This window comes from Pseudonocardia sp. ICBG601, from assembly GCF_020496245.1.
In genome coordinates, this window is sequence record NZ_JAHLJA010000002.1 from 229460 (window position 1) to 344802 (window position 115343).

At 74.2% G+C, this 115343-nt stretch carries 101 protein-coding genes, 1 tRNA gene and 1 pseudogene (2 of these 103 running past the window's edge); 64 read left to right on the forward strand and 39 right to left on the reverse strand.

All coding sequences use genetic code 11. From position 1 onward, the window contains the following. The 6 genes from rph to aspA form a co-directional block, all read left to right on the forward strand. A protein-coding gene (gene rph, locus KPL57_RS01160; RefSeq protein WP_226350042.1) for a rifamycin-inactivating phosphotransferase crosses the window boundary here: on the forward strand, nucleotides 1-1883 show its 3' portion. It extends 694 nt beyond the left edge of the window; only the last 1883 of its 2577 coding nucleotides appear in the window; its start codon lies beyond the left edge, outside the window; the stop codon is at nucleotides 1881-1883. A 77-nt stretch (nucleotides 1884-1960) separates the two neighbouring features. Then, a complete protein-coding gene (locus tag KPL57_RS01165; RefSeq protein WP_226350043.1) occupies nucleotides 1961-2398 on the forward strand; it encodes a VOC family protein in 438 nt (145 codons plus the stop codon). Nucleotides 2399-2558: 160 nt separating this feature from the next. Next, entirely contained in the window at nucleotides 2559-3215 is a 657-nt protein-coding gene (locus tag KPL57_RS01170) for a FadR/GntR family transcriptional regulator (RefSeq protein ID WP_226350044.1), read from the forward strand. A gap of 77 nt (nucleotides 3216-3292) precedes the next feature. Beyond that, nucleotides 3293-4684, forward strand: coding sequence for an amino acid permease (locus KPL57_RS01175; protein ID WP_226350623.1), 1392 nt, complete (start codon nucleotides 3293-3295; stop codon nucleotides 4682-4684). Next, nucleotides 4681-5640: an asparaginase gene (locus KPL57_RS01180; RefSeq protein ID WP_226350045.1), complete on the forward strand. Its 960-nt coding sequence runs from the start codon at nucleotides 4681-4683 to the stop codon at nucleotides 5638-5640. Before KPL57_RS01175 ends, KPL57_RS01180 begins: the two co-directional genes overlap by 4 nt. Beyond that, on the forward strand, nucleotides 5637-7037 hold the full coding sequence (gene aspA, locus KPL57_RS01185) for an aspartate ammonia-lyase (protein ID WP_226350046.1): 1401 nt from the start codon (nucleotides 5637-5639) through the stop codon (nucleotides 7035-7037). Before KPL57_RS01180 ends, aspA begins: the two co-directional genes overlap by 4 nt. Before the next feature lie 51 nt (nucleotides 7038-7088). Here aspA and KPL57_RS01190 read toward each other — a convergent pair whose 3' ends face one another. The 5 genes from KPL57_RS01190 to KPL57_RS01210 are packed head-to-tail and all read right to left on the reverse strand — an operon-like array spanning nucleotide 7089 to nucleotide 11345. After that, nucleotides 7089-7724, reverse strand: coding sequence for a TetR/AcrR family transcriptional regulator (locus KPL57_RS01190; RefSeq protein ID WP_226350047.1), 636 nt, complete (start codon nucleotides 7722-7724; stop codon nucleotides 7089-7091). Between the two features lie 18 nt (nucleotides 7725-7742). Then, nucleotides 7743-8531, reverse strand: coding sequence for an SDR family NAD(P)-dependent oxidoreductase (locus KPL57_RS01195; RefSeq protein ID WP_226350048.1), 789 nt, complete (start codon nucleotides 8529-8531; stop codon nucleotides 7743-7745). A 17-nt stretch (nucleotides 8532-8548) separates the two neighbouring features. Further along, nucleotides 8549-9823: a cytochrome P450 gene (locus KPL57_RS01200; protein WP_226350049.1), complete on the reverse strand. Its 1275-nt coding sequence runs from the start codon at nucleotides 9821-9823 to the stop codon at nucleotides 8549-8551. After that, complete coding sequence (locus tag KPL57_RS69225) at nucleotides 9820-10950, reverse strand: thiolase family protein (protein WP_226350050.1); 1131 nt, start codon at nucleotides 10948-10950, stop codon at nucleotides 9820-9822. Before KPL57_RS69225 ends, KPL57_RS01200 begins: the two co-directional genes overlap by 4 nt. Then, the gene (locus KPL57_RS01210; protein WP_226350051.1) at nucleotides 10947-11345 is read right to left on the reverse strand and encodes a Zn-ribbon domain-containing OB-fold protein; all 399 of its coding nucleotides are present in this window, start codon (nucleotides 11343-11345) and stop codon (nucleotides 10947-10949) included. Before KPL57_RS01210 ends, KPL57_RS69225 begins: the two co-directional genes overlap by 4 nt. A 201-nt stretch (nucleotides 11346-11546) precedes the next feature. Between KPL57_RS01210 and KPL57_RS01215 the strand changes: the two genes are divergently transcribed. From KPL57_RS01215 to KPL57_RS65780, 3 genes and pseudogenes are all read left to right on the forward strand, one after another. Next, nucleotides 11547-12656, forward strand: a complete 1110-nt coding sequence (locus tag KPL57_RS01215) for an LLM class flavin-dependent oxidoreductase (protein WP_226350052.1) — start codon at nucleotides 11547-11549, stop codon at nucleotides 12654-12656. Nucleotides 12657-12685: 29 nt separating this feature from the next. Further along, a complete protein-coding gene (locus tag KPL57_RS01220) occupies nucleotides 12686-13447 on the forward strand; it encodes an SDR family NAD(P)-dependent oxidoreductase (protein WP_226350053.1) in 762 nt (253 codons plus the stop codon). 1132 nt (nucleotides 13448-14579) lie between these two features. Then, nucleotides 14580-14675: pseudogene (locus KPL57_RS65780) on the forward strand (hypothetical protein); the annotation flags it as partial. Between the two features lie 1070 nt (nucleotides 14676-15745). On the opposite strand, the gene KPL57_RS01230 reads toward KPL57_RS65780, so the two are convergent. Further along, nucleotides 15746-16939, reverse strand: a complete 1194-nt coding sequence (locus KPL57_RS01230) for an aromatic ring-hydroxylating dioxygenase subunit alpha (RefSeq protein ID WP_226350054.1) — start codon at nucleotides 16937-16939, stop codon at nucleotides 15746-15748. Between the two features lie 28 nt (nucleotides 16940-16967). Then, complete coding sequence (locus KPL57_RS01235; protein ID WP_226350055.1) at nucleotides 16968-18500, reverse strand: class I adenylate-forming enzyme family protein; 1533 nt, start codon at nucleotides 18498-18500, stop codon at nucleotides 16968-16970. A 74-nt stretch (nucleotides 18501-18574) separates the two neighbouring features. Here KPL57_RS01235 and KPL57_RS01240 point away from each other — a divergent pair, with 74 nt between their 5' ends. Beyond that, the gene (locus KPL57_RS01240) at nucleotides 18575-19153 is read left to right on the forward strand and encodes a TetR/AcrR family transcriptional regulator (protein ID WP_226350624.1); all 579 of its coding nucleotides are present in this window, start codon (nucleotides 18575-18577) and stop codon (nucleotides 19151-19153) included. 281 nt (nucleotides 19154-19434) lie between these two features. Here the strand turns inward: KPL57_RS01240 and KPL57_RS01245 are convergent, their stop codons facing one another. Next, on the reverse strand, nucleotides 19435-20040 hold the full coding sequence (locus KPL57_RS01245; RefSeq protein WP_226350056.1) for a helix-turn-helix domain-containing protein: 606 nt from the start codon (nucleotides 20038-20040) through the stop codon (nucleotides 19435-19437). A 65-nt stretch (nucleotides 20041-20105) separates the two neighbouring features. Here KPL57_RS01245 and KPL57_RS01250 point away from each other — a divergent pair, with 65 nt between their 5' ends. From KPL57_RS01250 to KPL57_RS01265, 4 genes are read left to right on the forward strand one after another with little or no spacing between them, the layout of a single operon-like run. Next, nucleotides 20106-21125, forward strand: coding sequence for an alpha/beta fold hydrolase (locus KPL57_RS01250; RefSeq protein ID WP_226350057.1), 1020 nt, complete (start codon nucleotides 20106-20108; stop codon nucleotides 21123-21125). Nucleotides 21126-21178: 53 nt separating this feature from the next. Beyond that, nucleotides 21179-21835, forward strand: a complete 657-nt coding sequence (locus KPL57_RS01255) for a class I SAM-dependent methyltransferase (protein ID WP_374203648.1) — start codon at nucleotides 21179-21181, stop codon at nucleotides 21833-21835. A 2-nt stretch (nucleotides 21836-21837) separates the two neighbouring features. Beyond that, on the forward strand, nucleotides 21838-22320 hold the full coding sequence (locus tag KPL57_RS01260; RefSeq protein ID WP_226350058.1) for a DinB family protein: 483 nt from the start codon (nucleotides 21838-21840) through the stop codon (nucleotides 22318-22320). Nucleotides 22321-22360: 40 nt separating this feature from the next. Beyond that, nucleotides 22361-22972, forward strand: a complete 612-nt coding sequence (locus KPL57_RS01265; RefSeq protein WP_226350059.1) for a GNAT family N-acetyltransferase — start codon at nucleotides 22361-22363, stop codon at nucleotides 22970-22972. Between the two features lie 76 nt (nucleotides 22973-23048). Here the strand turns inward: KPL57_RS01265 and KPL57_RS01270 are convergent. From KPL57_RS01270 to KPL57_RS01290, 5 genes are all read right to left on the reverse strand, one after another. Next, nucleotides 23049-23120 (reverse strand) — tRNA-Arg (locus KPL57_RS01270). Between the two features lie 80 nt (nucleotides 23121-23200). After that, nucleotides 23201-24088, reverse strand: coding sequence for an alpha/beta fold hydrolase (locus KPL57_RS01275; RefSeq protein WP_226350060.1), 888 nt, complete (start codon nucleotides 24086-24088; stop codon nucleotides 23201-23203). A 106-nt stretch (nucleotides 24089-24194) separates the two neighbouring features. Beyond that, nucleotides 24195-24869 carry a DUF305 domain-containing protein gene (locus KPL57_RS01280; protein WP_226350061.1) on the reverse strand — a complete coding sequence of 225 codons (675 nt, stop codon included), beginning with the start codon at nucleotides 24867-24869 and terminating at the stop codon, nucleotides 24195-24197. 7 nt (nucleotides 24870-24876) lie between these two features. Then, nucleotides 24877-25707, reverse strand: coding sequence for a DUF3105 domain-containing protein (locus KPL57_RS01285; protein ID WP_226350062.1), 831 nt, complete (start codon nucleotides 25705-25707; stop codon nucleotides 24877-24879). 56 nt (nucleotides 25708-25763) lie between these two features. After that, nucleotides 25764-27857 carry a hypothetical protein gene (locus tag KPL57_RS01290; protein ID WP_226350063.1) on the reverse strand — a complete coding sequence of 698 codons (2094 nt, stop codon included), beginning with the start codon at nucleotides 27855-27857 and terminating at the stop codon, nucleotides 25764-25766. A 74-nt stretch (nucleotides 27858-27931) separates the two neighbouring features. On the opposite strand from KPL57_RS01290, the gene argS reads away from it, so the two are divergent. The 23 genes from argS to KPL57_RS01405 all read left to right on the forward strand — a co-directional run bounded on the left by argS (nucleotide 27932) and on the right by KPL57_RS01405 (nucleotide 53362). Continuing rightward, nucleotides 27932-29581 carry an arginine--tRNA ligase gene (argS, locus tag KPL57_RS01295; RefSeq protein ID WP_226350626.1) on the forward strand — a complete coding sequence of 550 codons (1650 nt, stop codon included), beginning with the start codon at nucleotides 27932-27934 and terminating at the stop codon, nucleotides 29579-29581. A 1-nt stretch (nucleotide 29582) separates the two neighbouring features. Continuing rightward, a complete protein-coding gene (lysA, locus tag KPL57_RS01300; RefSeq protein ID WP_226350064.1) occupies nucleotides 29583-31031 on the forward strand; it encodes a diaminopimelate decarboxylase in 1449 nt (482 codons plus the stop codon). Between the two features lie 99 nt (nucleotides 31032-31130). Further along, nucleotides 31131-32510 (forward strand): homoserine dehydrogenase, encoded by a 1380-nt coding sequence (locus KPL57_RS01305; protein ID WP_226350065.1) that lies wholly within the window; start codon nucleotides 31131-31133, stop codon nucleotides 32508-32510. A 164-nt stretch (nucleotides 32511-32674) separates the two neighbouring features. After that, nucleotides 32675-33691: a threonine synthase gene (thrC, locus tag KPL57_RS01310; protein WP_255656744.1), complete on the forward strand. Its 1017-nt coding sequence runs from the start codon at nucleotides 32675-32677 to the stop codon at nucleotides 33689-33691. Continuing rightward, the gene (gene thrB, locus KPL57_RS01315; protein WP_226350067.1) at nucleotides 33691-34593 is read left to right on the forward strand and encodes a homoserine kinase; all 903 of its coding nucleotides are present in this window, start codon (nucleotides 33691-33693) and stop codon (nucleotides 34591-34593) included. The genes thrC and thrB overlap by 1 nt, the downstream gene beginning before the upstream one ends. A 325-nt stretch (nucleotides 34594-34918) precedes the next feature. Further along, nucleotides 34919-37324 carry a transcription termination factor Rho gene (gene rho, locus KPL57_RS01320; protein WP_374203649.1) on the forward strand — a complete coding sequence of 802 codons (2406 nt, stop codon included), beginning with the start codon at nucleotides 34919-34921 and terminating at the stop codon, nucleotides 37322-37324. Between the two features lie 132 nt (nucleotides 37325-37456). Beyond that, nucleotides 37457-37678 (forward strand): 50S ribosomal protein L31, encoded by a 222-nt coding sequence (gene rpmE, locus KPL57_RS01325; RefSeq protein ID WP_062397374.1) that lies wholly within the window; start codon nucleotides 37457-37459, stop codon nucleotides 37676-37678. Between the two features lie 87 nt (nucleotides 37679-37765). Further along, a complete protein-coding gene (gene prfA / locus KPL57_RS01330) occupies nucleotides 37766-38842 on the forward strand; it encodes a peptide chain release factor 1 (protein ID WP_226350068.1) in 1077 nt (358 codons plus the stop codon). Nucleotides 38843-38910: 68 nt separating this feature from the next. Continuing rightward, nucleotides 38911-39810, forward strand: a complete 900-nt coding sequence (gene prmC / locus KPL57_RS01335) for a peptide chain release factor N(5)-glutamine methyltransferase (protein ID WP_226350069.1) — start codon at nucleotides 38911-38913, stop codon at nucleotides 39808-39810. 104 nt (nucleotides 39811-39914) lie between these two features. Further along, a complete protein-coding gene (locus KPL57_RS01340; protein WP_226350070.1) occupies nucleotides 39915-40577 on the forward strand; it encodes an L-threonylcarbamoyladenylate synthase in 663 nt (220 codons plus the stop codon). A gap of 75 nt (nucleotides 40578-40652) precedes the next feature. Further along, the gene (gene glyA, locus KPL57_RS01345; protein ID WP_226350071.1) at nucleotides 40653-41936 is read left to right on the forward strand and encodes a serine hydroxymethyltransferase; all 1284 of its coding nucleotides are present in this window, start codon (nucleotides 40653-40655) and stop codon (nucleotides 41934-41936) included. A 38-nt stretch (nucleotides 41937-41974) separates the two neighbouring features. Next, nucleotides 41975-43828, forward strand: coding sequence for an MraY family glycosyltransferase (locus KPL57_RS69230; protein WP_308252763.1), 1854 nt, complete (start codon nucleotides 41975-41977; stop codon nucleotides 43826-43828). Between the two features lie 292 nt (nucleotides 43829-44120). After that, entirely contained in the window at nucleotides 44121-44597 is a 477-nt protein-coding gene (locus KPL57_RS01355) for a hypothetical protein (protein ID WP_226350072.1), read from the forward strand. A 360-nt stretch (nucleotides 44598-44957) separates the two neighbouring features. Continuing rightward, complete coding sequence (gene atpB / locus KPL57_RS01360) at nucleotides 44958-45731, forward strand: F0F1 ATP synthase subunit A (RefSeq protein ID WP_062397367.1); 774 nt, start codon at nucleotides 44958-44960, stop codon at nucleotides 45729-45731. 124 nt (nucleotides 45732-45855) lie between these two features. Then, the gene (locus tag KPL57_RS01365; protein WP_020621511.1) at nucleotides 45856-46101 is read left to right on the forward strand and encodes a F0F1 ATP synthase subunit C; all 246 of its coding nucleotides are present in this window, start codon (nucleotides 45856-45858) and stop codon (nucleotides 46099-46101) included. Nucleotides 46102-46164: 63 nt separating this feature from the next. Continuing rightward, nucleotides 46165-46713 (forward strand): F0F1 ATP synthase subunit B, encoded by a 549-nt coding sequence (locus KPL57_RS01370; protein ID WP_062397364.1) that lies wholly within the window; start codon nucleotides 46165-46167, stop codon nucleotides 46711-46713. Beyond that, complete coding sequence (locus tag KPL57_RS01375; protein ID WP_226350073.1) at nucleotides 46713-47543, forward strand: F0F1 ATP synthase subunit delta; 831 nt, start codon at nucleotides 46713-46715, stop codon at nucleotides 47541-47543. The genes KPL57_RS01370 and KPL57_RS01375 overlap by 1 nt, the downstream gene beginning before the upstream one ends. A 75-nt stretch (nucleotides 47544-47618) precedes the next feature. Then, nucleotides 47619-49256 (forward strand): F0F1 ATP synthase subunit alpha, encoded by a 1638-nt coding sequence (atpA, locus tag KPL57_RS01380; protein WP_226350074.1) that lies wholly within the window; start codon nucleotides 47619-47621, stop codon nucleotides 49254-49256. 12 nt (nucleotides 49257-49268) lie between these two features. Beyond that, a complete protein-coding gene (locus tag KPL57_RS01385) occupies nucleotides 49269-50267 on the forward strand; it encodes a F0F1 ATP synthase subunit gamma (protein WP_226350075.1) in 999 nt (332 codons plus the stop codon). Then, nucleotides 50267-51700, forward strand: coding sequence for a F0F1 ATP synthase subunit beta (gene atpD, locus KPL57_RS01390; RefSeq protein ID WP_226350076.1), 1434 nt, complete (start codon nucleotides 50267-50269; stop codon nucleotides 51698-51700). The genes KPL57_RS01385 and atpD overlap by 1 nt, the downstream gene beginning before the upstream one ends. A gap of 18 nt (nucleotides 51701-51718) precedes the next feature. Beyond that, a complete protein-coding gene (locus KPL57_RS01395; RefSeq protein ID WP_020621465.1) occupies nucleotides 51719-52090 on the forward strand; it encodes a F0F1 ATP synthase subunit epsilon in 372 nt (123 codons plus the stop codon). A 20-nt stretch (nucleotides 52091-52110) separates the two neighbouring features. After that, nucleotides 52111-52560, forward strand: coding sequence for a DUF2550 domain-containing protein (locus tag KPL57_RS01400; RefSeq protein WP_062397354.1), 450 nt, complete (start codon nucleotides 52111-52113; stop codon nucleotides 52558-52560). Between the two features lie 61 nt (nucleotides 52561-52621). Continuing rightward, nucleotides 52622-53362 (forward strand): E3 ubiquitin ligase family protein, encoded by a 741-nt coding sequence (locus KPL57_RS01405; protein WP_226350077.1) that lies wholly within the window; start codon nucleotides 52622-52624, stop codon nucleotides 53360-53362. Between the two features lie 38 nt (nucleotides 53363-53400). Here the strand turns inward: KPL57_RS01405 and KPL57_RS01410 are convergent, their stop codons facing one another. Continuing rightward, entirely contained in the window at nucleotides 53401-53994 is a 594-nt protein-coding gene (locus KPL57_RS01410; RefSeq protein WP_226350078.1) for a cob(I)yrinic acid a,c-diamide adenosyltransferase, read from the reverse strand. Between the two features lie 124 nt (nucleotides 53995-54118). Between KPL57_RS01410 and murA the strand changes: the two genes are divergently transcribed. Continuing rightward, the gene (gene murA, locus KPL57_RS01415) at nucleotides 54119-55387 is read left to right on the forward strand and encodes a UDP-N-acetylglucosamine 1-carboxyvinyltransferase (RefSeq protein ID WP_226350079.1); all 1269 of its coding nucleotides are present in this window, start codon (nucleotides 54119-54121) and stop codon (nucleotides 55385-55387) included. A 4-nt stretch (nucleotides 55388-55391) separates the two neighbouring features. On the opposite strand, the gene KPL57_RS01420 is transcribed toward murA, so the two are convergent. Both KPL57_RS01420 and KPL57_RS01425 read right to left on the reverse strand, forming a co-directional pair. Continuing rightward, nucleotides 55392-56366 carry an AraC family transcriptional regulator gene (locus KPL57_RS01420; protein WP_226350080.1) on the reverse strand — a complete coding sequence of 325 codons (975 nt, stop codon included), beginning with the start codon at nucleotides 56364-56366 and terminating at the stop codon, nucleotides 55392-55394. Between the two features lie 61 nt (nucleotides 56367-56427). Further along, nucleotides 56428-57888: a cytosine permease gene (locus KPL57_RS01425; RefSeq protein ID WP_226350081.1), complete on the reverse strand. Its 1461-nt coding sequence runs from the start codon at nucleotides 57886-57888 to the stop codon at nucleotides 56428-56430. 227 nt (nucleotides 57889-58115) lie between these two features. Between KPL57_RS01425 and KPL57_RS01430 the strand changes: the two genes are divergently transcribed. Both KPL57_RS01430 and KPL57_RS01435 read left to right on the forward strand, forming a co-directional pair. After that, complete coding sequence (locus tag KPL57_RS01430; protein ID WP_226350082.1) at nucleotides 58116-58607, forward strand: VOC family protein; 492 nt, start codon at nucleotides 58116-58118, stop codon at nucleotides 58605-58607. 106 nt (nucleotides 58608-58713) lie between these two features. Next, nucleotides 58714-59565: a DUF1206 domain-containing protein gene (locus tag KPL57_RS01435; RefSeq protein ID WP_226350083.1), complete on the forward strand. Its 852-nt coding sequence runs from the start codon at nucleotides 58714-58716 to the stop codon at nucleotides 59563-59565. A 4-nt stretch (nucleotides 59566-59569) separates the two neighbouring features. Here the strand turns inward: KPL57_RS01435 and KPL57_RS01440 are convergent, their stop codons facing one another. Next, on the reverse strand, nucleotides 59570-59902 hold the full coding sequence (locus tag KPL57_RS01440) for a hypothetical protein (protein WP_226350084.1): 333 nt from the start codon (nucleotides 59900-59902) through the stop codon (nucleotides 59570-59572). Nucleotides 59903-60119: 217 nt separating this feature from the next. Here KPL57_RS01440 and KPL57_RS01445 point away from each other — a divergent pair, with 217 nt between their 5' ends. Next, on the forward strand, nucleotides 60120-62138 hold the full coding sequence (locus KPL57_RS01445) for a protein meaA (protein ID WP_226350085.1): 2019 nt from the start codon (nucleotides 60120-60122) through the stop codon (nucleotides 62136-62138). 38 nt (nucleotides 62139-62176) lie between these two features. Here the strand turns inward: KPL57_RS01445 and KPL57_RS01450 are convergent, their stop codons facing one another. Genes KPL57_RS01450 through KPL57_RS01460 form a run of 3 tightly spaced genes read right to left on the reverse strand, consistent with a single transcriptional unit; the run spans nucleotide 62177 to nucleotide 65026 of the window. Continuing rightward, nucleotides 62177-63289: a methyl-accepting chemotaxis protein gene (locus tag KPL57_RS01450; protein WP_226350086.1), complete on the reverse strand. Its 1113-nt coding sequence runs from the start codon at nucleotides 63287-63289 to the stop codon at nucleotides 62177-62179. A gap of 34 nt (nucleotides 63290-63323) precedes the next feature. Continuing rightward, nucleotides 63324-64229 (reverse strand): transporter substrate-binding domain-containing protein, encoded by a 906-nt coding sequence (locus KPL57_RS01455; protein ID WP_226350087.1) that lies wholly within the window; start codon nucleotides 64227-64229, stop codon nucleotides 63324-63326. A gap of 23 nt (nucleotides 64230-64252) precedes the next feature. After that, a complete protein-coding gene (locus KPL57_RS01460; protein WP_226350088.1) occupies nucleotides 64253-65026 on the reverse strand; it encodes an enoyl-CoA hydratase-related protein in 774 nt (257 codons plus the stop codon). A gap of 60 nt (nucleotides 65027-65086) precedes the next feature. On the opposite strand from KPL57_RS01460, the gene KPL57_RS01465 reads away from it, so the two are divergent. Further along, nucleotides 65087-65848, forward strand: a complete 762-nt coding sequence (locus KPL57_RS01465) for a TetR/AcrR family transcriptional regulator (RefSeq protein WP_226350089.1) — start codon at nucleotides 65087-65089, stop codon at nucleotides 65846-65848. 29 nt (nucleotides 65849-65877) lie between these two features. Further along, nucleotides 65878-67122 carry a cytochrome P450 gene (locus KPL57_RS01470; protein ID WP_226350090.1) on the forward strand — a complete coding sequence of 415 codons (1245 nt, stop codon included), beginning with the start codon at nucleotides 65878-65880 and terminating at the stop codon, nucleotides 67120-67122. Nucleotides 67123-67180: 58 nt separating this feature from the next. On the opposite strand, the gene KPL57_RS01475 is transcribed toward KPL57_RS01470, so the two are convergent. Continuing rightward, complete coding sequence (locus KPL57_RS01475; RefSeq protein WP_226368235.1) at nucleotides 67181-67675, reverse strand: NUDIX hydrolase; 495 nt, start codon at nucleotides 67673-67675, stop codon at nucleotides 67181-67183. A gap of 87 nt (nucleotides 67676-67762) precedes the next feature. Between KPL57_RS01475 and nucS the strand changes: the two genes are divergently transcribed. Next, nucleotides 67763-68422 carry an endonuclease NucS gene (gene nucS / locus KPL57_RS01480; RefSeq protein ID WP_226350092.1) on the forward strand — a complete coding sequence of 220 codons (660 nt, stop codon included), beginning with the start codon at nucleotides 67763-67765 and terminating at the stop codon, nucleotides 68420-68422. Between the two features lie 62 nt (nucleotides 68423-68484). Then, complete coding sequence (locus tag KPL57_RS01485; RefSeq protein ID WP_374203650.1) at nucleotides 68485-70017, forward strand: aldehyde dehydrogenase family protein; 1533 nt, start codon at nucleotides 68485-68487, stop codon at nucleotides 70015-70017. 16 nt (nucleotides 70018-70033) lie between these two features. Here the strand turns inward: KPL57_RS01485 and KPL57_RS01490 are convergent, their stop codons facing one another. Beyond that, on the reverse strand, nucleotides 70034-70840 hold the full coding sequence (locus KPL57_RS01490; RefSeq protein WP_226350093.1) for an alpha/beta fold hydrolase: 807 nt from the start codon (nucleotides 70838-70840) through the stop codon (nucleotides 70034-70036). A gap of 58 nt (nucleotides 70841-70898) precedes the next feature. On the opposite strand from KPL57_RS01490, the gene KPL57_RS01495 reads away from it, so the two are divergent. The 3 genes from KPL57_RS01495 (at nucleotide 70899) to KPL57_RS01505 (ending at nucleotide 73618) form a co-directional block, all read left to right on the forward strand. Further along, nucleotides 70899-71384, forward strand: coding sequence for a MarR family winged helix-turn-helix transcriptional regulator (locus KPL57_RS01495; protein WP_178376196.1), 486 nt, complete (start codon nucleotides 70899-70901; stop codon nucleotides 71382-71384). A 100-nt stretch (nucleotides 71385-71484) separates the two neighbouring features. Further along, a complete protein-coding gene (locus KPL57_RS01500) occupies nucleotides 71485-73269 on the forward strand; it encodes a 3-hydroxyacyl-CoA dehydrogenase family protein (RefSeq protein WP_226350094.1) in 1785 nt (594 codons plus the stop codon). 112 nt (nucleotides 73270-73381) lie between these two features. After that, nucleotides 73382-73618, forward strand: coding sequence for a hypothetical protein (locus KPL57_RS01505; protein ID WP_083474308.1), 237 nt, complete (start codon nucleotides 73382-73384; stop codon nucleotides 73616-73618). 16 nt (nucleotides 73619-73634) lie between these two features. Here the strand turns inward: KPL57_RS01505 and KPL57_RS01510 are convergent, their stop codons facing one another. The 3 genes from KPL57_RS01510 to mce all read right to left on the reverse strand — a co-directional run bounded on the left by KPL57_RS01510 (nucleotide 73635) and on the right by mce (nucleotide 77096). Next, nucleotides 73635-74984, reverse strand: a complete 1350-nt coding sequence (locus KPL57_RS01510; protein WP_226350095.1) for a hypothetical protein — start codon at nucleotides 74982-74984, stop codon at nucleotides 73635-73637. 132 nt (nucleotides 74985-75116) lie between these two features. Further along, nucleotides 75117-76448 carry a crotonyl-CoA carboxylase/reductase gene (gene ccrA / locus KPL57_RS01515; protein WP_062397321.1) on the reverse strand — a complete coding sequence of 444 codons (1332 nt, stop codon included), beginning with the start codon at nucleotides 76446-76448 and terminating at the stop codon, nucleotides 75117-75119. A 189-nt stretch (nucleotides 76449-76637) separates the two neighbouring features. Continuing rightward, a complete protein-coding gene (mce, locus tag KPL57_RS01520; protein ID WP_062397320.1) occupies nucleotides 76638-77096 on the reverse strand; it encodes a methylmalonyl-CoA epimerase in 459 nt (152 codons plus the stop codon). A 138-nt stretch (nucleotides 77097-77234) separates the two neighbouring features. Between mce and KPL57_RS01525 the strand changes: the two genes are divergently transcribed. Both KPL57_RS01525 and meaB read left to right on the forward strand, forming a co-directional pair. Then, nucleotides 77235-78422 carry an acetyl-CoA C-acetyltransferase gene (locus KPL57_RS01525; RefSeq protein ID WP_226350096.1) on the forward strand — a complete coding sequence of 396 codons (1188 nt, stop codon included), beginning with the start codon at nucleotides 77235-77237 and terminating at the stop codon, nucleotides 78420-78422. A 75-nt stretch (nucleotides 78423-78497) separates the two neighbouring features. Further along, nucleotides 78498-79457, forward strand: coding sequence for a methylmalonyl Co-A mutase-associated GTPase MeaB (meaB, locus tag KPL57_RS01530; protein WP_226350097.1), 960 nt, complete (start codon nucleotides 78498-78500; stop codon nucleotides 79455-79457). Between the two features lie 15 nt (nucleotides 79458-79472). Here meaB and KPL57_RS01535 read toward each other — a convergent pair whose 3' ends face one another. Further along, a complete protein-coding gene (locus KPL57_RS01535; protein ID WP_226350098.1) occupies nucleotides 79473-80543 on the reverse strand; it encodes a hypothetical protein in 1071 nt (356 codons plus the stop codon). Between the two features lie 84 nt (nucleotides 80544-80627). Here KPL57_RS01535 and KPL57_RS01540 point away from each other — a divergent pair, with 84 nt between their 5' ends. Then, nucleotides 80628-80822, forward strand: coding sequence for a hypothetical protein (locus tag KPL57_RS01540; RefSeq protein WP_145983083.1), 195 nt, complete (start codon nucleotides 80628-80630; stop codon nucleotides 80820-80822). Nucleotides 80823-80832: 10 nt separating this feature from the next. Here the strand turns inward: KPL57_RS01540 and KPL57_RS01545 are convergent, their stop codons facing one another. Next, nucleotides 80833-81336 (reverse strand): MarR family winged helix-turn-helix transcriptional regulator, encoded by a 504-nt coding sequence (locus tag KPL57_RS01545; protein WP_062397315.1) that lies wholly within the window; start codon nucleotides 81334-81336, stop codon nucleotides 80833-80835. Nucleotides 81337-81401: 65 nt separating this feature from the next. Here KPL57_RS01545 and KPL57_RS01550 point away from each other — a divergent pair, with 65 nt between their 5' ends. Both KPL57_RS01550 and KPL57_RS01555 read left to right on the forward strand, forming a co-directional pair. Further along, on the forward strand, nucleotides 81402-81716 hold the full coding sequence (locus tag KPL57_RS01550) for a thiamine-binding protein (protein ID WP_073578490.1): 315 nt from the start codon (nucleotides 81402-81404) through the stop codon (nucleotides 81714-81716). Then, entirely contained in the window at nucleotides 81713-82516 is an 804-nt protein-coding gene (locus tag KPL57_RS01555; RefSeq protein WP_226350099.1) for an alpha/beta fold hydrolase, read from the forward strand. The genes KPL57_RS01550 and KPL57_RS01555 overlap by 4 nt, the downstream gene beginning before the upstream one ends. Before the next feature lie 163 nt (nucleotides 82517-82679). Here KPL57_RS01555 and KPL57_RS01560 read toward each other — a convergent pair whose 3' ends face one another. After that, nucleotides 82680-82925: a hypothetical protein gene (locus KPL57_RS01560; protein WP_062397308.1), complete on the reverse strand. Its 246-nt coding sequence runs from the start codon at nucleotides 82923-82925 to the stop codon at nucleotides 82680-82682. Nucleotides 82926-83399: 474 nt separating this feature from the next. On the opposite strand from KPL57_RS01560, the gene KPL57_RS01565 reads away from it, so the two are divergent. The 4 genes from KPL57_RS01565 to KPL57_RS01580 all read left to right on the forward strand — a co-directional run bounded on the left by KPL57_RS01565 (nucleotide 83400) and on the right by KPL57_RS01580 (nucleotide 87256). Continuing rightward, nucleotides 83400-84347, forward strand: a complete 948-nt coding sequence (locus tag KPL57_RS01565; RefSeq protein WP_226350100.1) for a tetratricopeptide repeat protein — start codon at nucleotides 83400-83402, stop codon at nucleotides 84345-84347. A gap of 118 nt (nucleotides 84348-84465) precedes the next feature. Continuing rightward, nucleotides 84466-85785: a glycosyltransferase family 87 protein gene (locus KPL57_RS01570; protein ID WP_226350101.1), complete on the forward strand. Its 1320-nt coding sequence runs from the start codon at nucleotides 84466-84468 to the stop codon at nucleotides 85783-85785. A 42-nt stretch (nucleotides 85786-85827) separates the two neighbouring features. Next, complete coding sequence (locus KPL57_RS01575; protein WP_226350102.1) at nucleotides 85828-87084, forward strand: aromatic acid/H+ symport family MFS transporter; 1257 nt, start codon at nucleotides 85828-85830, stop codon at nucleotides 87082-87084. 4 nt (nucleotides 87085-87088) lie between these two features. Further along, nucleotides 87089-87256: a hypothetical protein gene (locus KPL57_RS01580; protein ID WP_226350103.1), complete on the forward strand. Its 168-nt coding sequence runs from the start codon at nucleotides 87089-87091 to the stop codon at nucleotides 87254-87256. A 46-nt stretch (nucleotides 87257-87302) separates the two neighbouring features. Here KPL57_RS01580 and glgB read toward each other — a convergent pair whose 3' ends face one another. The 6 genes from glgB to KPL57_RS01610 all read right to left on the reverse strand — a co-directional run bounded on the left by glgB (nucleotide 87303) and on the right by KPL57_RS01610 (nucleotide 95341). Next, the gene (glgB, locus tag KPL57_RS01585) at nucleotides 87303-89891 is read right to left on the reverse strand and encodes a 1,4-alpha-glucan branching protein GlgB (protein ID WP_226350104.1); all 2589 of its coding nucleotides are present in this window, start codon (nucleotides 89889-89891) and stop codon (nucleotides 87303-87305) included. Between the two features lie 86 nt (nucleotides 89892-89977). Next, nucleotides 89978-91078: a glycosyltransferase family 1 protein gene (locus tag KPL57_RS01590; RefSeq protein WP_226350105.1), complete on the reverse strand. Its 1101-nt coding sequence runs from the start codon at nucleotides 91076-91078 to the stop codon at nucleotides 89978-89980. Beyond that, complete coding sequence (locus KPL57_RS01595; protein ID WP_226350106.1) at nucleotides 91075-91938, reverse strand: alpha/beta fold hydrolase; 864 nt, start codon at nucleotides 91936-91938, stop codon at nucleotides 91075-91077. Before KPL57_RS01595 ends, KPL57_RS01590 begins: the two co-directional genes overlap by 4 nt. After that, entirely contained in the window at nucleotides 91935-93182 is a 1248-nt protein-coding gene (locus tag KPL57_RS01600; protein ID WP_226350107.1) for a glycosyltransferase, read from the reverse strand. Before KPL57_RS01600 ends, KPL57_RS01595 begins: the two co-directional genes overlap by 4 nt. Next, a complete protein-coding gene (locus tag KPL57_RS01605; protein ID WP_226350108.1) occupies nucleotides 93170-93817 on the reverse strand; it encodes a DedA family protein in 648 nt (215 codons plus the stop codon). Before KPL57_RS01605 ends, KPL57_RS01600 begins: the two co-directional genes overlap by 13 nt. A 168-nt stretch (nucleotides 93818-93985) precedes the next feature. Continuing rightward, nucleotides 93986-95341, reverse strand: a complete 1356-nt coding sequence (locus KPL57_RS01610; protein WP_226350109.1) for an aminoglycoside phosphotransferase — start codon at nucleotides 95339-95341, stop codon at nucleotides 93986-93988. 393 nt (nucleotides 95342-95734) lie between these two features. On the opposite strand from KPL57_RS01610, the gene treS reads away from it, so the two are divergent. Then, a complete protein-coding gene (gene treS / locus KPL57_RS01615) occupies nucleotides 95735-98053 on the forward strand; it encodes a maltose alpha-D-glucosyltransferase (RefSeq protein ID WP_226350110.1) in 2319 nt (772 codons plus the stop codon). 88 nt (nucleotides 98054-98141) lie between these two features. On the opposite strand, the gene KPL57_RS01620 is transcribed toward treS, so the two are convergent. After that, nucleotides 98142-100133, reverse strand: a complete 1992-nt coding sequence (locus KPL57_RS01620) for an alpha-1,4-glucan--maltose-1-phosphate maltosyltransferase (protein ID WP_226350111.1) — start codon at nucleotides 100131-100133, stop codon at nucleotides 98142-98144. A 257-nt stretch (nucleotides 100134-100390) separates the two neighbouring features. On the opposite strand from KPL57_RS01620, the gene glgP reads away from it, so the two are divergent. Beyond that, nucleotides 100391-102970 (forward strand): alpha-glucan family phosphorylase, encoded by a 2580-nt coding sequence (gene glgP, locus KPL57_RS01625; protein ID WP_226350112.1) that lies wholly within the window; start codon nucleotides 100391-100393, stop codon nucleotides 102968-102970. Here glgP and KPL57_RS01630 read toward each other — a convergent pair. From KPL57_RS01630 to glgX, 4 genes are all read right to left on the reverse strand, one after another. Further along, complete coding sequence (locus KPL57_RS01630; protein WP_226350113.1) at nucleotides 102967-103677, reverse strand: fibronectin type III domain-containing protein; 711 nt, start codon at nucleotides 103675-103677, stop codon at nucleotides 102967-102969. The genes glgP and KPL57_RS01630 overlap by 4 nt on opposite strands. Nucleotides 103678-103787: 110 nt before the next feature. Further along, complete coding sequence (locus KPL57_RS01635) at nucleotides 103788-104291, reverse strand: hypothetical protein (RefSeq protein ID WP_226350114.1); 504 nt, start codon at nucleotides 104289-104291, stop codon at nucleotides 103788-103790. A 106-nt stretch (nucleotides 104292-104397) separates the two neighbouring features. Beyond that, on the reverse strand, nucleotides 104398-104625 hold the full coding sequence (locus tag KPL57_RS01640) for a zinc ribbon domain-containing protein (RefSeq protein ID WP_226350115.1): 228 nt from the start codon (nucleotides 104623-104625) through the stop codon (nucleotides 104398-104400). Between the two features lie 61 nt (nucleotides 104626-104686). Further along, on the reverse strand, nucleotides 104687-106708 hold the full coding sequence (glgX, locus tag KPL57_RS01645; protein WP_226350116.1) for a glycogen debranching protein GlgX: 2022 nt from the start codon (nucleotides 106706-106708) through the stop codon (nucleotides 104687-104689). 100 nt (nucleotides 106709-106808) lie between these two features. Between glgX and KPL57_RS01650 the strand changes: the two genes are divergently transcribed. From KPL57_RS01650 to mycP, 5 genes are all read left to right on the forward strand, one after another. Continuing rightward, nucleotides 106809-107579: an ABC transporter ATP-binding protein gene (locus KPL57_RS01650; protein WP_226350629.1), complete on the forward strand. Its 771-nt coding sequence runs from the start codon at nucleotides 106809-106811 to the stop codon at nucleotides 107577-107579. 190 nt (nucleotides 107580-107769) lie between these two features. Next, nucleotides 107770-109590 (forward strand): hypothetical protein, encoded by a 1821-nt coding sequence (locus tag KPL57_RS01655; RefSeq protein ID WP_226350117.1) that lies wholly within the window; start codon nucleotides 107770-107772, stop codon nucleotides 109588-109590. 16 nt (nucleotides 109591-109606) lie between these two features. Beyond that, entirely contained in the window at nucleotides 109607-111586 is a 1980-nt protein-coding gene (locus KPL57_RS69235; protein ID WP_308252764.1) for an AAA family ATPase, read from the forward strand. Between the two features lie 152 nt (nucleotides 111587-111738). Beyond that, nucleotides 111739-114102, forward strand: a complete 2364-nt coding sequence (locus KPL57_RS01665; protein WP_226350119.1) for a hypothetical protein — start codon at nucleotides 111739-111741, stop codon at nucleotides 114100-114102. Then, nucleotides 114099-115343, forward strand: the 5' portion of a protein-coding gene (mycP, locus tag KPL57_RS01670) for a type VII secretion-associated serine protease mycosin (RefSeq protein WP_226350120.1). The gene runs 51 nt beyond the window's last position; only the first 1245 of its 1296 coding nucleotides appear in the window; it begins with the start codon at nucleotides 114099-114101; its stop codon lies off the right edge, out of view. The genes KPL57_RS01665 and mycP overlap by 4 nt, the downstream gene beginning before the upstream one ends.

Sequence of the window (115343 nt, forward strand, 5' to 3'; positions counted from 1 at the left end):
TCGTCGACCGGCGCGCCGCACCGCGGACCGTCGCGGTCCGGCCCGCGCCCGGTGGGGGCATCCGGACCGAGCGGCTCGGCCCGCACGACGACTCCCCGCTGCTCACCGACGACCAGGTCCTGGAGCTGGCGCGCCTCGGCCGCACGATCGAGGCCGGGCTCGGCGGCCCGCAGGACGTCGAGTGGTGCCTGTCCGGCGGCCGGTTCCAGGTCGTCCAGAGCCGCCCGATCACCACGCTGTTCCCGGTCCCCGACACCGACGACGACCGCCTCCACGTCTACCTGTCGGTCGGCTACCAGCAGATGATGACCGACGCGATGCGCCCGCTCGGGCTGTCGTTCTGGCAGATGACGACGCCGCGCCCGATGGCCGAGGCGGGCGGGCGGCTGTTCGTCGACGTCACCGCCGCGCTGGGCACCCTCTCCGGTCGCGACGGCCTGCTCGCGGTGATGGGCCGGTCGGACCCGCTGATGACCGACGCGCTGCGCACCGTGCTCGACCGCGGCGCGGTCCCGCTCGGCGAGGACCCGGCGACGCCCGCCCCGGTGCACGGCGCGCCGACCTCCGAGCCGCTGGACCCGGACCCCGCGCTCGTCGCCGAGCTGGTCGCCGAGGTCCGGGCCTCGGTGGCGGACGCGGCCCGCAGGATCTCCGGCCGCGTCGGGCCGGAGCTGTTCGCCGCCGTCCGCGCGGACATCCCCGAGCTGCGGGCGCGGCTGAACAACCCGCGCAGCACCCGGGTGTTCATGACGGCGATGGACGCGGCGTACTGGATCGACGAGCACGTCGGCGAGTGGCTGGGGGAGCGGCCGTCGGACGTGCTGACCCGGTCGGTGCCCGACAACGTGACCTCGCAGATGGGGCTCGCGCTGCTCGACGTCGCCGACGCGGTCCGCCCGTACCCGGCGGCGGTGGCGCTCCTGCGCGAGGGACGGGAGGACGTGCTCGACGCGCTGGGGTCGGTCGAGGGCGGCACGGTGGCCCGCGACGCGATCGTCGGCTGGCTCGACGCCTACGGGGCCCGCTGCGTCGGCGAGATCGACATCAGCCGGCCGCGGTGGCACGAGCGCCCGGCCGCGCTCGTGCCGCTGATCCTCGGCCACGTCGACGGCGAGGAGCCCGGCGCCGGGCGCCGCCGGTTCGAGCAGGGCCGCCGCGAGGCCGAGGCCACCCGCGACGACCTGCTGGCCCGGCTGCGGGCCGGGACCGACGGCGAGGCACGGGCCGCGCGGACGGCGCTGATGATCGACCGGCTGCGGACCTTCATCGGCTACCGCGAGTTCCCCAAGTTCGGCATGGTCTCGCGCTACGCGGTCTACCGGGCCGCGCTGCTCGCCGAGGCCGACCGGCTCGTCGCCGCCGGGGTGCTCGACGACCGCACCGACGCCTACTACCTGCGGTTCGACGAGCTGGAGCAGGTCTCGCGCACCGGGCACGCCGACCTCGCGCTGGTGCGCGCCCGGCGGGCGGAGTTCGCCGCGTACGAGGCGCTGACCCCGCCGCGGGTGCTGACCTCCGACGGCGAGTGCCTGCAGGGCTCCTACCACCGCGACGACGTGCCGCCCGGAGCGCTCGCCGGGCTCGCGGTGTCGGCCGGGACGGTCGAGGGCCGCGCCCGCGTCGTCGCCGACCTGTCCGGCGCCGCACTCGAACCCGGGGACGTGCTGGTCACCACCTACACCGACCCCAGCTGGTCACCGGCGTTTGTGACGATCGCCGGGCTGGTCACCGAGGTCGGCGGGCGGATGACCCACGGCGCCGTCGTCGCCCGCGAGTACGGCCTGCCCGCCGTGGTCGGGGTCGAGGACGCGACCCGGCTGATCCGGGACGGTCAGCGGGTCCGGGTGGACGGCGGGAGCGGGCTGGTCGAGATCCTCGGCTGAGACATGTCGAGAACCGGGGACCGGCTCCGTCCCCGGGACGGACGCGGCCACCGGGGCCGCGCGATCGGGAGGACATCATGAGCGTGCTGCGGATGGACAACGTCGGCGTCGTCGTCACCGACCTCGACGAGGCGGTCGCGTTCTTCGGCGCGCTCGGCCTGGCGGAGGAGGGCCGGGCGACGGTGGCGGGCCCGGACGTGGACCGGCTGGTCGGGCTCGACGGCGTGCAGTGCGACATGGCCGTCGTGCGGACGCCGGACGGGCACGGCCGGCTGGAGCTCATGCGGTTCGGGTCGCCGTCGTCGCCGGCCGGGGACCCGGGCGCCGCGGTGAACGTGCTCGGCATCCGGCGGATCATGTTCGCGGTCACCGACGTGGCGGAGACCCTCGCCCGGCTGCGCGGGCACGGCGCCGTGCCGGTCGGCGACGTGGTGCCGTTCGGCGGGGCGCACGTGCTCGCCTACGTACGGGGACCGGACGGCATCCTCGTCGCGCTGGCCGAGGAGACCGGCTGACGGAGACCGGCTGGCGGAGACCGGTCGACTGCGGCCGGTCGGCCCTCGGCCGGCCGGCCCCGGTTCTTGACAGCGGCGCCCCTCCCCGTCACTCTCTTGCACCGTGAACCTGTCAGACAGCCAGACAGCCGGACAGCGTGGTCCCCGTCGCGTCAGCGCCATGGAGGCCGTGCTGTCCCACCTGCGAGCCACCATCGAGCGGGGTGAGTACGAGGTCGGAGACAAGCTGCCCGCCGAGGCGGCGCTGAGCGCGGAGTTCGAGGTCAGCCGGTCGGTGGTCCGCGAGGCGCTCCGGGGCCTGCAGGCGCTCGGGCTCACCGAGTCGCGCACCGGGCGCGGCACCTTCGTCGTCGCGACCGGTCCGACGGACGACCCGACCTTCGGCGACTACAGCGCCCGTGACCTGTTCGAGGTCCGCAGGCACGTCGAGATCCCGGTCGCGGGCTACGCCGCCGTGCGGCACGACGACGCCGACCTCGACGAGCTGTGGCACCTGGTCGGCCGGATGGACGCCGAGACCGACGACGCCACCTGGGTCGCCCTGGACTCGCTGTTCCACATCACGATCGCGCGGGCGTCGCGGAACCCCGCGTTCGCCAAGGTCATCGAGGAGATCCGGGAGGCGCTGGCCGCGCAGTCGTCGTTCCTGAACAAGCTGGGCGACCGGCGCGAGCAGTCCAACGCCGAGCACCGTCGGATCGTCGCCGCGATCGCCGAACGCTCCGAGGAGCGCGCCGTCGCCGAGATGACCGCCCACCTGGGCCACGTCGAGCAGACCCTGGCCGGGATCGTGCGCGAGGGCGGGGTGACCCGGTGACCGGGACGCGACCCGCCCCCGTCGCCGACCGTGGCGACTCCGGCTACCGCAAGGACCTGCGGGCCCGGCACATCCACATGATCGCCATCGGTGGGGCGATCGGGACCGGGCTGTTCCTCGGTGCCGGCGGCCGCCTCGCCCAGGCGGGACCGGCGCTCGCGCTGGTCTACGCGGTCTGCGGCGTCGTCGCGTTCCTCGTGGTCCGGGCGCTGGGGGAGCTGATCCTCTACCGGCCCTCGTCGGGTGCGTTCGTGTCCTACGCCCGGGAGTTCATGGGGGAGAAGGGCGCCTACGTCGCGGGCTGGATGTACTTCCTCAACTGGTCGACGACCGGGATCGCCGACATCACCGCGATCGCGCTCTACGCGCACTTCTGGTCGTTCTTCACCCCGGTCCCGCAGTGGGTCCTCGCCCTGGTCGCGCTGGCCGTCGTGCTCGTGGTCAACCTGGTGTCGGTGCGGCTGTTCGGCGAGCTGGAGTTCTGGTTCGCCATCGTCAAGGTCGGCGCCCTGGTGGCGTTCATGCTGCTGGGCATCTGGCTGCTGGCGACGCAGACCCCGATCGACGGGGTCACCCCCGGACCGTCCCTGATCACCGGGAACGGCGGGATCCTCCCGGCCGGGCTGCTGCCCGCGGTGCTCATCGTGCAGGGCGTCGTGTTCGCCTACGCCGCGATCGAGATGGTCGGCGTCACCGCCGGAGAGACCGAGCACCCGGAGAAGGTCATGCCGCGGGCGATCAACTCGATCGTCTGGCGGATCGCGCTGTTCTACGTCGGCTCGGTGGTGCTGCTGACGATGCTGCTGCCGTGGACGGAGTACTCCGCCGGGGAGAGCCCGTTCGTCACCGTGCTCGCCCGGCTCGGGCTGCCCGGCGCGGACAGCATCATGAACCTGATCGTGCTCACCGCGGCGCTGTCGAGCCTCAACGCCGGCCTCTACACGACCGGCCGGATCCTGCGCTCGATGGCGGCGTCGGGGTCGGCACCCCGCTTCACCGGGGTGATGAGCCGGCGCGGGGTGCCCTACGGCGGCATCCTCCTGACCTCGTCGATCTGCGTGCTCGGCGTCGGGCTCAACGCGGTGGTCCCGGCGCAGGCGTTCGAGATCGTCCTGAACTTCGCCGCGATCGGCATCCTCGGCACCTGGGGAACGATCATGATCAGCAACCTGCTGTTCGTGCGCCGCTGCCGCCGCGAAGGCGTCGAGCGGCCCGCGTTCCGGCTGCCGGGCGCGCCGTACACGCACGTCGCGACGCTGGTGTTCCTCGCCGCCGTCGTCGTGCTCATGGCCTTCGACGAGGTCGGCCGGATCACCCTCATGGGGCTGCCGGTGATCGTCGGCGCCCTGGTCGCGGGCTGGTACGCGGTCCGCAACCGCATCGACATGTCCGCGTTCGACCGGACCGGTTTCGGCGCGGACGACAGCACGGACCACAGCACGGACGACAGAGAGGACGACACGGTATGACCCAGCTGGCCGCCCCGCCGAGGATCGGGGTACCGGCCCACGAACCGCTGGTGCACCTCCTGCGCGACGGCATGGTCGAGGGGGTGCACCACGGCTCGGTCGTGGTGCTCGCCCCGGACGGCTCGACGCTGTTCGCCGCGGGGGACCCGGACGTCGCGTTCTACCCCCGCTCGACGGCGAAGCCGCTGCAGGCCGCGGCGATGGCCCGGCTCGGGCTGCGACCCGGTCCGTCCGGGTTCGCGATCGCCGCCGCGAGCCACTCCGGCGAGCAGGCCCACCTCGGCGCCGTCCGGGCACTGCTCGGCCCGATCGGCATCGGCGCGCTGGGCAACCCCGCCGACCTGCCCTACGACCCCGAGGAGCGGGACGCCTGGCTCGCCGCGGGCCGGTCGGCGTCGCAGCTGGCGCAGAACTGCTCCGGCAAGCACGCCGCGATGCTGCGGACCTGTCTGCTGCGCGACTGGCCGACCGAGGGCTACCTGGACCCGCGGCACCCGCTGCAGACCGCGATCCGGGAGACCGTCGAGGACCTCACCGGCGCCCCGGTCGCCCGGACCGCCGTCGACGGCTGCGGGGCACCGCTGTTCGCCGTCTCGCTGCGGGGGCTGGCCGGCGCGCTGGCCCGGCTCGTGACGGCCGACCCGGAGTCCCCGGACGGCCTGGTCGCGGCCGGGATGCGCCGGCACCCCGAGCTCGTCGGCGGATCGCGGCGCCCGGTCACCGCGCTGATGCGGGCGGTGCCCGGCCTGCTCGCCAAGGACGGCTTCGAGGCCGTCACCGTCGCCGCGCTGCCGGACGGCACCGCCGTCGCCGTGAAGATCGCCGACGGCGGGCTGCGCGCCCTGCGCCCCGTCGTCACCGCCGCACTCGCCCGGTGCGGCGTCCACCTCCCGCCGGGTCGGACCGACCTGCGGGTCACCGGCCCCCTGGCCACCGCCGAAGGAGAGACCGCATGAGCGCCGTCCGTCACGAGCACGACCTGCTCGGCGACCGCGACGTCCCCGCCGAGGCCTACTGGGGCGTGCACACCGCCCGGGCCCGGGAGAACTTCCCGATCACCGGCACCACCATCGCCGTCTACCCGCACCTGATCGAGGCGCTCGCGGCGGTGAAGGAGGCCGCGGCCCTGGCCAACCGGGAGCTGGGGCTGCTGGATCCGGAGGTGGCCGACGCGATCGTGGCCGCCTGCGCCGAGATCCGGGGCGGGGCCCTGCACGACCAGTTCGTCGTCGACGTCATCCAGGGGGGTGCGGGCACCTCGACGAACATGAACGCCAACGAGGTCGTCGCCAACCGGGCGCTGGAGCTGCTGGGCCACGAGCGCGGCCGCTACGACGTCGTGCACCCCAACGAGCACGTCAACATGTCCCAGTCGACCAACGACGCCTACCCGACCGCGGTCAACGTCGCGACGATCCTGGCGGCGCGCGAGCTGTCGGAGTCGATGCACGTGCTGGAGCGCGCCTTCGCCGCGAAGGCCGTCGAGTTCCACGACGTGCTCAAGATGGGCCGCACCCAGCTGCAGGACGCCGTGCCGATGACCCTCGGGCAGGAGTTCGGCACGTACGCGGTGATGCTGGGCGAGGACCGCGAGCGGCTCACCGAGGCCGCGGCGCTGCTGCACGAGATCAACCTCGGCGCGACGGCGATCGGGACCGGTCTCAACGCCGCACCCGGCTACGCCGAGGCGGCCTGCCGGCACCTGGGCGAGATCACCGGGGTGCCGGTCCGGACCGCGGCCGACCTGGTGGAGGCCACCCAGGACTGCGGCGCGTTCGTGCACCTGTCGGGTGTGCTCAAGCGGATCGCGGTGAAGCTGTCGAAGTCCTGCAACGACCTGCGGCTGCTGTCCTCGGGCCCGCGCGCCGGTCTGAACGAGATCGACCTGCCGCCGGTCCAGGCCGGGTCCTCGATCATGCCCGGGAAGATCAACCCGGTGATCCCGGAGGTGGTCAACCAGGTCGCCTTCGAGGTGATCGGCAACGACGTCGCCGTCACCATGGCCGCCGAGGCCGGACAACTGCAGCTCAACGCGTTCGAGCCGATCATCCTGCACTCGCTGTCGGAGTCGATCACGCACCTGGGTGCCGCGTGCCGGACGCTCGCGACCCGCTGCGTCGCGGGCATCACGGCCAACACCGACGTGCTCCGCGGCTACGTGGAGAACTCGATCGGGCTGGTCACCGCCCTGAACCCGACGATCGGCTACGCCGCCGCCACCGAGATCGCGAAGGAGGCGCTCGCGTCGGGCCGCGGGGTCGTGGAGCTCGTCGTCGAACGGGGCCTGATCCCGGCCGACGAGCTGGCCCGGCTGCTGCGCCCGGAGGTGCTGGCCCGCCCCGGGCTCCGCTGAGAAGGCCCGCGCAGGGCCCGCCGCGGCCCTGCACCCGGTGCGGAACGGGTGTCAGGGCTGCGGCGGGGCCTCGTAGGGGAGTCCGCGGGTCAGGCTGTGCACCCCGCCCGCGGTGAGCAGGCCCCCGAGCGCGATCGCGAAGAGCTCGTCGGCGAGGCGCGCGTCGGCCTCACCGCTCTGCGGGGTGAACCAGTGCTGCATCCAGTCGAGCATGCCGACGACGGCGCGGGCGGCCACGGCGGGCGAGCCCGCCAGCGAGAACTCACCCTTGTCCACCCCCTCGGCCAGCAGCGACTCGACCGCGGCGATGTAGCGGCGGTCCATGTCGTCGAACCGGGCGAAGACCGGCGACCGGAAGCGCCCGACGTGCTGCAGGTACACGAAGGCGGCCGGGTAGTAGTCGGAGAAGATCCGGACCTGGGTCCGGATCAGCTCGCGCAGCCGCATCGCCACGCTGCTGTCGGTGTCGGCCCGCAGCCGGTCGAGCTCGGCGAGCAGCGCCTGCGCCGGCCGGTCCACGACGGCGAGCAGCAGCTCCTCCTTGCTGCCGACGTAGTTGTAGACACTGCCCTTCAGGATCCCGACCCGGGCCCCGATGCTCTCCAGCGTCGCGTTGTCGTACCCGTGCTCCCGGAACTCCTCCCCGGCCGCACGCACGAGGTCCGGCCAGCGACTCGGTCGCGGCATCAGCTCACCCCTTCCCGCTCAGTGCATCGTCCAGCCGCCGTCGACGCACAGCGTCGTGCCCGTCAGGTACGACCCCGCCGGCGACGCGAGCAGCAGCAGCGGCCCGGCCAGCTCGTCGTGCTCGCCGAGGCGGCCCAGCGGGATCCGGTCGACGACGGCGTCGCGCCCGCGCGGGTGCTCCAGCAGCGGGCCGGTCATCTCCGAGGCGAACCAGCCGGGAGCCAGCGTGTTGACCCGGACGCCGTGCCGGGCCCACTGCGCCGCCAGGTCCCGGGTGAGCCCCGCCAGCCCCGCCTTCGACGCCGAGTAGGCCGCCTGCGGCACGGTGCCGGCGGTCAGCCCGAGCACCGAGGAGACGTTGACGATCGCGCCGCCGCGGCCCGCGTCGATCATCCGCCGGCCCGCGGCCGCGGCAATCGCGTAGGCCCCCAGCAGGTTGACCTCCAGCAGCGCGGCCGCCCGCCCGTGGTCGTCGGTCTCCGCGCGGGCGGCGTAGCCGGTGCCGGCGTTGTTGACGAGGACGTCGATGCGGCCCAGCCCGGTGACGGCGGCGTCGACGAGCCGCTCGCAGTGGTCCGGGTCGGCGACGTCGGTGACGACCGCGACGGCGCGGCGCCCGGTGTCGGCGATCGAGCGCCGCACCTGTTCCAGCCGGTCGGCCCGGCGCGCGCCCAGTACGACGTCGGCGCCCGCACCGGCCAGCACCCGGGCGAAGCAGGCACCCAGCCCGGACGACGCGCCGGTGACGACGGCGACCCGGCCGTCCAGCCGGAACCCGCCGGGGAGCGCTGCCGGCGGGTCGGTCACCCGCCCATCCTCCCCGGTCACCGGGCGTCCGGCGGACCCGGGTCGAGCAGCACGGGCAGCCGCTCCATCCCGCGGGACAGCAGCACCGGCGCCCAGCGGAGCCCGTCCTCGTCGACGGTCTGGCCGGGCAGCCGTGCCAGCACCCGGGGCACGGCGACGGCGGCCTCGAGCCGCGCGAGCGGTGCGCCCAGGCAGTAGTGCGGCCCGACCCCGAAGCCGAGCTGGCGGCCCGGTCGGCGGGTGATGTCGAAGCTGTCCGGGTCCTCGAACACCGCCGGGTCGCGGTTGGCCGCCGAGGGGCTGAGGAACACCCGGTCCCCGCGGCGCAGGGTCCGTCCGCGCAGCTCCACGTCCTGCGCCATCACCCGCGCGACGGTCTTGGCGGGACCGTCGAAGCGGAGCACCTCCTCGACCGCGCCGCTCCACCGCTGCGGGTCGGCGTCGAGCAGGGCGCGCTGCCCGGGGTGGCGCAGCAGCGCCAGCACCGCGCTGCCGATCAGGTTCGTGGTGGTCTCGTGCCCGGCGAACAGCAGCAGCACCCCGGTGGCGACGAGCTCGTCGTGGCTCAGCGAGTCGTGCTCGTCGCGCGCGCTGATCAGCGCCGAGAGCAGGTCGTCGGCGGGCTGGCGCTCGTGGGCCGCGACCAGGTCCGCCAGGTAGCCGGTCAGCTCGGCCATCCCGCTCGCCCCGTCGGCGTGCCGCCCGGCGTCGCCCATACCGCCGAACACCAGGCCGGTGATCCGGTCCGACCAGACCTTGAAGTCGTCCTGGTCGCGCCGGGGGACCCCGAGCATCTCGGCGATGACCGAGGCGGTCAGCGGGTAGGCGAAGTCCCGGACGACGTCGAGGGTGCCCGCGCCGGAGGGCGTCGCCGCGTCGAGCAGCTCGTCGGCGAGCTCCTCGACCCGCGGCCGGATCCGGGCGACCGCCCGCGGGGTGAACCCGCGGCTGAGCAGCTTGCGGAGCCGGGTGTGGTCCGGCGGGTCCTTGAAGACCATCCACTCCTCGAGGACCCCGAAGGCGTAGCGGAGCCCGGGGTCGGCGCCCGGACGGTCCAGCTTGGCCCGCCGGTACGGGGCGATCCGGTCGGAGGAGAAGCGCACGTCGCGCAGTGCGGCGTCGACGTCGTCGAACCGGGTGAGGAACCACGAGCGGTACCGCGGGCTCCAGTGCACCGGGTCGTGCTCGCGCAGCGCGGCGAGCAGCGGGTACGGGTCGGCCACGGCCTCCGCGGAGAGCAGGTCGGCGCTGTCGGCGTCGAACGGGGCGGCGTCGGGCGGGGTGGTGGTCACGGTGCCTCCAGGACGGCGACGACGCAGGCGTTGCCGTCGAGGACCGAGACGCCGCCGCCCATCGTCTCGACCAGCCCGATCCGGGCCCCCTCGACCTGCCGGTCCGCCGCCTCGCCGCGCAGCTGCCACACGATCTCCGCGACCTGGGCGAGCCCGGTCGCGCCGAGCGGGTGGCCACGGGAGAGCAGCCCGCCGGACGGGTTCACCGGGTGCCGGCCGCCGAGTGCGGTCAGGCCGGTCTCGGCGGCCCGTCCGCCCGCACCGGGGGGCACCAGCCCGAGCGCCTCGACGGTGACGATCTCGCCGATCGTGAAGGCGTCGTGCACCTCCACGACGTCGACGTCGGACACCGAGTCCAGGCCGGCGGCGGCGAGCGCGTCGGCGGCCGTGTCGCGGGTCAGGTCGTACCCCCACACGTGGGGCGACCGCTCGTTCCACGGCGCGCCGCTGCGCAGCGCCACCCCGCGCACGGCCACCTCCCGGCCCGTCCCGCGGGCCGGTCCGAGCACCGCCGCGGCGGCGCCGTCGGAGGTCGGGCAGCACTGCAGCAGGGTCAGCGGGTCGCTGATCATGCGGGACCCGAGCACCTGCTCGACGGTGTAGGACCCCGCGTACTGGGCGCGGGGGTTGTGCAGGGCGTGCGCGTGGTTCTTCACCGACACCGCCGCCAGCTGCGCGTGCGTGACGGCGCCGAGCGCCAGGTAGCGGGCGGCGCTCATGGCGTAGAGGGCGGGCAGCGCGAGGCCCGAGGCCTGCTCCGGGTCGGACGGCTCGGGGGTGATCGCGCCGTCGAACGCCGCGCTCATCCGCTCGACGCCGAGCGCGAGCACCCGCCCGTACCGGCCGGAGCGGACGGCCTCGCAGGCCTCGGCGAAGGCCGTCGTCCCGCTCGCGCAGGCGTTCTCGACCGTGACCACCGGGATCCCGGTGATCCCGAGCGCGCGCAGCGACCGCTGGGCCACCCCGGGCGCGCCGAACACCGTGCCGACCCAGACCGCGTCGAGCGCCGGGTCCCCGGCGTCGGAGAGCGCCTCGGACACCGCGTCGTGCACGAGCGCGACGGCGTCCCGGTCGGGCCTGCGCCCGAAGTGGGAGGTGCCGACGCCGTGCACCGCGACCCCGGTCACGACGCCACCCCCGCGCCGGTACCGGGCACCGTGCCGACCGCCGGGTCGCCCGCCGCGGTCGGCGCGACGAGCACGACCCGGGAGCCGACCGGCGGCGCGTCCGGTCCGAGCGGAGCGTGGGCGAGGACGCGTGGCCCGTCGTCGAGGTCCACGTAGGCCAGCGCGACGGGCGGCTCCCGCCCGGCGACCGGGATCCGGACGACGGTGCTGCTCCAGACGGTGCCGCCCGGACCGAACGACGCCCGCTCCACCGGTCCGCCGCACGCCGGGCACCGCGGCCACACGTGTGCGGAGACGGCCGCGCACCCCGGACAGCGCAGCCCGGCGAGCCGCCACGTCCCGTCGGCGTCGAGCTCGGAACGGGGGCGTGGGTCGACGGCGTCGGCGTGCGGCACGGGCGGCTCTCCTGGGTCGGGTGTCCCGCCATGAAAACAAACCGAGGGTCAGTTATCAACGACGCACAGGGGCGGTCTGTCCCGCTACGAACGGAGTTCTTGACAGGTCAGGTGAACCAGGTCACTGTTTGCCGGACTGAAAACAACCCGGCGTTTGGCAACGAGGCTACGCCGGCCGAGTGCGGCCAGGAGGTCCGACCGATGCGGTTCGGCTTGTTCACGATGCCCGAGCACCCCCCGCACGAGAACTGGACGCTGTCCTACGACCGGGACATCGACGACATCGTGCTGGCGGAGAAGCTGGGCTTCCACGAGTACTGGATCGGCGAGCACCACACCGGCGGCTTCGAGAACGTCCCGGTGCCCGAGTACATGATCGCCAAGGCGTCCGCGGTCACCAGCCGCATCCGGCTCGGCACCGGCGTGGTCAACCTGCCCTACCAGGACCCGTTCCAGGTGGCGGAGCGCCTCGCGTTCCTCGACCACCTCACCCACGGCCGTCTCGAGTACGGCTTCGGCGGCGGCGGGCTGCCGACCGACCAGGCCCTGTTCGGGCTGGAGCGCTCCGAGGCCAAGCCGCGCACGAACGAGGCGCTGGAGATCATCTGGCAGCTGCTGACCTCCGAGGAGCCGGTCAGCTACGAGGGCCTCTACTGGAAGTACGAGAACCGCCAGCTGCAGGTCGGGCCCTACCAGGAGGTCCCGCCGTTCGCGATCGCCGGGCTCACCGGCACCCACAACTACGCGCGGTGCGGCGAGAAGGGCTGGAAGGCGCTCTCGGTGTACTTCGCGCCCACCGACAACCGCGGCTACACCGACGCGCCCGACCTCGCCGCCCACGCCGCCGCGCTCGTCGGCGCCGCCGAGCAGGCGGGACTCGACCCCGCCGAGGCACGGCGGAACTGGCGGGTCAGCCGCGAGGTCTACGTCTCCGACTCCCGCAACCAGGCGATGAACGAGATCCGGGAGGGCGTGCGGCGCTCCTACGAGTACCTGCTCGGCCTCGGCCTCGGCGCCCTCATGAAGAAGGGCCACGGGATGGACGACGCCGACCTCACCTTCGAGTGGATGGTCGAGGAGATCCCCTGGATCGTCGGCAGCCCGGAGGACTGCATCCGGTCGATCAGGGAGCTGGAGGAGCAGACCGGCGGCTTCGGCACCTTCCTCATCAACACCCGGGACTGGGTGACCACCGACCGCTGGAACCGCTCGCTGGAGCTGTTCGCCCGCTACGTCACCCCGCAGTTCACCCCGCGGGAGAACATGGCCCGCCGCGAGCGGCTGGCGAACGTGGCCCTCGGCCGGGCCTGACCCCGACCCCCTTCGAGATCGGAGCGAGCATGAACAGGTTCGACGGGAAGGTCGCCGTCATCACCGGCGGTGTGCAGGGGATCGGCCGCGGCATCGCGCTGCGGCTGGCCGCGGAGGGCGCCGCGGTGGTGGTCGGCGACCTGCAGGACGACGACACGACCGCCCGCGAGATCGTCGACGCCGGCGGGCGGGCCGCGCACGTCGTGATGGACGTGCGCCGCCCGGGCGACTGGAAGCGCCTGGTCGACGAGGCCGTCGGCGGGTTCGGCGGGGTGCACGCCCTCGGCAACGTCGCGGGCGTCACCAACACCCTCGGGCCGGACAACGTCGTCGACCTCGACGAGGCCGGGTGGGACCACGTCGTCGACACCGATCTCAAGGGCGTCTGGCTGGGGATGCAGGCCGTCATCCCGCGGATGCTCGACGGCGGGGGCGGGTCGATCCTCAACATCGGGTCGATGGCGGCGCTCAAGGGCCTGGAGAACCTGGCCGCCTACAGCGCGGCCAAGGGCGGCGTCGTCAGCCTCACCCAGCAGGTCGCGATGGAGTACAGCCCGCGCGGGATCCGGGTGAACTGCATCTGCCCGGGCACGATCGACACCCCGATCCTCGCCGGGATCACCGACAGCATGCGGGAGAACTTCGTCGCGGCCCACCTGATCCCGCGGCTCGGCACGCCCGCCGACATCGCCGCCGCGGCCGCGTTCCTGCTGTCGGAGGACGCGTCCTTCCTCACCGGGGAGGTCCTGCCCGTCGACGGCGGGTGGAACGCCAAGGGCAGCGCCGGCTGACCGCCGCCGAGACCACCCCGCCGCAGAGAGGACACGCATGAGCAGCGCCGCCGTGCCGCACACCGTCGTCGACGGCACCGACCGTGACGACCGGGGGTTCGCCCGATTCTGGGACGCCGAACGGGAGACCCGCGACCCCCGCGACCGCGACGCGGTGGTGCTGGACCGGATCCGCCACCAGCTGCACTACGCCTACGACCGGCTGCCGTTCTACCGCAGGCACTACGACGCGCACGGCTTCCACCCCGACGACGTGCGCTCGCTCGCGGACTTCACCGCGAAGGTCCCGGTGGTCACCAAGCGGATGCTGGTGGCGGACCAGGCCGAGCATCCGCCGTTCGGCAGCTACACCCGGGACTTCTCCACGCCCGGCGGGTCGACCGGGATCGCCCGGATCCACGGCTCGTCGGGCACCTCGGGGACACCGACGCTCTACGCGGTGTCACGGGGCGACTGGGACCGCGCCGCGGACGTGCACGCGATGGCCCAGTGGTGTGCGGGTGTCCGGCCGGACGACATCGCCCAGGTCGGGTTCCCGTTCGGGCTGTTCTTCGGCGGCTGGGGTGTGCTGCAGGGGCTCGAACGGATCGGCGCGACCGTGTTCCCGCTCGGCGTCACCGACTCCGAGCGGCACCTCGAGCTGATCGGACGGCTCGGGTCGACGGTGTTCACGGCGACGCCGTCGTACTGCGTGCACCTGCTGTCGGTGGCCGAGCGGATGGGCATCGACCTCGCGGCGGGGACGGTCCGCACCCTGCTGGTGGGCGGTGAGCCCGGGGGCTCCCTGCCCGGGACCCGCCACCTCATCGAGCAGGGCTGGGGCGCGACCGTCGTCGACGCGGGGTCGACGTCGGAGATGTACCCGTTCCAGACCAGCGTGGGCTGCACCGCGGGCACCGGCACCCACCTGATCACCGACGAGGTGCACGTGGAGGTCGTCGCCCCCGACGACCCGCACACCGCGGTGCCGGTCGGCGGGCGCGGCGCGGTCGTCTACACCCACCTCTGGCGCGAGTCCCAGCCCATGATCCGGTTCGCGCCGGGGGACGAGACCTACCTCGCCGACGACCCGTGCCCGTGCGGGCGGACCTACCCGCGGATGCCCGAGGGCGTGCTGGGCCGGCTCGACGACATGCTCGTCGTCCGCGGGGCGAACGTCTTCCCGTCGGCGGTCGAGACGGCGCTGCGCTCGGTGGACGGGCTGGGGCCGGAGTTCCGGATCCGGGTCGCTCGCCCGGCCGCGCTGGACGAGATCACGGTGCAGGCCGAGGTCTCGGCGCCCACCGCCACGGCGCTCGACGGCCTGCCCGCCGCAGGCGCTGCGCCGGGCCGTCGCCATCACCGTGCCGGTGGCGCTGCTCGATCCCGGGACGCTGCCCGAGACGACGTTCAAGGCCCGGCGGGTCGTCGACGAGCGTCCGCGGGCCTGACACCGGGCCCGGCGTCAGCGGGCCGGTCCGATGCGGAAGACCAGGTCGGTGCGGTCGTGCTCGAAGCGCAACCGGCGCAACGCCAGCAGCAGCGCTCCGTCGCCCGCGTCGGCGACCGCTTCGACGGCTCCCGCACCTTCCGCCCGCAGCCGGACGACGGCCGCGCCGACGAGCGTGACCAGCGCCGCGCACCGTGCGTGCTCCGGCGTACCGGGTGCGGTCGCGATCTCCGAGATCCCGGCGAGCGCGCCGTCCGGGCCCGGCCGTCGGAGACGGGCGGACCCCCCGGTGACGTCGCGCAGGACCACCTCGCGGTCGTCGTCGGTGCCGGCGACGGTGCCGTCCGGCCGGTCCCGGGTGAGCTGCGGATCGTCGGGTGCGGGTTCGTCGACGGGGAGCACCAGGTGGTGCCGGACGGCGTCGGTGGCCACACCGGACCGCCGCGCCAGGCGCTCGGCGGCCGGATGGTTGCCGAGCGCGACGGCGTGCAGCACGTGCAACCCGGTCCCGGCCCAGCCCCACACCGGGTCCGGCTCGGTGCCGAGCACCTCCAGCACCGAGGTCGCCACCCCGATCGCACGACGCAGGGGGTCGACGACCAGCTCGACGGACCCGGTGCCCCCGCCGAGGTCACGGATGCACACGACACCGGCCGGCACGTAGTGGTCGTCGTGCGCGACGTCGTGGCGGTGCAGGCAGGTGTCGATCTCGATGACGGTGTCCACCGGGCGGCGGAGGTCCGGCGGTGGTGGGCCGAAGCCCATCTCGGCGTCGAACCGGGCCGCCCGCGCGAGCAGCTCGCGGGCCGCCACGGTCAGGTCCGGCACCTCCCGCAGCCGGACCAGGCCGGGCGGGCCCGCGGTGGTCGTCACGCGCCCGGCTCGGCCGTGACCAGGCGGTTCAGCTCCCGCCGGAACAGATGGTTACCCAGCTCGTTGCGGCCCAGCAGCATCGTCCCGGCGTCCTGGCTGCGCATCGCCGCCTGCGAACCCTCCAGGATCGGGAAGTCCTCGTCGTGGATGATCGAGATCATGATCTTCCAGTTCTTCGCCCAGAGCGCGTCCCAGCGCTCCTGATCCATCTCCAGCGCCTCGGTGGTGGGCGCCATGATCCGCATCTCCATCACCGAGCTCGCGGGGTCGTCGCCATAGGGCCGGAAGGTCAGGAGCTCGACGTGCGTCGCGTGCTTGAGCAGCATGCTGTTCGGCGCGAGGAAGCAGCTCTCGATCGTGTGCTTGGCGATGTCGGCCCCGGCCGGGTCCTCGTCGTCGACGAACCGGTCGATGCTCTTGCGTGCCGCGAGGAACCAGAAGTGCCTGCCGTAGTCCTCGAGCGCCAGCTTGTTGGTGTGCAGGACCTTGCCCGCCGTGTTCGGGTGGGCGTATTTGACGTGGTAGTTGTCGAGGAAGCCGTCCTGCATGATCTTCCAGTTGGTCGGCCGGTCGAACGACTGTGGAGTCACGCTCACCAGGTCCTCGATCCGGTACCCGGCGAGGATGGCGTCCATCTCCGGGCCGAGCCAGCTCTCGACGTCGATCCCGCGCTTCGCGTTGTCGATCATCCAGAGGAACCCGTGCCGTTCCTGCACGGGCAGCTCCACCAGACCGAACGCAGTCCGGTCGAAGTCGCCGAACGTGTCGTCGAGGGTGACGGTGCGCAGCTCACCACTCGGGTCGTAGGACCAGCGGTGATAGGGGCAGGAGAAGAGCCGGCACCGGCCGGACGCCTCGTCGACGAGCTGGGCCCCGCGGTGTCGGCACGCGTTCACGAACGCCTTGACGCCGCCGTCGCGCTGTCGGATGACGATGGCGTTGTTGCGGGGCAGCCTGCGGGTCAGGAACTCGTTGGGCCGCGCGATCTCCGAGCCGTGGCCGACGATGAACGGCACCTCGCCGAACACCCGATCGCGTTCGAGGGCGGCCAGCCCCGGGTCCCGGTACTCGGCTGCCTCGGACCGGGCGATCTCGTCGTGGCAGTCGGTACTGCCCTTCTCGACGTGTCGGAGCATGGTGCGGAACGCGCGGTCCTGCCGCCCGGTCACCGGGGTCTCGTCAATGCTCATGCGCTGGTCCTCTCGTCCGGGGCCCGGTTCACGCGGGCAGGGGGGTACGTGCGTGCCGACGGTGCGTGGCGGGGATGTCGGTGTGGCGGTCTCGGACGGCCGCCTTGTCGATCTTCATGCTCGGTGTCCGCGGAAGCGGCTCGTCGAGGAACACGACGTAGCGGGGCATCTTGTACGCGGCCAGGCGGGTCCGGCAGTGCTCCAGTACGGCCTGGTCGGAGAACGGTTCGGTCGCTCGCAGCAGCAGCGCCGGGGTCTCGCCGAACTCGTCGTCGGGCACGCCGATCACCGCCACCTCGACCACGCCCGGAAGCGCGAGCGCCGCGCGTTCCACCTCGGCGGCGTAGACGTTCATCCCGCCACTGATGATCATGTCCTTCAGGCGGCCGACGACACGCAGCGCACCGTGGTCGTCGACGACGCCCACATCGCCGGTCCGCAGCCACCCGTCGGCGAAGGCCTCCGCCGTGTGCTCCTCGTCCTGCCAGTAGCCGGCGGCGAGTCCGGGCCCCGAGATCCGGATCTCCCCGGGCTCGCCCGGCGGGAGTACGACGCCGTCGGGGTCGGTGACCACGACCCTGGTGAGGATGCCGCCCTCGCCGACGGACTCCGGGCTGCGCACGGACATCTCGACGGTCGGGAAGGTGACGTTCGACAGCGACTCGGTGAGGCCGTAGGCCTGTCGTAGCCCGACGCCCTTCGCAGCCCAGGCCTCGATCAGTTCGGTGGTGACCGGGTTCCCGCCGGTGAACGCCACGGTCAACGAGGACAGGTCGGCGTCGGCGAACTCCGGGAGCCGGGCCATCTGCTCGTAGAAGATGGTGGTGGCGGCGAAGGTGGTGATCTGCTCGTCCCTGATCAGACGCAGTGCGGTCGCTGCGTCCCACCGGGGGAGCAGTACCACGCTGCCACCGAGCACCAGGGGGCCGAGCAGGCCGTTGAGCAGCCCCGCGGCGAAGGAGAACGCACTGACGCCGAGTGCCCGCCCACGCAGCAGCTCCGGCGCCTGCAGTGCCCACTCGAAGAACGCACCGAGCAGGGCCTCGTGGGTGTACACGACCCCCTTCGGGCGTCCGGTCGACCCCGAGGTCGGCAGGATGCACGCCGGCTGCGTCGGGTCGCGGGGCAGGTCGGGCAAGACGGAACGTCCCGCAGCGGGGCGTTCCTGCATCGCCGCGAGGGAGCGGACCGCGGGGGTGTCGGCGTCGATGCCGTCCAGCGTCGGGCGGTGTCCGTCATCGGCGACGACCAACACCGGGTCGATCCGACGGAGGACCTCGGCCAGCTCGAACGCTCCCAGACGTTCGTTGAGCGGGCACAGCACTGCGCCCGCGCGCAGCACGCCGAGCGCGGCCACTGCCCAGTCGACGGAGAGCGGACCGAGTACCCCGACCCGGTCGCCGGGCCGGACCCCGGCCTCGACCAGCGCGGCGGCGGCGGCGTCCTGCGCCGCGGCGAGCTCGCGCCGGGTCAGGGAACGCGCCGGGTCCTGCAGCGCAGGCGAGTCGGGGCGACGCCTCGACCAGGCGCCCAGGGCATCGAGAACGGTGGTGTTGCGCATCGTCGAGCGTCCTCCGTCGTGAGGTGGTGGTGGGTGTGGGCCGTAGGCTCGGTCCGACAGGAGATGAGGTGGTGATGGGGCGCAGGCCGCTGATCACGCGTGACGGCGCCGCCCGCGCCGCGCTGGCGATCGTCGACGAGGGCGGGCCCGCAGCGCTCAGTCTCGAACGGCTCGCCGCGGCCCTGGGCGTCCGGGCGCCGTCGCTCTACAACCACTTCGCGGACAAGGCGGAGATCCTGGCGGAGGTCGCCCGGACCATCGTGCTGGACACCCCGCGCGTGCCGGATCCCGCCGCCGGGCAGTGGCGGGAGTGGCTCGTCGAGGAGTCGACGCTGTTCCGCCGTTCACTGCTGCGGCACCCGCGTGCCGTGCCGCTGGTGGTCGCGTACTTTCCGCAGCCGCTGCTCGTGCGGCTCTACCGGCGGTACTCCCTCCTACTGGAGGGGCAGGGCGTCCCGGAGCGCGTGCATCTGTTCCTCCTCGAAGCTGCGCATCGGATGACGATCGGTTCGGCGATCAGTACGGCGAACGGGCGCGCCGCGCTGCAGGGACTCGGTCCCGACGACCTGGTGCCCGCCTCGGATGACGAGGACGAACGACGCTTCGTCGAGATGATGCGGACCTTCTTGCGCGGGGTGGATCTCCCCGGCTGAGCCCCGCGTGTCCGGGTACCGGTTCGTGTCCGTTCCCGTGCGACCACAATAAGCTAACCACGTTAGTAAAAGCAGGTCAAGGCGTTCTTCTGCGTCACCGAGGAGTGACAGCGGCAGGAGCGGGGCGCTGGGTTGAGTGGCGTCGGGCGATCGACCCGCTGCTCCGCTGCCGGTGACCGCGCATGGGGGCCGACTGAAGCTCGCCGAGGACGGACCGCTCGATCAGCTTCGTCGCTCCGCCGTGCCCTGCGTCGAACGGGCCGGATTCGCCGGTGATGCCCTCAGTGGCCTCGGCCGTCGTGCGCGGCACGGGTCGCACCCCGGCCGAGGTGGGCGTGCTCGCCCTGGAGGCTGAACAGCGCGAGCGTCTCGGCGGGCCGGTCGTCGGCGCTGCCGATCCAGTGCGGTGTGCCGGTGTCGAACTCGACCACCTCGCCGGGGTCGAGGAGGTGCTCGGTGTCGTCGAGGACCAGGCGCACCCGGCCGTCGAGGACGTAGAACCACTCGTAGCCCTCGTGGGTCTGCAGGGCGGTCGTCGGCGACGCGGCGGCCGGTGGGTAGATCACCTTGAAGGCCTGGACCCCGCCGCCGCGACGGGTCAGCGGGACGAACACCAGCCCGCGGTGGCGCACCGGGCGCAGATGGATGCGGGGGTCACCGGTCGGTGGCGCCTGTACGAGGTCGTCGAGCGGGACCCCGTGCGCCCGGGCGAGGGGCAACAGCTGCTCCAGCGTCGGCCGGAGCTTCCCGGTCTCCAGCCGGGACAGGGTGCTCGCGGTCAGCGAGGTCTCCGCCGCGAGCTGGTCGAGGGTGGCGCCGCGGCGACGGCGCAGGTCCCGCAACCGCGGGCCCACTCCGGCGAGCACGTCGTGTCCGGTGTCGTCCATTCCGCCAGATTGCCGATCGGCAAGAATTCTTGCAAGCAGGGACGGCGGGTGTCGATGCTGCGGAGGTGAACCTTCTCCGACCGGCCCACCGCGCCGTGGCCGCCGCCCTCACCGTGCTGGCCCTGACGGCCGGGTGCGGGACCGATGCCGCTCCGGGCGCCGGCCCGGCACCGGTCCCGCCCGGCGCGATCGGGTTCGACGCAGCCACCCGGGACGACCCCGGGTTCGACGGTGCGTTCCGGCACGGGTTCGCCGACGTCGACGGGGTGCGGATGCACTACGTCGCCGGCGGGACCGGCCCGCCCGTGGTGCTCCTGCACGGATGGCCGCAGTCCTGGTACGCGTGGTGGCCGATCATGCCCGCCCTCGCCGAGCACTACACCGTCTACGCGGTCGACCTGCCGGGCCTGGGGGACAGCGAGGGCGTCCCCACCGGCTACGACAAGGCCACCCTCGCCCGGTACGTGCACGGACTGGTCGCGGAGCACCTGGGTCTGCGCGAGGTCCGCATCGTCGGGCACGACCTGGGAGCCGGGGTCGGGTTCCGGTACGCGGCCCAGTACCCGGACGAGGTCCTGCGCTACGCCCATCTCGACTACCCGCTGCCGGGTCCCGCGCTCAGCGCCGCCCGGTACGCCACGTTCAGCTGGCACATCGCGTTCCACACGAAGCGGGTCGTGCCCGAGACCGTCGTCGCCGACGACGTGCGCGAGTACCTGAGCCTGTTCTACGCCCAGGTCGCGCACGACGGGGAGAGCTTCGGCGGCAGCCGCACGACGCCGCCCTTCGACGAGCGGGAGATCGACGAGTTCACCCGGACCTACAGCCGGCCCCAGGTCCTGAGCGGCGGCTTCGAGCTCTACCGGGCGCTCGGCCGGGACGAGCGCGACAACACCGCGGCCGCACCCGTCCCGACGCCGACGATGCTGATGACCGCCCAGGGGCTGCTCGCCTCGACGCGTCCGTCCGTCGAGTCGCGCCTGCCGAACCTGGTCCGCGCGGTGGAGGTGCCCGGCAGCGGGCACTGGCTGCCCGAGGAGAACCCGGGGTTCGTGCTCGCCGAGCTGCTCACCTTCCTGCCGTGACGGCCCACCCCTCCTTCCCACCCGCACACCGACACCTCCCGGAGGAACCACCGATGGACCCCATGCCGACCGCGTCCGACCCCGAGACCTTCTGGGACGAGCTGTACCGCCGCCGCGGTGGGGGAGAGGTCCGCGCCAACCCCCTGCTCGCCGAGGTCGCCGGCCCGCTGGCACCGGGCACCGCCCTGGACCTCGGATGCGGTGCCGGGGGCGACACGATCTGGCTGGCCCGGCGCGGCTGGCACGTCACGGCGGTGGACATCTCCGCCGCCGCCGTGGACGGGCTCGCGCGTCGTGGTCGCGCCGACGGGCTCGCGGAGCGGATCCGCGCCGAGCGCCACGACCTCGCGACGACGTTCCCGGACGGGACGTTCGACCTGGTCTCCGCCCAGTACCTGCACACCCCGTTCACGCTGGACCGCGACGCGGTGCTGCGGACCGCCGCGCGCGCACTGCGCCCGGGCGGGGTGCTCCTCGTCGTCGACCACGGGTCCGTCGCCCCGTGGTCGTGGGACCAGGACCCGGACACCCGCCACCCCACCGCCGCCGAGATCGCCGCCGGGCTCGGCCTCGACCCCGACGGGTGGGCCGTCGAGCGCGCCGACGAGCCCCGGCGCCTCGCGACCGGCCCCGACGGCCGCACCGCCACGGTCGTCGACACCGTCCTGGTCCTGCGTCGCGCCGGCGCCGTCCCCTCCGACCGGAGCTGACCGTGCCCCGACACCACGACACCGGCCTCCCCCGCGACGTCGCGGACGAGAAGGGCGTCCTGACCGGGTTCCTGGGCCACCTCCGCGGCGCGGTCGTCGCCAAGGCCGCCGGCGTCCCGGACCCCGCCGCCCGCGAGCCCGGCGTCCCCTCGGGGACCAGCCTGCTCGGCCTGGTCTCGCACCTGACGCACGTCGAACGCCACTACTTCCTCGGCGAGGCCGTCCGCGACTGGCCCGCGACCTTCCGGCCGCGGGAGGAGGACACCGCCGAGGACGTCGTGGCCGCCTACCGGGAGGCCACCGCCCGGGCCGACGCCGTCATCGCCACCTGGACCGACCTGGACCGGGCGGCGCCGGTGCCCGCGGGACGGAGGTCGGCCCCGTCGAGACGGTGGCTGCTGGTGCACATGATCGAGGAGACCGGGCGCCACGCCGGGCACGCCGACATCCTCCGCGAACGCATCGACGGCCGCACCGGGCGCTGAGGAGTGAGCCTTCGCCGACCTGCTGGCAGAGTGACCCACCATGGCGAACGCTCTCACGGTCGCGATGCTGAACGAGGACAACTGGGCTTCGTTCGCCGAATTGGTCGAGGCGAACAACGGCGTCTGGGGCGGTTGCTGGTGCATGGGCTTCCACGTCAAGCTCGGTAGAGGCCGTAGCCCGCAGCAGAATCGAACCGAGAAGCGTGAGCTCGTGCGGTCGGGTGCCACTCACAACGCACTGGTTCTCGACGGCGACACGTGTCTGGGCTGGTGCCAGTTCGGCAGTCCGCATGAGCTCCCCGAGATCAAGAGCCGGCGGCGGTACGAGAAGGAGCTGACGCGGCTGCCCGACTGGCGCATCACCTGCTTCTTCACCGGGAAGGGGCTGCGGCAGCGGGGAGTCGCCGACATCGCGCTCGGCGGCGCGCTGGCCGAGATCGATCGCCTGGGCGGCGGGGTCGTGGAGGGGTATCCGGAGGAGACCGACGACCGAGCGGTCCCGGGTTCGTACCTGCACACCGGACCGATGGCTGTGTTCGAGCGGCGAGGGTTCACCCGCACCCGACCGATCTCCCCGCACCGCTGGGTGGTGACGCGCACCGTCGACGGGACGTCGCCGGCGCGCCCGCAACGAGCCACCCACAGCCGATGACGGCCGGACACGACGAACGCGACCCCTCACCCTGTTCCAGCAGGTGAGAGGCCGCGTTCTCTGTCAAGCGTTGACGTGCCCCCGGCAGGATTCGAACCTGCGCTCCCGCCTCCGGAGGGCGGTGCTCTATCCCCTGAGCTACGGGGGCCGTGCGATGGGAGAAAGATAGCGCATCGCACCCGGCCCGCCCGCGCGGGGGTGCCGATCATGCCCGTCGCCGGGCCCCGTTCACGCCCACCGCGTCACGAAGGCCAGGGCCGCGGCGTCGACCTCCTCCGGGTTCGAGGCGCTCAGGAAGTGCTGCCCGCCCTGCACGATCTCGAGCTCGGCGTGCCGGGCACCGGTGAAACGCCGGATGCCGTCCTCGGCGTTGGCGACGGAGTAGACCGTGTCGTCGGTCCCGTGCAGCCACAGCACCGGGCAGCGGACCTCGTCGAGCCTGCCGTGCAGGCCGTCGCGGTCCCGCAGGTTGACCGTGCAGACGCGCAGGCGGTGGCGGCCGTCGTCGCCGGTGTAGGTCTCGCGGTAGGTCCGCCGCCAGAACGCGCGGAAGTCGTCGCCGATCCCCTCGCCGAGCCCCGCGCCCAGGACGGCGTCGACGAACTCCTCCGGCACCACCCAGTCGTCGTCGACCGGGGCGGCCAGCGCGTCGACCGACGGCGTGCAGAACTCGATGCCGTCCCACCAGCCCCGCTCGCGGCTGGCCGGGCTCTCGAAGTCCATCGAGGTGCCGAGCGGGAGGATGCCCTGGATCCGGTCCGGGGCGAGCAGCGCCATCCGGGCGGCGACCCAGCCGCCCTGCGAGGTGCCGAGCACGAAGGCCCGGTCGACGCCGAGCGCGTCCATGGCCTGCAGGTTCGCCAGGGCGCTGTCCCAGTAGGTGAAGTGCGGGTAGGCAGACCTCGTCGCGCCGTGCCCGTAGGGCTCCAGGGCGAGCAGGTTCGCCGCGCCCGACAGCGCGGTGTCCTCGAACTGGGGGCGGTAGAGGTCGACGGTCGTGGTGAAGGAGTTGACCATGACGACGGTCGGCAGCGACGGGTCGTGCGGCCTGCCGGACCGGTACCCGATCCGGGATCCGCCCAGGTGGGGGACGTCGACGGTCGCGGTGCTGCTCACGGGGCCTCCTCGGCCGCGGATGGCCACGGGGTGGCGCCGGCGTCCGCGGCAGCTCCCATCAGAGCGCGCCGCGGTGCCGGTCGTCCAGCCCCGGCACCCGGGGCGGTCAGCCCAGGGGCAGCGGGGCCGCGCCGCGCTCGGCGAGCAGCCCGCGCATCAGGTCCGCCTCGGAGTTCTGCGAGAAGAGCATCTGCGACGCGAGGTTGCGGACCTCGCCGGTGTCGGCGTGGTCGCGGGCGTACTCCAGCATCGACACGCCGCCCAGGTGGTGGCGCAGCATCAGCTGGAGGAACTCGACGTCCAGCGCGGTGCCGGGCGGGGTGGCCCGCAGCCGGGCGAGGTCGGCGGTGCTCGCCATCCCCGGCATCGTCGCGACGCCGCCGGAGGTCCCGGACATGCCGGACATGCCGGCGTGTGCGGAGTCGTCCATCCAGGCCATGTGGCCGCCGCTGGGCAGGCTCGGCGCGTCCCACAGGCCGAGCCAGCCCTGCATCCGGCCGACCTGCTGGTTCTGGGTGGTCTCGATGTCGAACGCCAGCTGCCGCACCCGCGGGTCGGTGGCGCGGTCGCGTTCCCAGGACGCCATCTCGACGGCCTGGCGGTGGTGCACGGTCATGTCCTGGGCGAACCCGACGTCGACCGAGCCCGGCTCGGGCACGAACGGGCCGAACGCGCCGCGGACCGCGAACCCGGCGACGAGCACCGCGACCAGCGCGATCACGCCGAGCGCGATCGTGATCGGGTTCCGCCAGAGCGGGGTCTCGTCGGCCGGGGTCGTCATCGGGGCGTCACTGCCCGGGGGCGGGCGCGGGCGCCGGGGCCGGCTGACCGGGTGCGGGCTGCCCGGGGACGGCGGGGTCGGGCGCCGGGGCGCCGCCGGGGGTCGCGCCCTGGTTCTCGGGCAGGATCGTCTGCCCGTCGACGGTGGACTGCTCCGGGATCGGCTGGAAGGCCGGCGGGTTGTCCTGGTCGAAGCCCTGCGCACCGAGGGCGTCGCAGGAGGCGCCGACCTCGGGGTGGGTGAAGCGGTTGAGGCGCAGTGCGCGGACGAACTGGTCGATCCGCTCGTCGTCGGCGGTCTGGACCTTCAGCTGGTTGCCCCAGGACTGCAGCGAGATCGGCGCGTCGAGCCCCGGGTAGGGCGACATCACCGTGTACGGCTGGCCCTCGACCCGCTGGGCCAGCGCGGCCCGCCCGGCCTCGTCGAGGGTGTCGGGGTTGTAGGCGATCCACACGGCGCCGTGCTCCAGGGAGTGCACGAGGTTCTCCGAGCGGACCGGGTTCGGGTAGACCACGCCGTTGCAGGCGGCCCAGAAGCCGTCGTGCGCGCCGCCGAAGGGCGGGCTGTGGGTGTAGGCGACCCGCTGGAAGCCGAGCACGTGCTGCAGGCCCGGGTAGTCCTGGCTGACGATGCCGGGGATCGCGAGCGCCGGGTTGCGGTTGTCGTCGGAGGGCTCCCAGGCCCGGTTCTGGTTGCGCTGCACCAGCGGGTAGACGATGAACGCCCCCGCGAGCAGCACCAGCACGGTGATCGCGGCGACCATGCCCCAGGGGAACTGGCGCCGGCCGACCGAGCTCGGCATCGACGGTCGCTTCTTGCCGGACTTGCCGCTGGCCATGGGGGAGTCCTGTTCGTGGTCGGCGGGCGGGTTCGCCCGAGTCTAGGAAGACCCCGTCAGCGGCTCGCCCACCACCCGTAGGAGCGGTAGTCGGGGTAGGGCGCGAGCAGCGGCGCGACCGGGCGGGTGGTCACCGTGACGCGGTCACCGGTCACGAGCTCCCCGGGCACCGTGAACGACGCCTGCGCCCACGGCTGCGCGTCCGGCAGCGTCCACTCCCCGGCGGGGCGGCCGTCGACGTCGACGGCGACCACCCGGGTCCGCTCGCCGGGCAGCGCGGGCCCGGCACCGATCCGCCCGGTCAGGGTGACCGGCCGTCCGGGGACGGTGCCGCCGAGGGTGAAGGTCTCCCCGCCGACGACGTGCCGGCCGCTGTCGGCGACGAGCCGTCCCGGTGCGACGGCGGCCCGGTCCAGCACCGAGTCCGGCTGCACGCCGAGCACCGGCGGGTCGGTCGTCCAGCCGTGCGCGGCCTCGTCGGCGGTGTCCCCGACGTTCAGGTGGTCCACGATCCGGCCGGGCACGGGTGCGTCCGGTGCCTGCGCGGAGTCCGCGGCGGACCAGTCCGCACGCCAGATGCTCACCCGGTCGCAGCTGCGGTCGATCTGGCAGGTCTGCGGTGCGGACGCCGAGATGGGCCGGGCGGGCCCGGCGAGCCCGAAGGTGATGACCGGCTCGGTGCCGAGCAGCCCGGCGCGGCCGAGGTCGGCGACGGGGACCCCGCCCCACCGGTCGAACACCGCGAACCACCGCGGCCGCTCGTCCGGCGGCAGCGCGCGCAGGGCCTCGTAGAGCGTCCCGGGCCCGTTCAGCGACGGCGCCGCCATCCCGTTCGTGGTCAGGCCGACCAGGTCGACGGTGCGGTGACCGCCGAACCAGGCCGCGGCGCCGACGTCGTTGACGGCGACGGCCTCGCCCGGCGGCACGTTCCCGGCGATCCACTGCGCGACGCTCACCGGTCCCTCGCGCATCGCCGAGGCCTGCTGGCCCAGCCGTAGCGCCCAGGCGGGCGTCGCGGCGACGGTGAACAGCAGCACCGCCGCGAGCAGCCCGCCGCGCGCCGCCCGGTGCGGCACGAGACCGGCGCCCAGCACCACGAGCAGGAGCAGCAGCGGCAGGAACGGCTGCAGGTAGCGCAGGTCCTGCCACATCGCCGTCGTCAGGGTGGCGACGGCCGCCACCACCAGCACCAGCCCGCCGCCGAGCGCGACCGCGAGGGTCCGCTCCCGGCGCGCGGCGAGCGCGGCGACCCCCAGCACCGCGACGACGAGCGCGAGCGGCGCCAGCACGTCCTGCCCGGACAGCCCGGCCAGCGAGGCGAGCAGCGCCGCGACGTTGCGCTGCACGTGGTCGGCGATCTCCAGCGGCTGGTGCAGGAACCCCGTGTGCAGCCACGACTTCGCGAGCACCCCGTTGGCCTGGGAGGTCCCGGTGAGCACCCGGAACAGCAGCAGCTGCCCGGCGAACACCACCACCGGCAGCACGACGGGAACGCCCCGCCACCACGGCGCCGCGGCGGGGGAGGACCGGTGCCGGTACAGCGTCCACAGCATCGCGGCGACGAACGCGGCGGCGACCAGGAAGCCCTCGGGACGGGTGAGGGCCAGCAGCGCCGCGACCACCGGCGTCCACCGGAATCGGGGACGTTCGCGCAGGTAGGACAGCAGGGTGCCGGTGACCAGGGCCGCGAGCAGACCCACCTCCATGCCGCTGGCCCCGCCCCACAGCAGCGGCCCGCACAGCGCGGTGAGCAGCCCCGCCCACCACCCGGCCGCGTGGCCGCCCAGCCGGGTCGCGGCGGCCGAGGTGAACACCGCGGCGAGGGCGACGCCGACGACCCCGCCCGCGACGGCGACGGCGAGCAGCCACCGGCCGTCGAACCCGACCGTGTGCGCGGCGCCGAGCAGGACCATCCAGAGCAGGCTCGACGCGCCCGTCGTGATCTCCGCACCCGGCTGGTAGCGCAGCGGCTCGCCGTCGCCGAACTGCCGGGCGTACTGCAGGTGGATGTAGACGTCGTCGAGCGGCGGGACCAGGCTCCCGCGGTTGTAGGCCAGCGACACCGCGACGAACCCCGCCCCGAGCAGCAGCGCCACCGCCCCGGAGACGACGGGTGCGCGGGTACTCCGGTCGGTGGAGGGGGGCGTCACGCCCCGCATCGTCGCCGGTCGGGGTGCGGATACCTGCATGAGGGTGCCGGGGGTCCCTCCGTAGAATCCGGGTGGTGAATCCCGACGTGCTCGCCGACCTGGTCCGTGACGTCGCGCGGGACGTGCTGATCCGACGCGACCTGGACGTCTCCGCCCTGCCGGCCGATGCGGGGGTCGAGCGTCCCCGCAACCCCGACCACGGCGACTACGCGACCAACATCGCGCTGCGCACCGCCAAGAAGGCCGGCGTGAACCCGCGCGAGCTCGCCACCTGGCTGGCCGAGGAGCTGGCGACCCGCGACGGCGTCGCCAGCGCCGAGATCGCCGGGCCCGGGTTCATCAACCTGCGCCTGGCCGCCGAGGCCCAGGGCGCGATCGTCGGGGAGGTCCTCGCCGCGGGCACGGGCTACGGCACCGGCGACGAGCTGGCCGGGCGCAACGTCAACCTGGAGTTCGTCTCCGCCAACCCGACCGGCCCGCTGCACCTGGGCGGCACCCGGTGGGCCGCGGTCGGCGACGCGCTGGGCCGGGTGCTGTCCGCGCGCGGCGCGAAGGTCACCCGCGAGTACTACTTCAACGACGCCGGCGCCCAGATCGACCGGTTCGTCGGCTCCCTGGTCGCGGCCGCGAAGGGCGAGCCCGCCCCGGAGAACGGCTACGGCGGGGACTACATCGCCGAGATCGCCCAGCGCGTCGTCGCGGCCGAGCCCGGCGCGTTGGAGCTGCCCGACACCGAGCGCGACGAGGTCTTCCGCCGGGTCGGCGTCGGCTTCATGTTCACCGAGATCAAGCAGAAGCTGGGAGAGTTCCGCGTCGAGTTCGACGTGTGGTTCCACGAGCAGTCGCTGCACGACTCGGGCGCGGTGGAGAACGCCGTCGCCGCGCTGAAGGAGAAGGGCTCGCTCTACGAGGCCGACGGCGCCTGGTGGCTGCGCTCGACCGACCACGGCGACGACAAGGACCGCGTCGTCATCAAGTCCGACGGCCGCCCCGCCTACATCGCCGGCGACATCGCCTACCTGCGCGACAAGCGGGCCCGCGGGTTCGACCTGTGCATCTACATGCTCGGCGCGGACCACCACGGCTACGTCGCCCGGCTCAAGGCCGCCGCGGCCGCGTTCGGCGACGACCCGGCCGTCGTCGAGGTCCTGATCGGGCAGCTGGTCAACCTGGTCAAGGACGGCACCCCGGTCCGGATGAGCAAGCGCGCCGGCACCGTCGTGACGATGGACGACCTGGTCGGGGCCGTCGGCGTCGACGCCGCCCGGTACTCGCTCGTCCGCTCGTCGGTGGACTCCGGCCTGGACATCGACTTGGACCTGCTGGCCAGCCGGACCAGCGAGAACCCGGTGTTCTACGTCCAGTACGCGCACGCCCGGCTGTCCTCGCTGGCCCGCAACGCCGCGGACCTCGGCATCACCCCCGGCGAGGACTACGGCCTGCTGGACCACGCCCGCGAGGGCGACCTGATCCGCACCCTCGGCGAGTTCGGCGACATCCTGCGCACCGCGGCCGAGCTGCGCGAGCCGCACCGGGTCGCCCGCTACCTGGAGTCGCTCGCCGGCGCCTACCACAAGTTCTACGACTCCTGCCGCGTCCTGCCCCAGGGCGACGAGGAGGTCTCCGACCTGCACCGCGCGCGTCTCGCGCTCTGCGTCGCCGCCCGCACGGTGCTCGCCAACGGCCTGGCGCTGCTCGGCGTCGACGCCCCGGAACGGATGTGACATGAGGGCACACCCCGCAGGCCCGATGCACGCGGGCCTCACCCCCGCGCCCGAGTCGGCCGGGCCCCGCCCGGAGAGCGCCGCGGCGCTCGACGAGCTGGCGCCCGCGGTCTGGCCGCGGCACGCCGCCCGCGGCGAGGACGGCGCGCTGCGCCTGGCCGGGGCCGACGTCCGCGACCTCGCCGCGACCCACGGCACCCCGCTGTTCGTGCTCGACGAGGACGACTTCCGCGGCCGCTGCAGCGAGTTCGCCGCCGCGTTCGGGGCCGAGGCCGTGCACTACGCGGCGAAGGCGTTCCTGTGCACCGAGATCGCCCGCTGGGTCGCGCAGGAGGGCCTTTCGCTGGACGTGTGCTCCGGCGGCGAGCTGGCCGTGGCGCTGCGCGCGGAGTTCCCGCCCGAGCGGATCGCGCTGCACGGCAACAACAAGTCCCTCGCCGAGCTGGAGGCCGCGGTCGAGGCGGGGGTCGGCGGGATCGTCGTCGACTCCTTCGACGAGATCGCCCGGCTCGCCGACGTCGCCGCCGCGCGGGACACCGTCGCGCCGGTGCTGATCCGGCTCACCGTCGGCGTCGAGGCGCACACCCACGAGTACATCGCCACCGCGCACGAGGACCAGAAGTTCGGGTTCTCCATCGCCGGGTCCGACACGAAGGACTCCGCGGCGCTGGAGGCGGCGCGCCGCGTGCTCGCCGCGAGCCACCTGAGCCTGGTCGGGCTGCACAGCCACATCGGCTCGCAGATCTTCGAGACCGAGGGCTTCGAGGCGGCCGCCCGCCGCGTGGTCAAGGTGCTCGCCGACCTGCACGCCGAGCACGGCGGCGAGAACCTGACCGCGCTGCGCACCCTGGACCTCGGCGGCGGCATCGGCATCGCCTACCGGCCGGGGGACACCCCGCTGTCGATGCCGGCGCTGGCCGAGGAGCTGCGCGCGATCGTCAAGCGCGAGTGCGCGGCCTCCGGGCTGGACGTGCCGGCGATCGCCGTCGAGCCGGGCCGGGCCATCGCCGGGCCGGGCACCGTCACCGTCTACGAGGTCGGCACCGTCAAGGACGTCCCGCTCGGCGGGTACTCCCGGCGCTACGTCAGCGTCGACGGCGGGATGAGCGACAACATCCGCACCTCCCTCTACGACGCCGAGTACGACGTACGGCTGGTGTCGCGCGCCAGCGGGCACGACTCGGTCCCCGGCGGGGACGTCCCCGTGCTGTCCCGGGTGGTCGGCAAGCACTGCGAGTCGGGTGACATCGTGGTGCGCGACTGCTGGCTGCCGGCCGATCTCGCGCCGGGCGACCTGCTGGCCGTCGCGGCGACGGGGGCCTACTGCTACGCCATGGCGTCGGGGTACAACCGGCTGCCGCGCCCCGCTGTCGTCGCGGTCCGTGACGGGGTCGACCGGACCCTGTTGCGACGCGAGACACTGGAGGACCAGTTCCGTTTCGAGGTGTGAGCGCACCCGGGTGAGAACCGCCACCCGGACCTGTCTGCACCCGTCCGACCAGGAATGATCGGCGCGCGCCCGAGGGGTGCGCGCACGCGAGGAGGACACGTGGCGAGCGAGACCGGCGCCGTCCGGGTGGCACTGCTGGGCTGCGGCACCGTCGGCACCGAGGTGGTCCGGCTCATCACCGAGCAGGCCGACGAGCTGGCCGCGCGGGTGGGAGCCCGCATCGAGCTGGCCGGGGTCGCTGTGCGGCGACCGCACCGGCACCCCTGGCTGACCGAGAACTTCCCGGACCTGGTGACCACCGATGCCGGCGAGCTCGTGACCCGCGACGACGTCGACGTCGTCGTCGAGGTCATCGGCGGGATCGAGCCGGTCCGCGGCTGGCTGCTGGAGGCGCTCAAATCCGGCCGCTCGGTCGTGACGGCGAACAAGGCGCTGCTCGCCGAGGACGGCCCGACGCTGGCCGAGGCCGCCGACGCTTCCGGCGCCGACCTCTACTACGAGGCCGCCGTCGCCGGGGCCATCCCGCTGCTGCGCCCGCTGCGCGAGTCCCTCGCCGGGGACCGCATCACCCGGGTCGCCGGCATCGTCAACGGCACCTCGAACTTCATCCTCTCGGCCATGTCGTCGGGCGGGACCTCTTACGCCGACGCGCTGGAGGAGGCGACCCGGCTGGGCTACGCCGAGGCCGACCCGAGTGCCGACGTCGACGGCTACGACGCCGCCTCGAAGGCCGCGATCCTGGCCTCGCTGGCGTTCCACACCCGCTTCACCGCCTCCGACGTGCACCGCGAGGGCATGCGCGAGGTCAGCTCGGCCGACGTCGCCGCCGCCCGCAGGCTCGGCTGCACGATCAAGCTGCTCGCCATCTGCGAGCGCGTGGTGGCCGCGGACGGGACCGAGTCGGTCTCGGCGCGCGTCTACCCGGCGATGGTCCCCGACTCGCACCCGCTGGCGGGCGTCGACGGCGCGTTCAACGCGGTGTTCGTCGAGGCCGAGGCCGCCGGCCAGCTGATGTTCTACGGCCAGGGCGCCGGCGGCGCGCCGACCGCCTCCGCGGTGCTCGGCGACCTCGTCGCGGTGGCCCGCAACCGGGTCGGCGGCGGCCGCGGGCCGCGCGAGTCGGCCTACGCCAGCCTGCCGGTGCGCCCGATCGGCGAGGTGCCGACGCGCTACCACGTCGACCTCGAGGTGGCCGACCGCGAGGGCGTGCTCGCCGCCATCGCGAGCGAGTTCGCCCGGCACGGCGTCTCGATCGCCGCGGTCCGCCAGACCGGCGGCGTGAACGGCTCGGTGGACCGGGCCGACGGCTCGGACCGCAGCCAGGCCCGGCTGACGGTCGTCACGCACTCGGCGCCGGAGGCCGCGCTGTCGGCCACGGTGTCGGCGCTGCTGGACCTCGACCACGTGCTCGGCGTCGCCGGGGTGCTGCGGGTCGAGGGACTGGGCCGCGCGGTGAGCGCACTGGGTATGGGCGAATGACCACAGGTGGGGGATCAGGGAGTGGACCGGTCGTGACGGGCAGCGTGCGAGGAGTCCGGGGGCCGGCGTCCGGTCCCTTCGGTCCGGTGACCCAGGTCGCCGGTGCGGTCGCGCCGCCGCCGCCCGGCCAGTGGCCGGGTGTCATCGAGGCCTACCGCGACCGGATGCCGGTGCAGCCGGACTGGACCGTGGTGACGCTGGGGGAGGGCGGTACGCCGCTGCTCCCGGCCCCGCGGCTGTCCGAGCTGACCGGCTGCCAGGTCTACCTCAAGGTCGACGGCGCCAACCCGACCGGCTCGTTCAAGGACCGCGGCATGACGATGGCGGTCACCGCCGCGCTCGCCGACGGCAAGTCCAGCGTGCTGTGCGCGTCCACCGGCAACACCTCCGCGTCGGCGGCCGCCTACGCCACCCGTGCCGGGATGACCTGCGCGGTGCTCGTGCCGACCGGGAAGATCGCGCTGGGCAAGCTCGCCCAGGCCGTCGCGCACGGCGCCCGGATCCTGCAGATCGACGGCAACTTCGACGACTGCCTGGAGCTGGCCCGCAAGACCACCGCCGACTACCCGGCGATCGCGCTGGTCAACTCGGTGAACCCGACGCGGATCGCCGGGCAGGCCTCGGCCGCCTACGAGATCTGCGACCAGCTGGGCCGCGCCCCGGACGTGCACTGCCTGCCGGTCGGCAACGCCGGCAACATCACCGCCTACTGGCACGGCTACCGCGGCTACCACGCGGACGGCATCATCGACGCGCTGCCGCGGATGTTCGGGTTCCAGGCCGCCGGCGCCGCACCGCTGGTGCACGGCGCACCGGTGAGCGACCCCGAGACGATCGCGACCGCCATCCGGATCGGCGCCCCCGCCTCGTGGAAGGGCGCGACCACCGCCCGCGACGAGTCGAACGGGAAGTTCGCCGCCGTCACCGACGACGAGATCCTCGCCGCCTACCGGATGCTGTCCGCGCAGGAGGGCGTGTTCGTCGAGCCCGCGTCGGCCTCCAGCGTCGCCGGACTGCTGCAGAGCCACGCCGACGGGTCGCTGCCGACCGGCTCGCTCGTGGTGTGCACGGTGACCGGACACGGCCTCAAGGACCCCGACACCGCCCTGCTCACCGCGCCGGACCCGGAGATCGTGCCGATCGACCCCGGTGCCGTCGCCGCGGCGCTCGAGCTGGCCTGATGGGCCGCCCGACGCGCGTACTGGTGCGGGTGCCGGGGTCGACGGCCAACCTCGGCCCCGGCTTCGACACCCTCGGCATGGCCCTCGCGCTCTACGACGAGATCGAGGTCGAGACCTTCGAGACGCCGGGGCTGTTCGTCGACGTCGCGGGCCAGGGCTGCCGGCACGTCCCCCGCGACGAGCGGCACCTGGTCCTGCGGGCGATGCGCCTGGCCTTCGAGACGTTCGGCGGGGCACCCGCGGGGCTGCGGCTGCGCTGCCTCAACGCGGTGCCGCACTCGCGCGGTCTCGGCAGCTCCGCGGGGGCGGCCGTCGCCGGGGTGACGGCCGCGGCCGTGCTGGCCGGGCGGGACCCGGAGCTGGAGCGCGACGCGCTGCTGCAGCTCTCGGCCGGGATGGAGGGCCACGCCGACAACGCCGCGGCCAGCCTGCTCGGCGGGTTCGTGGTCGCCTGGGAGACGGCGGGCGCGGCCCGGCGCTTCCACGCCGAGAAGCTGGACGTGCACCCCGACGTGCACCCGGTCGCCTGCGTGCCCGACCTCGAGTCCGCGACCAAGACCACCCGCGGGCTGCTGCCCGAGCAGGTCCCGCTGGCCGACGCCGCGTTCACCGGCAGCCGTTGCGCGCTGGCGGTGCTGGCGATGACCCGACGGCCGGACCTGCTCATGGCGGCCACCGAGGACCGGCTGCACCAGCCCTACCGGCGGCCGGCGTACCCGTCGTCGCTGCGGCTGGTCGAGGCGCTGCGCGAGCACGGCGTACCCGCCGCGATCTCCGGCGCCGGGCCGACGGTGCTGGCCCTGACCGGCGACGGCGCGCTGCCCGACGGCGTCGACACCGACGGTTTCGCGGTGCAGCGGCTGCCGGTCGACACCACCGGTGTGCAGGTCGAGGTCCGCTGAGCACCGGTGCCCGCCGGGAACGTGAGGTACGCGACCCCGTGTGTCGGCGCGTCGCCCGAGGGGGGTTGTTGCCGCCCCGGGGTGTACGGACTAGTCTCGCCCGTGCATGGCGATCCACGCGACATCGGCGTAGTCTTGCGGCCGGGCCCGCTCGCCCGATCTCCTTTCTGAACTGGACTCGGAATCCCGAACGGGCGGCCTGACTCCCGCGACGTCGTCGTGGGACTCCATCTGTGAATGCTGCCGATACGGGGTCTCCGTATCGGCCGAGCGTGTGACATCCCCTGACCTGGACAGGTAACCGGGTCGGTCAGGAAGGAACTCTGTGAGCGAGACCGATCTCGCCGGTACCGGGACCGCGTCGGCCGAGGCGGCGCCCCGCCGACGCGGCGGCCTGTCCGGCATGGTGCTGGCCGAGCTGCGCCAGCTGGCCACCGAGCTGAACGTCCCGGACATCTCCGGCATGCGAAAGGGCGACCTGATCGCGGCCATCAAGGAGCGTCAGGGCGGAGCGGCGGCGGCCCCCGCGAAGAAGCCGAAGGCGAAGGCGGACCCCGCTGCCACCACCGGCTCCGACGGTGCGGACGCGCCGCAGCTCGCCCTCGGCGACACCGCCGCGGCCCCCGCCGGCAACGGCTCCGCCGCGCCGGCCGCCCCCCAGGCACCCGCCGAGCAGGCCGGTGACCAGGGCGGACAGGCCGCCGAGCAGGCCGAGGCCCCCGCGCCGCGCACCCGTCGTCGCCGTGCTGCGACCCGTCCGGCCGGCGCCCCCGACGCCACCGTGACCGACGCCGCCACCGGCGACACCGGCACCTCCGCCGGCAACGGTGCGGCCCCGGCCGCCGCCGAGAGCGCCCCGGCCGCCGCGCCCGAGCAGGCCGCCCCCGCCGCGAGCGCGCCGGAGCAGGCCGACAGCACCCCGGCCCCGGCCGAGGAGCGTCGTGAGGACGCCGACGGCGCCGGTCGTCGTGGCCGGACCCGCCGCCGCGGGCAGGGCGACGACAACGGCCAGAAGGACACCGCCCCCCAGGGCGCCCCGAAGGACACCGCCACGGACGCGGGCCAGCGGGACGCGGGCCAGAAGGACGCCCGTCGCGACGCCGACGGCGACGACCCCGGCACCGACGGCGACCGCCGTCGCGGCCGTGGGGCCGACCGCAACGCCGAGCGCGGTGCCGACCGCAACGGTGGCGACCGCACCGGTGAGGGTCGCGACGACAACGGTCGCGGCAACGGAGACAACGGCCGTGGCGGGCGCAACCGCGACGGCGACGACTCCGGCCGCGGCAACCGCGGGAACCGCAACAACGACCGGACCGGCGACCGCGGTGACAACCGTGGTGAGCGCAACGGTGACCGGAACAACGACCGCAACGGCGACCGGAACAACGACCGCAACGCCGACCGCGTCAACGACCGGAACAACGACCGCGGTGCCGACCGGAACGACTTCCGCGACGACGACGGCGACGACGGTGACGGCCGCGGCCGCCGCGGCCGCCGGTTCCGCGACCGCCGTCGCGGCCGGGACCGCGAGCGCACCGGTGGCGGCGCCGCCGGCGGTGGCGTGGACACCGAGATCCGCGACGACGACGTCCTGCTGCCGGTCGCCGGCATCGTGGACATCCTCGACAACTACGCGTTCGTCCGGACCACCGGCTACCTGTCCGGCCCCACCGACGTCTACGTGTCGATGTCGATGGTCCGCAAGAACGGCCTGCGGCGCGGCGACGCCATCACCGGCGCCGTCCGCCAGCCCCGCGAGGGCGAGCAGCAGCGGCAGAAGTTCAACCCGCTGGTGCGCGTCGACTCGATCAACGGGCGGGACCCGGAGGCCGCGCGCAACCGGCCCGAGTTCACCAAGCTGACCCCGCTCTACCCCAACGAGCGGCTCCGCCTGGAGACCGACCCGTCGCAGCTGACCACCCGTGTGATCGACCTGATCATGCCGGTCGGCAAGGGGCAGCGTGCGCTGATCGTCTCCCCGCCCAAGGCGGGCAAGACGACGATCATGCAGAACATCGCGAACGCGATCACCACGAACAACCCCGAGTGCCACCTGATGGTCGTCCTCGTCGACGAGCGGCCCGAGGAGGTCACCGACATGCAGCGGTCGGTGAAGGGCGAGGTCATCGCCTCGACCTTCGACCGCCCGCCGGCGGACCACACCGCCGTCGCCGAGCTGTCCATCGAGCGGGCCAAGCGCCTGGTCGAGATGGGGCACGACGTCGTCGTCCTGCTGGACAACATCACCCGCCTCGGCCGCGCCTACAACCTGGCCGCGCCCGCGTCGGGCCGGATCCTGTCCGGTGGTGTCGACTCCACGGCGCTGTACCCGCCGAAGCGCTTCCTCGGCGCCGCGCGCAACATCGAGGACGGTGGCTCGCTCACCATCTTCGCGACCGCGCTGGTCGAGACCGGGTCCACGATGGACACGGTGATCTTCGAGGAGTTCAAGGGCACCGGCAACGCCGAGCTCAAGCTGGACCGGAAGATCGCCGACAAGCGGATCTTCCCGGCCATCGACGTCGGCGACTCGAGCACCCGCAAGGAGGAGCTCCTGATGTCGCCCGACGAGCACGCGGTGATGGTGAAGCTCCGCCGCGTCCTCGCCGCGCTCGACGACCAGCAGGCGCTCGACCTGGTGCTCAGCCGGCTCAAGAAGACCAAGACCAACATCGAGTTCCTGATGCAGGTCGCCAAGAACACCCCCGGCAAGGACGAGGACTAGTCCGAGCCGTGCCGTCCGGGCCCCGGTGGGAATTCCGCCGGGGCCCGGATGGTTGAATGGACCGTCAGCTTCCCGGCACCGGTTCACCCTGGTCGTACCAGGGACCCGGCGGCCAACGATGAGGAGAGAGCCATGCGCGAGGGAATCCACCCTCAGTACGTCGACACCCAGGTCACCTGCGGTTGCGGCAACCAGTTCACCACCCGCAGCACCAAGAACAGCGGCGCCATCAGCGTCGAGGTCTGCTCCGCCTGCCACCCGTTCTACACCGGCAAGCAGAAGATCCTGGACTCCGGTGGCCGCGTGGCCCGCTTCGAGGCCCGCTACGGGAAGCGCGAGCGCGCCGCCAAGTAGCTCCCGACACGGCGCCCGTCGCCTCGCCGCACGCGAGGAGGCGGGCGCCGTTTCGCGTTCCCGCCCCAGCGCCTCGAAGGAATCCGGATGAGCACGCAGTCGGTCGACGCCCTGCTCGACGAGCACGCCGAGCTGGAGCAGCGCCTCGCCGACCCCGACGTCCTCTCCGACCAGGCGCAGGCCCGCAAGCTGGGCCGTCGCTACGCCGAGCTCGGCCCGGTCGTGCGCTGCGCCCGTGAGCTCGCCCAGGTCCGCGAGGACCGCGACGCCGCCCGTGAGCTCGCCGCCGAGGACCGCGCCTTCGCCGCCGAGGCGGACGCCCTGGACACCCGCATCGTCGAGCTCGAGACCGAGCTGACCGAGCTGCTGCGCCCGCGCGACCCGCACGACGGCGACGACGTCCTGATGGAGGTCAAGTCCGGCGAGGGGGGCGAGGAGTCCGCGCTGTTCGCCGGCGACCTCGTGCGCATGTACAGCCGCTACGCCGAGAGCCGCGGCTGGAAGGTCGAGGTCCTCGGCGCCACCCCGTCCGACCTGGGCGGGTACAAGGACATCACGCTGTCGCTGCGCAGCAAGGACCCGGTGGACGGGGTGTGGGCCGCGCTGAAGTTCGAGGGCGGCGTGCACCGCGTGCAGCGCGTCCCGGTGACCGAGTCGCAGGGCCGCATCCACACCTCCGCGGCCGGCGTCCTGGTCTTCCCCGACGCCGACGACACCCCCGACGTCGAGATCCACGACGCCGACATCCGGGTCGACGTCTACCGGGCCTCGGGCCACGGCGGGCAGAGCGTCAACACCACCGACTCCGCCGTGCGGATCACGCACCTGCCGACCGGCATCGTCGTGACCTGCCAGAACGAGCGCTCCCAGCTGCAGAACAAGGCCCGCGCGATGGACGTGCTGCGGGTCCGGCTGCAGGCGAAGGCCGAGGCCGAGGCGGCCGAGGCGGCGTCGGAGCAGCGCCGCTCGCAGGTCCGCACCGTGGACCGCTCCGAGCGGATCCGTACCTACAACTACCCGGAGAACCGGATCTCCGACCACCGCGTCGGGTTCAAGGCCTACAACCTGTCCGCGGTGCTCGACGGCCACCTCGTCGACGTCCTCGCCGCCCTGACCGCGGCCGAGCGCGCCGAGGCCATGGCGGGGGAGCAGGAGCAGGAGTGATCCCCCGCTCAGGTGATGCACCGGTCACGTGGGGTGTCCCCGAGCCCCGCAGCCGCGACACTGGAGGCGTGACCGAGACGACGACCCCGGCGGTCGGCAGCCGGCTGCCGCTCCGGGTGGCGATCGCGGAGGCCGAGCGCACCCTGGCGGCCGCCGGCGTCGCGTCCCCGCGCGTCGACGCCGAGCTGCTCGCTGCGCACGTGCTCGGCTCCTCGCGGTCCACGCTGCTGATGACCCCGCTGGTGGACCCGCCGGTCGTCGAACGGCTGCAGGCCCTCGTGGCCCGCCGTGCCACCCGGGAACCGTTGCAGCACATCCTCGGCACCGCGGTGCTCGGCCCGGTCGAGGTCGCCGTCGGACCGGGGGTGTTCACCCCGCGCCCGGAGACCGAGCTGCTGCTGGAGTGGGGCCTCGCCGCGATCCGCGACGTGTCCCGCCCCCGGGTGCTCGACCTCTGCACCGGCTCCGGCGCGCTCGCGCTGGCCTTCGCGGTGTCCCGGCCCGACGCCGAGGTGCACGCCCTCGAGGCCGACCCGTCGGCGCTGTCCTGGACCCGGCGCAACCTCGACGCGCACGTGGCCGCGGGCGGGCGCCCGGTGACCCTGCACGTCGCCGACGTCCGGTGGACCGACCTGCTCATCGAGCTGGAGGGCGCGGTCGACCTGGTCGTCTGCAACCCGCCCTACGTCCCGGACGGGACGCCGGTGCCGCCCGAGGTGGAGCGCTGGGACCCGCCCGGCGCCGTGTTCGGCGGCCCCGACGGCACCCAGATCATCCAGGCCGTCGTGCGCGGGGCCAGCGGATGGCTGCGGCACGGCGGACACCTCGCGATCGAGCACGACGACACCCACGGCGAGACGGTCCCGGCGCTGCTGCGCCGCCGTCGCACGCTGGGTGAGGTCACCGAGCACGACGACCTCACCGGCCGCCCGCGCTTCGTCACCGCCCGCCGCGTCCCCTGCCCCTGACGCCCGTCCCACCCGGCGGGGAGCGGTCGTCCGGACGCCCCGCCGGTGCCGCGGATGTGAGCCGCCCCGCACCCCCGCGCGGCGCGGTCGTATCCTCGCGGATCGTGAGTGCACCGCAGACCCAGCCGCTGTTCGACTGCAGCGTCCCCGCCGAGCGCACACGCGGCCTGACCGCCGCCGCGCGCGCCGTCCGGGCGGGGGAGCTGGTCGTCCTGCCCACCGACACCGTCTACGGCATCGGCTGCGACGCGTTCAACGGCACCGCCGTGCGCGCGCTGCTGGCCGCCAAGCGGCGCGGCCCGGACATGCCGGTCGGCGTGCTCGTCGGCTCCTGGACCACCATCGACGGCCTCGTCTCCACGGTCCCGCAGTCCGCCCGGGCGCTGATCGAGGCGTTCTGGCCGGGCGAGGTGTCGCTGGTGCTGGAGCACGCGCCGTCGCTGGCCTGGGACCTGGGCAGCACCCGCGGGACGGTGATGCTGCGCATGCCGCTGCACCCGGTCGCGCTGGAGCTGCTGCGCGAGGTCGGGCCGATGGCGGTGTCGAGCGCGAACACCTCGGGCAACCCGCCGGCGTCGAACGTGACCGAGGCGATCACCCAGCTGGCCTCGAGCGTGCAGGTCTACCTCGACGGCGGCCCGTCCGGTGACCCGGTCGCGTCCACGATCGTCGACCTCACCGGCGCCCGGCCGCGCATGCTGCGCGAGGGCGGGGTGACCGCCGAACAGGTCGAGGAGGTCGTCGGCCAGGAGATCGACCGGGTCTGAGCGGGCCACCCGCGGGTGTGATCACGCCTGCACGGCCCCGTCCTGCGGGGATGGCAGCGGGTAGCGTGTCCCGGCGTGAGCGAGCAGACCTTCTGGGGACCGGACTTCCACGCACTGCAGCAGCAGGATCCCGAGATCGCGGGCGTCGTGCTGGACGAGCTCGAGCGCCTGCGCGGCGGACTGCAGCTCATCGCGAGTGAGAACCTGACCAGCCCCGCGGTGCTGGCCGCGCTCGGGTCGACGCTGTCGAACAAGTACGCCGAGGGCTACCCCGGCCGCCGCTACTACGGCGGCTGCGGCGTCGTCGACGTCGCCGAGAACATCGGCAACGCGCGGACCAAGGAGCTCTTCGGCGCCGAGCACGTCAACCTCCAGCCGCACTCCGGTGCGAGCGCGAACCTCGCCGCCTACGCGGCGTTCGCCAAGCCCGGCGACACCGTGCTGGCCATGGACCTCAAGCAGGGCGGCCACCTCACGCACGGCAGCAAGGTCAACTTCTCCGGCCTGTGGTTCGACGCGGTGTCCTACACCGTCCGCGAGGACACCGAGGTCATCGACTACGACCAGGTCCGCGACCTGGCCAAGCAGCACCAGCCGAAGATCATCATCGCCGGTGCGACCGCGTACCCGCGCCTGATCGACTTCGCGGTGTTCCGCGAGATCGCCGACGAGGTCGGCGCCAAGCTCATGGTCGACGCCGCGCACTTCATCGGCCTGGTCGCCGGCAAGGCGATCCCGTCGCCGGTGCCCTACGCCGACGTCGTCACCGCCACCACGCACAAGGTCCTGCGCGGCCCGCGCGGCGGCATGGTGCTGTGCCGCGAGGAGCACGCGAAGGCCATCGACAAGGCCGTCTTCCCGTTCTCCCAGGGTGGCCCGCTGATGCACGCGGTCGCCGCGAAGGCCGTCGCGATGAAGGAGGCGGCGCAGCCGGAGTACCAGGCCTACGCCCGCCAGGTCATCGCGAACGCCCAGGCGCTGACCAAGAGCCTGGAGTCCGAGGGCATGCGCGCCGTCTCCGGCGGCACCGACAACCACCTCGCGCTGCTGGACCTGCGTCCGATCGGCGTCACCGGCTCGGAGGCGGAGACCCGCTGCGACCGCGCCGGCATCACGCTGAACAAGAACGCGATCCCCTACGACCCGGCGCCGCCGATGAAGCCGTCCGGCATCCGGGTCGGCTCGCCCAGCGTCACCACGCAGGGGATGACCGAGGCCGACATGGCCGAGGTCGGCGCCCTGCTGGCCCGCGCGGTCAAGGCCGAGCACGACACCACGGCCGGCGACGCCGAGCTCGCCGACGTCGCGAAGGCGGTCACCGCGCTCGTCTCGAAGGCACCGGCCTACCCTCGGGGGTGACCTGAGACCCACGGCGGAGGCGGAGAGGCGCTCGCGACGTGCCCACTGACCAGTTCACGTACGGACTCCCCATCCGGGAGCTCCTGCTCGTCGGGCTGGTCGCCGCCGTCGTCACGCTGCTGCTGACCGGGCCGGTCCGGATGCTGGCGCTGAAGGTCGGCGCGGTCGCCTGGCCGCGGGGACGGGACGTGCACGTCACCCCGACCCCGCGGTGGGGCGGCCTGGCGATGTTCGGCGGGGTGCTGGCCGGGCTGCTGCTGTCGCTGCAGCTCCCGGCCCTGCGGCTGGCCTACTTCGAGCAGAGCACCGAGGTCGTCGGGGTCGTCGTCGCGACCGGGTTGCTGGTCGGCGTCGGGATGCTCGACGACCGCTACGACCTCGACGCCCTCACCAAGTTCGCCGCGCAGGTCACCGCGGCCGGGCTGCTGGTCCTCTACGGGGTCCAGTGGCTCCAGATCTGGATCCCGATCGGCGGCGACTCGTTCCTCAGCGGGTCGGTGCTGGCGCTCGGGCAGAGCCAGTCGGTGCTGCTGACGGTGCTGGTCACCGTCGTCCTGGTCAACGCGATGAACTTCGTCGACGGGCTCGACGGGCTCGCGGCGGGGATCGGGCTGATCACGACGCTCGCGACCGCGGTATTCTGCATCGGGCTGATCAGCGAGAACGGCAATGATCCGGCCACGTTCGTCCCCGCGCTGCTCGCGGTGGTGCTCGCGGGATCCTGTCTGGGGTTCCTGCCGCACAACTTCCACCCCGCGCGGATCTTCATGGGCGACACCGGCTCGATGATGGTCGGGGTGATGCTGGCCGCCGCGATCACGAGCGCGTCCGGCCGCGTCCCACAGTCGGACACCCCTTCGCCCGGGGATCTGCTGGCGCTGGTCTCCCCGGTGGTCGTGCTGGTCGGCATCGTGTTCATCCCGTCGCTGGACCTGCTCATGGCGGTCGTGCGCCGGACCCGGGCCGGGACCAGCCCGTTCAGCCCGGACAAGATGCACCTGCACCACCGCCTGCTCCAGGTCGGGCACAGCCACCGGCGCGCGGTGCTGCTGGTCTACCTGTGGGTCGCGGTGATCGCCTTCGGTGCGGTCGCGCTCGCCCTGGTCCCGCGCACCGGCCTGGTGCTCGCCGCGACCGGGATCGCGCTGGTCGTGGCGTTCGTGGCCTCGGCCGTGCCGCACCGGTCGCGGATGCGCACCGCCTCCGCGGCACCGGCCGCCGCGGGGGAGACGGCGATCGCCTCGACCGACGACCTCCCGGACGCCGGGCCCGAGCGCGGGACGCCCCCCGCCCGGCCGTCCGCCGGCGGTCCGGTCGTGGACGGTCCCGGACCGCCGGGCCACGCCGCGGCGGCGCCCGCGCCGGGCAGGGTCGTACCGGGCGGGGACACCTCCGGTCGGGATCCGTCACGGCGGGACACACCGGGCCGGGACGCATCCGGTGGGCCTGCGCCGTGGACGCGGGGCGCGCACCGGCCGAACGGCGGGCGTGGCCCGTCGCGGACCGGGACGCGCCGCGCGCCCGCCGGCACCGGGGGACCGGTGGTCGCCGGTGCTGCGGGACCTGCGCCCGCCGGACCCGGACCCGCCCGGCTCGCGGGCACCCCGACCGGGGAGCCGGAGCACCTCGGCCCGACGACGCCCGCCGATGCCGGGCCGGCCACACCGCCGCCCCCGTCCCGGCCCGTCGCCGCCCGTCCGCGGATGCCACGCGGCACGGCCGCCGGACCGCCGACGCCGGACCCGACCGGCCCCGGGCCGACCCCACCCCGCCCGCAGCCCCCGCGCGGCACCGGTCACCGCGCCCACCCCGCCGCGACGCCGGGGTCGGGGCCGGACCAGCCGACCGTCCCCACCCCCGCGCACCACCCCGCCCGCGACCGCGACGTCTGACCTGCGCCGGTCCTCGCCCTGGGGAGAGGTGTCCGCGCTCACGGATCGGGCCCCGCCCGGCCCCGTCCGGCCCCGTACGCCGCCCGGTCCCGGGCCCGCCGAGCGCGTCGAGAAGCACCCGGGTGCTGCTCGACAGCGGTCCGACTGCGCTCAGGCACTTCTCGACGCGGGCCGGGCAGCACGGGACATCGCGGGGGACGGCGCCGGTCGGGGTGCCGGACCCGCCGGTTACCGTGTGCGCGGAGCCGTACCCGCTGGTGGGGCGGCCGGTGAGCCGGGAGGCGGACGCACCGTGTGGCGATGGGACCGCTGGGGGACCGTGGAGTACGACGGTCCCGCGCTCGGTCAGGCGCAGGTCGTGCGGCGGCTGTCGGGGTCGATGGCCCGCGGCGCCGCCCTGGTCGGTGTGGCCACCACGGTGGTCTGCGCCGTCGGCGGGGTCGTCGCGGCCGGGGTCCCGGGCCTGTCCGCCGCGGCCCTCGGTGGCCTGCTGGCCACCGGCTCGGCCCTGCTCACGCCGGTGCTGATGCTGCGTACGACCCATCTCGAGCCGGGCGCTGTGATGCTGGCCGCATTCGGCGGCCTCGCGATGAAGGCCATCATCCTCCTGCTCGCCCTGTTCACCCTCGGGGGGGCGGCGGGCCTGCACCGCATGTCACTGGCCGTCACCATGCTCGTCGTCTTCATCACGACGACGGCGGCGGAGGCCTGGGCGGGGCAGAAGCTCCAGATCCTGATCGGCACCGATCCGGGGTCCACAGATGCCTGACCTGGGGTTCGACGACCGTTTCGTCCGTTCCTGCGGTGCCCTCGCGGGCCTCCACGGGGGCTGTCGAGGGCGTCGGGCGGATGACCGGGCGGCGACCGCCGGGGGAGTTAACGGTGAATCACCCGACGCGACGCGCCGGACCCGACCAAGATCGTTTCGTCGGACGAACGCGCAGGTGAGGTGCGTACGAGCCCCCGACATCGTGTAGAAGTACGGCTGATAGCATCCGCCACGTAGGCGATGTGGGTGACTTCCGGTGTTTCGACCCGGCCGCCCGGAAACACATCGCGCCACGAGGCACCTTGCAGGCGATCCCCCGTTCCGCGTGGATGCGGAACGGGAGCACCGGAAGGACCCCCATTGGGCACGTTGGTACTGGCGGCCGAGGAGTTCACTCCGCCCGGCGCAGGTCTGTTCGAGTACCCGCCGATCTTCGGCGCCGTCACCAAGCCGATGGTGCTGGCGGTCCTGTCGCTGATCATCGTCGCGGCCGTCTTCACGCTGGGCACGCGCAAGCTGTCCATCGTCCCGAGCCGATTCCAGTTCGGACTGGAGTCCTTCTACAACATCCCGCGCAACACGATGGCGCGTGACCAGATCGGCTCCGAGGACTTCAAGCGGTACATCCCGCTGATCCTCGGCCTGTTCAGCTTCATCCTGGTCAACAACATCTTCGCGATCATCCCGGTGATCCAGTTCCCGACGCTGTCGCGGATCGGGTTCCCCATCGCGCTGGCGTTGTTCGTCTACGTCTTCTACCACTACGCCGGGTTCAAGAAGCACGGGTTCTTCGGCTACATCAAGCACGCCGCGCTGCCGCCGGGCGTCCCGGTCTTCATCGCGCCGCTGATCATCGTGATCGAGCTGCTGCAGAAGTTCCTGGTGCAGCCGCTCTCGCTGGCACTGCGTGTGTTCGCCGCGATGTTCGCAGGCCACCTCATCCTCGCCCTGACCGCCGTGGGTGCGGCGTTCCTGGTGTCGGCGGGCTCCGCGCTCGTCATCGCGTCCCCGGTGGTGTTCGCCGCCGGGATCGCGTTCACGTTCCTGGAGGCGCTGGTCCAGGTCATCCAGGCCTACGTCTTCGCCCTGCTCGCCGCCGTGTTCATCGGCGCGGCGATCTCCGAGGACCACTGACAGCACCACCGAGACCCCGGTGCCGCCGGCACCGCGCTCGCACCACCTGCTTCATCCGCCGGCCCGTCCGGGCCGATACACCGAACGACCCGCATCCTGCGGACCCGACGGAAGGAAACCCGAAGTGAACGTCACCCAGGTTCTGGCCCAGGAAGCCGCCAACATCAACCCGGGCCTCGCGGCCATCGGGTTCGGCGCCTCGGCCATCGGCGCCGGTATCGGCGTCGGCCTGATCTGGTCGGCCGTCATCAGCGGCACCGCCCGCCAGCCGGAGGCCCGCGGCCAGCTGATGGGTATCGGCTGGACCACCTTCGTCCTCGCCGAGCTGGTCATGCTGATCGGCCTGGTGCTCTTCTTCATCGCGCAGTAAGAGCCGGCAGATCACTCTCATGCCGGTCCCGGTACCGGCGGCCATGTCAGGGAAGGACACACGGTGGAACTGATTCTCGCCGCCGAACAGCCGCTTCCGATTCTCCCGCACCTCGATGAGCTCGTGCTCGGTGTGGTCGCGTTCGCGATCCTGCTGTTCCTGCTCTGGAAGTTCGCGGTCCCGCGCTTCGAGACGCTCTACGAGGAGCGGACCGACGCGATCGAGGGCGGCCTCAAGCGTGCTCAGGAGACCCAGGAGCAGGCGGACCGGCTGAAGAAGGAGTACGAGGAGCAGCTCGCCGGCCTCCGGGCCGAGGCGGCGCGCATCCGCGACGACGCCCGGGCCGAGGGCCAGCAGATCAAGGCCGAGCTCCGCGAGGAGGCCGAGGCCGAGGCCGCGCGCATCAAGGCCCGTGGCGAGGAGCAGGTGGCCGCGTCGCGCGACGCCGCCCAGCGTGCTCTGCGCAACGAGGTCGGGGGCCTGTCGGTCCAGCTGGCCGAGCGCCTGCTGCGCGAGCAGCTGGCCGACGACTCGCGTCGCTCCGCGACGATCGACTCGTTCCTCGGTGAGCTCGACCAGCAGGGCGTGGCCCAGCGGAGCGGGGCGAACTGATGGCGGCTGTCCTGCAGCCCGCCAGCCGTGAGTCCCTCGCGGCGCTGACCGAGCGGCTGGACTCCTGGACCGACTCCGCGTCGGCCCGGGACCTGACCACGACCGCGGACGAGCTGTTCGCGGTGGCCCGGTTCCTGGACTCCGAGCGCTCCGTCCGGCGCCTGCTGGCCGACGCGTCCTCCCCCGAGGACGCCCGCGCGGACCTCGTCCGCCGGCTGTTCGGGTCCCAGCTCTCGCAGCCGACCGTGGACCTCGTCTCCGAGCTGGCGCGCAAGCGCTGGTCGAAGGCCCGCGACATCGTCACCGGCGCGGAGGGCCTGGCCCGCCGCACGGCCATCGCGATCGCGGACCGCAACGGCTCCCTCGACGAGGTCGAGGACCAGCTGTTCCGGTTCGGCCGGATCGTGGCCCGCGAGCCGCAGCTGGCGAGCCTGCTCGGCGACGGCGCCCGGCCCGTCGAGGGTCGCGTCCAGCTCCTGGACTCGGTGCTCGGCGAGAAGGTCTACCCGGTGACGGCGACGCTGCTCCGCGAAGCGGTCCGGCTGCCCCGCAGCCGGCACCTCGACGTCGTCGCCGAGGAGCTCGCCGAGCTCGCGGCGGCCCGCCGGGACCGCTCGGTCGCCAAGGTGCGCACACCCGTCGAGCTCTCCTCCGAGCAGGAGACCAAGCTCGCCGAGACCCTGGGCCGTATGTACGGCCGCACGATCTCCCTGCAGGTCGAGCTCGACCGGAGCCTCCTCGGAGGCCTGGTCGTGCAGGTCGGCGGCGAGGTCATCGACGGCAGTGTGGCGGGTCGACTCGCCGCAGCTCGCCGATCCCTGCCCAGCTGACCTGCTTCGGACGCGATCGCCGGACCCCGGCGGAACGACCCGAAGACCCCGTTCGAGAGAAGGAACGACGCAGCCATGACAGAGCTGACGATCTCCTCCGAGGAGATCCGGAGTGCGATCTCCAGCTACGTCTCGTCGCTGGAGAGCGGCACGTCCCGCCGTGAGGTCGGGATCGTCGCCGACACCGGTGACGGCATCGCCCACGTCGAGGGTCTGCCCTCGGCCATGACCAACGAGCTGCTCGAGTTCGAGGGCGGCGTCCGCGGCGTCGCGCTGAACCTCGAGCAGAACGAGATCGGTGCGGTCGTCCTGGGCGACTACACCGGCCTCGAGGAGGGCCAGCAGGTCACCCGCACCGGCGAGGTCCTGTCCGTGCCGGTCGGCGAGGGCTACCTGGGCCGGGTCGTCGACCCGCTGGGCAACCCGATCGACGGCCTCGGCGACGTCGAGAGCGACGCCCGCCGCGTGCTCGAGCTCCAGGCGGCCGGCGTGATGGACCGCCAGTCCGTCGGCGAGCCGCTGCAGACCGGGATCAAGGCCATCGACGCCATGACCCCGATCGGCCGCGGCCAGCGCCAGCTGGTGATCGGCGACCGCAAGACCGGCAAGACCGCGGTCTGCGTCGACACGATCATCAACCAGAAGGAGAACTGGGAGTCGGGCGACCCGTCGAAGCAGGTCCGCTGCATCTACGTCGCCATCGGCCAGAAGGGCTCCACGATCGCCGGTGTCCGGCAGTCCCTCGAGGACGCCGGTGCGCTGGAGTACACGACGATCGTCGCGGCCCCCGCGTCCGACCCGGCCGGCTTCAAGTGGCTCGCGCCCTACACCGGCTCGGCCATCGGCCAGCACTGGATGTACCAGGGCAAGCACGTCCTGATCGTGTTCGACGACCTGTCGAAGCAGGCCGAGGCCTACCGCGCGATCTCGCTGCTGCTGCGCCGCCCGCCGGGCCGTGAGGCCTACCCGGGCGACGTCTTCTACCTGCACTCGCGTCTGCTGGAGCGCTGCGCGAAGCTCTCGGACGAGCTCGGCGCGGGCTCGATGACCGGTCTGCCGATCATCGAGACCAAGGCGAACGACGTGTCGGCCTACATCCCGACCAACGTCATCTCGATCACCGACGGCCAGGTCTTCCTCGAGTCCGACCTGTTCAACCAGGGTGTCCGGCCGGCGATCAACGTCGGTATCTCGGTCTCCCGGGTCGGTGGCTCGGCGCAGATCAAGGCCATGAAGACGGTCTCGGGCTCGCTGCGTCTGGACCTGTCGCAGTACCGCGAGCTGGAGGCGTTCGCCGCCTTCGGTTCCGACCTCGACGCCGCCTCGGCCGCCGCTCTGGGCCGTGGCGAGCGCCTGGTCGAGCTGCTCAAGCAGGCGCAGTACGCGCCGGTCTCGGTGCAGGACCAGGTCGTCTCGATCTGGCTGGGCACCTCCGGCAAGCTCGACTCGGTGCCCGTCGCCGACGTGCAGCGCTTCGAGTCGGAGTTCCGCGAGTACTCGCGTCGCCACGCCTCCGGCGCCCTGAACGAGATCACCGACACCGGGAAGCTCTCCGACGACGCCGTCGAGACGCTGACCAAGTCGGTCGACGAGTTCAAGCGCAACGAGTTCACCGCGTCCGACGGTTCCTCGGTCGTCCCCAAGGAGAAGGCCGAGAAGGCCCTCGACGAGGACGATGTCGAGCAGGAGACCGTCACGGTCAAGAAGAACTGAGGCTGATACCCGATGGCGGCACAGATCCGGGTGCTGCGCCGGCGTATCCGGTCGACGCAGTCCATCAAGAAGATCACCCGTTCCCAGGAGCTGATCGCGACCTCACGGATCGCGAAGGCCCGGGCGCGGGTGGACGAGGCACGTCCGTACGCCGAGCTGATGACGAGCACCCTGTCGGAGCTCGCGTCGAACTCGGCGCTGGACCACCCGCTGCTCGTCGAGCGGGAGCAGCCGAAGCGGGCCGCGGTCCTGGTCGTCACCAGTGACCGCGGTCAGTGCGGCGGCTACAACGCCAACGTCCTCAAGGAGGCCGAGCAGCTCCAGGCCCTGCTCCGCGAGCAGGGCAAGGAGCCGGTCCTCTACGTGATCGGCCGCAAGGGCGTCTCGTACTACCGGTTCCGCAACCGGGAGATCGAGCAGTCGTGGACCGGCTTCTCCGAGCAGCCGGGCTACGAGCACGCGGCCGAGGCCGCACGGACGCTGGTCGACTCGTTCATGGCGGGGGAGGACGACCACGACGGCAACACCGACGGTGTGACCGGCGTGGACGAGCTGCACCTCGTCTACACCAGCTTCAAGAACATGATCACCCAGGTGCCGCAGGCCCGGCGGATGGCTCCGCTCGAGGTCGAGTACGCGGCCGACAGTGCCTCGGCGAAGCCGGTCGACGAGATCGACAGCGACGCCGACACGGCCGAGAGCCAGCGGGAGCACCCGGAGAGCAAGGGGCTCCAGCCGCTCTACGAGTTCGAGCCGGACCCGGACACGCTCTTCGACGCGCTGCTGCCGAAGTACATCGGGGCCCGCCTCTACGCGGCCCTGCTGGAGTCGGCGGCGTCGGAGTCGGCGAACCGGCAGCGGGCCATGAAGGCCGCGACGGACAACGCCAACGAACTGATCCGTAGCCTGACCCTGGAGGCCAACCAGGCTCGCCAGGCACAGATCACCCAGGAGATCAGCGAGATCGTCGGTGGGGTCGACGCTCTCGCCAGCGCAGGAAGTGAGAGCTGATGACCACGACCGCCGAAACTTCGGCCGGCCCGATCACCGGGCGCGTCGTCCAGGTGACCGGCCCGGTCGTCGACGTCGAGTTCCCGCGTGACCAGGTCCCGAACCTGCTCAACGCCCTCACGCTGGAGGTGGACCTCTCCGGCGACAAGCGCAAGCTGACGCTGGAGATCGCCACGCACCTGGGTGACAACCTGGTCCGGGCCATCTCCATGCAGCCGACCGACGGCGTCGTGCGCGGCCAGGAGGTCACCGACCTCGGCCGCCCGATCTCCGTGCCGGTGGGCGACCAGGTCAAGGGCCACGTGTTCAACGCCCTCGGCGACTGCCTGGACGACCCGTCCATCCAGTTCACCGGTGACCTCCGGTCGATCCACCAGAAGGCCCCGCGCTTCGACGAGCTCGAGGGCAAGACCGAGATGCTGGAGACCGGCATCAAGGTCCTGGACCTGATGACGCCCTACGTCGTCGGCGGCAAGATCGGTCTGTTCGGTGGTGCCGGTGTCGGCAAGACCGTGCTGATCCAGGAGATGATCCAGCGTGTCGCGCTGAACTTCGGTGGCACCTCGGTGTTCGCCGGCGTCGGTGAGCGCACCCGTGAGGGCAACGACCTCATCACGGAGATGACCGAGTCGGGCGTCATGAAGAACACCGCCCTGGTGTTCGGTCAGATGGACGAGCCGCCGGGCACCCGTATGCGTGTCGCGCTCTCCGCGCTGACCATGGCGGAGTACTTCCGTGACGTGCAGGAGCAGGACGTCCTCCTGTTCATCGACAACATCTTCCGGTTCACCCAGGCCGGCCAGGAGGTCTCGACCCTCCTCGGCCGCATGCCGTCCGCGGTGGGCTACCAGCCCACCCTGGCCGACGAGATGGGCGAGCTGCAGGAGCGGATCACCTCGACCCGCGGTCGTTCGATCACCTCGATGCAGGCGATCTACGTCCCCGCGGACGACTACACCGACCCGGCTCCGGCGACGACGTTCGCGCACCTCGACGCCACCACCGAGCTCTCCCGGCCGATCTCCCAGAAGGGGATCTACCCGGCGGTGGACCCGCTGACCTCGACCTCGCGGATCCTGGACCCGCAGTACGTCGGTGACGAGCACTTCCGCGTCGCCAACGAGGTCAAGCGGATCCTGCAGAAGTACAACGACCTGCAGGACATCATCGCCATCCTCGGTATCGACGAGCTGTCCGAGGAGGACAAGCAGCTCGTCGGCCGGGCGCGTCGCATCGAGCGCTTCCTGTCGCAGAACCTCCTGGTCGCCGAGCAGTTCACCGGCCAGCCGGGCTCGACGGTCCCGCTCAAGGAGACCATCGAGGCGTTCGACAAGATCGCCAAGGGCGAGTTCGACGACGTCCCCGAGCAGGCGTTCTTCCTCTGCGGCGGTCTCGAGGACCTGGAGAAGAACCGCAAGAAGCTCGAGGGCTGATCACCGATGCCTGCTGAGATGACCGTGGAGCTGGTCTCCGTGGAGCGCCGGCTGTGGTCGGGCGACGCACGCTTCGTGCTCGCCCGGACCACGGTCGGCGAGGTCGGCATCCTGCCCGGCCACCAGCCGATGCTGGCCCAGCTGGAGGAGGCCGGGGTCGTCCGCATCGACTCCACCGACGGCTCGAAGCGCACCATCGCGGTGCACGGCGGGTTCCTGTCGGTGTCGGCGGAGCGGGTGTCCATCCTGGCCGAGTTCGCCGAGCAGGCGGACGAGATCGACGTCGAGCGGGCCCGGCGGGCCCGCGACGGCGCCGACTCGTCCACCGACGAGGGCAAATCGGCGATCGCCCGGGCCGAGGCCCGCCTTCGGGCGGCCGAGGCGAACTAGTACGGGGACCGGGCACGGCAGTGGAGCTCATCGCGGCGTTCGTCGGAGTTCTGCTGCTGTGCCTGGTCGTCCCCCTGGTCTGGCTCGCCGTACGGCGGGTACGACTCATGCGCAACGGCGGTGTGGACCTGTGTCTGCGCCGCCGTTTCGCTGTCACGGACTGGCACTTCGGCGTCGGGCGCTACGAGGGCGAGCGGTTCGCCTGGTACCGCCTGACCAGCTTCCGGATCGGTGCGACCGTCGTGATGGACCGGGCCGACCTGGAGATCGTCGACCGGCGGCCGCCGCACCGGTCGGAGGAGTTCGCGATCCCGATGGCGGTCGAGGTGCTGCGCTGCCGCGGCCGCGACGCCGCCGGCCGGGGCATCGACGTCGAGCTGGCGATGTCGGCGGGCGTCCGCACCGGCTTCATGGCGTGGCTGGAGTCCACCCCGCCGGGGCAGGGGCACGGCTACCGCGAGGCGTCCTGACCTCCCCGGATCGGTAGCTCTACGGACCTGTCGTCCGGTCTGTCCGTTCTATGCTGCCGTCGTGGATCTGGTCTTCCTGGCGTTTGCGGGCATTCTCGGCTGGCTGGCGTGGACGTCGTTCCGCGAGGCCCGCGACGGGCACGCCCGCTGGACGCGCGGCCTGGCCGCGACCCCGGTGACGGTCGCTGAGCTCGTCGCCATGGCCGGCTCCGTCCGCGACGAGCTCGACGCCCCGGCGTTCCGCCAGGTGGTGTCGCTGTCCGGCACCGTCGAGCCGCTCGACGACGAGGCCCGCCCGGCCCCGCTCACCGGGGTCGACTCGGTCTGGTTCCGGTTCGTCGAGGAGGCGCTCTCCCGCGGCCGGGACGACCGGGAGGAGCGGCAGGTCGTCGCCGAGCAGCGGCGGGAGCGGCCGTTCCGGCTGACCGACGGCGGCGCGGAGGTCGTGGTCGACCCCCGCGACGCGCACACCGAGATCCCGGTCGCCGAGCGCCGCCGGGTCACCGACGACGGCGAGGGCCACGAGTTCGGCCTGTTCCGCCTCGTCGACCCGACGGTGGCCCGCGAGCGCACCGAGTGGCGGATCGAGCCGGGCTCCCGGCTCACCGTGGTGGGGGAGGCCCGGCTGTCCGGGGACCGGGTACGCCTGTCCGCCGCGGCCGACCACCCGCTCACACTCACCGTCGCCGAGCGCGGCGACCACCTGGAGCGCAGCCGGAGCCGCAGCGGCACCGCGATGCGGCGGGCCGTGGCGTTCGGCTGCGGCGCCGTCGTCGCGCTGCTGGTGGCGGTGCTGACCTGAGCGGGCCGTCCTGAATGGGCCGTCCGGAGCGGGTCCGGTCAGGCGTCGGTGGTCGGGGCGCCGTGCGGGCCGCCCGGCTGCCACAGGACGTCGCCGTCGGGGTTCGCGACCCGGCCGAGGATGAACAGCAGGTCCGAGAGCCGGTTGAGGTACTGCGCGGTCAGCGGGTTGGTGTGCTCCCGGTCGACCTCCAGCAGGCCCCACACCGACCGCTCGGCACGCCGGGCGACAGTCCGGGCGACGTGCAGGTACGCCGCCCCGGGGGTGCCGCCGGGGAGGATGAAGGAGTTGAGCTTGGGCAGCTCGGGGTTGAACTCGTCGCACCAGCCCTCGAGCCGGGTCACGTAGCCCTCGGTGACCCGCAGCGGCGGGTACTCGGGGTTCTCGACGATCGGGGTGCACAGGTCGGCGCCGACGTCGAACAGGTCGTTCTGGATCTGCCGCAGCGGGTCGACGATCCGATCCGGGAGTCCCCCGACGGTCACGGCGACCCCGATCGCGGCGTTCGCCTCGTCGGTGTCGGCGTAGGCCGCCAGCCGGGCGTCGGTCTTCCGGACCCGGCTGAAGTCGCCCAGGGCCGTCGTACCGTCGTCGCCGGTCTTCGTGTAGATCCGCGTCAGATGCACCGCCACCCCGACAGGCTAGGGGCGCCGGTGCCTCGGCGACCAGATGCGGGGGTGCGCCGGACGGTCCGAAGGGTCAGGGCCGTCCGGGGCGGGCATCCGGCGCGGTGACGGTCCCGTTACCGTTCCGGGCGTGGTGGAGCATTTCGCGGTCAACGGCGGGGCCCGGCTGAGCGGGTCCGTCGACGTCGTCGGGGCGAAGAACAGCGTGCTCAAGCTCATGGCGGCGGCGCTGCTGGCCGAGGGGCGGACGACGCTCGAGAACTGCCCGGAGATCCTGGACGTGCCGCTGATGGCCGACGTCCTGCGGAGCCTGGGCTGCACGGTCGCGATCGAGGGGTCGACCGTGCACATCGACGTGCCCGCCGACCCCGGGGCGGAGGCCGACTACCGGTCGGTGTCCAAGCTGCGCGCGTCGGTGTGCGTGCTCGGGCCGCTGGTGGCGCGCTGCCGGCGGGCGGTCGTCCCGCTCCCCGGGGGCGACGCGATCGGCTCGCGCCCGCTGGACATGCACCAGAACGGGCTGCGCAAGCTGGGCGCGACCACCGACATCGTGCACGGCAGCGTCACCGCGACGGCGGGTGACCTGCACGGCGCGCAGATCTGGCTGGACTTCCCGAGCGTCGGGGCGACCGAGAACATCCTGATGGCCGCGGTGCTCGCCGAGGGCACGACCGTCATCGACAACGCGGCCCGCGAGCCGGAGATCGTCGACCTCTGCGTGATGCTGCAGCAGATGGGCGCCAAGCTCGAGGGCGTCGGCAGCTCCACGCTGACCGTGCACGGCGTCGCCGGGCTGCAGCCGACCACGCACCGCGTCATCGGGGACCGGATCGTCGGTGCCACCTGGGCGTTCGCGGCCGCCATGACCCGCGGCGAGGTCACCGTGCGCGGCGTCGACCCGCACCACATCGACCTGGTCCTCGACAAGCTCCGCAGCGCGGGCGCCGAGGTCACCACCGCCGAGCAGGAGTTCTCGGTCACGATGCCCGGCCGCCCCGAGGCGGTCGACTTCGTGACGCTGCCCTACCCGGGCTTCGCGACGGACCTGCAGCCGATGGCGATCGCGCTGTCCGCCGTCGCCGAGGGCACGTCGATGATCACCGAGAACGTGTTCGAGGCGCGCTTCCGCTTCGTCGACGAGATGGTGCGCCTGGGTGCGGACGCCCGCACCGACGGGCACCACGCCGTCGTACGGGGGCGGCCGGAGCTGTCCAGCGCGCCGGTGTGGGCCAGCGACATCCGGGCGGGCGCCGGGCTGGTGCTGGCCGGGCTGTGCGCGCGGGGCACCACCGAGGTCTGGGACGTCGCGCACATCGACCGCGGCTACCCGCGGTTCGTGGAGAACCTGTCCGCACTGGGCGCCGACATCCGGCGGGTCGCGGGCGAGCCGGAGCGGTAGGCGCTCAGCCCCGCAGGGTCGCCGACGGCGACTCGCCGTGGCGGCGCCGGTACTCGGCGGCGAACCGGCCGAGGTGGGTGAACCCCCAGCGCAGCGCCACGTCGGTGACGGTGCTGGCGGCCGGGTCGGCCGCGGCCAGCTCGGCGTGCACCCGGTCCAGCCGGACCGAGCGCAGGTACTCGGTGGGGCTGGCGCCGACGTGGGTGCGGAACCCGTCCTGCAGCGCCCGCACACCGACCCCCACGGCCTCGGCGACGTCGGCGACGGTCAGCGGCTCGTCGGCGTGCCGGTCGATGAGCTCGACGGCGCGGCGGACCAGCTTGGGCAGCGGGCGCCGGGTGTCGTCGTGGAGCGCCTGGCTGTAGTTGTGCGCGTGCCCGGCGAGGAGCTGGCCGAGCAGGACCGACTGCAGGTGCACCAGGGCGAGCGGGCTGGCGAGCAGCGGGCCGTCGTCGCGGATCTCGGCCCACAGCAGCTCCACCAGCCGCCGCCAGGAGCGTCCGGCGGCCGAACCGAGGTCGAGCGGCGCGGCGAAGCGCAGCGGCCGGACGGCGGGGAGCCCGGTGAGGGCGGCGAGCTCGCGTTCCACCGCGGCTCGCTCGAAGCGGACGATGAGCTGCGGGCTGGCGGCGGACCGGGAGACGGCGAGCGCGTCGCCGGGGGAGATGACCACGCCGCTGCGCGGGTCGGCGACGACCCGGTCCGCCCCGACGGTGACCTCGGACCGTCCGCCCAGCGGGATCTCGACGAGGTAGAAGTCCCGCTCGGCGCCGGCCGCGATGCGGACCGGTGCGCCGTAGTCCAGCCGGCAGACGCCGACCCCGCCCACCCGGTCCGACCGGTACCGCGCGGCCAGCGGCGTGGACCGCTCGACGAGCCTGAGGTCGTGCGGGCAGAAGTCCTGCCCGACGATCTCGCGGGTCTCGTCGACGTCGTGGCTGGACAGCCGGACGCGGTGGGCGGTGGCGGTGGCGGTCACGGGCACTCCTCGGGAGCGACGGAGCGGCCGGTCCCGGCGACCGGCCGCTCCGCTCAGGTCGTCATTCTCCGACCTGCACCGTCGTTTCGGGTGTCGCCCGCGTTACGGTCGTCACGAAAACGCGAGTCCTCAGCAGGGGATACGCCACCAGCACGGTCACGAGCGCGACGACGAAGCCCAGCGAGGTCACCCCGGTCTCCTGCAGGACCCCGCCAAGGACCGACGCCCCGACCACCGAGACCACGCCGGCGAGGTTGACCGGCTCCGCCTCGTCCGGCGCCGCGACCCGGCGGCGGCGCACCACGAAGAAGTCCGCGATGATCACGCCCGCGAGCGCGGTCGTCGTGACCCCGAGCAGGCCGAGATAGCTGTTGACCAGGCCGAGGATGTCACCGGCGACCATCAGCAGCCCGATCACGTTCCCGACGACGACCATCGCCACCCGGCCCGGGTTGCTGCCGAACAGCCCGTCGGCCAGGTTCGACAGCGCCAGCGACCCGCTGTAGGTGTTGAGCACCTGCGCCTTGACCTGCGCCACGTACATCAGGACGAAGCCCAGCGTGCCGGCGAGCACGATGAAGAACGCGCCGGAGTTGTTCGCGATCATCCAGGTCACCTTGTCGGCGACGCTCGTGCCGGACTGGGTCGCGGCGACCGCCGGGTTCCGGCCGAGGTAGTCCGAGACCAGGCCCGAACCGGCGTGGATGAGCACGGTCCCGAGCGCGACCACGACGACGTCGATCATGATCGAGCCACCGACGGCGAGGATGCCGACGTCGCGGCTGGAGCGGGCGTAGCGGGCGAAGTCGGCGTCGACCAGGGCCAGCGCGCCGGCCGACCCGGCCAGGATCGACAGCACCGCGGTGAACCGCTCCGCGCCGCTGCCGTAGCCGGGCACGACCGGGCCCGCGGCCAGCAGCTCGCTCATCGACAGCCCGGAGCGGACGAACGCGACGACGGCGAGTGCCACCGTCAGCACCACGAACACGACCAGCAGGACCATCGAGGTCCGCTGCACCAGCGACAGCCCGAACACGGTCAGCCCGATCCAGGCCAGGGTGAGCACGCCGTAGATGACGATCGCGTTGGCGAGCGTCGGCTCCCAGCCGAACATGAACAGCGTGCCGTAGTAGAGCAGCGCGTTCTCCAGGGCCAGGAAGCCCAGGATCATGAACGCGAAGATCAGCGACGCCAGCGCCGACCCGCGCACGCCCAGGCCGTAGAAGCGGGCGGTCACGGTGCTGGAGGTCCCCGAGACGTAGGCGACGTGGCCGACCAGCCAGCCCAGCGCGCCACCGAAGACGGCCACGACGACACCGGCGAGGATGCCCCAGCCGACGCCCGCGATCAGCGTGACACTGCCGCCGATGGCGAGCTGGATCAGGGTGGAGGCGATGCCCGCGGTGTTGGTCATCAGCCCCCAGCCCGAGCGGCGCTCGGAGTCGGGCACCGCGGTCAGTGCGTGGTCTTCCATCTGTGCGCGCAGCTGCGCCGGTGCGGAGCCGGAGCCGGAGTCGGTCATGGCGGTCCCTTCGTGGGCGACGGTCCAGGCCGTCGATGCCGCGGAACGCTAGGAGCGCCCGCCACGACCGGCGATCCGTCCGGCGCACCGTTTGTCCGCGCAACGCACCCCGCTGTCCGCGCAGGTCCGGACGGGGCCGTGGACGCGTTGACGGCCGCCGTCGCGGAGGGCTCCGATGGCGCCGCCGGCCGGGGCCCGCCCGGCCGTACGAGGAGGGAACGACCACCATGAGCGACCGGCCCGGAGCCTTCTCCCACGTCGGGGTCACCGTCCCCGACCTGCCCGCCGCCGTCGCGTGGTACCGGGAGGTGCTCGGCCTGTACCTGGTGGCGGGGCCGATCGAGGTGCTCGAGGACGGCTCCCCGCTCGGCGACGCCGCCGCCGCGATCTACGGCGAGGGCTTCACCCGCTTCCGCTTCGCCCACCTGGTGCTGCCCGACGGCGTCGGCTTGGAGCTGTTCTGCTTCGACCGGCCCGCGGTGCGCCGCCGCGACGACGACTTCGAGTTCTGGATGACCGGCATCAACCACTTCTCGCTCACCTGCGCCGACGCCCGCGGGCTCGCCGAACGGATCGCCGCGGCCGGGGGCCGGGTGCGTGCGGAGCCGGTGACGCTCGACGCCGGACGTGGCTTCGAGATCGTCTACTGCGCCGACCCGTGGGGAACGGTGATCGAGGTCTGTTCGCACCCCTACGCCCAGATGTGGGCCGCCGGCTGAGCCCCGACGCCGGAGCGGCGACGCCGTTGCTCCGAACGGCCCATCAGTCCGGCGGACCGGCCTGCGCCGTGCCACCCTTCGCGTCGACTCGACGAGGAGGCCCGTGATGGTGAGCACCCCCGACGCCGCGGACGTCTCGCAGGCCGGCCGCAAGGCGGGCCGCGGGGCGCGGGACGCCGCGCACTCGACACCGGTGCGCGTCGCCGCCCGGGTCGGCATCGCCGCGAACGGGGTGCTGCACCTGCTGATCGGCTGGCTCGCCGTCCAGATCGCGCTCGGCTCGGGCGGGCAGGCCGACCAGAACGGCGCCCTCGGGGCGATCGCCGCCGAGCCGGTGGGCCGGGTGTTCCTGTGGGCGCTGGTCGTCGGGTTCGCCGCGGTCGTCCTGTGGCGGGCCGTCTCGGCGGTGTGGGGCTTCCACTACATCGGCGACAGCACGAAGCGGACGGTGAAGCGGGTCGTCGCCGGCGGGCAGGCCGTCGTCTACGCGGTGCTCGCCGTCACCGCGGCGACCACCGCGATCAGCGGACGCGCGTCGAGCGGCGGCGGTGGGCGGGCGACCGCCGGGCTGCTGGGGCTGCCGGGCGGGCAGGTCCTCACCGTGCTGGTCGGGCTGGGTGTGCTGGTCGGCGGCGGGGTGATGGCCTGGAACGGCTACCAGAAGAAGTTCACGGAGGACCAGGACCTCGGCGGCGCCGACAGCCGGCTGCGGCGGATCAACGCCCGCACCGGGCAGGCCGGGTACATCGCGAAGGGGATCGCGATCGGTGTGCTGGGCATCCTGATGGGCGTCGCCGCGCTGACCTTCGACCCGCAGCGCGCGAACGGGCTCGACTCGGCGCTCAAGACGCTGCGCGAACAGCCCTACGGGGTGTTCCTGCTGGTCGCGGTGGGCATCGGGATCGCCTGCTACGGGGTGTTCTGCTTCCTCGACGCCCGCTACCACCGGGTGGACTGAGCGCTCAGTCCAGGGAGCGGCGGCTCAGGACCACGCGGGCGTCCTGCACGTCCTTCGGGAAGACGAGCAGCGCCCAGCCGCCGCCGTCGGCACGCGAGGTCGTCGCGCGGATGCCCTCGGAGCGCAGCCGGTCGCGCAGCACCCGGGCCGCCTCCGGCCCGGGCACCCGGGAGACCTCGGTGAGCAGCCCGGTCGCCACCGGGTCGTCCGGGTCGTCGGTCGGGAGCGCGTGGTGCTTCTGGTGGCCGTAGGTCCAGCGCAGCAGCAGCCCGAGCACCAGCAGCACGACCGCCAGGCCGATGACGGCGCCGAGCCGCGGGACCAGGTCGAGCTCCATCCGCCGATGGTCGCACCCGGACGGGCGACGCGCCCTGTCCGAGGGGTCGGGTGGTGAACCGATCCAGCGCTCGGTTTCCCGCGCGCGTCGCGTACTTTGCCGAACACAGGACTGTGACGAGGGACGACTCCGTGCCCGTCGCCGGCTACTGACGAGTAGTCTCTGTCCGCATCACAGGCAGTGCCGACTGTGCTCCCGCGACGACACGGAGGTTCCGGTGCCGTACCCCACCGATCGTGAGCGCGACCGTCCGTGGGTGATCCGCACCTACGCCGGTCACTCCTCGGCGGAGAAGACCAACGAGCTCTACCGCCGCAACCTGGCCAAGGGCCAGACGGGTCTGTCGGTGGCCTTCGACCTCCCGACCCAGACCGGCTACGACCCGGACGACGAGCTCGCCAAGGGCGAGGTCGGCAAGGTCGGCGTGCCGGTCAGCCACATCGGTGACATGCGCACGCTGTTCGAGGGCATCCCGGTCGCCGAGGCCAACACCTCGATGACGATCAACGCCCCGGCGATGTGGCTGCTCGCGCTGTACGTGGCCGTCGCCGAGGAGCAGGCGGAGCAGTCCGGCCTGGACTACGCCGAGGTCCGCGCGAAGCTCGCCGGGACGACCCAGAACGACATCGTCAAGGAGTACCTGTCGCGGGGCACCTACGTGTTCCCGCCCGGGCCCAGCCTGCGGCTCATCACCGACATGGTGGCCTGGTCGGTCGGCGAGATCCCGAAGTGGAACCCGATCAATATCTGCAGCTACCACCTGCAGGAGGCCGGGGCGACGCCGACGCAGGAGCTGGCCTACGCGCTGTCCACGGCGATCGCCGTCCTCGACTCGGTGCGCGACTCCGGGCAGGTGCCGCCGGAGAAGTTCGGCGACGTCGTCGGGCGCATCTCGTTCTTCGTCAACGCCGGCATCCGGTTCGTCGAGGAGATGTGCAAGCTCCGGGCGCTGGGCCGGCTCTGGGACGAGATCACCCTGGAGCGCTACGGCGTCGAGAACCCCAAGCAGCGACGCCTCCGCTACGGCGTGCAGGTCAACTCGCTCGGGCTGACCGAGGCGCAGCCGGAGAACAACGTCCAGCGCATCGTGCTGGAGATGCTCGCCGTCACCCTGTCCAAGGACGCCCGGGCCCGTGCGGTGCAGCTGCCCGCCTGGAACGAGGCGCTCGGCCTGCCGCGGCCGTGGGACCAGCAGTGGGCGCTGCGGATGCAGCAGGTGCTGGCCTACGAGACCGACCTGCTGGAGTACGAGGACATCTTCGACGGCTCCCGGGTCGTCGAGGCGAAGGTGACCGAGCTCGTCGAGGGCGCCCGCGCGGAGATCGACCGGGTGCAGGAGATGGGCGGCGCGGTCGCGGCCGTCGAGTCCGGCTACATGAAGGGCGAGCTGGTCAACTCCCTCGCCGCCCGTCGTCGCCGGCTGGAGTCCGGCGACGAGGTCGTGGTCGGGGTCAACAAGTTCGACACGACCGAGCCGAGCCCGCTGCAGGCCGAGGGCGCCGACGCGATCTTCACCGTCGACCCGGCGACCGAGCGGTCCGCGGTCGAGGCGATCCGCGAGTGGCGCGCTGCGCGGGACCAGGACGCCGTCGACGAGGCGCTGCGGGCGCTGCGGGACGCGGCCAAGACCGAGCAGAACCTCATGCAGGTCTCGATCGACTGCGCGAAGGCGGGCGTGACCACCGGCGAGTGGTCCGGTGCGCTGCGCGAGGTGTTCGGGGAGTTCCGGGCCCCGACCGGGGTGGCGGGGGCGAGCATGTCCGGCGAGGGCGCCACCGAGATCTCCGAGGTCCGCGAGCGGGTCCGCGCCACCGGCGACGAGCTGGGGCAGCGGCTGCGGATGCTGGTCGGCAAGCCCGGCCTCGACGGTCACTCCAACGGCGCCGAGCAGGTCGCCGTGCGCGCCCGCGACGTCGGGTTCGAGGTGGTCTACCAGGGGATCCGGCTGACGCCGTCGCAGATCGTGGCGGCGGCGGTCCAGGAGGGCGTGCACGCCGTCGGGCTGTCGGTGCTGTCCGGGTCGCACCTGGAGGTCGTGCCCGCGGTCGTGCGGGGGCTGCGCGACGCCGGGGCCGGGGAGGTGCCGGTCGTCGTCGGCGGGATCATCCCGCCCGAGGACGAGAAGCGGCTGCGCGAGGGCGGGGTCGCCGCGGTGTTCACGCCGAAGAACTTCCGGCTGACCGGGATGATGGACGAGATCGTCACCCTGATCCGGCAGTCCCAGGGTCTGGACTGAGTGCCCGGCCGGGCGGCACACGCCGCCCGGCCCGGGGCTCAGCCCTCGTCCTTCTCGCTGCCCCGGCGGCTCAGCAGCCGGAAGCCGGGGATCCCGATGATCGCCTGCCGGACCTCCTTGAGCACGTCCAGGAGCTCGTGCACGTCCGGTCCGACACGGTCGAGCGTGGTGAGGATCGGCATGATGTCCTCCTCCATGTGCTCGGTGAACTTCGGCAGCTGGTCCACCAGCCGGATCGCGGCGCGCACCTCCTCCTCGGAGAGCTCGTCGACGAAGCGCTGGGCCAGCGGGGCCGCCCGGCGGGCCAGCGGGCCGTAGAGGTCCAGCAGCTCACCGGCCTGCTCGCTGGCGCCCGCGGCCTGCCCGACGACCTCGCCCGCCCGGTCGGACACCGCCTTCGCCGCGGTGACGACACCGGTCGCGTCGGTGGTGACGGTCTCGACCTGCCCGATGAGGCCGCCGGCGCGCTCGCTGATCTCGCCGACGGTCCGGATGAGCCCGCCCGCCTCGCCGGTGACGGTGTCGACCCGCGCGAGCAGCCCGCTCGCGTTCCCGGTGACCACCGAGACCTGCTCGACGATGCCCTCGGCGTTCTGCGAGACCGTGGTGACCCGGCGGACCAGGTCGCCCGCCTCCTCGGAGACGGTGGTGACCCGGCGGACCAGGCCGTCGGCCTGCTCGGACACGGTGGTGACCTTGCGGACCAGGGTGTCGGCCTCGTCGGCGACCCCGCCCACCCGCGCGACCAGCTCCTCGGCGTCCCCGGCGACACCGGTGACCCGCCCGACCAGCTCCTCCGCGTTCCCCGCGACGCCGGTGACCCGAGTGACGAGCGCCTCGGCCTGCTCCGCGACCGGGCGGACCCGGGCCACGAGCTCGGTCGCCTCCCCGGCGACGGTGTCGACGGTCCCGATCAGCCCCTCGGCCCGGTCGACGACGCCGTCCACCCGGTCGAGCAGCTGCTCGGCGCGGGTCGCGATCGTGCCGATCCGGCCGACCAGCGAGCCGACCTCCTCCAGCAGCTCCCCGGCCCGGGCGGGCAGCCCGGCGACGGTCCCGGCGAGGTCACCGGTCGCCTCGACCACGGAGGCCGCGCCGGAGAGCAGGTCGGACGGGCCGGGAACGTCGATACCCGCGATGCGCAGCGCCATGGCCCGGATCATTCCAGTCCGGCGGCCGCGCGGCTCAGGAGTCGGGGGTGCGGGCGCAGAGCTCGTCGACGGTGAGGTCGCGCGGCGGCAGGTTCGCCGCGGTGAACCCGAACGGCGCGGCGAGCTCCAGCCAGCGCCCGGAGTCCTGCAGCGCGGTGAGCCCGCGGTCGAACTCGTCGCGGAAGGCACCGTCGGCGGGGCGGAACGCGAACGCCCCGGCCCCGACGACCGGTCGTCCCGCGACCTCGGGGGCGAACGCGGCGGTCACCTCCAGGCCGATGCCCGCGTTGCGGCGGACCTCGTCGAGCAGCGAGATGCGGGTGAGCGCCCCGACCTGCGCGCCGCCGTTCGCGACCTCGCGCACCAGCGCGCCCTGCGAGTCGACGGTGACGATGTGCTCGGCCCGGATGCCCGCCGCGAGCGCGTACTCCTGCTCGGCGCTGCCGTCGAGCACCGCCAGCGTCGCCCCGGACCGGCGGACCCCGGCCAGCGTCGCGACGCCCAGCGGGTTCCCGACCGGGACCACCAGGCCGGTGCCCGCCACGTAGTCGGGGCGGGAGAACGCGACCTGCTGGCAGCGCAGCGCGGTGATCGTCAGCCCGACCGCGATGACGTCGAAGCGGCCGTCGAGCAGGCCGGGGACGAGCTGGTCGAACCTCGTCTGGACCGCGGCCAGGCCGCTGCCGCCGAGGCCGGTGACGACCGCGCGGGCCACCTCCGGGCTCTCCCCGGTGGCCCGGCCGGAGCCGTCGGTGTAGCCGAACGGGCGCTCCCCGGACAGTCCGACGACGACGTCGCCGCCGGCCTGCAGCCGGGACAGCGGGTCCGACGGCCCCCCGCAGCCGCCCAGCAGCGGCGCGGCCAGCGCGGTCCCGCCGAGGGCGGCGGCCGCCCCCAGCAGGCGGCGCCGGCTCAGCCGGGTGGTGGTGCGGATCTGCATGGTCCCGCGAGCCTAGGTGCCGATCAGTCGGTCCACTCCGGGGCCCGCTTCTCCAGGAACGACGCCATGCCCTCGCGGGCGCCCCCGGACTGCGACATCGACGCCATGACCTCGGCCGCGACACCGTAGGCGTCGGCCTCGGGACGGTCGAGCTGGGCGTAGAGGGTCTGCTTGCCGACGGCCTTGGACAGCCTGCTGCCCCGGGTCGCACGGGCGAGCAGCTCGTCCACGCGGGCGTCGAGGTCGTCGTCGGGGACGGCGTAGTTGACCAGGCCCCATTCGGCGGCGGTGGCCGCGTCGACCGGGTCCCCGGTCAGGGCCAGCTCCATCAGCCGCTTGCGGCCGATGTTCCGCGCGACCGGGACGGCCGGGGTGTGGCAGAACCAGCCGCCCTTGCCGCCGGGCAGCGCGAACGTCGCGGACTCCGCGGCGACGGCGAGGTCGCAGGACGCGACGAGCTGACAGCCCGCGGCCCAGGCCGTCGCGTGGACCCGGGCGATCACGACCTGCGGCACCTCCTGCACGGTGCGCATGACCGTCGTGCACAGCCGCAGCAGGGAGCGGACCCCCGCGAGGTCGCGGGCGGCGACGTCGCCGAAGTCGTGCCCGGAGGAGAAGGCCTTGCCCTCCCCGGCCAGCACGATCCCGGTCGCGTCGCTGCGTCCGGCGCTCTCGAAGGCGTCCAGCAGCTCGCGCAGGTGGTCCTCGGTGAGGGAGTTGCGGCGCTGCGGGCGGTTCATCGTGATCCGGACCGTGTCGCCGTCCTGCTTCACCAGGAGGTGCTCGTAGTCGGTCATGGAACGACGGTAGCCCGGAATCCGCTCGCCGCCGAGGGGTGGACGCGCTACCGTGACCTCGTGACCAGATTCGTTGATCCGGTCACAACGAGGAACGGGGGAGCGGTGGCGGTACCGGACGGGGTCGCGGCGGAGGACACCGCGCGGATGGAGCGGGTGCTCGACGCGGCGGCCGAGCTGCTGGTGCGCCGCGGCTACCGCGGGGTGACCGTCGAGGACGTCGCGCGCCGGGCTGGGGTCGGCAAGGGCACCGTCTACCTGCACGTCCGCACCAAGGACGCGCTGTTCCTCACCGTGCTGCTGCGCTCGCAGCGGCGGCTGTTCGCCGACCTGGCCGACCGGATGCTCGTCGAGCCCGCCGTGGCGCTGCCCTGGGGCATGTCGCGCGAGCTGTACGAGCGGCTGCGCGCCGACGAGGTGGCGCGTGCGCTGTACCTGGGCGACGGCGAGGTCCTCGGCCGGCTCGCGCACGAGGCCGCCGGGACCCTCGGGGAGCTGGGCCGCCGCCGGGACGCCGTGGTGCGCGAGCACTTCCGGCTGCTGCGGTCGGCCGGCCTCGTCGACGACGCGCTGTCCCCGGACGAGCAGGTCCACGCCTGGGGTGCGCTGACCTGGGGCTACCTGTTCACCGAGAGCGCGGCGAGCCCGTTCGCCCCCACCGATCCGCGGCGCACCGCGGAGCTGATCGAGCACGGCGTGGCCCGCCTGCTGACCGGGCCCGCCCCGGCCGCCCGGGCGTCGGAGGTCGCCGCGGCCGTCGCCGGTCTGTACCGGCCGCTCGTCGAGCACATCGACGCGGAGTGGAGACGTCGCGTCCGCTGACCCGGGCGCGCGAGGAGAGGAGTGGTGAGATGGCCGCACCGGACACCGGAGCCGTGGACCTGCTGGACCCGGCCCTGGCCGCCGACCCGTACGCCGCCTACGCGCGCCTGCGCGAGCAGGCCCCGACCACGACCGTGACGATGATGGGCAGCCCGCCCGCCGTCCTCGTCACCCGCTACGACGACGTGCGCGCCGTCCTGACCGACCCGCGGTTCGTCACCGACCGGACGCTCGCGGGCGGGCCGGACACCCGCGAGAAGATCATGGCGAAGATGGGGGTGCCCGACGACGTCGCGGGCTACCTGGTGCGCACCATCCTCACCGTCGACGGCGACGAGCACACCCGGCTGCGCAAGCTCGTGTCGCGCGCGTTCACGGTGAAGCGGGTGGCGGCGCTGCGCCCGCGGGTGGAGGAGATCACCGCCGCCCTGCTCGACGACGTCGCCGCCGCCGGGGCCGGTGGCGCGCCGGTGGACCTGGTGGAGGCGCTGGCCTACCCGCTGCCGATCACCGTGATCTGCGAGCTCGTCGGGGTGCCCGAGCCCGAGCGCCCGCAGTGGCACGAGTGGGGCGCGGTGCTGACCACGATGGACCGCGAGCGGACCGGGCCCGCGCTGCGGGCGGCGATCGCCCACGTGCACGCCCTCGTCGACGCCCGCCGGGTCGAGCCCGCCGACGACCTGGTCAGCGCCCTGATCGCCGCCCAGGACGACGACGGCGACCGCCTCTCGGACCGCGAGATGGTCACGATGATCTTCGCGATCGTCATGGCCGGGCACGAGACGACGGCGCACCTGGTCACCAACGGCGTGCTGGCGCTGCTGGGCGCCCCGGACCAGCTCACCGCGCTGCGGGCCGACCCGGCGGGCTGGCCGGGCGCGGTGCACGAGCTGATGCGCGCCCGCGGCCCGGTGCAGTTCACCCAGTTCCGGTACCCGACCGTCGACGTCGAGCTGGGCGGCACCGTCGTGCCCGCCGGGACCCCGGTCATCGCCGGGCTGCTGCCGGCCAACCACGACCCGCGCGCCTTCGACCGGCCCGACGAGCTCGACGTCGCCCGGGAGACCGGGCGGGGCGAGGGACACCTCGGGTTCGGGCAGGGCGCGCACTACTGCCTGGGCGCCGCGCTGGCCCGGCAGGAGGGCGAGGTTGCCTTCCGGATGCTGTTCGACCGCTTCCCCGGCCTGCGGCTCGCCGTACCGGCCGCGGAGGTCCCCTGGCTGCCCCGCCCCGGGTTCAGCCGGGTGGCGGCGCTGCCGGTGCTCACCGGGTGATCGCCGGGGGTGGAGCGCCGGGTGCGGTGCACTGCGTCCCGCGCTCCACTCCCGCCGATCATGCCCGCGCGTCGTGCAGGGCCAGCAGCGCCCAGGCGGCGAGCGACTGGGCGTCGGTCAGCTCGCCGCGGCGGACCATCGCCTCGAACCCGTCCGCGGTGAACCAGGCGGCACGCATGTCCTGCTCGGAGTGCTCGCGGCGCGGCGGGCCCGCGGTCAGCCCGGTCGCGAGGTAGACGTGACCGCGCTGGCTGGACATGCCCGGCGCGCAGTCCAGCGTGCCGAGCAGGGTCATCCGCGCCGCGGCCAGCCCGGTCTCCTCGACGAGCTCGCGCACCGCCAGCTCGGCCGGGTCCACGTCGGCCCGGTCGGGCGCGGTGCCCGCCGGGAACTCCCAGCGGCGGCCGCCCACCGGGTAGCGGTACTGCTCGACCAGGTGCAGACGGCCGTCGTCGTCGCGGGGGATCACCAGTGCGTAGGTGGGCTTGTCGACGACGCCGTAGATCCCCCCGGTGCCGTCGGCACGCCGGATGCCGTCCTCCCGGACGGTCATCCAGTCGTTGGCGTACACCTGGCGGCTCGAGGTCTGCTCGATCACCCGCCCAGGATGATCCATCCACCCGGCCTTACAGTGAGCCGGGTGCGTCTCGTCATCGCCCGCTGCCAGGTGGACTACGTCGGACGGCTGACCGCCCACCTGCCCATGGCCCTCCGTCTGCTTCTGGTCAAGCGGGACGGCTCGGTGAGCATCCACGCCGACGACCGCGCCTACAAGCCGCTCAACTGGATGTCGCCACCGTGCTGGCTCACCGAGGAGCCCGGCGTGTGGACGGTGAAGAACAAGGCCGACGAGTCGCTGGTCATCACCATCGACGAGGTGCTGCACGACTCCAGCCACGAGCTCGGCGTCGACCCCGGCCTGGTCAAGGACGGCGTCGAGGCGCACCTGCAGGAGCTGCTCGCCGCGCACCCGGAGACCTTCGGGGAGGGCCACACGCTGGTCCGCCGCGAGTACATGACCGCCGTCGGCCCGGTCGACCTGCTGCTGCGCGACGGGAACGGCGCGCACGTCGCGGTCGAGGTGAAGCGCCGCGGCGAGATCGACGGCGTCGAGCAGCTCACCCGGTACCTGGAGCTGATGAACCGCGACCCGCTGCTCGCGCCGGTGCACGGGGTGTTCGCGGCCCAGCAGATCAAGCCGCAGGCGCGCACGCTGGCCGTCGACCGCGGGATCCGCTGCGTGACCGTCGACTACGACGCGCTGCGCGGGATGGCGCGCGACGACCTGCTCCTGTTCTGAGGCGGCCCCGCCGGGCCAGCGCGGGCCCGGCCGGGCCCTGCCGTGGCGTCTAGCCTGACCACGTGAGTGCCACCGCCGCTGACTCCGCCCCCACGACCGCCGCCGTGCCCGCCTCGGGGGACTTCGCGTCCCTCTCCCCGCGCACCGGGGAGGAGCTCGCCCGCTACCCCGTCCACGACGGCGAGCACGTGCGTGCCGCCGTCCGCGACGCCGGCGAGGCCGGGGTGTGGTGGGACGGGCTCGGGTTCGCCGAGCGCCGTCGCCGGCTCGCGGCCTGGAAGAAGGTGCTGGTCGCGCAGCTCGACCGGGTCGCCGGTGTCGTCGCCGCCGAGACCGGCAAGCCGCTCGACGACGCCCGCCTCGAGGTCGTGCTCGCCATCGACCACCTGGACTGGGCCTCGGCCAACGCCGCGAAGGTGCTCGGGAAGCGTTCGGTGTCCCCGGGCCTGCTGATGGCGAACCAGGCGGCGTCGGTGGCGTACCGGCCGCTGGGCGTCGTCGGCGTCATCGGGCCGTGGAACTACCCGATCTTCACGCCGATGGGCTCGATCGCCTACGCGCTGGCCGCCGGCAACACCGTGGTGTTCAAGCCCTCGGAGCTGACCCCGGGCGTCGGGCACGAGATCGCCCGCACGCTCGCCGAGGCCGTTCCCGAGGTGGGCCGCCACCCGCTGCTGACCGTCGTCACCGGGTTCGGGCCGACCGGCGCCGAGCTGTGCCGCGCCCCCGGCGTCGGCAAGATCGCGTTCACCGGGTCCGCCGCGACCGGCCGCCGGGTGATGGCCTCCTGCGCGGAGAACCTGGTGCCGGTGCTCATGGAGTGCGGCGGCAAGGACCCGCTGATCGTCGACGCCGACGCCGACCTCGACGCCGCCGCGGACGCCGCCGTCTGGGGCGGGATGTCCAACGCGGGCCAGACCTGCGTCGGGGTGGAGCGGGTCTACGTCGTCGAGTCCGTCGCGGGCCGGTTCCTGGAGAAGGTGCGGGCCGCGGCGTCGAAGCTGCAGGTCGGCACGGCCACGAACGAGGGCGACCTCGGGCCGATGACGATGCCGTCGCAGACCGAGATCGTGCGCCGGCACGTCACCGACGCCCTGGAGCGCGGCGGCCGCGCGATCGTCGGCGGCGCCGACTCGGTGCCCGCCCAGGGCGGGTCGATCTCGCCGGTCGTCATCGCCGACGTGCCCGAGGACTCCGTCGCGGTCACCGAGGAGACCTTCGGCCCGCTGGTCGTGGTCAACCGGGTGCCCGACGTCGACGAGGCGGTCCGCCGCGCCAACGCCACCGGTTACGGCCTCGGCGCGACCGTGTTCTCCGCGAAGCACGGCGAGCAGATCGCCGAGCGGCTGCGCTGCGGGATGGTCTCGATCAACGGCGTGATCTCCTTCGCCGGGATCCCGTCGCTGCCCTTCGGCGGGGTGGGGGAGTCGGGCTTCGGCCGCATCCACGGCGCCGACGGGCTCCGCGAGTTCACCCGCGCCCAGTCGATCGCCCGGCAGCGGTTCGGGATGCCGATCGTCGTCACCAGCTTCAAGCGGACCGCGCGGACGATGCAGACGCTCGTCGGCATCGTGAAGGCCCGGCACGGGCGCTGACCCACCGCCGTGCCGGTCAGCCGACCGGCGCGGCCCAGTGGTCGACGACGGCCCCGGCGAACGCCGCCGGGGCCTCCAGCGGCGGCAGGTGCCCGCTGCCGTCGACGACGAGTGCCGATCCCGCCGGGAGGACCGCGGCGGCGGCGTCCGCCCGGCGCCCGGACCACAGCGGGTCGGCCGCGCCCGCGACCAGCAGTGTGGGCGCGGTGACGCGGCGCAGGACCCCGGTCAGGTCGGGGCGGCGCAGCATCATCGCGACCATGACCCGGTTCATGCCCGTGCGGTGCCCGCGCAGGAAGGCCTCCTCGACGCGGCGGACGGCCTCCGGGTCCCCGGCCCGGGCGGCGGGGGAGAGCAGCGTGTCGACCACGACGCCCCGCAGCGGGTGTGGCCCGGTGAGCCGGTGGAGCGCGACCAGGGCGGCGATCCGCGCCCGCTGCGACGGCGGCAGCGGCGTGTGCGGCGCGGCGACCGCGACGAGCGTGCGGCACCGCCCCGGGTGGCGTGCGGCGAAGTGGTACCCGACATGACCGCCCCAGGCGTTGCCGATCCAGTCCACCGGTCCGTCGGCGCCGACCGCGTCGAGCACCTCCAGCGCCGCGGCGGCACACCCGGCGAACGACGTGCCCCGCGGCGGTGGGCCGCTCCGTCCGTGCCCGGGCCCGTCGACGAGCAGCAGCGTGCGCCGGGCGCCCAGCTCCGCGCGGACACGGTCCCACTGCGTCGAGTCGACCAGGAGGCTGTGCCACAGCAGGGCGGGCGGACCCGAGCCCTCGACCGTGACGGACAGTCGTCCCGCGCGGGTCCGGACGGTGGTCGGCATGGCTCCTCCAGATACTTCGGAATCCGTAGCTTCGGTTTCCGAAGTATCATGACGCGCCATGGACGCGTCAAGCCTTCCCGCGGACCGGCCCGCCGTCGGCCAGCTCCTGGTCCGCACGCTCCAGCACTTCCGGGCCGAGGTCTTCGCGGTCGCCGCCGAGCGCGGGTTCGGTGACATCCGCGAGGCGCACCTGCAGATCTTCGGCAACCTCGGCGGGGTGGACGGCGTCCGGCTGACGACGCTCGCCGCACGGGCGCACCTGAGCCTGGCCGCCACCGCCGAGCTCGTCGACGACCTGCAGCGGCGCGGCTACCTCGAACGCGTCCGCGACCCCGACGACGGGCGGGCCCGGCTGATCCGCCCGACGGCACGCGGCCGGGTCGCGCTGGAGGTCGCGGGCGGGCGGGTGGCGGAGATCGAGGGCCGGTGGTCGGCCCTGCTCGACGACGGCGAGTTCACCGGCGCCTGTGACGTGCTCGCCCGGCTCCTGGCCCGTCTCGACGGGGCGTCCTCACCCGACGACCAGGGCCGTTCCTGCACCTAGGGGTGGTCCTGGTCGCATGTTACCCACTGGTAGCACCTTGGGATGACAGGATCGGCGCCGACGCGGAAGACAGGGTTGTCCCGATCCAGGAGGTTGCAGCGTGGCACGTGAGTTCCGGACCGTCGGAGTGGTCGGCCTCGGCACGATGGGGGCGGGCATCGTCGAGGTCTTCGCCCGCAACGGTCTCGACGTGATCGCCGTCGAGGTGGACGAGGCGGCGGGGGAGCGCGGCCGGGCCCACCTGGCGGCCTCGACCGACCGCGCCATCGAGCGCGGCAAGCTCACCCGGGAGCAGGCCGACGAGCTCCTCGGTCGCATCACCGTCACCACCACCCTGGCCGACCTGGCGCCGGCGCAGCTGGTCGTCGAGGCCATCCCGGAGAGCCTGGACGCCAAGACCGCGCTGCTGGCCGAGGTCGACAAGGTCGTCGCCGAGGACACCATCCTCGCCTCGAACACCTCGTCGCTGTCGGTCACCGAGCTGGCCGTGCGCACCACCCGCCCCGGCAAGGTCGTCGGGATGCACTTCTTCAACCCGGCACCGGTGCAGAAGCTGGTCGAGGTCGTGCGGACCGTCGTCACCGAGCCCGACGTCATCTCCGACGTCCAGGCGTTCGCCGACTCCCTCGGCAAGGTCCCGGTCGTCATCGGCGACCGCGCCGGCTTCATCGCCAACGCGCTGCTGTTCGGCTACCTGAACCACGCGGCGAAGATGTACGCCGAGCGCTACGCCAGCCGCGAGGACCTCGACGCCGGCATGCGCTACGGCTGCGGCTACCCGATGGGCCCGCTGGCCCTGCTCGACCTCATCGGCCTGGACACCGCCTACGAGATCCTCGAGACGATGTACGGCGAGTCGCGCAACCTGATGCACGCGCCGAACCCGGTGTTCAAGCAGATGATCACCGCAGGGCTGCTCGGCCGGAAGACCGGGCGCGGCTTCTACACCTACTCCGCCCCGCACAGCTCCACCGTCGTCGCCGACGGCGAGACCCCGGCCTCGGCCGTGCCCGACGACGTGACCCTGCGCGACGTGCAGCGGGTCGGCGTGATCGGCACCGGCACCATGGCCTCGGGCATCGTCGAGGTGTTCGCCAAGGCCGGCTACGACGTCGTCGTCCGCGGCCGCAGCGACTCCAAGGTCGAGGGCTCGGTCGCGCTGGTGCGCAAGTCCCTGGACAAGGCGGTCGCCCGCGGCAAGCTGGACGAGGCGGGCCGCGACGCCGTCCTCGCCCGGATCAGCGGCACCACCGCGCTGGAGGACATGGCCGAGGTCGACCTCGTCGTCGAGGCCGTCGCCGAGGAGCTCGACGTCAAGCGGGCGATGTTCGGCGCGCTCGACGAGATCTGCAAGCCGGGCGCGATCCTGGCGACGACGACGTCCTCGCTGCCCGTCGTCGAGTGCGCCGCGGTCACGGGCCGCCCCGGCGACGTGATCGGCATGCACTTCTTCAACCCCGCGCCGGTCATGAAGCTGGTCGAGGTCGTGTCCACGATCGGCACCTCGCGCGACGTGGCCGCCACCGTCCTCGACGTGTGCCAGAAGCTCAAGAAGGTGCCGGTGAGCTGCGGCGACCGGGCCGGGTTCATCGTCAACGCGCTGCTGTTCCCGTACCTGAACGACGCGGTGAAGATGCTCGAGGCCCACTACGCCACCGCCGACGACATCGACGCCGCCATGAAGACCGGCTGCGCGCTGCCGATGGGCCCGTTCGAGCTGCTCGACGTCGTCGGGCTCGACGTGTCGCTGGCGATCGAGAAGTCCCTGCACGCCGAGTTCCACCAGGCCGGGTTCGCCCCGGCGCCGCTGCTGGAGCACCTGGTCACCGCGGGGCGGCTCGGGCGGAAGACCGGGCACGGGTTCCGGGACTACACCAAGCGCTGAGAGATCCCGATCTCCCTGGGAGACTGGGAGCATGGCAGGCAGGCGTGCGCGACGGCCCCGCCCCTCGGAACGGGGGCGGGGCCGTCCCGTCGCACCGCCGCTCGGCAGCGGCATGACGACCGACCTCGAGAGCGGCCGCGACGGCGAGCACTACGTCCGCCGGGTGCCGGGTGGCACCACGGTGAAGCACTACCGGTGCCCCGGCTGCGACCAGCTGCTGCCCTCGGGGATGCCGCACGTGGTGACCTGGCCCGCCGAGGACGGCCGCGGGGTCGAGGAGCGGCGGCACTGGCACCTGCCGTGCTGGAACGCGCGCGACCGTCGTCGGGCGGGGTTCCGGCGGCACTGAGCCGCCCGGCTCCGCGTCAGCGGGTGCGGGCGGCGCGCTTGCTGCCGCCGTAGCCGCTGCGGGCCCGCGGCGAGGGCCGGGGGCGGCCGGACCCGGAGGACCCGCTGCCCGCCGGCCCGGCCGGGGGCTCCGGCTCGCTCTCCGCGGCCGCGGCGGACCGGCGCTCCTTCGCCGCGACGGCCTCCTCGACCGTGCGGGGCGTGCTCGCTGCGGTGTCGGCGGCGACCGGTGCGGCGGGAGCCACGGCGGTGTGCGGCTCGGCGATCCCGGCCGGGGGCTGCTCGACGGGGGCCTGCCCCGCGGGCGGCTCGTCGGCGGGCAGGTCGGCCAGGGCCGGGCCCGCGTCGAGGTCGTCGACGCCGGACTCGATGAGCGACCGCGCGCCACGCAGCTGCTCGGCGACCCGGGCGCGCAGCCCGGTGAGCTGCTCGACGCGGCGCTGGGCGGCGGAGGTGGTCGCCTCGGCGTCCCGGCGGGCGTCGGACCGGACCTTCTCGCCGTCGGTGCGGGCCTGGTCCAAATCGCGGCGGATCCGCTCCGCGGCCTCGCGCTCACGGCGCGAGATGTCGGCCTCGAGCGCGTCGCGCTCGGCGAACAGCGAGGTCAGCGCCTCGGTGCGGCGCTGGTCCATCGCGATCCGGAAGTCGTGCTCGACCTGCTCGCGGTTCTCCCGGGCCTCGGTGTCGGCGCGGGTGATCCGGGCGGTGACGGTGCGCTCGGCCTCGGTGAGCTCGCGCTCGGTGGTGCTGCGTTGCTCGGCGAGGTCGCGCTCGGTCGTCGTGCGCTGCTCGGCCAGCTCGGCCTCGGTGACACGGCGCCGCTCGGCGAGCTCGGCCTCGGTGCGCTCGCGCAGCGCGGCCAGCTCCCGCTCGACGCGGGCCTGCTTCTCCTCGACGGCGCGCTCGCGCTCGGCGGACCGGTGCGCGGCCTCCGCGGCCGTGGCCTCGGCCTGCGCGACCGTCTGCTCGGCCCGGACGCGCGCGTCCTCGACGACGGTGCGGGCGTGCTCCTCGGCCTGGCGGCGCTGCTCAGCGATCTCGCGGTTCGCCGCGGCGTGCATCTCGGCGACCTCGTCCTCGGCGAGGCGCAGCATCGACCGGAGCCGCTCGCTCATGCCCTGCACGCTCTGAGGCGGGCCGGCGAGCCGGTTGACCTGCTGCTGCATGGCCTCGGAGCGGGTACGGGCGTCGTCGAGCTCGCGGCTCAGCCGGGTGTTCTGGGCGACCGCGGCGTCACGGTCGGCCGCCAGCATGCGCACCTCGGCGTCGAGCCGGCGCAGATGGCTGTCGACCTGCGCCTGGTCGTAGCCGCGGCGCGCGATCGAGAAACCGGTCCGGGGTACGGGCACATCGTGGTCACCGGCCATGTCGTTCACCGTACCGTCGCCGACGTTCCACAGCCGTGAGTTCGGCACCGAGGGTCACGGGGTTCACCCCGCTATGGACAGAGGCCCCGTCCGTGTGACACGGACGGGGCCTCCGGGTGACCGAACGGGGGATCAGACGCCCCGGAACCGGTTGATGCCGGAGAGGTGCTTCTCGCGCTTCTCCGGGTTGGTGACACCGAGTCCCTCCTCGGGCGCCAGCGCGAGCACGCCGACCTTGCCCTGGTGGAGGTTCTGCTTGACGTCGTTGGCGGCCTGGCCGGTCTCGGTCAGCGGGTACACCCGCGACAGCGTCGGGTGGATCATGCCCTTGGCGACGAGCCGGTTGGCCTCGTAGGCCTCGCGGTAGTTCGCGAAGTGCGAGCCGACGATCCGCTTGAGGTTCATCCACAGGTAGCGGTTGTCGAACTCGTGCATGTAGCCCGAGGTCGAGGCGCAGGTGACGATCTGGCCACCCTTGCGGGTGACGTAGACCGAGGCGCCGAAGGTCTCGCGGCCCGGGTGCTCGAAGACGATGTCGGGGTCCTCACCGCCGGTGAGCTCGCGGATCTTCGCGCCGAGCCGCTTCCACTCCTTCGGGTCCTGGGTGGTCTCGTCCTTCCAGAACTTGTAACCCTCGGCGTTGCGGTCGATGACCAGCTCCGCGCCCATGTCGCGGCAGATCTGGGCCTTCTCCTCCGAGGAGACGACGCAGATCGGGGTGGCGCCGCCGTTGAGGGCGAACTGGGTGGCGTACGAGCCGAGGCCGCCGGAGGCACCCCAGATCAGCACGACGTCGCCCTGCTTCATGTCGGCGCCGTTCTTCGACACCAGCTGGCGGTACGCGGTGGAGTTGACCAGGCCCGGGGACGCGGCCTCCTCCCAGGTGAGGTGGTCCGGCTTCGGCATCAGCTGGTTGGACTTGACCAGGGCCAGCTCGGCGAGGCCGCCGAAGTTGGTCTCGAAGCCCCAGATGCGCTGCTCGGGGTCCATCATCGTGTCGGAGTGCCCGTCGGGGCTCTCCAGCTCGACCGAGAGGCAGTGCGCGACGACCTGGTCGCCCGGCTTCCAGCTGTTCACGCCCGGCCCGGTCCGCACGACGACACCGGCGAGGTCGGAGCCGACCACGTGGTAGGGCAGGTCATGCCGCTTGGCCAGCGGCGAGAGCTTGCCGTAGCGCTTGAGGAAGCTGAACGTCGAGACCGGCTCGAAGATCGAGGTCCAGACGGTGTTGTAGTTGATCGCACTGGCCATGACGGCCACGAGCGCCTCACCGGGGCCGAGCTCGGGGACCGGGACGTCCTCGACGCGCAGGCTCTTGCGCGGGTCCTTCTCCTTGGTGGTCAGACCCTCGAACATGTCCGCGTCCTCGGCGCGGACGGTGACGCCCTGGTAGTGCTCGGGCACCTCCAGGCCTCCGACGTCGGTGAACCGTCCGGCGAGGATGGCGTCGCGGATGTCCTTCACTGCTGGCCTCCGATGGCGACGTTGTCAGGGGAGTCGGGTGGGCTCACCCGATGATGCTTGGGATACCGCAAGTTACTGCGTAGTATCTTAACCGTAGGTCGCCGGTGAGGGTGATACCCGAAGTGCGCTTCGTGATGCACCCCACCGGACGTCCGTACTGTCCTTCGGGACGGGGTCGTGTCTCGTCCGTCAGTGCGCGTCCGCGGCCGGCTCGACGAGCTCGACCAGCACTCCACCGGCGTCCTTCGGGTGCACGAAGTTGACCTTCGAGTTCGACGTGCCGCGGCGCGGGGCGTCGTAGAGCAGGCGCAGGCCCTTCGCCCGCAGCGCGTCCGCCGCGGCGGCGACGTCGGTGACCCGGTAGGCGACCTGCTGCAGCCCCGGGCCGTTGCGGCCGATGAACTTCGCGATCGTCGAGTCCTCGTTCAGCGGGGCGAGCAGCTGCACCTTCGTGGCGCCGGCCGCCTCGCCCGGTGCTCCCAGCATGGCCTCGCGCACGCCCTGCTCGGTGTTGGTCTCGGTGTGCACCGCGACCAGGCCCAGGTTCTCCGCGTACCAGCGGATGGCCTCGTCCAGGTCGGGCACCGCGATGCCCACGTGGTCCACGGCCACGACCAGCGGCGACAGGGCGTCCTCGGTTGTCGTCATGGGGGCAGAAGCTACCGGTTCTACTCGTCGGTAGGAGCCTGTGCCGCTGGTCACCCCCACCGTTCGGTGCGTCCGGACGGGTCGTGGCCGTGGGTATGGTGGCGGCCCACCTGACAACGAAGCCTGATGGAGGACCCCGTGTCCGGAACCGTGATCGTCGCCGGCGCCCGCACCCCGATGGGCCGTCTGCTCGGCTCCCTGAAGGGCTTCTCCGGGGCCCAGCTGGGCGGCGTCGCCATCAAGGCCGCGCTCGAGCGCGCCGGTGTGGCCCCCGACCAGGTCCAGTACACGATCATGGGCCAGGTCCTCACCGCCGGCGCGGGACAGATCCCGGCGCGTCAGGCCGCCGTCGAGGCCGGCATCCCGATGGACGTCCCGGCGCTGACCATCAACAAGGTCTGCCTGTCCGGTGTCGACGCCATCGCGCTGGCCGACCAGCTCATCCGCGCCGGCGAGTTCGACATCGTCGTCGCCGGTGGCCAGGAGTCGATGACCCAGGCCCCGCACCTGCTCACCAAGTCCCGCGAGGGCACCAAGTTCGGTGACACCACCCTTACCGACCACATGGCCTACGACGGTCTGTTCTGCGCGTTCGACCAGGTCGCGATGGGTGCCTCCACCGAGAAGTACAACGAGCGCTACGGCCTGACCCGCGAGGAGCAGGACGCCTTCTCCGCCCGCTCGCACCGGCGCGCCGCCCGCGCCGCGCAGGACGGCACGTTCGACCAGGAGATCGCCCCGGTCGAGATCCCGCAGCGCAAGGGCGACCCGGTCGTCTTCTCGACCGACGAGGGCGTGCGCGGCGACACCACCACCGAGGGCCTCGGCAAGCTCCGTCCCGCCTTCGCCGCCGACGGCACCATCACCGCGGGGTCGGCCTCGCAGATCTCCGACGGCGCGGCCGCCGTGGTCGTGATGAGCAAGGCCAAGGCCGAGGAGCTGGGCCTGGACTGGATCGCCGAGATCGGCGCGCACGGCGTCGTCGCCGGTCCGGACGCCTCGCTGCACGAGCAGCCCGCGAACGCGATCGCCAAGGCGTGCGAGAAGGAGGGCATCCAGCCCGCCGACCTCGACCTCGTCGAGATCAACGAGGCGTTCGCCGCGGTCGGCATCGTCTCCGCCCGCAAGCTCGGCATCGACGAGGAGAAGGTGAACGTCGACGGCGGCGCCATCGCCCTCGGCCACCCGATCGGCATGTCCGGCGCGCGGATCGCGCTGCACCTGGCGCTCGCGCTCAAGGCGCGTGGCGGCGGCGTCGGTGCGGCCGCGCTGTGCGGCGGCGGTGGCCAGGGCGACGCGCTGATCGTGCGCGTCCCCAAGTCCTGATCTCCGTGTAGTCCACGTCGGCCCCCGCCTCGGCGGGGGCCGACGTGCATCCGCCCCCCGACAAGGAGGCCGACCGTGCCCGGACCGCCGGACCCCCGCGACCTGGTGGAACGCGCCCGTCGCGGCGAGCAGCTCGCCGTCGCCCGGCTCATCTCGATGGTGGAGAACGCCGGCCCGCAGCTGCGGGAGGTGTCGGCGGCGCTGTCGCCGCACACCGGGCGGGCGCACGTCGTCGGGCTGACCGGGTCCCCGGGTGTGGGCAAGTCGACGTCGACGTCGGCGCTGGTCACCGAGCTGCGGACGCGCGGGCGCCGGGTCGGGGTGCTGGCGGTGGACCCGTCCTCACCGTTCAGCGGCGGGGCGCTGCTGGGCGACCGGGTGCGGATGGGCGACCACGCCGACGACGACGGCGTCTTCATCCGGTCGATGGCCACCCGCGGGCACCTGGGCGGGCTGTCCTGGGCGACGCCGCAGGCCCTGCGGGTGCTCGACGCCGCGGGCTGCGACGTCGTGCTGATCGAGACCGTCGGCGTCGGGCAGTCCGAGGTGGAGATCGTCGGGCTCGCGGACAGCACCGTCGTGCTGCTCGCGCCCGGGATGGGCGACGGCATCCAGGCGGCCAAGGCCGGGATCCTGGAGATCGGCGACGTCTTCGTGGTCAACAAGGCCGACCGCGAGGGGGCCCGCCGCACGGTGCGCGAGCTGCGGAACATGCTCCACCTGCGCACCCCGGACGGCGCCGAGCCGTGGGAGCCGCCGGTGCTCTCGACGGTCGCGTCCCGCTCGGAGGGGATCGGGGCCGTCGCCGACGCCCTCGACGAGCACCTCGCCTGGGCCGAGAAGTCCGGTGAACGGGAACGGCGGCGTCGCGAGCGGGCGCGCCGTGAGATCGAGGGCATCGGGATGGAACAGGTCCGGGCCCGGATGGAACGGGTGCGTGGCGGCGACGCGCTCGACACCCTCACCGAGCGGGTGCTGGGCGGCGAGCTGGACCCGTGGGCCGCCGCCGACGAGCTGCTGGAGCAGTCGGGCTGAGCCGATGTCCCCCGGTCAGGGGGGCGTGGCCCCGGGCAGCGTCGAGAGCCGGTCGAGGACGCGCTGCGACCCGGTGCGCAGGGCGAGTGCCCGGGCCCGGGCGTGGGCGGCCCGCGCGGCGGGGCCGTCGCCGTCGCGCAGGGCGGTGAGCACCTCGTCCAGGGCGAGGTCGGTGCGCTCGCGGACCGGGCGCTGCGGCGGGCCGTCGGCGCCGGCGAGCCACGCGGGGGCGGTGTGGACGTCGATGGTCGGGCAGGGCCCGGTCTCGCCGCTGTGCCCGGCCTCGTCCCCGGGGGCGGCCCCACCGGGCCCGGCGGCGCCCGTCGAGGTGGCCGCGCGCCCTCCGGTGGTGCCGTGCGGTCCGGCCGGATCCGGAGCGCCGTCCTGCGCGTCGACGGCCGGCAGCTCGGCCAGCAGCCGCTCCCGCCGGTGCCGGGCCTCGTCCGCGGCGCCCGGGTCACCGGCCCGCAGGGCCGCGGACTCCGCCTCGACGTAGGCCGCCCACGCCCGGTCCGGGGCGGCACGGTCGCGTTCCTGGTCCCCGAGCCGCAGCGCGGCCGCGGCGAGCAGCCCGGTGAGTGCCCGCACCCGGCGCGGGTCCCGCGCGTGCGCGGCCGGCTCGCGCAGCTGGGCGACCACGGCGGCCACCGCGTCGTGGGCGGCGGCGGTGCCCAGCCGGTCGTCCAGCGCGGTGGTGGCGGCCCACTGGGCGCGCAGCAGGTCCAGCTCCTCCTCCCCGACGGCGGCGGCCCGCTCCAGCGCGGCGCGCAGCCGCGCCGCCCCGTCGAGGGGGTCCGGCCCGGTCGCGTCGGCGAGGCCGAGCCCGGCGGGGGTGCTGTCGTACAGCTCGGCCAGGAGGGCGCGGTGCGCGGCGTCCGGGACGGCGTGGCCGTTCTCCCAGCGCGACAGCTGGGTCTTCAGACTCGCGGCCCGCGCGGTACCGCCGCTCCCGGCGACGAGCTCGGCCAGCGCACGGGCCGCCTCGGACTGGGACCAGCCCCGCCGGTCGCGCGCCGCCCGCAGCGCCGCGCCGGTACCGGGCCGGGCGGGGGAGGACCGGTCGGTGGAGGGCGGTGGAGCGTGCACGCGACCGATTCTGTCGGTGCCCCGTCGTAGGGTCAACACCGTTGACGCAACCCGCGTCACCACCACCCCCGAACCCTCCGGAGCGTGCCCGTGGACCTCATCGACTACCTGGCGTGCGTGGGTCTGTCCGGCCTCAGCGGAGCGCTGGCCGGGCGGGCCGCGGTGCGGCGGATGCTCTGGCCCCGGCCGCCCCGCGGATCGGTGATGCGCAGCTGGCGCGGCCCGGGACACGGCGGTCCGCCACCGGGCGGGCCGCGACGGCGGAGACGGGCCGGCTGAGGTGCGCGGGTCAGGCGAAGTCGCCGGCGGCGCGGCGCACCGAGCGCAGCAGCGCGGTCAGCTGCTCCTCCTCGGCCGGGTCCAGCCCGGACAGGCCGAAGTCGATGCCGGTCACCGCGGCGGTGGCCTTCTCCAGCCGGGCACGCCCCTCGGTGGTCAGCTCGACCAGGGTGGCGCGGCGGTCGGTGGGGTGCGGCATCCGCCGGACGAGGTCGTCGCCCTGCAGGCGGTCGACGATGTTGGTCACGCTCGTCGGGTGCAGCTGCAGGCGCTCGCCCATCACCCGCATCGGGAGGCTGCCGCGGCGCGCGAAGTCCAGCAGCACCAGGGCCTCGTAGCGGGCGAAGGTCAGCCCGTGCGGCCGCAGCGCCGCGTCGACGGCGGAGAGCAGGATCTGCTGCACCCGCATCACGCTGGTGACCGTCGCCATCGTGCGCGCGGGGCCGACCCGCTCCTCCCAGAGCTCGGCCGCACGCTGGATCGGGTCGAAGGGGAGCGACCCGCGGGATGCCATGGCCCGACGCTAGCAAGTGCCGTGACCGGATCCGTTCCGTATGCCGGGCGTGGCACGGTGTCGGCATGCTCTTCGCCTTCAGCATCGCCCCGTCCGGATCGGACTCCGGGGACGGCAGCGTCGGTGCGGCCGTCGCCGAGGCCGTCCGGGTGGTCCGCGAGTCCGGCCTGCCGAACGAGACCACCTCGATGTTCACCACCATCGAGTCCGAGACCTGGGACGAGGGGATGGCGGTGGTCAAGCGCGCCGTCGAGGCCGTCACCGCCGTGTCGCCGCGGGTCAGCCTGGTCCTCAAGGCCGACATCCGGCCCGGGTACCAGGGGCAGCTGCAGGCCAAGGTGGAGCGGGTCGAGGAGCACCTGCGCGGAGGCGGCGCGTGAGCGCCCCGGCCGCACCGGGGGCCGGGGGACCCGGCCCGGCCCGGGTCGTGCTGGTCCACGGCGCCTGGCACCGCGGTGTGTCGTGGGCGCCGGTGGCCGGGGCACTGGCGGCCCGGGGTGTGGAGGCGGTCACGCCGGACCTTCCGTCCGACACGCCGGGGGTCGGCCACGCCGAGCTCGTCGACGCGGTCCTGGCCGGAGCCGGCGACGGGCCGGGCGGGCCCGGTACCCGGGGCGACGGTCCGCCGGTGGTGCTGGTCGGTCACTCGCTCGGCGGTCTCGTGGCCACCGCGGCCGCCGGCCGGATCGCCGACCGGGTCCGGGCGCTGGTCCTCGTCGCGGCGCTCGTCCCCGAGCCGGGTCGTCCCTACCGGGACCGGATGCGTGCCGAGCGCGACCTGATGGTCGCCGGCTACGACGCCGAGGTCCGTCGCGGCCCGGGGGTCAGCACGTACTGGCCGGACGCGCGGGCGGTCGCCGACGGGCTCTACCGGGGCGTCGCCGACGAGCTCGACGCGGCGGGACGCGACGGGCGGGCCGAGGTCGCGGACGCGGCGGCGGAGCTGCGCCCGCAGGACTGGTCGCTGCTCGCCGAGCCGTGCCCGGTGTCGTCGTGGCCCGCGGTGCCGACGGTGTCGGTGGTGTGCGCGGGGGACCGGGTCGTCAGCCCCGTCGCGGGACGGCGGGAGGCGGACCGGGTCGGGGCGCGGCTCGTGGAGCTCGCGGGCGGGCACTTCCCGATGCTCACCCGGCCGGAGGAGACGGCGGAGCTGCTGGCCGGGCTCGCCGCGCCGGCCTGACGACGGGCCCTGCCGGCCGACGCGCACCGGGGCGGGGTCCCCGGAGCGGCGGGGGCCGGGACGACGACGGCCGGTGACGGGAGACCCGTCACCGGCCGTCGGGCGTCCGGACCGGGTCCGGAGGCCGTGTCGTCGTCGCGGCGTGCCGCGAGGAGAGCCGTCGTCAGCCCGCCATGATCGTCGAGAAGTAGTACACGCCGGCGAGGATGCCGACGAAGCTGACGGTCATGCCGATCTGGGCGAGCTTGGCCATGCCCGGCTTGCGGTAGGCGAGGAAGCCGGTGACCAGGCCCGCGGCACCCAGGATCCAGGCGGCGATCGGGACGAGGAACGCGGCGATCGCGATGATGCCCAGCGCCAGCGACGCGTAGGCCAGGGTCGGCTTGTCGGTCGTCTGCATGTTGCTCATCGGGTTGGAGCCCTCCGTTGTGCGCCGGGGTGCCGGCGGTCGTTCTGTCGGGGAAGGGAACCGCGGGGTGGGGCAACCGGGGGAACGCCCCGCCGCGATCACGCAGAGTCAGCATCGAGTCCCTGCAGGGTGTTCAACGAGTGACGAGGCCCGGTGTTGCTCCGCCGGTCCGGTGATCGTGGGAGCGCCGTCGTCCCCGCCGTCGGCCGTGCGGCCCTGTACCGGGGGCCGGGCCGGCGACCGAACGGCGCAGGGGCGGCCGGACGGAGCAGCGTCGCCCGGGTGCGGGGAGGGAACGGTCGAGGAGGGAACGGGGCCCGGAGTCGGCGAGGGGATGACGCCGACCGGCTGGGGCGCACGCGTCGCGCGGGGGCGCGTGTCACCGGGCGGGGCGTGTCACGCCGGACACACGGACGTGCCAGGATGGACGGCGTGTCTCGCCCAGATCCTCGTCAGGCGGCCCAGCGTGCGGCGATGTCCTCGGCCATGGCCGGGGCGGTCGACCTCTCCGGGCTGAAGGCCCGTGCCGATGCGGCGAACCGGCCCGCCCCGTCCGGCGGTCCCGCGGGTGCTCCGCCCGCGCCCGGTGGGGGCGACGGCTCCTGGGTCGTCGACGCGACCGAACAGGGCTTCCAGAACGAGGTCCTCGAGCCGTCGCTGCAGGTCCCGGTCGTCGTCGAGCTGTGGGCCAGCCGCTACCCGCGCGAGGAGCAGCTGTCGGCCGAGCTGGAGCGGCTCGCCTCGACCGGTGGCGGCGCGTGGCGCCTGGCCCGGGTCGACATCGACACCCAGCCCCGGGTCGCCCAGGCCTTCGGCGTGCAGCAGGTCCCGATGCTGGTCGTGCTCGTCGGCGGTCAGCCGGTCGACGCGGTCAACGGCGCGATCCCCGAGGACAGGGTCGCCGAGTGGGTGACGTCCCTGCTCGACGCGCTGCGCGACCGGATGCCGGCCATCGCCGAGGGTGAGCGCCGGGCGGCCGCGGCCGGTTCGGACGAGCCCGTCGAGGAGCCCGAGGACCCGCGCTTCACCGCCGCCGAGGACGCCCTGGAGCAGGGCGACTATGCCGCCGCCGAGGCCGCCTACACCGCGATCCTCGACACCGAGCCCGCCAACGAGCAGGCGAAGGCGGCGCTGGCGCAGGTCCGCTTCCTCGCCCGTGCGGAGCAGGCCGACCCGTCGTCGATCGAGCGGGCCGACGCCGCGCCCGACGACGTCGACGCCCAGCTCGCCGCGGCCGACGCCGAGCTGGCCGCCGACCGGGTCGAGGCCGCCTTCACCCGGCTGGTCGGCACCGTCGCCCGGACCGGCGGCGAGGACCGTGACCGGGCCCGCGGGCACCTCGTCGGGCTCTTCGAGCTCTTCCCGGCCGACGACCCGCGGGTCGCCACGGCCCGGCGCGCGCTCGCCCGCGCCCTGTTCTGAGCCGGACCCCGTCCCGATGACCCACCGGCCGCCGGTGGTCCACCCGCGGACCCCCCCGGCCGCCGGATCCGGTGCCCACGGGGACCGGGGCCGTATCGGCCGGCCGGCGGGATACGCGGTGACCGCAGACCTCCGGTCGGGCCCCGCCGCGGCGGACCCCGTGCGGACGGGGTGGACCGGGCGGACGGCGCGGCGGGCGCGTGCGGTGCGCGACGGCGTGCACCGCCTCGCCCGGCCGGTGGCCCCGGTCGTCGCCGTCGCCGCGTTGGTGACCGCGGCACTGCTGTTCCTGCTGGGCGGCCCGCCGTTGCTGCGCTGGATCCCGGCGACCGACATCGCGCGGATGCACGTCGACTTCGACACCTTCCGGGCCTCGGCGTACGCGCTGGTCCAGCACGGTCCGGGCAGCGCCGCGATCTACGACACCGGCGCCCGTCTGCACAACCTCAACCCACCGCTGCTGTCGGTGCTGCTCGCGCCGCTGGCTCTGCTCGACCCGGTCACCGGCTACCGGCTGCTGACGGCGCTGTCGGTGCTGCTCGTCGCCGGGGCGGTGCTGCTGGTCTGCCGGGAGCTGCGGCTGGGCCGCCGCCGGACGACCGGCGCGCTCGTGCTGGCGCTGGCGTCGTCGCCGCTGCACGGGACGCTGCTGCTGGGCCAGATCTACCCGCTGCTGCTGGCCGGGCTGACCGCGGGCTGGATCGCCGAACGGCGCGGGCACCCGCTGCTGGCCGCCGCCTGCTACGGCGTGACGGTCGCCCTCAAGCCCTCACTCGCGCCGGTGCTGCTGCTCCCCGCCGTGCAGGCCCGGTGGCGGCCGTTCGCGGCCGGGATCGCCGCCGCGGCGGTCGCGACGCTCGTCGGCGTCGCCGTCGCCGGGTGGCCGACGGCGTTCCAGTGGCTGGCGATGGCGCTGGTCGAGCCGGTCGGCCCCACCCCCGACAACGCCTCGCTCCCGGGCCAGGCGCTGCGCTGGGGGATCCCGACCGTCGTCGGGACCCTCGTGGGCGCGGCGGTCGCCCTCGGCACGCTCGTCCACCTCGGGCGGCGCACCCGCCGGCACGGAGCCGGCCCGGCCGCGGGCACCGACCCGGGCGGGACGGCGCTGTTCGCGGTGCTCGCCACCGGTCTGCTGGCCGCGCCCATCGCCTGGCACAACTACCTGCTGCTGCTCGTGCCCGGGCTGCTGGCGCTCGTCGCGTCGGGGGAGGCGGGGGACACCCGCCGCCGGGTCGTCGTCGCGATCGGGTGTCTCGCCGTCGTCCCGGTGAGCTGGTCGGATCTGTGGGCCGACGGCGGCTGGGCGACCCCGCTCGGGCGGGCGCTCTACACGGCGGTCCTCCTGGTGACCTGGTGGTCGCTGCTGCGTCCGGCGACCGGACCGGTTCCCGACCGGCCCTTCCGCTCTGCGGAAGAGTTGACCCGCGCACCGGCCTGACGGTCCAGACTCCGCGCCACCGAGACGCAAGGAGGCTCCCGGATGGCGCAGACGTCACGACCCGACCCCGCACGCGGACCCACCACCGTCCCCGACGCGGTCCGCCATGGGGGCTGGGTGGCCCCGCTGTGCTGGGCGGCGGTGGCACTCGAGGGCTTCGACCTGGTGGTGCTCGGCGTCGTCCTGCCGTCGCTGCTGGAGGAGCCCGCCTGGGGCCTGACCCCGGCGACGGCGTCGCTGGTGTCCACCGCCGGGCTGCTCGGCGTGATGGCCGGCGCCCTCTCGGCGGGCCCGCTCGCCGACCTCGTCGGCCGCCGCCGAGCCATGCTGGCGACCGTCGTCGCGTTCTCCGTGCTGACGCTGCTGTGCGCGGTCGCGACCGGCCCGTGGACGTTCGGCGCGCTGCGCTTCCTGGCCGGGCTCGGCCTGGGCGGGGTGCTGCCGGTGGCGCTGGCGATGGTGAACGAGCACAGCAGGCCCGGGCGCGGCGGCAGCGCGACCACGACCCTGATGACCGGCTACCACGTCGGCGCCGTCGCGACCTCGCTGCTCGGGATCCTGGTCATCCCGGTCTGGGGCTGGCGGCCCATGTTCGTGCTCGGCGCGCTCCCGGCGATCGTCCTGGTCCCGCTGCTGGCCCGGTACCTGCCGGACACGCTGCCCGCCGAGGCCCGCGCGACGGCCGCACCGGCCGGGCCGCGGTCGCGCAACCCGGTCGCCCAGCTCGTCCGCGACGGCTACCTGCGCTCGTCGGTGGCGTTCTGGGTCGCCTCGTTCATGGGACTGCTGCTGGTCTACGGCCTCAACACCTGGCTGCCGCAGATCATGCGGGTCGCCGGGTACGGGCTCGACGCGGCGCTGGCCCAGCTGCTCGTGCTGAACGTCGGCGCGATCGTCGGGCTGCTCGTCGCGGGCCGGGTCGCCGACCGGATCGGGCTGCGCACGGCGACGGTCGGCTGGTTCGTCGCGGGCGCGGTGTTCCTGGCGCTGCTCGCGGTGCCGCTGCCCGGCGGCGGGATCTACGTGAGCGTCCTGCTCGCGGGCGTGTTCGTGTTCAGCTCGCAGGTGCTGGTCTACGCGTTCGTCAGCCGGCACTACCCGGACCACGCGCGGGCCTCGGCGCTCGGGGCGGCCAGCGGGATCGGCCGGCTCGGTGCGATCTGCGGTCCGATCCTCGGCGGTGTGCTGCTCACCGCGGGCCTCGCCTACCCGTGGGGCTTCTTCGCGTTCGGGGCGGTCGCCGCGCTGGGGGCCCTGGCGGTACTGGCGGTGCCCGCCGACCGGCGCGTGACGGGGTGAGCCGATGGCGCGCGTCTGGATGGGCCCCGACGACGAGCCGTCGGGCAGGCCACCGGTCGACGGCGACCGTCCCCCCGTGGGCGGCGCCGTGACGGGGAGCACGGGTCCGGCACGGCCGACGACGGCCCGTTCCGACCTGCCCGGCGAGGAGCCCGACACGGCCGAGCGCTGACCCGCGACCGGCCCGGCGCGGGGCCGGGCCGGTCGCGGGGCGGAGCTCAGTCGCCCGCGGTGGTCCCGGTGTCCGACGCGCCCGTCCCGGAGCTCCCGTTCACGAACGTGCCGGTGCGTACCGCCCGGACACCGACGGTGCCGGGTGCGGGCGCGACCGAGGTGGAGACCGGACCGGCGTCCGGGGCGTCCTCGGAGTCGTCCGGCCCCGGGTCGACGAGGTCGGCCGGGTCCGCCGGGGCGGCGGAGACCCGCAGGTCGTCGTCCGGGGTCACCGGTGCCTCGACGTCGGTGTCCTCCGGCTCGTCGGGCAGCGCGGCGGCCGGCAGCGGCGGCGGGACCGTCGCGGCCGGGGCCGCCTCCTGCGCCGGGGCGGACAGCACCGGGCCGCCGGTCTCCTCCGGCACCAGCCACAGCACACCCGACGGCGGGAGCCGCAGCACCGCCGACGCGGGCTGGCCGTGCCACATGACCTGCTCGCCCTTGACCCGGCCGAGGTTGCCCACCCCGGATCCGCCGTAGGCCGACGCGTCGGTGTTGACGACCTCGGTCCAGTTCCCGGCGAACGGCAGGCCCACCCGGTAGTCCTCGCGCGGGGAGCCGGAGAAGTTCGCGACGCAGGCCAGCACGGTGGCGCGGCCCTCGGCGTCGACGCCGTGGCGCAGGAACGAGAACACGTTGCCCTGCGCGTCGTTGGCGTCGATCCAGCCGAAGCCGTCCGGGGTGGTGTCGCGCGACCACAGCGCGGACTGCGCGCGGTAGGTCCGGTTCAGGTCCCCGACGAGGGTGGTGATCCCGCCGTGCAGCGGCTCGTCGCTCTGCAGGTGCCAGTCCAGCGACCGCTGCTCGGACCACTCGCGCGGCTGCCCGAACTCACCGCCCATGAACAGCAGCTGCTTGCCCGGGTGCGCCCACATGTAGGCCAGCAGCGCGCGGACGCCGGCGGCCTTGTTCCAGTCGTCGCCGGGCATCCGGGTCCACAGCGACCCCTTGCCGTGGACGACCTCGTCGTGGCTGATCGGCAGCACGTAGTTCTCGCTGAACGCGTACATCAGCGAGAAGGTCATCTGGTTGTGGTGGTAGCTGCGGTGGATGGGGTCGCGCCCGGTGTAGTCGAGCGTGTCGTGCATCCAGCCCATGTTCCACTTGAGCCCGAACCCGAGACCGCCCATGTAGGTGGGCCGGGTGACGCCCGGCCACGCGGTGGACTCCTCGGCGATCGTCACGACGCCCGGGTGCTCCCGGTAGACGGTCGCGTTCATCTCCTGCAGGAACGCCACCGCGTCGAGGTTCTCCCGGCCACCGTGGACGTTCGGCAGCCACTGGCCGTCGGCGCGGGAGTAGTCCAGGTAGAGCATCGAGGCGACCGCGTCGACGCGCAGGCCGTCGATGTGGAACGACTCGAGCCAGTACAGCGCGTTCGCGACGAGGAAATTGCGCACCTCGTTGCGGCCGAAGTCGAACACGAGCGTGCCCCAGTCGGGCTGCTCGCCGCGGCGCGGGTCGGCGTGCTCGTAGCAGGCCGTGCCGTCGAAGCGGGCCAGCGCCCACTCGTCGCGCGGGAAGTGCGCGGGCACCCAGTCGACGATCACGCCGTAGCCCGCGCGGTGCAGCCGGTCGACGAAGTACCGGAAGTCGTCGGGCGTGCCGAACCGCGAGGTCGGGGCGAAGTACGAGGTCACCTGGTAGCCCCAGGACCCGCCGAACGGGTGCTCGGCCACCGGCAGCAGCTCGACGTGGGTGAACCCGGTGGTGTCCAGGTAGGCCACCAGCCGCTCGGCGATCTCGCGGTAGTCCAGCCCCGGCACCCAGGAGCCGAGGTGCATCTCGTAGACGCTCATCGGCTCCGCGTGCGGGCGGCGCTGCGCGCGGTCGGCCATCCACGCGTCGTCGGTCCACTCGTACACGTCGCGGGTCACGACCGACGCCGTCTGCGGCGGGATCTCGGTGGCGAAGGCCATCGGGTCGGCCTTGTCCCGCCACCGGCCGTCGGGGCCCAGGATGCGGAACTTGTAGCGGTCGCCGACGCCGACGCCGGGCAGGAACACCTCCCAGACCCCGGAGCTGCCCAGCGAGCGCATCGGCAGCGCCCAGCCGGCCCAGCCGTCGAAGTCACCGGTGACCCGCACACCGCGGGCGTTCGGGGCCCAGACGGCGAAGCTGGTCCCGGCGACCGCGCCGGAGGGGGTGTCGTAGTCCCGGACGTGTGCGCCGAGGACGTCCCACAGGCGTTCGTGCCGTCCCTCGCCGATGAGGTGCAGGTCCATGTCGCCGAGCGTCGGCAGCCAGCGGTACGGGTCGTCGACCGTCTGCTCGGTCGTGCCGCCGGCGCCGTCGCCGTAGGTCACGAGCAGCCGGTAGTCGCCGCCGGAGCCGGGGACGAGGCCGGAGAACAGCCCGGCGTCGTGCACCCTGGTCAGCTCGCAGGCCTGCGCGCGGTCGCCGTTCGGCAGCACCGCCACCGAGACGGCGTGCGGCCGCAGGACACGGACCACGGTGCCGTCGACGTGCGGATGCGCGCCGAGCACCGAGTGGGGGTCGTGGTGGGCACCGCCCAGGAGCCGGTCGGTCGTCGCCTGGTCCGGTGCGTACGCATCGGTCTCGGAGCGGGTCGCTCGGGTCTCCTCGGAGGTCACTGCGGAACCGTACTGCGGGTGACGAACGCCCGCCGCGCGCGGTCGCACAGTGTTGCCGGATCGCAGTCGAGCGTGAGCGGACCGGGTCAGGCCCGCCCGCGCCGGCGCCGGTGGCGCCCCAGCGCCCGTTCCAGGACCGCCCGCAGCGCGACGGCGGCGCCGTCCCAGGTCTGCTCGGCGGCGCGGGCCCGCACCGCGTCGGAGCGCCGGGTCCAGGTCGTGTCCAGCCCGCGCACGGCGTCGGCGAAACCGGCGTCGTCACCCGGCGCGACGAACACCCCGGCGTCGCCCGCGACCTCGCGGAAGGCCGGGATGTCGGTGACGACGACCGGGCAGCCCCGCGCCATGGCCTCCAGCACCGGGAGCCCGAAACCCTCGTCGCGGGAGGCGGAGACCAGGGCAGTGGCGCCGTCGAGCAGGGCGCGGTAGCCGTCGTCGTCGACGCCGTCGTGGAACACCGGCCGGGCCGGTGCGGCGAGCCGCGCCAGCTCCGCGCGCACCCCGGGCGGGACGGGGGAGACCAGGTGGAGCTCGTGCCCGGGCAGCCGGGCCGCGGCCCGGGCCAGGGTCGCGACGTCCTTGTAGGGCATGAACGACCCGGCGTAGACGATCCGGTTCCCCGGCGGGCGGGACCGCGTCGGCGTGCCGGGCGGCAGGTGGAAGTCGGTGGCGTCCGGGACGACGGCGACCTCCCGGCGGGACAGCCGGTGCGCCGCGACCAGGCTCGCGGTCGCGGCGGACACGCACGCGACGGCGTCGGCGCCGGCCAGCAGCAGCCGCTGCGGCCACCACGACAGGTGGTAGGCCCGCCACACCGCCCGCACCGGCGCGGGCAGCCACGGCGGCGGCGCCGGATGCCGGTAGTAGATGAGGTCGTGCACGGTGAGCACCACCGCGTAGCGGCGCCCGAGCGTGCCCATCGTCTGCATCGGGCTGAAGACGACCGCATCGGGTGACCCGGCGACGATCCGGTTCACCCGCCGCGCGACCAGCGGCTCCCCGGCCCCGGTCGGGGCGGGCAGGGTGTGCGCGGGCCGGTCGGGCAGCCCGTCGCGCTGGCGCGGGTCGGACACCAGCAGCTCCACCGGGGCGATCCGGTCCAGCGCGCGGACCAGGCCGGTGGTGTAGCGGCCGATGCCGTCCGGGCGTCCGGGACGGATGTAGCGGCAGTCGACGAGCACCCTCACCGCGCCACGAAACCCCGGATCTCGCGGGCCGCCCACGCCGGGGCCTCGTAGTGCACGAGGTGGCCGGTGCGCGGCAGCAGGACCAGCCGGGCGTCGGCGAAGGCGGCGGCGAGCGCGTGCTGCCCGGCCGGTGGGGCGACCCGGTCGCGGGCCCCGGCCAGCAGCAGCGTCGGCACCGTGATCCGGGGCGCCCAGGGCCGCACCGAGCCGGAACCGGCGGCGCGGAAGCACTCCAGCAGCGACGCCGTCGTGGCGAAGGTGCCGAAGTGGGCGCGGTGCTCGTCGGAGATCCAGTGACGCAGCAGCGGGTCGCGGGTGGTGGTCATCGACAGGGTGGCCGCGTCGGCGAGCAGCCTGCTGCGCAGCACGCCGTCGAGGCCGAACCGGGCGGCGCCGGAGTGCAGCAGCGCGGTGGCCGCCGTCCCGAGGCCGGTGACGCCGCCGGCGCCCGAGGCGGGCTCGGCGATCGGGTTGACCAGGACCAGCGCCCGCGGGGTGGTCGCGGCCGCGGCGCAGACGGCCGCGGCCACGATCGACCCGAACGAGTGCCCCAGCAGCACCGTGTCCGGGCCGAGGTCGGCGAGCAGCGCCGAGGCCCAGCGGGCGTAGCCGTCGACGTCGTGGGTGCGGTCGGTGAACGGCGGCGACGCCCCGAACCCGGGCAGGTCCGGCACGACGACGCGGTACCCGGTCAGCCGCGACGCCAGCGGCGCGAGCCCGTGGTGGCTGCCGCGCAGCCCGTGCAGCGCCAGCACCGGTGCCCCGTCCGGGTCCCCGAGGGTGTGCACGACGGTGGGCGCGCCGTCGACGACGTGCACGGGAGAGGCCACCGCGAGGGCGGGCGCCGGCGTCGCGGTCACCGCCGGGTGTCCGCGTGCCGGCGGGCGCGGCGCGCCGATCGGAACGCGCGCACCGGCACGACCGGGCGGGCCTTCGTCCGGTACAGCTCCTCGAAGGTGTCCACCGTGGTCGCCAGCGAGTGCTCGGAGGCGATCCGCAGGCTCGCCGCCCCCAGCGCGGCCGCGCCGTCGGGGTCGCCGAGCACCCGGGACAGCCGGTCGGCGAGCGCGGCGACGTCGCCGTGCGGGTAGCGCCAGCCGTTCACCCCGGGGCGGGCCAGGTGCGGCAGCGCACCCGCGTCGACGGCGACGACCGGCTTCCCGGTCGCCATCGCCTCCAGCGTGACCAGGCTCTGCAGCTCGGCGGTGCCGGCGTTCACGAACACGTCCAGGGCCGGGTAGACGTCGGGGATCTCGTCGTCGGTGAGCCGGCCGGTGAAGGTGACCGCGTGCTCCAGGTGCTCGGCGCGGACCAGCGCGCCCAGCCGGGCCCGCTCCTCGCCGTCGCCGACGACGACCAGCCGCGCCGCGGGCACCGCACCGGCGCGCAGCAGCGCGGTGGCGCGGACCAGCTCGTCGACGTGCTTCTCCCGGTCCAGCCGCCCGACGAAGCCGACCAGCGGAGCGTCGGCGGGGATGCCGTGCCGGGCGCGGAACGCGGGCCCGCGACCGGTGGTGTCGGGCCGGAAGCGGCCCAGGTCCAGGCCGTTGGACACGGGCAGCACCGGGCCGGGGACGCCGCCCTGCTCGGCCATCGACGCGGCCAGCGGGGTGGGCGCGGTGACCAGCCCGGCCCGGCTGAGCACGCGCACCGCGTCCCACCAGAACAGCTTCTTGAGCCCGGACTCCGGCAGGTGCAGGAAGCTGATCGCCGGGATGATGTTCTCCGGAATCATGTGCGTGGTCGCCATCGACGGGACGCCGAGGTCGGCGGCCGCGGTGAGCAGCATCCGGCCCAGCACCATGTGGCTCTGCACGTGCACGACGTCGGGCCGGACCCGGCGCAGGATCGCGCGGCAGGTCCGGCGCAGCCCGGGCGGCGGGCAGAGCCGGAAGTCCGGCGGCTTGGGGACGCGGCAGGAGCGGACCCGGTGTTCGGTCACCGGCCCGACCCGGCGCGGCGGGACGCTGCGCAGGCCGCGCGACGGCGCGACCACGTGCACCTCGTGCCCGCGGGCGGCGAGCTCGGCCGCCAGCCGCTGTGCGGCGTAGCTGGCCCCGTTGACGTCCGGTGCCCAGGTGTCGGCCCCGATCAGGACGCGCACACGTTCTCCTTCCGCGAGGTCCTGACACGCACCCACAGCGCGCGCCCGGCCACGAGCACCAGGCCCACGCCCAGCCCCACCGCCACGATGATCCACGGCCGGTCGGCCAGCTCCGCGGCGAACCGGCCCCCGACCACCCAGCCGATCCCGACCAGCAGTGCCGAACGCACTGCCGTCAGCGGGACCACCCAGGCCACGAACCGCCGGTACGACACCCCGGCCAGGCCGATGGCCAGGAACGCGGGGATCGCGCCGACGTCCACCAGTTTCGCGCCCAGCACCAACCGGCCCGGACGGCCCCCCACCTTCGCGCGCAGTGCGTCCCAGCGCCGCTCGGTCAGACCCAGCCGGACCAGCAGCGGAGCGACGGCCGGGCGGCGCCCGCCGCGGCCGAGGACGTAGAAGACGGTGTCGGCGACGACGTCGGCGGCGAACGCCACCAGCCACACCACCCACCAGTCGAGCAGCCCGGCGCCCGCGAGCGAGCCCGCGACGACGCTGACGACCGGCCCCTCCACCAGCACACCGAGGAACAGCACGGCCAGCGTCACGCCGAGCGTGGGCCCGTCGGGGCGCTGGACGAGGCCCAGGACCCCGTCCAGACCGTCCACACCGAGCAGACCGGCCGGGGTCACGACAGGTCCTCGGGCCGGGTGGCGGGTGGTCGTCTCACGGTGGGTGTCCTCCTGGTCGGGGAGGATTCCACGATCCCGCGCCGGGCCGCCCGGGGAGTCGGGCGTCGCCCCGGCGTCGACGGCGGGAAGGTCCGGTGACCACCGGGTGTCGCCGACGGCCCGGACGTGCTACGCGGTGCTGCGCGCGATCGCGGTGAGCGGGATCGGCAGCCAGGTCGGACGGCTGCGGGTCTCGTAGAGCACCTGGTAGACGGCCTTGTCCAGCTCGTAGGCGCGCAGCAGCGCGGCGTGCGCGCGTGGGTCCTCACCGGCGCGGGCGGCGTAGCCGGCGCAGAACGCGTCGCGGTTCGCGGCCGACCAGTCGTGAGCGAGACGTGCCTCGGTGGTGTCCGAACCGAGACCTGCCCCGGGCGTGTCGGACCGGGTCAGCAGGTGGTGGAAGGCGGCGTAGTCGAAGGAGAACAGCATCCCGACGACGTCGCGCACCGCGGAGTCCGGCGCGCGCCGCTCCTCGGGGGAGGCGGCCGGCTCGCCCTCGAAGTCGATGACCAGCCAGCGGCCGTCCGGGCGGCGCAGCGTCTGCCCGAGGTGCAGGTCGCCGTGCACCCGCTGCACGACGACGGGCGCGCCCAGCGCGGCCACCTCGTCGTAGACGGCGCGGATCGCGGGGACGTGCGGGGCGAGCACCGGCACCTGGTCGGCGACCTCGGTGCACCGCCGCGTCCAGTACGCCGCCAGCTCGCGCGGGTCGGCCTCGGAGGTGCCGAGCTCGGCGCGCAGCGCGACGTGCACGTCGGCGAGCGCCTCACCGAGCGCGCGGGCGTCGCCGGTGAAGTCGGTCCGGTCGCGGACCGCCGCGGTGGCCCGCTCCCAGCCGTCGTGCGAGCCGGCCGCGAACTCCTGCAGCAGCGCGAAGGTGGCGGGCTCGCCGTCGAGGACCCCCTCGATCCCGCCCTGCAGCGCCGCGACCGACGTCGACCCGGCCGCGCGCAGCGCCCGGTGCAGCTCCAGGTCGGGGTTCAGACCGGGGGACAGGCGCCGGTAGACCTTGAGGATGGAGCGCTCGCCCCAGCGGACCGAGGTGTTGGACTGCTCGGCGTCGACGACGCGGCCGGTCTCGGTCAGCGGCAGCACCGCGCCCGGCTCGGGCACGAACGACAGGTCACCGGCGGTCGCGCCCTCGGCGATCAGCCGCAGCAGCAGCGCGGTGACGGCCGGGTCGTGCAGGCCGTCGTAGAGGACCTGCCCGTCGTGGCCGCCGATCGGTGCGGCCCCGACCGGGGCGTGCGGGGCGCGGGCCAGGAGCAGCTGGTAGTGCCGGTCCGGACCGTCGGCGAAGGACACCGCGAGGACCAGCACCTCGAGCCCGGTGACGCCCTCGGCGGCGGGCAGCGGGTGCCGCGACGCGACGGCGACGCCGGTCAGCGGACGCCCCTTCTCGGCGAACCAGCGACGCCCGGGCAGCCAGTCGCGCAACAGGCCCGGGAGCGCCGTCAGGTCCTCGGAAGCTCCGGTCGGCCGCACGCGTCGTCCCCCTCCTGCCGGGCGTCCGCCCGGCCTGTGAACACCACCGCGGACCGGTCGCGACCACCGCCCGCACCACGTCCGGTACCGGTCGGCGCCACCCGGGCCCGCAGGCGAAAACCCTAACCGGGACAGGCCGACCCGGCCGGGTCAGGAGGTCGGGTGGGCGGTACTGTCCGTGTCGGATCGACCACCCGTTGGTCACGGGCGGTGATCACGCTTCTGTCCGGCATCCCCGTGCCGGGAAACCCATACTGGACGTGGTGCCCGCGGGTACCCCGCGACGGTGCGCACGCGCCCGCGTGCGGATCGCCGTCGCAGGGCGCACCGTGGGCCGGACATGCCCAGAACCTGCCCTGACCTGCCCCCCACAGCGACCGGAGGACCGGCGGCGTGACCGAGCGAGAGCCGAAGGCCGACATCCCCCCGACGATCCCGGAGACCCAGGCCCGGATCGCACCGGCCGATCCGCTCGCCGCCGTCGAACCGGTGCCCGCCGAGGCCGAGCACGTCCCGGAGCCACCGGACGTGAACTTCGCCGAGTACTACCACGAGGCGCGTCCGCGCACCCTGCGTCACCGCGCCCGGGTGCGGTCCACGGTGCGGCGCCGGTCGGTGTCGCAGGACGGCCCGGCGTCGGGGGAGAACCCGGTCTACGTGTCGTGGCTGCTGTCCCAGTCGATGCTCGGCCACGCCGACGAGCTGGCCCGCCAGTTCTCCGGGCAGGGCTCGATGTGGCAGAACCCCTACGCCAGCCCCGGCCCGCGGCACGCGGTCGAGACGGCGTCGGTGTGGTTCACCGCCTACCCGATCTCGCTGATCACCGCCTCCGGCGAGTCGTTCCTGGCCGCACTCGGGAACGAGGAGCTGTGGCAGGCGTTCGAGACGATCGGCATCGAGGGCGTCCACACCGGGCCGGTGAAGAAGGCGGGCGGGCTCTCGGGCTGGCAGCCCACCCCGAGCGTCGACGGCCACTTCGACCGCATCTCCAACGAGCTCGACCCGGCCTTCGGCACCGAGGACGAGTTCCGTGCGATGTGCGCGACCGCCACCTGGCACGGCGGCACGATCATCGACGACATCGTCCCCGGCCACACCGGCAAGGGGCCGGACTTCCGGCTCGCCGAGCTCGCCTACGGCGACTACCCGGGCATCTACCACATGGTCGAGATCGAGCAGTCCGACTGGGGGATGCTGCCGGACGTGCCGCCGGGGAAGGACTCGGCCAACCTCGACGCGGCGACAGAGGAGGCGCTGGAGAAGGCCGGCTACATCGTCGGCCGGCTGCAGCGGGTCATCTTCTACCGCGAGGGCGTGAAGGAGACCAACTGGTCGGCGACCGGCGAGGTCACCGGCGTCGACGGCGTCGTGCGGCGCTGGGTGTACCTGCACTACTTCAAGGACGGCCAGCCGTCAGTCAACTGGCTGGACCCGACCTTCGCGGGCATGCGGATGGTCATCGGCGACGCCCTGCACTCGCTGGCCGACCTCGGCTCGGGTGCGCTGCGCCTGGACGCGAACGGCTTCCTCGGCGTGGAGAAGGCGGGCTCCGGGAACCCGGGCTGGTCCGAGGGGCACCCGCTGTCCGAGGCCGCGAACCACCTCATCGCGAGCATGGTGCGCAAGGTCGGTGGGTTCACCTTCCAGGAGCTGAACCTGACCGTCGACGACATCAAGGTCACCTCCGAGGCGGGCGCGGACCTGTCCTACGACTTCATCAACCGCCCCGCCTACCACCACGCGCTCGCGACCTCGGACACCGAGTTCCTGCGGCTGACCCTGCGCACCGCGCTCGACCTGGGCGTCGACCCGGCGTCGCTGGTGCACGCGCTGCAGAACCACGACGAGCTGACCTACGAGCTCGTGCACTGGACCGCGGGCCACACCGACGAGCTGTTCCACTTCCGCGGCGAGGACATGCGCGGCGGGGACCTGGCCGACACGATCCGCCGCGACCTGTGCGACGTCCTCACCGGGCCGGACGCGCCCTACAACCTGATCTTCACGACGAACGGGATCGCCTGCACCACCGCGACCGTCATCGCCGCCTCGCTCGGCATCTCCGCGCTCGACGACATCGGGCCCGACGACGTCGGGCGCATCCGGCGGGTGCACCTGCTGCTGGTCATGTTCAACGCGTTCCAGCCCGGGGTGTTCGCGCTGTCGGGCTGGGACCTGCTCGGCATGCTGACGCTGCCGCCGGACTCGGTCTCGGACCTGCTGAACTCCGGGGACACCCGGTGGATCTCCCGGCCGGCGCACGACCTGATGGGGCACCGGCCGGACGCCGAGAAGTCCTCGTCGGGCATGCCCCGCGGGCGCAGCCTCTACGGGTCGCTGCCCGACCAGCTGACCGAGGAGACCAGCTTCGTCCGCCAGATGCAGGCGATCCTGGCCGTGCGCAAGCGCTCCGGGGTGGCGACGGCCCGTCAGGTCGACGTGCCGGACGTGTCGCACCGCGGCCTGCTGGTGATGGTGCACCTGCTCGACGACGACCGGACCAGCGTGACCGTCCTGAACTTCGCCGACGAGCAGGTGGACGCGTTCGTGCGGTCCGAGCACCTGGCGCCGGGCGCGACCGTCACCGACCTGTTCTCCGGCGAGACCGTCGGGACCGTCGACGACCTCAACGGGTTCCGGATCGGGATGGCCCCGTTCCGGGCGACCGCCGTCGTCCTGGAGCCCCCGGCGGACGACGCCGACGAGGACTGAGCGTCCACACCCGTCCGCCGCCGTCCACACCCGTCGCACCGGGTGTGGACGCCCGGCAGGGGGTGTGGACGGCGGCGGCCGGGGCGGGTCAGAGCAGCGGGGCCTGCGCGGGCAGCGTGATCACGTGCGCGACGTGGTCGGTCGGGACCAGCCGCACGAAGTTGTACTCGCCCCAGCGGTAGGTCTCGCCCGACACCTCGTCGTGCACCTCGACGACGTCGGTGTACCGCAGCCCCAGCGCCGGCATGTCCAGCTTCAGGGTGCCCTGCTGCGGGGCCGTCGGGTCCAGCGTGCAGACCACGAGCACCTGGTCACCGGTGGACGGGTCCAGCTTGGAGAACGCGATGACGTTCGTGTTGTCCACCTCGTGGAAGTGGATCTCGCGCAGCTGCTGGAGCGCCGGGTGGGCGCGGCGGATCTCGTTGAGCCGGGTCACGTACGGCTCCAGCGAGCGCCCCTGGTTCAGGGCGGACTCGAAGTCCCGCGGGCGCAGCTCGTACTTCTCCGAGTCCAGGTACTCCTCGCTGCCCGGCTTGACCGGGGTGCCCTCGTACAGCTCGAAGCCGGAGTAGACGCCCCAGGTGGGCGACATCGTCGCGGCCAGGGTCGCCCGGATCGCGAACATCGCCGGGCCGCCGGTCTGCAGCGACTCGTGGAGGATGTCCGGGGTGTTGGTGAACAGGTTGGGGCGGCACTCGTCGGCGTGCTCGGCGTGCATCGTCGCGAAGTCGGCGAGCTCCTCGGCCTCGGTCCGCCACGTGAAGTACGTGTAGGACTGGGTGAAGCCCAGCCGCGCCAGCCCGAACAGCCGGGCCGGGCGGGTGAACGCCTCGGCCAGGAACAGCACCTCCGGGTGGGTCCGCTTGACCTCCCAGATCAGCCAGTGCCAGAAGTTCGGCGGCTTGGTGTGCGGGTTGTCGACCCGGAAGATCGTCACCCCGTGCTCGACCCACTTGAGCACCACGCGCAGGCACTCGGCGTAGATGCCGGCCGGGTCGCGGTCGAAGTTCAGCGGGTAGATGTCCTGGTAGCGCTTCGGCGGGTTCTCCGCGTAGGCGATCGTCCCGTCCGGGCGCACGGTGAACCACTCCGGGTGCTCGGTGACCCAGGGGTGGTCGGGCGCGCACTGCAGCGCCAGGTCGAGCGCGATCTCCATGCCGAGCTCGTTCGCCCGCGCGACGAACGCGTCGAAGTCGTCGAAGTCGCCCAGCTCCGGGTCGATCGCGTCGTGCCCGCCCGCGGCGGAGCCGATCGCCCACGGGGAGCCGACGTCGCCCGGCTCGGCGTGGGTGGAGTTGTTGCGGCCCTTGCGGTGCACCGTGCCGACCGGGTGGATCGGCGGCAGGTAGACGACGTCGAAGCCCATCCGCGCGACGCGGTCGAGCTCCTTCGACGACGTCGCGAACGTGCCGTGCACCGGGCGGCCGGTCTCGTCGCGCCCGCCGGTGGAGCGGGGGAAGAACTCGTACCAGGACCCGTACAGCGCGCGGGGCCGGTCGACGAAGATCGTCCGTTCCGGGCCGCGGGTGATGAGCTCCCGGACGGGACGCTCGACCATGATCGCGACGACGGCGTCGAACAGGGCGGGGGCGACCCGCGCGCGCAGCGGCAGCGCGGTGTCCCGCAGCGTGTTCGCGGCGCCGAGCAGCAGGTCGCGGCTGTCCTTCTCGGCCGGGCGACGCCCGACCCTGGCGAGCAGCCGGGCGCCGACCTCGAGGTCGTTGGCCAGCTCCTCGGCCGTCTGGCCCGCGGCGATCTTCTTCTCCACGCCCGAGCGCCAGGTCGCCCACGGGTCGCTCCACGCGTCGACGCGGAAGGTCCAGCGACCCTCGGCGTCGGGGCGGACCCAGGCCACGAAGCGGTCGGTGCCCACCCCGTCGGGCTGCATCCGCACGTACTGCGCGTCGCCCGGCGTCCCGTCGGCCGACAGCGGGGTGAACACGACGTTCGCCGCGACGGCGTCATGTCCCTCCCGCCACACGGTCGCCCGGATCGGGACGACCTCGCCGACCACGGCCTTGGCCGGGTCTCCGCTCTCCACGAACGGGGTCACGTCGTCGATTCCGAGCCGACCGGTCATCGGCTGCACCCCCAGGAAATTGTCACCGTCGGTAGAAGTCCCACCAGAGTCGAGACGGCCAGTCTGACGCCGCCACGTCACCTGTCGCCACACCCGCGGGACCATCGGCGTGAACGGATCGGAACGGATGTGGACGGAACCGATTCGACGTGCACGGACCCACTGATCCCGCGGCAGTGCGACCCTACCGGTGGGACCCCGTCACGGCCGGGCGGGACACCGCGTGCGTGTCGGTGTTCCCGGCTACCCTCGCGGCCGTGAGAGCCCTCCGTCGTTTCACCGTCCGTGCCCAGCTCCCCGCTCCGCTCGCGCCGCTGCAGACACTGGCGACGAACCTGCGGTGGACCTGGCACGCGCCGACCCGGGAACTGTTCGCCTCCCTCGACCCCGACGCCTGGGACGCCAGCGGACAGGACCCGGTCCGCCTGCTCGGCGAGATCCCCGCCGGCCGCCTGGCCGAGCTCGCCGCGGACGACGCGGTCGCCGCCGAGGTCGCCGAGCGGGCCGCGGAGCTGGAGACCTACCTGTCCGAGCCGCGCTGGTACCGCGGCGCGGACGCCGACGGCGCGGGCAGGCCGTCGGCCGTCGCGTACTTCTCGATGGAGTTCGGCGTCTCGGAGGTGCTGCCCAACTACTCCGGCGGGCTCGGCGTGCTCGCCGGCGACCACCTCAAGGCCGCCTCGGATCTGGGCGTCCCGCTCGTCGCGGTGGGGCTGCTGTACCGGTCGGGGTACTTCCGCCAGTCCCTGTCGCTCGACGGCTGGCAGCTCGAGCACTACCCGGCGATCGACCCGCAGGGGCTGCCGCTGCAGCTGCTCACCGACGCCTCCGGCGCGCCGGAGCTCGTCGAGGTCGCGATGCCGGGGGACCGCACGCTGCACGCGCGGATCTGGCAGGCCGCGGTCGGGCGGGTCCCGCTGCTGCTGCTCGACACCGACATCGAGGAGAACGCCGGCTCCGACGACGGGGCCGACCTGCGCGGGGTCACCGACCGGCTCTACGGCGGCGACCAGAACCACCGCATCCAGCAGGAGATCCTCATCGGTGTCGGCGGGGTGCGCGCGGTCCGCGCGTTCTGCCGGCTCACCGGGCACCCGACGCCGGAGGTCTTCCACACCAACGAGGGCCACGCCGGGTTCCTCGGCTGCGAGCGGATCCGCGAGCTGTGCACCGGCTCGGCGGTGTCGTCCAACGGCGCGGGCCCGGCGACGGCGTCCGCGTCGTCCGGCGGGCTCGACTTCGATGAGGCGCTCGCCGCCGTCCGCGCGGGCACGGTGTTCACCACCCACACCCCGGTGCCCGCCGGCATCGACCGGTTCGGCCTGGACCTGGTCCGGCACTACCTGACCGACCGGCTGCTGCCGGGCCTGCCGACCGACCGGCTCCTCGAGCTCGGCGCCGAGGAGGACCCGGAGACGTTCAACATGGCGCACATGGGTCTGCGCCTGGCCCAGCGCGCCAACGGTGTCTCCCGGCTGCACGGGACGGTGTCGCGGGAGATGTTCGGCGGGCTGTGGGCCGGGTTCGACCGCGAGGAGGTGCCGATCGGCTCGGTCACCAACGGCGTGCACGGCCCCACCTGGGAGGCCCACCAGGTCACCGAGCTGCTCGGCGAGCCCGGCAGCAGCACCGCCGAGGTGTCCGACGCCGACGTGTGGGGCCTGCGCAACACGCTGCGGTCCCGGCTGGTCGACGAGGTCCGCCGCCGGGTGCGCGCCGCCTGGCTGGAGCGGGGTGCGTCCGAGCCGGAGCTGGGCTGGACCGACCACGTCTTCGACCGCGACGTGCTCACCGTCGGCTTCGCCCGCCGGGTCCCGACCTACAAGCGGCTCACGCTGATGCTGCGCGACGCCGACCGGCTCCGCAGCCTGCTGCTCGACCCGCACCGGCCGGTGCAGCTCGTCGTCGCGGGGAAGTCGCACCCCGCCGACGACGGCGGCAAGGCGCTCATCCAGCAGATCGTGCGCTTCGCCGACGACGCCGGCGTGCGCCACCGCATCGTCTTCCTGCCCGACTACGACATGTCGATGGCCCGCTACCTCTACTGGGGCTGCGACGTCTGGCTGAACAACCCGCTGCGCCCGCTGGAGGCCTGCGGCACCTCCGGCATGAAGTCCGCGCTCAACGGCGGGCTGAACCTGTCCATCCGCGACGGCTGGTGGGACGAGTTCTACGACGGCGCCAACGGCTGGGCCATCCCCACCGCCGACGGCGTCGAGGACCCGACCCGGCGCGACGACCTGGAGGCCAACGCCCTCTACGAGCTCATCGCCACCCAGGTCGGCCCCGCGTTCTACGACCGCGTCGACGGCGTCCCGCACCGCTGGGTCGAGATGGTCCGCCACACCCTCACCACCCTGCGGCCGAAGGTGCAGGCCACCCGGATGGTGCGGGAGTACGTGCAGGACTGGTACACCCCGGCCGCCCGCGCCGCCGCGGACGCGGCCGCGTCGGACTACGCCGTCGCCCGCGACATCGCGCAGTTCCGGGCCCGGCTGAACAAGGCGTGGAACCACGTCCGGATCACCGGCGTCGACGCGTCCGGGCTGCCCGACACCCCGGTCGTGGGGTCGCCGATGACGGTCCGGGCGGGGGTGGACCTGGCCGGGCTGGACCCGTCGGACGTGACGGTCGAGGCCGTCGTCGGGCGGGTCGACTCCTCCGACGAGCTGGCGGACCCGGTGACCGTCGCGATGGAGCACCGCGGCGACGGGTCCTGGGAGGTCGCCGTGCCGTTGCCGCACGCGGGGCTGACCGGGTACACGGTGCGGGTGCTGCCGCACCACCCGCACCTGGCGTCGTCGGTCGAACTGGGGCGGATCGTCCTGGCGGGCTAGCGCAGCGTGGTCCGGCTCGTGCTGCGCTCACCCCGCGGGGCGACGGTGGTCAGCGCGAGCTCCCGCGGTCCCGGGGGCAGCGCGCCGACCACGATGTCCTGGGTGGTGGCGTAGCCGCCGCAGGTGCCCGACCAGAGCACCCGGCCGGCCGTCGCGAGCGTGCAGGGCCCGGAGACGTACGGGTCGACCGGGGCCTCGCGGACGGCGCGCACGTGCACGGTGCCGTCGGCGGCGCGGGCCGCGGTGATCGACATCGTGAGGGCGCACGGGGCCCGCTCGCCGAACGTGGTGAGGACGGCGGGCCCCGGCTCGGACCGGCTCTCGTCGACGTCGCGGGTCACCGCGCGCACCGACACCGTGAACGGCGCGACGCAGTAGTCGCCGTACACCGGGGCGCTGGTGGTGGTCTCGGTCGAGGCCGAGTGGAGGACGGCGCCCGCGTGGTCGCGGACCTCGACGTCGTAGTGGGTGCGCAGGGCGCCCTCGTTCTCGACGGGCGGGGACCAGGACACCTGCAGGCCGAGGCCGCGGGCGCCGCTGCCGGGTACGGGGGAGACCTGCAGGGCCTGCACCGGGCCGGGCGCGGTGAGCGCCTCGGCCGGGGGCGACGGCGGGGCGGGGGTCGCCGCCGTCGTGAGCAGGGCGGTGGTGGCCACGGCGGCGACGGCGGTGGCGGCACGGAGAAGACGGGGGAGCGCTCGGGGCACGTGGACTCCAGTTCCACGGGGACAGATGCACTCGGCGTATCGGAGCAGTGTTGACCTACGTCACACGATGGAGCGGAATACGCCCGTTCGGCCTAGCAGCGGTGTGGCGGTCAGTCGCCGCAGACGGGCAGCGGTGGGTGGGCGCCGGGGACCTCGCCGTGCTGGGGGAAGTACCAGGTCAGCGTGCGGTAGGCCGGGCGCCCGGCGCAGGAGCCCGGGTCGGCCGCGACCACCGTCGCGCGTTCCCGGGTCGCGGCGGCGAGCGGCTGCCCGGGGGCGGCGTAGGCGGCCGTCCCGGTGCCGGTGGCGGTCGGGCCGCCCCAGCTCTGCCACGTCAGGTCCTCGACGATGCCGGTGGAGCTCGCCCCGCCGAGGTCGACCAGCGACGGTCGCGGGGTCCCGAGGCCGCGGGCCTGCGGCCGGTCCGGGCTGCCGAGCACGATCGTCACCGGCGGTCCGGTACTCGTCGACGTCGAGTCCGACGGCGCGGCGACGGCGGACGCGCTCGGGCCCGCCGCGGTCTCCGCGCCGCGGGTCGGGGCGAGCGGGGAGGAACCCGCGCAGCCCGCGCCCAGGACGCCGACCAGCAGGACGGCCGGGAGCACGAGCACCACGCGCCGGGCCGCCCGCGACGTCTCACCGCCCGCCGGACAGTGGCCCGCCGGACCGTGGCCCGCCGGACCGTGGCCCGAGGGGGCGGGACCCGTCGTCGGCAAGGGGTCAGCCGCCGCAGCACCCGCCGCCGCAGCAGTCCCCGCCGCCACCGGCCGGGGCCATCGCGGGCCGCGGCGCGGCACCGGACCGGCCGCCGAGCGCGATCGTCGAGAGCAGCTTGACGGTGTCCGCGTGCCCGTGCGGGCAGTCCGCCGGGTCCGACGACGCGGCCATCGGCCGTTCGACCTCGAACGTCGTGCTGCACTCGCGGCAGCGGAACTCGTAGCGCGGCATGCGCGGAGCCTACGCCGCGCGGCCGGTCCGTCCCAGCCTCGCGACCACCCCGGACCGCCGGTCAGCGGCTGCGCAGCAGGCGTACCGAGCGGGGCGGCAGGACGACCGTCGCCCCGGCGTCGAGCGGGGTGGTGTCGACGGGGGTGCCGTCGGGCGCGGTCGAGTCCAGGACCGGGTCGAAACCGTGGTCGCTGGGCAGCACGCAGTCGGCGGGCTCGTCGCCGGCGTGCAGGACCAGTAGCCAGTAGTCGGCCAGCAGCAGCGCGAGGGTGCGACGGCCGCCGTCGTGCCAGTCGCCGGGCTCCATCGGCCGCCCGGACGGGTCCCACCAGAGGACCTCACCGTCGACGTAGAACTGGTCGCGGTGCAGCACCGGGGACTCGCGGCGCAGCGCGGCGACCTTGGCGGTGAACGCCTCCATCGCCGCGGTCTCGTCGGTGCGGGTCCAGTCCACCCAGGAGGTCTCGTCGTCGCGGCAGTAGGCGTTGTTGTTGCCGCCCTGGGTGCGCCAGCGCTCGTCGCCGCCGGTGATCATCGGGGTGCCGATCGACAGCAGCAGCGTCGCCATCATCGCCCGGGCCGTGGCCTGCCGGGCGGCGCGGATGCCGGCGTCGTCGGTCGGGCCCTCGGCGCCGTGGTTCTGCGAACGGTTGTCGTCGGTGCCGTCGCGGTTGTTCTCGCCGTTGCCCTCGTTGTGCTTGCGCTCGTAGGACACGAGGTCGCGCAGGGTGAAGCCGTCGTGAGCGGTGACGAAGTTGACCGAGGCCCACGGGCGACGCCCGGAGAGCTGGTAGATGTCGGAGCTGCCGGTCAGCCGCGACGCCAGCTCGGCGACGCCGCCGTGACCGCGCCAGAAGTCGCGCACCGCGTCGCGGTAGCGGCCGTTCCACTCCGACCAGGCGACGCCGAAGCCGCCGACCCGGTACCCCTCGCCGGTCGCGTCCCACGGCTCGGCGATCAGCTTGCAGGTCGACAGCGTCGGGTCCTGCGCGATCGCGGTGAGCAGCGCGGAGTCCGGCGAGAACGGGCCCGACCGCGGGCGGCCGAGCACCGAGGCGAGGTCGATCCGGAACCCGTCGACGCCGTAGGCGTGCACCCAGTGCCGCATGGCGTCGCAGACCAGCCGGATGACCGTGGGGGAGCCGGCGTCGAGGGTGTTGCCGGTGCCGGTGATGTCGGCGTCGTGCCCGGACCCGCCGAGCGAGTAGTACGCCGGCGCGTCGAGGCCGCGGTAGGACAGGGTGGTGCCGCCGACCCCGCCCTCGCAGGTGTGGTTGGGGACGATGTCGAGGATGACCTCGATCCCGGCCGCGTGCAGGGTGTCGACGAGGTAGCGGAACTCGGCGACCTCGTTGCCGGGGTCCGAGGCGTAGCCGGCGTGCGGGGCGAGGAAGCCCAGCGTGGCGTAGCCCCAGTAGTTCGACGCGCCCCGCTCCAGCAGCGGCGGCTCCGGCGCGTTGGCCTGCACCGGCAGCAGCTCGACGGCCGTCACCCCGGTGCGCTGCAGCTGCGCGATGACCGCCGGGTGGGCCAGCCCGAGGTAGGTGCCGCGGTGCGCCTCGGGCACCTCGGGGTGGAGCCTGGTCCAGCCGCGCACGTGGATCTCCGAGATCACCGTCTCCGACCACGGCACGTCCGGGCGGGGCGGGCGGGGCGCCAGGTCGGTCGCGGTGACGACCGACAGCGGCACCGACCCGAGCGAGTCGACGGTGCTGGGGCGCCCCGACATCGGGTCGCCGTCCCACCCGCGGGCGGCGACGGCGTCGGTCACCCGGCCGGTGATCCGGGCCGCGTACGGGTCGACGAGGATCTTGTGCGGGTTCGCGCGCAGCCCCTCGAACGGCCGGTACGCACCGTGCACGCGGTAGCCGTAGCGCTGGCCGGGCCGCACCCCGGGCACGTGGCCGTGCCACACGCCGAAGGTGTGCTCGCGCAGCTCGACGCGCCGCTCGGTGAGACCACCGCCCTCACCGTCGGCGGCGCCGTCGATCAGGCACACCTCGACGGTCTCGGCGCTGGTGGTGGCGACCGCGAAGCGGGTCCCGTGGTCGTCGGGGTGGGCACCGAGGGGGAAGACAGGCACGATCGGCCAGGATAGGGGGGTGACTTCGCCCCGAACCCCGTCCGCGCCCGGTGTCACACCCGTTTCCACCCCGATCGACGACGAGGACGTGGTCGTCGGGATGGACGGCGCCACCGTCCGCCGCGGCGACACCACCCTGCTCGATGCCGTCGACTGGCGGGTGGAACTCGACGAGCGCTGGGTCGTCCTCGGCCCGAACGGCGCCGGCAAGACGACCATGCTCCGCCTCGCCGGTGCCGAGCTGCACCCGACCTCCGGCACCGTCTACGTGCTCGGCGAGCGCATGGGCCGGGTCAACGTCTTCGAGCTCCGCACCCGGATCGGCCTCACCTCGGCCAACCTGGGCGTCCGGATCCCGGGCGACGAGATCGTCTCCGACGTCGTCGTCTCCGCGGGCTACGCGGTCCTCGGGCGCTGGCGCGAGGAGTACGAGCGCGACGACACCGGCCGCGCCGAGCAGCTCCTGGGCCAGCTCGGCATGGCGGGATTCGCCGGGCGCGCGTACGGCACGCTCTCCGAGGGCGAGCGCAAGCGCACCCTGATCGCCCGCGCGCTGATGACCGACCCGGAGCTGCTGCTGCTCGACGAGCCCGCCGCCGGGCTCGACCTCGGCGGCCGCGAGGACCTCGTCACCCGGCTCGCCGACCTCGCCGACGACCCGTACGCCCCGGCGTCGGTGCTGGTCACCCACCACGTCGAGGAGATCCCGCCGAACTACAGCCACGGGCTGCTGCTGCGTGAGGGGCGTGTGGTCGCCGCGGGGCTCCTGGACGAGGTCATGACCTCCGAGCCGCTGTCGGAGACGTTCGGGCTGCCGCTGACCGTCGAGCGTCGCGGCAACGGACGGTTCACCGCCTACCGGCGCGACTGAGGCCGGGGCCGCGTGGGCCGTCCGGCCCAGCCGGGAGCACCGGTCCGCGCCGCCGGTTGGCGAGGGATCCCCCTCGGATGGGCCGTTCGCCGCCTTCGCGACGTACGTCTGGGCCGGTCGCACGCGATGGTCGTGATCAGCTGTGGGCCGGAGAACCCGGCCGGCACGACGACCGGACGGAAGGTGCACGATGTCGGCTCCCCGACGCGACGACCCCACGCGGCCCCAGCGCCGCTCTGCGGCCCCGCGGCAGTCACTGGTCGCAGGACTGACCGCGCTCACCGCCGTCGGGGTGTTCGGGGCGGCCATGGCCGGTGCGCCGGCGGGGAAGGCCACCGACTCCACCGAGGAGTGGGCCGCCTGGGCCGCGGGACAGCGGAACGAGGCGCGGCAGCCGGACGACGCGGAGATCCTGGCATCGCGCGACGCCGCCCCGGAGTCCGCGCCGGAGTCCGCCCCGTCCCCGTCGGCCGCGGCCGGGCCGAAGCTGCCGTCGCTCGACGGCGTCGGCGTGGACGAGCCGGAGGTCGTGGCCCCCGAGGCGCTGCTGCCGGCGGTGCCCCCGGCGCCGTCCGTGCTCGGTCCGATCGTGGCGGCCGCACCGGTGCCCGCGGCCCCCGTCGCGCTGCCCGCACCCGTGGCGGCGGCCCCGGTCTCGCTGCCGGTGCCCGCCGCCCCCGTGCGGGAGGTCGTGACCCCGGTGGCCGAGTCGGCCGGAGAGGCCACCGACACCGTCGGCAGGTCCGTCGCGACGACGCTCGAACGGCCCGTGGAGACCGTGGACTCCGCCGCCGCGCCCGTCACGTCCCTGGTCGCGGGTGACCGGCCGTCCGACACCTCCGGTTCCGCGACCGCCGAGGGCGCCGCCGACCTGCCGACCCGCGCCGACCGGCAGGAGGAGGTCGCCGAGGCCCTCACGGCGCTGGGCGTGCTGGCCCCGGCCGAGGCCCCGGCGTCGAGCGGCCCCGCGCAGCAGACGGAGGAGCTCGTGGCCGAGGGCACGCAGCAGTCCGGACCGGCGCAGACCGCCCCCGAGCAGACCGCCCCCGAGCAGACGGCCCCCGAGCAGACGGCGCCCGCGCAGACCGCCCCGGCGCAGACCGCCCCCGAGGAGACCGCGCCGGCGCCGACCGCACCGGCGGTGCAGGAGGCGCTCGCCGCCGAGGGCACGCCGCAGTCCGCTCCAGTGGCCGCCGCTCCCGAGGGGGTCTCCGAGCGGGAGGCGCTCTCGCTCGCCGACCAGTGGATCGCGCGGATGACGACCGGCGCGACCGAGCGCGGGCGGCTGCCCGAGCTGCTCGCGCAGGCGCCGTCCCGCGGGGCGGCAGTCGCCGGGCAGCCCGAGCGCCGGCTCGGCGCGGACGACACGTCCGCCCGGACCGCCACCGGCTCCGCCGCGGGCGACGCGGCGCCGAGCCGGACCGTCCCGGAGGAGACCACCCCGGACACGACCGGCCGGGACGGGTCCGACCTCCCGAGTGCCGAGGAGGCGTCGGACGGCGCGATCGAGCAGCGGGCGGCCGAGTTCATGGCGGCCCAGCAGCAGGCGGCCCAGCAGCAGGCGGCCGAGCGGAAGGCGGCCGAGCAGAAGGCCGCCGAGCGGAGGGCAGCCGAGCAGGAAGCCGCCGAGCAGGAGGCCGCCGAGCGCCGGGCCGAGCAGAAGGCGGCGGAGCGCGAGGCGGCCGAGCAGCGGGCGACCGAACGCCGGGCGGCCGCGGAGCGTGCCGAGCGGCAGCAGGCCGAGGAGGAGCAGAAGGCCTCGGAGCAGTGCTCGACCGACGCGTCGTCGCTGTCGGTCTCGGTGAAGCAGAACGACGAGGGCCAGGTGACGGCCGTGCGCATCTCCGGCTTCGACGAGCACTGCTCGGGCCGGACCGCCCACGTCACCGTGAACACCGAGGACGGCGGCACGTCCGCGACGAAGACGATCAGTGGTTCCTCGGTGACCGTCTCCCTGGACGAGCCGGTCGACCCCTCGTCGGTGAGGTCGACCGAGGTGTCGGTCGGCTGAGGACGGAGGCCGGACTGTGCAGGACCGGACGTCGCAGGACCCGGCGACGGGTGACGCCACCGACGAGTGGGTCCCCGTCGACTGGACGGTGACCTGGGACGCGGGGCGCCCGGAGAGGTCCACGGAGGACGCCGGGCAGCCCCACCGTCCTGCTCCGGCGACCGGTCCGGAGCCGGAGCCGCCGGTCCGGTCGTCCCCGGCTCCGACGCCGTCCCCAGGCCCGACGCCGTCCCCGGCTCCCGCACAGTCCCCGGCGCGGACGTCGTCGCCGCGCACGGCGCTGGCTGCCGGACCGGCATCGCCCGCGGAGCCGCCGGCGTCGGTCCCCGTGTCACCGGCCCGCGACCGGGGAGGCGCTGCCGACACCGGGGCGCCGGTCCGGGACACGGCCGGGTCCGCCGGGCCGCCGGGACCCGCGAGCGCGGCCGACCCCGAGACCCGCGCCCTGCGGGTGACCCCGCCGGCGGCACCCGCGACGTCCACCGAGCGGGTGGGACGGGCGACCGGGGAGACCACCGGTGCACGGCCCGGCGATGCCGGCACGACCGGCACCGGACCCACGCCGTCGCCCGCCGACCGGCCCGCGTCCGACGGCCCGGACTCGTCCGACGGGAGGACCGGGACCACCGAGAAGACCGGGACGCCCGGGAGCACCGAGAGGTCCGGGACGACCGAGAAGACCGGGACGCCCGGGACCACCGAGAGGACCGGGACCACCGAGAGGACCGGGAGGACCGGGGAGACCGGGACCGCCGGGGAGGCCGCACCCCCGGCCACGACGGCGATCCCGGTGGTCACGGGCCGCCCCACCCCGGCCGCCGGGAAGGCCGCCCCACCGGTGGGCACCGGCTCCGCGACCGGTCCGGTGCCCCGTGGCGGAGCCGACCGACCGACACCGCCCCGCGGGCGGGGGCACCCGCCGTCCCGGCCACCCGCCTCGCCGCCGGGCGGACCTCCGCCCGGACCGGGCGCCGGGCGACCGCCCGCCGCGCCGCAGCACCCGGACGCTCCGCCCCGGCCGCGCCGGTCCGCACCGCCCGCCGGCCCGCGGCCCGCGCCGGTCCCGCTCCCGGCCGAGCGCGCCGGCCCGGTCCGGCCCGTCGCGCCGAACGCGCCCATCCGCTATGCCGGGGACCAACCGATGCACGGCTGGCGGCGCGGCGTCTACGCCGTCACCGCGGGCCGCTACAACCCCGGGCCGTCCCCGGCCCAGCTCGCCCGCCAGGAGCTCATCCAGCAGATCCGCCGACCGCTGGCCGGGGTCCGGCGGATCGCGGTCGCCTCGATCAAGGGCGGCGTCGGCAAGACGACCGTGTCGGCGTTGCTGGGGCTGGTCCTGGCGGAGAACCGCGGCGACCGGATCGTCGCCCTCGACGCCAACCCCGACGCGGGCACCCTGGCCGACCGGCTCACCGGCGACACGTCCGCGACGGTCCGCGAGCTGCTCGCGGGGGCCGCACACGCGTCGTCGGTCCACGATCTCGACCGCTTCAGCAGCCTGGCCGGACGCCTGCGGGTCATCGCCTCGGAGCAGGACCCGGCGGCGGGGGAGTCGTTCAGCCGGGAGGAGTACGAGGCGGTCTGCGGGCTGATCGGCCGGTTCGCCAACGTGCTCGTCACCGACTCGGGGACCGGCCTCGTGCACTCGGCGATGGAGGGGACGCTGACGCTGGCGGACGCGCTCGTCGTCGTCGGGACCCCGACCGTCGACGGGGCGACCCGGGCGTCGAGGACCCTGGACTGGCTGCACGGGCACGGGTTCTCCGCCCTCGCCGAGCAGGCCGTCGTCGTCCTGTCCCAGGACCGGTGGAGCCGGGAGATCGACCGGGACCTGGTCCGCAGGCACTTCGAGTCCCGTGTCCGCGCCGTCGTGGAGCTGCCGTTCGACCAGCACCTCGCGCACGGGGGCCGGATCGACCTGTCCCGGCTGGCGCCGGCCACCGTCGACGCGGTTCTCCTGCTCGCCGCCCGGATCACCGACGGTTTCGACGGCTGATCCCCGCGGCCGACGGGGGAAACCCCCGTGTTCGGTGTGCGCACGGAGCACCGGGCCGAACCGCGTGCCCGGCGCGGCCATGATCGACGGTGGATCGGGTCCGTCCCGCCGGGGGCGGTGGACGCGTGCCCGAGGAGAGCGAGGTGGGACCGGTGACCGACGCGCGGGCCGAGTCCGTCGTGGCCCCCCTGGTCGCAACCCGGGTCGGGCCGCACGTCCTGATCGCCGACGGGACGGAGGCGTCCCGGGAGCGCGGGTTCCTGTCCAGCCTGGGCTCGTCGGGTCCGCCGGTCGCCATGCTGGTCGGGACCGCCTACCGCAGGCCGGGACTCGCGGGGGAGCTCCTCCGGCTGCTGCACGAGGTCGTGACCGGCCCCGCGGGCGCCGACGGCGAGCTGTGGCTGGCCGTCACCGACATCGCCGCCCTGGGTGCCAGGCTGCAGCAGGTCACCGACGCCACCGGTGTCGCGCTCGTCGCCCCGTCGGGGGCCATGCGGTTCTCCGTCGGGTCCGGCATCCTCACCGGTCCCACGGTCGGCGGGACGGGCTGGGTGCGCTTCGCACCGGGATCACCACCGCAGGCACACGGCACGCGCTTCCCGCGCCCGGACTGGGAGGGGGCGCTCCCCGACGAGCCCGCGGTCGTCGGGGGAGCGGCCGTCGAGCCGGTCCCGGGCGGGCTCGCGGTCCGCGGCCTGCCCGCCCCGGAGGAGGGCACCGAGAACGACGACGTGGCGCTGCGTGCCGTTCTCGACCGTCGCTTCGTGCAGCTGCTCGTCGGCGGCACCGGCCCTGTCCCGACGCCGGAGGCGATCGCCGGCGCCGCGCGCACGATCACCTCCGGGTGCCCCGTGCTGGTCGCGCCGCTCACCCCCGCCGTGCTCACCGACGGGTTCCCGGCGGCGATCGGCGAGGCGATCGGCGCGGACTTCGCCCTGGGCACCGGTGTCGCACTGCGGACGGCGTCGGGGGTGGAGACCTTCGTCGTCGAACCCGGGCGGGAGACCCGGATGCGTCCGTTCCCGACGGTGCTGCGCCAGCGCTCCGACGGGGGGCAGGACGTGCTGTCGGTGGGCCTCCCCCCGGCCGGGTGGGACGCACGGGGGTGCAGTTACGTCCGCGACGACGTCGTCGCCACCGTCGTCCCGTCGGGCCTGGTCCTCGGCGCCGGGGAGGCCGGGCCGGTGCCGCCCGACCCGTACGACCCGGCGGTCTGGACCCTCCACCTCGGCCACGACGGCGAGCCCGTCGGGGCCGCGCTCCTCGCCGCCGCCCGCTCGCTCGTCGACTCCCTCGACGACGAGCGCCGTGCCCGTCACCGGGTCCGGCTCCGCGGGGTCTGGGCCACCCCGGAGGACGCCGAGCGCGCCGTGTCGCTCGGGCTGCTGCCCCGGCCGGCCCCGGCGAGCTGGGACACCACCGTGCCGGACCTGCGGGTCGAGTCGGCGGTGCCCGCGGTGCCGGTCCCGGCCGTCGCGGAACCGCCGACCCCCGGCGAGAATCCGGCCGTCGACGACGCACCGGAGCCGGGGGACACCGCTGACGGCCCGACCGGCGGTGCGGTCCCGCCACCGGACGCCGACGTCACCCCGCCGGGACCGGCCGCCGACGCCGGGCCGGTCGGCCCCGTCACCGGGGACCACGGCCCCGGGAACACGGACCCCGCGGCCACCACGGGGGCCGCGGACGCGGGTCCGCCGCTCGTCGTCGACGACCGGCCCAGCACGGGCAAGGAACGCGAACGGTTCGTCGCCGCCGCCGGGGACCTGTACACCGAGGCCCTCGCGACGGTGAACGCAGCGCTGGCCTCCTGGCCGTCGCTGCGCACCGGGGACACGTCCGGGGTGAAGACCGACCTGGCCGCGGTGTGCCTGCACCTCGGCGACGGCGAGCGTGGCGGCGGCCCGGTCAACGAGGGCGTCCGGTCCGGCGGCCGCGACCTGCCCGAGGGGCAGCTGGCCTGTCTGGTCTCCGGGCTGCGTCGCCTCCCGACGCACCGTCGCCCGGTGCTGCGTCAGGGTCGGGCGCCGGAACCGCCGCCGGACCACACCGTAGTGGGCGGGACACTCGCCGAGCCGGGTTTCCTCAGCGCGGCCGGCGAGCTCGACGTCACCGTCCCCGACGCCGGCTACGACGTCCTGATCTGGCCCATGACGGCCCGCCGCACGAGCGAGCTCGTCGCGGGCCGCCCCGTCGCGGAGGTCGTCTTCCCGGCCGGTACCCGGTTCCGGACGATCGGGGTGCGGGACGCGCCCGCGCCCGAGGACGTCGACGGCGGGCCGGTGGCACCGCGCCTCGCCCTGCTCGTCCGGGAGCTCGGCGCCGACGAGGGCGAGGGCTCCGGCGGGCTCGGCGAACGCGACCAGGCGGCACTGGCCAGGCTGGAACGGGCCCTGGAGCGGCGACGCCGGATGGTGCTGCGGACGGTGGAGGACCCGGACGTCGTCCGGCGCCTCACCGTCCCGCTCCTCACGGTCGACGCGGGCGCGACCGGCGACTCGGCCGCCGCGTCGTGAGACGGGCGAGGTCCCGCGCCGCCGGCCGGGCCGTGGCGCTCGGTGCGGCCGCGCTCGTCACGCTGCTGACGGCCGCCCCACCGGCCCTCGCCGCCCCGGCGGTCCCGCCGGGCTGTCTGCCCCCGCCGACGGTGACCGAACCGACGCTGCCCTGGGCACAACGCCAGCTCGCGCCGCAGCGCGTGTGGCCGGTGACCCGGGGTGCGGGGGTGGTCGTCGCCGTCGTCGACACCGGCGTCGACGCCCGGACCCCGCAGCTCGCGGGCGCGCACGTGCTCCCGGGTGCCGACGTGGTGTCGCCCGGCCCGGCGGACAGCGACTGCTACGGCCACGGGACCTTCGTCGGCGGCATCATCGCCGCGCAGCCGGTCGAGGGCAGCGGGTTCGCCGGGATCGCCCCCGACGCGACCCTGCTGCCGATCCGGGTCACGGTCCCGGACGCGGACGGCGACGCCGGCCGGGTGACCGCCGCGTCCCTGACCGCGGGCATCCGCCGCGCCGTGGACGAGGGCGCCCGCGTGATCAACGTGTCGGCCAGCACCAGCATCCCGGACGCCGGGCTCGCCGAGGCGGTGGCGCACGCCGCCGCCCGCGACGTCGTCGTGGTCGCCTCGGCCGCCAACGGGGCGCGCACGGGTGATCCCGTCACCTACCCGGCCTCCTACCCGACGGTGATCGCGGTCGGTGCCGTCGACGCCGAGGGCGGGCGCGCCGACTTCTCCCAGACCGGCCCGTACCTGTCGCTGGTCGGCCCGGGCAGCGACGTCGTCAGCATCGGCCCGGGCGGGCCGGGCCACTGGCAGGGCAGCGGCACCAGCTACGCGGCGCCGTTCGTGGCGGGTACCGCCGCACTGGTCCGCGCCTACCGGCCCGACCTGCGGGCCGACCAGGTCAAGCACCGGCTGGAGGCGACCGCGACGCACCCCGCGGTCCCGCTCCCCGACCCGGCACTCGGCTGGGGCACCGTGAACCCGGTCGACGCCGTCACCGCGGTGCTGCCCGAGGAGGGGACGGGGCGGGAGGCCGCCGTCGTCGCCCCGCCGGTCCGTGCACCCGATCCGGTCGCCCCGTCGTGGGGGCCGCTGACGGCGGTGCTCAGCGTGCTCGCCGCCGCCGGCACGGCCGCGGTGGTCGTGCTGCTGGTCCGGCTGGGCCCGGCCGGGCACCGTCGCGGGTGGTCCCCGCCCCGGCGGGTCGAGATCCGCGGGCCCACCCCGGCCGAGGCGGTCGCGGGTGCTGCG

Coding starts and splice junctions, on each gene's coding strand:
- KPL57_RS01440 (WP_226350084.1), bottom strand. CDS start 59,902: ATGGAGCTCGACCTGGTCCCGCGGCTCGGCGCCGTCATCGGCCTGGCG.
- KPL57_RS01430 (WP_226350082.1), top strand. CDS start 58,116: ATGAGCGACCGGCCCGGAGCCTTCTCCCACGTCGGGGTCACCGTCCCC.
- prfA (WP_226350068.1), top strand. CDS start 37,766: ATGAGCACGCAGTCGGTCGACGCCCTGCTCGACGAGCACGCCGAGCTG.
- KPL57_RS01180 (WP_226350045.1), top strand. CDS start 4,681: ATGACCCAGCTGGCCGCCCCGCCGAGGATCGGGGTACCGGCCCACGAA.
- KPL57_RS01505 (WP_083474308.1), top strand. CDS start 73,382: ATGACGACCGACCTCGAGAGCGGCCGCGACGGCGAGCACTACGTCCGC.
- KPL57_RS01550 (WP_073578490.1), top strand. CDS start 81,402: ATGCTCTTCGCCTTCAGCATCGCCCCGTCCGGATCGGACTCCGGGGAC.
- KPL57_RS01220 (WP_226350053.1), top strand. CDS start 12,686: ATGAACAGGTTCGACGGGAAGGTCGCCGTCATCACCGGCGGTGTGCAG.
- atpD (WP_226350076.1), top strand. CDS start 50,267: ATGACCACGACCGCCGAAACTTCGGCCGGCCCGATCACCGGGCGCGTC.
- KPL57_RS01385 (WP_226350075.1), top strand. CDS start 49,269: ATGGCGGCACAGATCCGGGTGCTGCGCCGGCGTATCCGGTCGACGCAG.
- KPL57_RS01285 (WP_226350062.1), bottom strand. CDS start 25,707: ATGGCCAGCGGCAAGTCCGGCAAGAAGCGACCGTCGATGCCGAGCTCG.
- KPL57_RS01240 (WP_226350624.1), top strand. CDS start 18,575: ATGGGGCGCAGGCCGCTGATCACGCGTGACGGCGCCGCCCGCGCCGCG.
- KPL57_RS01450 (WP_226350086.1), bottom strand. CDS start 63,289: ATGGCGCTGCGCATCGCGGGTATCGACGTTCCCGGCCCGTCCGACCTG.
- KPL57_RS01255 (WP_374203648.1), top strand. CDS start 21,179: ATGGACCCCATGCCGACCGCGTCCGACCCCGAGACCTTCTGGGACGAG.
- KPL57_RS01265 (WP_226350059.1), top strand. CDS start 22,361: ATGGCGAACGCTCTCACGGTCGCGATGCTGAACGAGGACAACTGGGCT.
- KPL57_RS01560 (WP_062397308.1), bottom strand. CDS start 82,925: ATGAGCAACATGCAGACGACCGACAAGCCGACCCTGGCCTACGCGTCG.
- KPL57_RS01650 (WP_226350629.1), top strand. CDS start 106,809: ATGGACGGCGCCACCGTCCGCCGCGGCGACACCACCCTGCTCGATGCC.
- KPL57_RS01435 (WP_226350083.1), top strand. CDS start 58,714: ATGGTGAGCACCCCCGACGCCGCGGACGTCTCGCAGGCCGGCCGCAAG.
- KPL57_RS01375 (WP_226350073.1), top strand. CDS start 46,713: ATGGCGGCTGTCCTGCAGCCCGCCAGCCGTGAGTCCCTCGCGGCGCTG.
- KPL57_RS01190 (WP_226350047.1), bottom strand. CDS start 7,724: ATGCCGCGACCGAGTCGCTGGCCGGACCTCGTGCGTGCGGCCGGGGAG.
- KPL57_RS01165 (WP_226350043.1), top strand. CDS start 1,961: ATGAGCGTGCTGCGGATGGACAACGTCGGCGTCGTCGTCACCGACCTC.
- thrB (WP_226350067.1), top strand. CDS start 33,691: ATGGGCCGCCCGACGCGCGTACTGGTGCGGGTGCCGGGGTCGACGGCC.
- aspA (WP_226350046.1), top strand. CDS start 5,637: ATGAGCGCCGTCCGTCACGAGCACGACCTGCTCGGCGACCGCGACGTC.
- KPL57_RS01510 (WP_226350095.1), bottom strand. CDS start 74,984: ATGGCCGGTGACCACGATGTGCCCGTACCCCGGACCGGTTTCTCGATC.
- KPL57_RS01575 (WP_226350102.1), top strand. CDS start 85,828: ATGGCGCAGACGTCACGACCCGACCCCGCACGCGGACCCACCACCGTC.
- KPL57_RS01425 (WP_226350081.1), bottom strand. CDS start 57,888: ATGACCGACTCCGGCTCCGGCTCCGCACCGGCGCAGCTGCGCGCACAG.
- KPL57_RS01230 (WP_226350054.1), bottom strand. CDS start 16,939: ATGAGCATTGACGAGACCCCGGTGACCGGGCGGCAGGACCGCGCGTTC.
- KPL57_RS01395 (WP_020621465.1), top strand. CDS start 51,719: ATGACCGTGGAGCTGGTCTCCGTGGAGCGCCGGCTGTGGTCGGGCGAC.
- KPL57_RS01495 (WP_178376196.1), top strand. CDS start 70,899: ATGGACGCGTCAAGCCTTCCCGCGGACCGGCCCGCCGTCGGCCAGCTC.
- KPL57_RS01235 (WP_226350055.1), bottom strand. CDS start 18,500: ATGCGCAACACCACCGTTCTCGATGCCCTGGGCGCCTGGTCGAGGCGT.
- rpmE (WP_062397374.1), top strand. CDS start 37,457: ATGCGCGAGGGAATCCACCCTCAGTACGTCGACACCCAGGTCACCTGC.
- KPL57_RS01460 (WP_226350088.1), bottom strand. CDS start 65,026: ATGACCGACTACGAGCACCTCCTGGTGAAGCAGGACGGCGACACGGTC.
- KPL57_RS01545 (WP_062397315.1), bottom strand. CDS start 81,336: ATGGCATCCCGCGGGTCGCTCCCCTTCGACCCGATCCAGCGTGCGGCC.
- thrC (WP_255656744.1), top strand. CDS start 32,675: ATGCCGGTGCAGCCGGACTGGACCGTGGTGACGCTGGGGGAGGGCGGT.
- KPL57_RS01175 (WP_226350623.1), top strand. CDS start 3,293: ATGATCGCCATCGGTGGGGCGATCGGGACCGGGCTGTTCCTCGGTGCC.
- KPL57_RS01640 (WP_226350115.1), bottom strand. CDS start 104,625: ATGCCGCGCTACGAGTTCCGCTGCCGCGAGTGCAGCACGACGTTCGAG.
- KPL57_RS01655 (WP_226350117.1), top strand. CDS start 107,770: ATGTCGGCTCCCCGACGCGACGACCCCACGCGGCCCCAGCGCCGCTCT.
- KPL57_RS01565 (WP_226350100.1), top strand. CDS start 83,400: ATGTCCTCGGCCATGGCCGGGGCGGTCGACCTCTCCGGGCTGAAGGCC.
- KPL57_RS01280 (WP_226350061.1), bottom strand. CDS start 24,869: ATGACGACCCCGGCCGACGAGACCCCGCTCTGGCGGAACCCGATCACG.
- KPL57_RS01170 (WP_226350044.1), top strand. CDS start 2,559: ATGGAGGCCGTGCTGTCCCACCTGCGAGCCACCATCGAGCGGGGTGAG.
- lysA (WP_226350064.1), top strand. CDS start 29,583: ATGAGGGCACACCCCGCAGGCCCGATGCACGCGGGCCTCACCCCCGCG.
- KPL57_RS01490 (WP_226350093.1), bottom strand. CDS start 70,840: ATGCCGACCACCGTCCGGACCCGCGCGGGACGACTGTCCGTCACGGTC.
- KPL57_RS01475 (WP_226368235.1), bottom strand. CDS start 67,675: ATGACCGTCCGGGAGGACGGCATCCGGCGTGCCGACGGCACCGGGGGG.
- atpA (WP_226350074.1), top strand. CDS start 47,619: ATGACAGAGCTGACGATCTCCTCCGAGGAGATCCGGAGTGCGATCTCC.
- KPL57_RS01620 (WP_226350111.1), bottom strand. CDS start 100,133: ATGACCGGTCGGCTCGGAATCGACGACGTGACCCCGTTCGTGGAGAGC.
- mce (WP_062397320.1), bottom strand. CDS start 77,096: ATGACGACAACCGAGGACGCCCTGTCGCCGCTGGTCGTGGCCGTGGAC.
- KPL57_RS01245 (WP_226350056.1), bottom strand. CDS start 20,040: ATGGACGACACCGGACACGACGTGCTCGCCGGAGTGGGCCCGCGGTTG.
- KPL57_RS01215 (WP_226350052.1), top strand. CDS start 11,547: ATGCGGTTCGGCTTGTTCACGATGCCCGAGCACCCCCCGCACGAGAAC.
- KPL57_RS01580 (WP_226350103.1), top strand. CDS start 87,089: ATGGCGCGCGTCTGGATGGGCCCCGACGACGAGCCGTCGGGCAGGCCA.
- KPL57_RS01470 (WP_226350090.1), top strand. CDS start 65,878: ATGGCCGCACCGGACACCGGAGCCGTGGACCTGCTGGACCCGGCCCTG.
- KPL57_RS01455 (WP_226350087.1), bottom strand. CDS start 64,229: ATGCAGATCCGCACCACCACCCGGCTGAGCCGGCGCCGCCTGCTGGGG.